Annotated in this window: 101 protein-coding genes and 2 pseudogenes (1 of these 103 only partly in view); 60 read left to right on the forward strand and 43 right to left on the reverse strand. The window is 62.4% G+C overall.

From position 1 onward, the window contains the following. The 6 genes from V6M87_RS13940 to V6M87_RS13965 form a co-directional block, all read left to right on the forward strand. Positions 1 to 237: the 3' end of a cytochrome C assembly family protein gene (locus V6M87_RS13940; RefSeq protein ID WP_332877243.1), read on the forward strand. 567 nt of this gene lie to the left of the window's left edge; 237 of the gene's 804 nt are visible here — the last part of the coding sequence; its start codon lies off the left edge, out of view; the stop codon is at positions 235 to 237. Continuing rightward, positions 234 to 479 carry a PP0621 family protein gene (locus tag V6M87_RS13945; RefSeq protein WP_332877244.1) on the forward strand — a complete coding sequence of 82 codons (246 nt, stop codon included), beginning with the start codon at positions 234 to 236 and terminating at the stop codon, positions 477 to 479. Before V6M87_RS13940 ends, V6M87_RS13945 begins: the two co-directional genes overlap by 4 nt. Positions 480 to 486: 7 nt before the next feature. Then, positions 487 to 2,268 (forward strand): two-component system sensor histidine kinase NtrB, encoded by a 1,782-nt coding sequence (locus V6M87_RS13950; RefSeq protein WP_332877245.1) that lies wholly within the window; start codon positions 487 to 489, stop codon positions 2,266 to 2,268. Continuing rightward, the gene (locus tag V6M87_RS13955) at positions 2,265 to 3,701 is read left to right on the forward strand and encodes a sigma-54-dependent transcriptional regulator (protein ID WP_332877246.1); all 1,437 of its coding nucleotides are present in this window, start codon (positions 2,265 to 2,267) and stop codon (positions 3,699 to 3,701) included. The genes V6M87_RS13950 and V6M87_RS13955 overlap by 4 nt, the downstream gene beginning before the upstream one ends. A 379-nt stretch (positions 3,702 to 4,080) precedes the next feature. Next, on the forward strand, positions 4,081 to 7,038 hold the full coding sequence (locus V6M87_RS13960) for a ribonucleoside-diphosphate reductase subunit alpha (protein ID WP_332877247.1): 2,958 nt from the start codon (positions 4,081 to 4,083) through the stop codon (positions 7,036 to 7,038). A gap of 110 nt (positions 7,039 to 7,148) precedes the next feature. Next, positions 7,149 to 8,261 (forward strand): ribonucleotide-diphosphate reductase subunit beta, encoded by a 1,113-nt coding sequence (locus tag V6M87_RS13965; protein ID WP_332877248.1) that lies wholly within the window; start codon positions 7,149 to 7,151, stop codon positions 8,259 to 8,261. 208 nt (positions 8,262 to 8,469) lie between these two features. On the opposite strand, the gene V6M87_RS13970 is transcribed toward V6M87_RS13965, so the two are convergent. The 3 genes from V6M87_RS13970 to V6M87_RS13980 all read right to left on the reverse strand — a co-directional run bounded on the left by V6M87_RS13970 (position 8,470) and on the right by V6M87_RS13980 (position 11,282). After that, positions 8,470 to 9,384 (reverse strand): Brp/Blh family beta-carotene 15,15'-dioxygenase, encoded by a 915-nt coding sequence (locus tag V6M87_RS13970; protein WP_332877249.1) that lies wholly within the window; start codon positions 9,382 to 9,384, stop codon positions 8,470 to 8,472. A gap of 210 nt (positions 9,385 to 9,594) precedes the next feature. Beyond that, complete coding sequence (locus tag V6M87_RS13975; RefSeq protein ID WP_332877250.1) at positions 9,595 to 10,377, reverse strand: bacteriorhodopsin-like; 783 nt, start codon at positions 10,375 to 10,377, stop codon at positions 9,595 to 9,597. A 254-nt stretch (positions 10,378 to 10,631) separates the two neighbouring features. Continuing rightward, positions 10,632 to 11,282, reverse strand: coding sequence for a sigma-70 family RNA polymerase sigma factor (locus V6M87_RS13980; RefSeq protein ID WP_332877251.1), 651 nt, complete (start codon positions 11,280 to 11,282; stop codon positions 10,632 to 10,634). A 482-nt stretch (positions 11,283 to 11,764) separates the two neighbouring features. On the opposite strand from V6M87_RS13980, the gene V6M87_RS13985 reads away from it, so the two are divergent. From V6M87_RS13985 to V6M87_RS14005, 5 genes are all read left to right on the forward strand, one after another. Continuing rightward, positions 11,765 to 12,220, forward strand: a complete 456-nt coding sequence (locus tag V6M87_RS13985; RefSeq protein ID WP_332877252.1) for a fasciclin domain-containing protein — start codon at positions 11,765 to 11,767, stop codon at positions 12,218 to 12,220. 193 nt (positions 12,221 to 12,413) lie between these two features. Further along, positions 12,414 to 13,040 (forward strand): IS607 family transposase, encoded by a 627-nt coding sequence (locus V6M87_RS13990; protein WP_332877253.1) that lies wholly within the window; start codon positions 12,414 to 12,416, stop codon positions 13,038 to 13,040. Next, the gene (locus V6M87_RS13995; RefSeq protein WP_332877254.1) at positions 13,031 to 14,089 is read left to right on the forward strand and encodes an RNA-guided endonuclease InsQ/TnpB family protein; all 1,059 of its coding nucleotides are present in this window, start codon (positions 13,031 to 13,033) and stop codon (positions 14,087 to 14,089) included. Before V6M87_RS13990 ends, V6M87_RS13995 begins: the two co-directional genes overlap by 10 nt. Beyond that, a complete protein-coding gene (locus tag V6M87_RS14000) occupies positions 13,971 to 14,237 on the forward strand; it encodes a zinc ribbon domain-containing protein (RefSeq protein WP_332877337.1) in 267 nt (88 codons plus the stop codon). The genes V6M87_RS13995 and V6M87_RS14000 overlap by 119 nt, the downstream gene beginning before the upstream one ends. 274 nt (positions 14,238 to 14,511) lie before the next feature. Then, positions 14,512 to 15,471, forward strand: coding sequence for a DMT family transporter (locus V6M87_RS14005; protein ID WP_332877255.1), 960 nt, complete (start codon positions 14,512 to 14,514; stop codon positions 15,469 to 15,471). Here the strand turns inward: V6M87_RS14005 and V6M87_RS14010 are convergent. Further along, a complete protein-coding gene (locus V6M87_RS14010; protein WP_332877256.1) occupies positions 15,383 to 16,207 on the reverse strand; it encodes a helix-turn-helix domain-containing protein in 825 nt (274 codons plus the stop codon). The two genes, V6M87_RS14005 and V6M87_RS14010, sit on opposite strands and share 89 nt — an antisense overlap. Positions 16,208 to 16,393: 186 nt before the next feature. Between V6M87_RS14010 and V6M87_RS14015 the strand changes: the two genes are divergently transcribed. Genes V6M87_RS14015 through V6M87_RS14030 form a run of 4 tightly spaced genes read left to right on the forward strand, consistent with a single transcriptional unit; the run spans position 16,394 to position 19,951 of the window. Next, a complete protein-coding gene (locus V6M87_RS14015; RefSeq protein ID WP_332877257.1) occupies positions 16,394 to 17,014 on the forward strand; it encodes a paraquat-inducible protein A in 621 nt (206 codons plus the stop codon). After that, positions 17,011 to 17,634 carry a paraquat-inducible protein A gene (locus V6M87_RS14020; RefSeq protein WP_332877258.1) on the forward strand — a complete coding sequence of 208 codons (624 nt, stop codon included), beginning with the start codon at positions 17,011 to 17,013 and terminating at the stop codon, positions 17,632 to 17,634. Before V6M87_RS14015 ends, V6M87_RS14020 begins: the two co-directional genes overlap by 4 nt. Further along, positions 17,631 to 19,352 carry a PqiB family protein gene (locus tag V6M87_RS14025; protein ID WP_332877259.1) on the forward strand — a complete coding sequence of 574 codons (1,722 nt, stop codon included), beginning with the start codon at positions 17,631 to 17,633 and terminating at the stop codon, positions 19,350 to 19,352. The genes V6M87_RS14020 and V6M87_RS14025 overlap by 4 nt, the downstream gene beginning before the upstream one ends. Then, positions 19,349 to 19,951 (forward strand): PqiC family protein, encoded by a 603-nt coding sequence (locus tag V6M87_RS14030; protein WP_332877260.1) that lies wholly within the window; start codon positions 19,349 to 19,351, stop codon positions 19,949 to 19,951. Before V6M87_RS14025 ends, V6M87_RS14030 begins: the two co-directional genes overlap by 4 nt. Here V6M87_RS14030 and V6M87_RS14035 read toward each other — a convergent pair. Beyond that, positions 19,938 to 21,377, reverse strand: a complete 1,440-nt coding sequence (locus V6M87_RS14035) for an aldehyde dehydrogenase family protein (RefSeq protein ID WP_332877261.1) — start codon at positions 21,375 to 21,377, stop codon at positions 19,938 to 19,940. The genes V6M87_RS14030 and V6M87_RS14035 overlap by 14 nt on opposite strands. A 742-nt stretch (positions 21,378 to 22,119) precedes the next feature. On the opposite strand from V6M87_RS14035, the gene V6M87_RS14040 reads away from it, so the two are divergent. The 3 genes from V6M87_RS14040 (at position 22,120) to V6M87_RS14050 (ending at position 24,458) form a co-directional block, all read left to right on the forward strand. Continuing rightward, on the forward strand, positions 22,120 to 23,523 hold the full coding sequence (locus tag V6M87_RS14040) for a transcriptional regulator (protein WP_332877262.1): 1,404 nt from the start codon (positions 22,120 to 22,122) through the stop codon (positions 23,521 to 23,523). Positions 23,524 to 23,613: 90 nt separating this feature from the next. Then, a complete protein-coding gene (locus tag V6M87_RS14045; protein ID WP_332877263.1) occupies positions 23,614 to 24,150 on the forward strand; it encodes a YggT family protein in 537 nt (178 codons plus the stop codon). Then, the gene (locus V6M87_RS14050; protein WP_332877264.1) at positions 24,147 to 24,458 is read left to right on the forward strand and encodes a DUF167 domain-containing protein; all 312 of its coding nucleotides are present in this window, start codon (positions 24,147 to 24,149) and stop codon (positions 24,456 to 24,458) included. The genes V6M87_RS14045 and V6M87_RS14050 overlap by 4 nt, the downstream gene beginning before the upstream one ends. Here the strand turns inward: V6M87_RS14050 and V6M87_RS14055 are convergent. The 9 genes and pseudogenes from V6M87_RS14055 to V6M87_RS14095 form a co-directional block, all read right to left on the reverse strand. Continuing rightward, complete coding sequence (locus V6M87_RS14055; protein WP_332877265.1) at positions 24,446 to 25,384, reverse strand: carbohydrate kinase family protein; 939 nt, start codon at positions 25,382 to 25,384, stop codon at positions 24,446 to 24,448. The two genes, V6M87_RS14050 and V6M87_RS14055, sit on opposite strands and share 13 nt — an antisense overlap. 12 nt (positions 25,385 to 25,396) lie before the next feature. After that, positions 25,397 to 26,602: a DUF3426 domain-containing protein gene (locus V6M87_RS14060; protein ID WP_332877338.1), complete on the reverse strand. Its 1,206-nt coding sequence runs from the start codon at positions 26,600 to 26,602 to the stop codon at positions 25,397 to 25,399. A 63-nt stretch (positions 26,603 to 26,665) separates the two neighbouring features. After that, positions 26,666 to 26,779: pseudogene (locus tag V6M87_RS14065) on the reverse strand (MJ0042-type zinc finger domain-containing protein); the annotation flags it as partial. Continuing rightward, the gene (prmA, locus tag V6M87_RS14070; RefSeq protein WP_332877266.1) at positions 26,736 to 27,677 is read right to left on the reverse strand and encodes a 50S ribosomal protein L11 methyltransferase; all 942 of its coding nucleotides are present in this window, start codon (positions 27,675 to 27,677) and stop codon (positions 26,736 to 26,738) included. The pseudogene V6M87_RS14065 and the gene prmA, both read right to left, overlap by 44 nt. After that, positions 27,674 to 29,062, reverse strand: a complete 1,389-nt coding sequence (gene accC / locus V6M87_RS14075) for an acetyl-CoA carboxylase biotin carboxylase subunit (protein WP_332877267.1) — start codon at positions 29,060 to 29,062, stop codon at positions 27,674 to 27,676. Before accC ends, prmA begins: the two co-directional genes overlap by 4 nt. Before the next feature lie 102 nt (positions 29,063 to 29,164). After that, positions 29,165 to 29,620 (reverse strand): acetyl-CoA carboxylase biotin carboxyl carrier protein, encoded by a 456-nt coding sequence (gene accB, locus V6M87_RS14080; protein ID WP_332877268.1) that lies wholly within the window; start codon positions 29,618 to 29,620, stop codon positions 29,165 to 29,167. Between the two features lie 83 nt (positions 29,621 to 29,703). Then, complete coding sequence (gene aroQ, locus V6M87_RS14085; RefSeq protein WP_332877339.1) at positions 29,704 to 30,141, reverse strand: type II 3-dehydroquinate dehydratase; 438 nt, start codon at positions 30,139 to 30,141, stop codon at positions 29,704 to 29,706. A 96-nt stretch (positions 30,142 to 30,237) separates the two neighbouring features. Then, on the reverse strand, positions 30,238 to 30,807 hold the full coding sequence (locus V6M87_RS14090; RefSeq protein WP_332877269.1) for a TlpA family protein disulfide reductase: 570 nt from the start codon (positions 30,805 to 30,807) through the stop codon (positions 30,238 to 30,240). Further along, positions 30,804 to 31,460 carry a hypothetical protein gene (locus V6M87_RS14095; protein WP_332877270.1) on the reverse strand — a complete coding sequence of 219 codons (657 nt, stop codon included), beginning with the start codon at positions 31,458 to 31,460 and terminating at the stop codon, positions 30,804 to 30,806. Before V6M87_RS14095 ends, V6M87_RS14090 begins: the two co-directional genes overlap by 4 nt. A gap of 93 nt (positions 31,461 to 31,553) precedes the next feature. On the opposite strand from V6M87_RS14095, the gene mpl reads away from it, so the two are divergent. From mpl to mtgA, 7 genes and pseudogenes are all read left to right on the forward strand, one after another. Continuing rightward, a complete protein-coding gene (gene mpl / locus V6M87_RS14100; RefSeq protein ID WP_332877271.1) occupies positions 31,554 to 32,921 on the forward strand; it encodes a UDP-N-acetylmuramate:L-alanyl-gamma-D-glutamyl-meso-diaminopimelate ligase in 1,368 nt (455 codons plus the stop codon). Beyond that, positions 32,918 to 33,499 carry a YqiA/YcfP family alpha/beta fold hydrolase gene (locus V6M87_RS14105; RefSeq protein WP_332877272.1) on the forward strand — a complete coding sequence of 194 codons (582 nt, stop codon included), beginning with the start codon at positions 32,918 to 32,920 and terminating at the stop codon, positions 33,497 to 33,499. The genes mpl and V6M87_RS14105 overlap by 4 nt, the downstream gene beginning before the upstream one ends. Then, positions 33,496 to 34,083, forward strand: coding sequence for a chorismate--pyruvate lyase family protein (locus tag V6M87_RS14110; protein WP_332877273.1), 588 nt, complete (start codon positions 33,496 to 33,498; stop codon positions 34,081 to 34,083). The genes V6M87_RS14105 and V6M87_RS14110 overlap by 4 nt, the downstream gene beginning before the upstream one ends. Positions 34,084 to 34,087: 4 nt before the next feature. Next, positions 34,088 to 36,138: pseudogene (locus V6M87_RS14115) on the forward strand (ribonuclease catalytic domain-containing protein). Positions 36,139 to 36,261: 123 nt separating this feature from the next. Beyond that, a complete protein-coding gene (locus V6M87_RS14120; protein WP_332877274.1) occupies positions 36,262 to 37,140 on the forward strand; it encodes an energy transducer TonB family protein in 879 nt (292 codons plus the stop codon). After that, on the forward strand, positions 37,137 to 37,946 hold the full coding sequence (gene aroE, locus V6M87_RS14125) for a shikimate dehydrogenase (protein ID WP_332877275.1): 810 nt from the start codon (positions 37,137 to 37,139) through the stop codon (positions 37,944 to 37,946). The genes V6M87_RS14120 and aroE overlap by 4 nt, the downstream gene beginning before the upstream one ends. After that, entirely contained in the window at positions 37,943 to 38,650 is a 708-nt protein-coding gene (mtgA, locus tag V6M87_RS14130) for a monofunctional biosynthetic peptidoglycan transglycosylase (RefSeq protein ID WP_332877276.1), read from the forward strand. Before aroE ends, mtgA begins: the two co-directional genes overlap by 4 nt. Positions 38,651 to 38,728: 78 nt before the next feature. Here the strand turns inward: mtgA and V6M87_RS14135 are convergent, their stop codons facing one another. Next, positions 38,729 to 39,067 (reverse strand): hypothetical protein, encoded by a 339-nt coding sequence (locus V6M87_RS14135; RefSeq protein ID WP_332877277.1) that lies wholly within the window; start codon positions 39,065 to 39,067, stop codon positions 38,729 to 38,731. A 3-nt stretch (positions 39,068 to 39,070) separates the two neighbouring features. Continuing rightward, entirely contained in the window at positions 39,071 to 39,370 is a 300-nt protein-coding gene (locus tag V6M87_RS14140; RefSeq protein ID WP_332877278.1) for a type II toxin-antitoxin system Phd/YefM family antitoxin, read from the reverse strand. Between the two features lie 530 nt (positions 39,371 to 39,900). On the opposite strand from V6M87_RS14140, the gene leuA reads away from it, so the two are divergent. From leuA to corA, 3 genes are all read left to right on the forward strand, one after another. Then, the gene (gene leuA, locus V6M87_RS14145; protein WP_442920589.1) at positions 39,901 to 41,574 is read left to right on the forward strand and encodes a 2-isopropylmalate synthase; all 1,674 of its coding nucleotides are present in this window, start codon (positions 39,901 to 39,903) and stop codon (positions 41,572 to 41,574) included. Between the two features lie 147 nt (positions 41,575 to 41,721). Continuing rightward, complete coding sequence (locus V6M87_RS14150; protein WP_332877279.1) at positions 41,722 to 43,047, forward strand: TonB C-terminal domain-containing protein; 1,326 nt, start codon at positions 41,722 to 41,724, stop codon at positions 43,045 to 43,047. A gap of 97 nt (positions 43,048 to 43,144) precedes the next feature. Beyond that, positions 43,145 to 44,110, forward strand: a complete 966-nt coding sequence (gene corA / locus V6M87_RS14155; RefSeq protein WP_332877280.1) for a magnesium/cobalt transporter CorA — start codon at positions 43,145 to 43,147, stop codon at positions 44,108 to 44,110. Between the two features lie 74 nt (positions 44,111 to 44,184). On the opposite strand, the gene hemL is transcribed toward corA, so the two are convergent. Further along, positions 44,185 to 45,480 (reverse strand): glutamate-1-semialdehyde 2,1-aminomutase, encoded by a 1,296-nt coding sequence (gene hemL / locus V6M87_RS14160; RefSeq protein WP_332877281.1) that lies wholly within the window; start codon positions 45,478 to 45,480, stop codon positions 44,185 to 44,187. Positions 45,481 to 45,486: 6 nt separating this feature from the next. Next, on the reverse strand, positions 45,487 to 46,350 hold the full coding sequence (gene thiD, locus V6M87_RS14165) for a bifunctional hydroxymethylpyrimidine kinase/phosphomethylpyrimidine kinase (protein ID WP_332877282.1): 864 nt from the start codon (positions 46,348 to 46,350) through the stop codon (positions 45,487 to 45,489). A 97-nt stretch (positions 46,351 to 46,447) separates the two neighbouring features. Between thiD and V6M87_RS14170 the strand changes: the two genes are divergently transcribed. From V6M87_RS14170 to V6M87_RS14195, 6 genes are all read left to right on the forward strand, one after another. Beyond that, on the forward strand, positions 46,448 to 46,600 hold the full coding sequence (locus V6M87_RS14170) for a rubredoxin (RefSeq protein ID WP_332877341.1): 153 nt from the start codon (positions 46,448 to 46,450) through the stop codon (positions 46,598 to 46,600). Between the two features lie 108 nt (positions 46,601 to 46,708). After that, entirely contained in the window at positions 46,709 to 47,104 is a 396-nt protein-coding gene (locus V6M87_RS14175; RefSeq protein ID WP_332877283.1) for a response regulator, read from the forward strand. A 34-nt stretch (positions 47,105 to 47,138) separates the two neighbouring features. Further along, the gene (locus V6M87_RS14180; protein ID WP_332877284.1) at positions 47,139 to 47,507 is read left to right on the forward strand and encodes a response regulator; all 369 of its coding nucleotides are present in this window, start codon (positions 47,139 to 47,141) and stop codon (positions 47,505 to 47,507) included. A gap of 1 nt (position 47,508) precedes the next feature. Continuing rightward, the gene (locus V6M87_RS14185) at positions 47,509 to 48,054 is read left to right on the forward strand and encodes a chemotaxis protein CheW (protein WP_332877285.1); all 546 of its coding nucleotides are present in this window, start codon (positions 47,509 to 47,511) and stop codon (positions 48,052 to 48,054) included. 68 nt (positions 48,055 to 48,122) lie between these two features. Then, a complete protein-coding gene (locus tag V6M87_RS14190) occupies positions 48,123 to 50,408 on the forward strand; it encodes a methyl-accepting chemotaxis protein (protein WP_332877286.1) in 2,286 nt (761 codons plus the stop codon). Positions 50,409 to 50,421: 13 nt separating this feature from the next. Next, on the forward strand, positions 50,422 to 56,058 hold the full coding sequence (locus V6M87_RS14195; protein ID WP_332877287.1) for a hybrid sensor histidine kinase/response regulator: 5,637 nt from the start codon (positions 50,422 to 50,424) through the stop codon (positions 56,056 to 56,058). A gap of 111 nt (positions 56,059 to 56,169) precedes the next feature. Here V6M87_RS14195 and V6M87_RS14200 read toward each other — a convergent pair whose 3' ends face one another. The 3 genes from V6M87_RS14200 to V6M87_RS14210 all read right to left on the reverse strand — a co-directional run bounded on the left by V6M87_RS14200 (position 56,170) and on the right by V6M87_RS14210 (position 59,655). Then, positions 56,170 to 56,994 (reverse strand): peptidoglycan recognition protein family protein, encoded by an 825-nt coding sequence (locus V6M87_RS14200; protein ID WP_332877288.1) that lies wholly within the window; start codon positions 56,992 to 56,994, stop codon positions 56,170 to 56,172. Next, positions 56,991 to 57,989, reverse strand: a complete 999-nt coding sequence (locus V6M87_RS14205) for an IPT/TIG domain-containing protein (protein WP_332877289.1) — start codon at positions 57,987 to 57,989, stop codon at positions 56,991 to 56,993. The genes V6M87_RS14200 and V6M87_RS14205 overlap by 4 nt, the downstream gene beginning before the upstream one ends. A 214-nt stretch (positions 57,990 to 58,203) precedes the next feature. Next, positions 58,204 to 59,655, reverse strand: a complete 1,452-nt coding sequence (locus V6M87_RS14210) for a cryptochrome/photolyase family protein (RefSeq protein WP_332877290.1) — start codon at positions 59,653 to 59,655, stop codon at positions 58,204 to 58,206. Positions 59,656 to 59,838: 183 nt separating this feature from the next. On the opposite strand from V6M87_RS14210, the gene V6M87_RS14215 reads away from it, so the two are divergent. From V6M87_RS14215 to V6M87_RS14240, 6 genes are read left to right on the forward strand one after another with little or no spacing between them, the layout of a single operon-like run. Beyond that, positions 59,839 to 60,495 (forward strand): YqgE/AlgH family protein, encoded by a 657-nt coding sequence (locus V6M87_RS14215; RefSeq protein WP_332877291.1) that lies wholly within the window; start codon positions 59,839 to 59,841, stop codon positions 60,493 to 60,495. Continuing rightward, positions 60,495 to 60,902 carry a Holliday junction resolvase RuvX gene (gene ruvX, locus V6M87_RS14220; RefSeq protein ID WP_332877292.1) on the forward strand — a complete coding sequence of 136 codons (408 nt, stop codon included), beginning with the start codon at positions 60,495 to 60,497 and terminating at the stop codon, positions 60,900 to 60,902. Before V6M87_RS14215 ends, ruvX begins: the two co-directional genes overlap by 1 nt. After that, entirely contained in the window at positions 60,874 to 61,407 is a 534-nt protein-coding gene (gene pyrR, locus V6M87_RS14225; protein ID WP_332877293.1) for a bifunctional pyr operon transcriptional regulator/uracil phosphoribosyltransferase PyrR, read from the forward strand. The genes ruvX and pyrR overlap by 29 nt, the downstream gene beginning before the upstream one ends. Further along, the gene (locus tag V6M87_RS14230) at positions 61,400 to 62,365 is read left to right on the forward strand and encodes an aspartate carbamoyltransferase catalytic subunit (protein WP_332877294.1); all 966 of its coding nucleotides are present in this window, start codon (positions 61,400 to 61,402) and stop codon (positions 62,363 to 62,365) included. The genes pyrR and V6M87_RS14230 overlap by 8 nt, the downstream gene beginning before the upstream one ends. A gap of 23 nt (positions 62,366 to 62,388) precedes the next feature. After that, positions 62,389 to 63,669, forward strand: a complete 1,281-nt coding sequence (locus V6M87_RS14235; RefSeq protein ID WP_332877295.1) for a dihydroorotase — start codon at positions 62,389 to 62,391, stop codon at positions 63,667 to 63,669. 9 nt (positions 63,670 to 63,678) lie between these two features. Beyond that, on the forward strand, positions 63,679 to 64,431 hold the full coding sequence (locus V6M87_RS14240) for a lysophospholipid acyltransferase family protein (protein ID WP_332877296.1): 753 nt from the start codon (positions 63,679 to 63,681) through the stop codon (positions 64,429 to 64,431). 118 nt (positions 64,432 to 64,549) lie between these two features. Here V6M87_RS14240 and V6M87_RS14245 read toward each other — a convergent pair whose 3' ends face one another. Next, entirely contained in the window at positions 64,550 to 65,395 is an 846-nt protein-coding gene (locus V6M87_RS14245; protein WP_332877297.1) for a symmetrical bis(5'-nucleosyl)-tetraphosphatase, read from the reverse strand. 217 nt (positions 65,396 to 65,612) lie between these two features. Between V6M87_RS14245 and V6M87_RS14250 the strand changes: the two genes are divergently transcribed. The 6 genes from V6M87_RS14250 (at position 65,613) to V6M87_RS14275 (ending at position 71,615) form a co-directional block, all read left to right on the forward strand. Next, the gene (locus V6M87_RS14250; protein ID WP_332877298.1) at positions 65,613 to 66,707 is read left to right on the forward strand and encodes a glycosyltransferase family 4 protein; all 1,095 of its coding nucleotides are present in this window, start codon (positions 65,613 to 65,615) and stop codon (positions 66,705 to 66,707) included. A 92-nt stretch (positions 66,708 to 66,799) separates the two neighbouring features. Then, the gene (locus tag V6M87_RS14255) at positions 66,800 to 67,108 is read left to right on the forward strand and encodes an H-NS histone family protein (RefSeq protein ID WP_332877342.1); all 309 of its coding nucleotides are present in this window, start codon (positions 66,800 to 66,802) and stop codon (positions 67,106 to 67,108) included. A gap of 266 nt (positions 67,109 to 67,374) precedes the next feature. Then, entirely contained in the window at positions 67,375 to 68,757 is a 1,383-nt protein-coding gene (locus V6M87_RS14260; protein WP_332877299.1) for a phosphomannomutase/phosphoglucomutase, read from the forward strand. Between the two features lie 15 nt (positions 68,758 to 68,772). Then, positions 68,773 to 69,765 carry a lipopolysaccharide heptosyltransferase I gene (gene waaC, locus V6M87_RS14265; protein WP_332877300.1) on the forward strand — a complete coding sequence of 331 codons (993 nt, stop codon included), beginning with the start codon at positions 68,773 to 68,775 and terminating at the stop codon, positions 69,763 to 69,765. Then, positions 69,765 to 71,021: a lipid IV(A) 3-deoxy-D-manno-octulosonic acid transferase gene (gene waaA, locus V6M87_RS14270; RefSeq protein WP_332877343.1), complete on the forward strand. Its 1,257-nt coding sequence runs from the start codon at positions 69,765 to 69,767 to the stop codon at positions 71,019 to 71,021. Before waaC ends, waaA begins: the two co-directional genes overlap by 1 nt. 48 nt (positions 71,022 to 71,069) lie before the next feature. Next, a complete protein-coding gene (locus tag V6M87_RS14275) occupies positions 71,070 to 71,615 on the forward strand; it encodes a YcxB family protein (protein WP_332877301.1) in 546 nt (181 codons plus the stop codon). On the opposite strand, the gene V6M87_RS14280 is transcribed toward V6M87_RS14275, so the two are convergent. From V6M87_RS14280 to V6M87_RS14310, 7 genes are all read right to left on the reverse strand, one after another. Further along, complete coding sequence (locus tag V6M87_RS14280) at positions 71,612 to 72,565, reverse strand: M48 family metallopeptidase (protein WP_332877302.1); 954 nt, start codon at positions 72,563 to 72,565, stop codon at positions 71,612 to 71,614. The two genes, V6M87_RS14275 and V6M87_RS14280, sit on opposite strands and share 4 nt — an antisense overlap. Next, the gene (locus V6M87_RS14285) at positions 72,562 to 73,287 is read right to left on the reverse strand and encodes a lysophospholipid acyltransferase family protein (RefSeq protein ID WP_332877303.1); all 726 of its coding nucleotides are present in this window, start codon (positions 73,285 to 73,287) and stop codon (positions 72,562 to 72,564) included. The genes V6M87_RS14280 and V6M87_RS14285 overlap by 4 nt, the downstream gene beginning before the upstream one ends. A 21-nt stretch (positions 73,288 to 73,308) precedes the next feature. Further along, positions 73,309 to 73,884 carry a D-glycero-beta-D-manno-heptose 1,7-bisphosphate 7-phosphatase gene (gmhB, locus tag V6M87_RS14290; RefSeq protein WP_332877304.1) on the reverse strand — a complete coding sequence of 192 codons (576 nt, stop codon included), beginning with the start codon at positions 73,882 to 73,884 and terminating at the stop codon, positions 73,309 to 73,311. A 15-nt stretch (positions 73,885 to 73,899) separates the two neighbouring features. Beyond that, positions 73,900 to 75,987: a glycine--tRNA ligase subunit beta gene (gene glyS / locus V6M87_RS14295; protein ID WP_332877305.1), complete on the reverse strand. Its 2,088-nt coding sequence runs from the start codon at positions 75,985 to 75,987 to the stop codon at positions 73,900 to 73,902. A gap of 1 nt (position 75,988) precedes the next feature. Continuing rightward, positions 75,989 to 76,912 (reverse strand): glycine--tRNA ligase subunit alpha, encoded by a 924-nt coding sequence (gene glyQ / locus V6M87_RS14300; RefSeq protein ID WP_332877306.1) that lies wholly within the window; start codon positions 76,910 to 76,912, stop codon positions 75,989 to 75,991. Between the two features lie 236 nt (positions 76,913 to 77,148). Then, the gene (gene lnt, locus V6M87_RS14305; protein WP_332877307.1) at positions 77,149 to 78,699 is read right to left on the reverse strand and encodes an apolipoprotein N-acyltransferase; all 1,551 of its coding nucleotides are present in this window, start codon (positions 78,697 to 78,699) and stop codon (positions 77,149 to 77,151) included. Beyond that, on the reverse strand, positions 78,699 to 79,577 hold the full coding sequence (locus V6M87_RS14310; protein WP_332877344.1) for an HlyC/CorC family transporter: 879 nt from the start codon (positions 79,575 to 79,577) through the stop codon (positions 78,699 to 78,701). The genes lnt and V6M87_RS14310 overlap by 1 nt, the downstream gene beginning before the upstream one ends. 173 nt (positions 79,578 to 79,750) lie before the next feature. Between V6M87_RS14310 and V6M87_RS14315 the strand changes: the two genes are divergently transcribed. Together V6M87_RS14315 and V6M87_RS14320 are read left to right on the forward strand one after the other, a co-directional pair. Beyond that, positions 79,751 to 80,212: a (2Fe-2S)-binding protein gene (locus V6M87_RS14315; protein WP_332877308.1), complete on the forward strand. Its 462-nt coding sequence runs from the start codon at positions 79,751 to 79,753 to the stop codon at positions 80,210 to 80,212. After that, on the forward strand, positions 80,209 to 82,434 hold the full coding sequence (locus V6M87_RS14320; protein WP_332877309.1) for a xanthine dehydrogenase family protein molybdopterin-binding subunit: 2,226 nt from the start codon (positions 80,209 to 80,211) through the stop codon (positions 82,432 to 82,434). Before V6M87_RS14315 ends, V6M87_RS14320 begins: the two co-directional genes overlap by 4 nt. Before the next feature lie 137 nt (positions 82,435 to 82,571). On the opposite strand, the gene ybeY is transcribed toward V6M87_RS14320, so the two are convergent. From ybeY to miaB, 3 genes are read right to left on the reverse strand one after another with little or no spacing between them, the layout of a single operon-like run. After that, entirely contained in the window at positions 82,572 to 83,036 is a 465-nt protein-coding gene (gene ybeY / locus V6M87_RS14325; RefSeq protein WP_332877310.1) for an rRNA maturation RNase YbeY, read from the reverse strand. After that, positions 83,020 to 84,075 (reverse strand): PhoH family protein, encoded by a 1,056-nt coding sequence (locus tag V6M87_RS14330; RefSeq protein ID WP_332877311.1) that lies wholly within the window; start codon positions 84,073 to 84,075, stop codon positions 83,020 to 83,022. Before V6M87_RS14330 ends, ybeY begins: the two co-directional genes overlap by 17 nt. A 7-nt stretch (positions 84,076 to 84,082) precedes the next feature. Beyond that, positions 84,083 to 85,447, reverse strand: a complete 1,365-nt coding sequence (gene miaB / locus V6M87_RS14335; RefSeq protein ID WP_332877312.1) for a tRNA (N6-isopentenyl adenosine(37)-C2)-methylthiotransferase MiaB — start codon at positions 85,445 to 85,447, stop codon at positions 84,083 to 84,085. 575 nt (positions 85,448 to 86,022) lie between these two features. Here miaB and V6M87_RS14340 point away from each other — a divergent pair. After that, the gene (locus V6M87_RS14340) at positions 86,023 to 86,361 is read left to right on the forward strand and encodes a hypothetical protein (RefSeq protein ID WP_332877313.1); all 339 of its coding nucleotides are present in this window, start codon (positions 86,023 to 86,025) and stop codon (positions 86,359 to 86,361) included. A 127-nt stretch (positions 86,362 to 86,488) separates the two neighbouring features. On the opposite strand, the gene V6M87_RS14345 is transcribed toward V6M87_RS14340, so the two are convergent. Both V6M87_RS14345 and V6M87_RS14350 read right to left on the reverse strand, forming a co-directional pair. Then, the gene (locus V6M87_RS14345; protein WP_332877314.1) at positions 86,489 to 87,331 is read right to left on the reverse strand and encodes an HDOD domain-containing protein; all 843 of its coding nucleotides are present in this window, start codon (positions 87,329 to 87,331) and stop codon (positions 86,489 to 86,491) included. Continuing rightward, a complete protein-coding gene (locus V6M87_RS14350) occupies positions 87,328 to 87,654 on the reverse strand; it encodes a hypothetical protein (RefSeq protein WP_332877315.1) in 327 nt (108 codons plus the stop codon). The genes V6M87_RS14345 and V6M87_RS14350 overlap by 4 nt, the downstream gene beginning before the upstream one ends. Before the next feature lie 157 nt (positions 87,655 to 87,811). Here V6M87_RS14350 and gstA point away from each other — a divergent pair, with 157 nt between their 5' ends. The 3 genes from gstA (at position 87,812) to V6M87_RS14365 (ending at position 91,309) form a co-directional block, all read left to right on the forward strand. Continuing rightward, on the forward strand, positions 87,812 to 88,420 hold the full coding sequence (gene gstA / locus V6M87_RS14355; RefSeq protein WP_332877316.1) for a glutathione transferase GstA: 609 nt from the start codon (positions 87,812 to 87,814) through the stop codon (positions 88,418 to 88,420). Between the two features lie 52 nt (positions 88,421 to 88,472). Continuing rightward, positions 88,473 to 89,021 (forward strand): DUF1697 domain-containing protein, encoded by a 549-nt coding sequence (locus V6M87_RS14360; protein WP_332877317.1) that lies wholly within the window; start codon positions 88,473 to 88,475, stop codon positions 89,019 to 89,021. A 326-nt stretch (positions 89,022 to 89,347) separates the two neighbouring features. After that, positions 89,348 to 91,309, forward strand: coding sequence for an AAA family ATPase (locus V6M87_RS14365; RefSeq protein ID WP_332877318.1), 1,962 nt, complete (start codon positions 89,348 to 89,350; stop codon positions 91,307 to 91,309). A 171-nt stretch (positions 91,310 to 91,480) separates the two neighbouring features. Here the strand turns inward: V6M87_RS14365 and ybaL are convergent, their stop codons facing one another. Beyond that, positions 91,481 to 93,178: a YbaL family putative K(+) efflux transporter gene (gene ybaL, locus V6M87_RS14370; protein WP_332877319.1), complete on the reverse strand. Its 1,698-nt coding sequence runs from the start codon at positions 93,176 to 93,178 to the stop codon at positions 91,481 to 91,483. A gap of 160 nt (positions 93,179 to 93,338) precedes the next feature. On the opposite strand from ybaL, the gene V6M87_RS14375 reads away from it, so the two are divergent. The 3 genes from V6M87_RS14375 (at position 93,339) to V6M87_RS14385 (ending at position 95,601) form a co-directional block, all read left to right on the forward strand. Continuing rightward, positions 93,339 to 94,619: a DUF445 domain-containing protein gene (locus V6M87_RS14375; protein WP_332877320.1), complete on the forward strand. Its 1,281-nt coding sequence runs from the start codon at positions 93,339 to 93,341 to the stop codon at positions 94,617 to 94,619. Further along, positions 94,616 to 94,960 (forward strand): putative signal transducing protein, encoded by a 345-nt coding sequence (locus tag V6M87_RS14380; protein WP_332877321.1) that lies wholly within the window; start codon positions 94,616 to 94,618, stop codon positions 94,958 to 94,960. The genes V6M87_RS14375 and V6M87_RS14380 overlap by 4 nt, the downstream gene beginning before the upstream one ends. Before the next feature lie 185 nt (positions 94,961 to 95,145). Next, entirely contained in the window at positions 95,146 to 95,601 is a 456-nt protein-coding gene (locus V6M87_RS14385) for a hypothetical protein (RefSeq protein WP_332877322.1), read from the forward strand. A gap of 25 nt (positions 95,602 to 95,626) precedes the next feature. On the opposite strand, the gene lptA is transcribed toward V6M87_RS14385, so the two are convergent. Further along, positions 95,627 to 96,196, reverse strand: a complete 570-nt coding sequence (gene lptA / locus V6M87_RS14390) for a lipopolysaccharide transport periplasmic protein LptA (RefSeq protein WP_332877323.1) — start codon at positions 96,194 to 96,196, stop codon at positions 95,627 to 95,629. A 134-nt stretch (positions 96,197 to 96,330) separates the two neighbouring features. Here lptA and V6M87_RS14395 point away from each other — a divergent pair, with 134 nt between their 5' ends. From V6M87_RS14395 to V6M87_RS14410, 4 genes are all read left to right on the forward strand, one after another. Next, positions 96,331 to 97,587 (forward strand): glutamate carboxypeptidase, encoded by a 1,257-nt coding sequence (locus V6M87_RS14395; protein ID WP_332877324.1) that lies wholly within the window; start codon positions 96,331 to 96,333, stop codon positions 97,585 to 97,587. A 131-nt stretch (positions 97,588 to 97,718) separates the two neighbouring features. Next, positions 97,719 to 98,399, forward strand: a complete 681-nt coding sequence (locus tag V6M87_RS14400; RefSeq protein ID WP_332877325.1) for a response regulator — start codon at positions 97,719 to 97,721, stop codon at positions 98,397 to 98,399. Further along, entirely contained in the window at positions 98,396 to 99,715 is a 1,320-nt protein-coding gene (locus V6M87_RS14405; protein ID WP_332877326.1) for an HD domain-containing phosphohydrolase, read from the forward strand. The genes V6M87_RS14400 and V6M87_RS14405 overlap by 4 nt, the downstream gene beginning before the upstream one ends. Then, entirely contained in the window at positions 99,712 to 100,212 is a 501-nt protein-coding gene (locus V6M87_RS14410) for a response regulator (protein WP_332877327.1), read from the forward strand. The genes V6M87_RS14405 and V6M87_RS14410 overlap by 4 nt, the downstream gene beginning before the upstream one ends. Here the strand turns inward: V6M87_RS14410 and V6M87_RS14415 are convergent. The 5 genes from V6M87_RS14415 to V6M87_RS27260 form a co-directional block, all read right to left on the reverse strand. Then, positions 100,199 to 101,512 (reverse strand): ATP-binding protein, encoded by a 1,314-nt coding sequence (locus V6M87_RS14415; RefSeq protein WP_332877328.1) that lies wholly within the window; start codon positions 101,510 to 101,512, stop codon positions 100,199 to 100,201. The genes V6M87_RS14410 and V6M87_RS14415 overlap by 14 nt on opposite strands. A gap of 243 nt (positions 101,513 to 101,755) precedes the next feature. Further along, positions 101,756 to 102,508 carry a tetratricopeptide repeat protein gene (locus V6M87_RS14420; RefSeq protein ID WP_332877329.1) on the reverse strand — a complete coding sequence of 251 codons (753 nt, stop codon included), beginning with the start codon at positions 102,506 to 102,508 and terminating at the stop codon, positions 101,756 to 101,758. Positions 102,509 to 102,557: 49 nt separating this feature from the next. Next, a complete protein-coding gene (locus V6M87_RS14425; protein WP_332877330.1) occupies positions 102,558 to 104,669 on the reverse strand; it encodes a bifunctional 2',3'-cyclic-nucleotide 2'-phosphodiesterase/3'-nucleotidase in 2,112 nt (703 codons plus the stop codon). A gap of 414 nt (positions 104,670 to 105,083) precedes the next feature. Then, positions 105,084 to 106,049: a PEP-CTERM sorting domain-containing protein gene (locus V6M87_RS14430; protein ID WP_332877331.1), complete on the reverse strand. Its 966-nt coding sequence runs from the start codon at positions 106,047 to 106,049 to the stop codon at positions 105,084 to 105,086. 480 nt (positions 106,050 to 106,529) lie between these two features. Next, on the reverse strand, positions 106,530 to 106,841 hold the full coding sequence (locus tag V6M87_RS27260; protein WP_442920590.1) for a DUF3761 domain-containing protein: 312 nt from the start codon (positions 106,839 to 106,841) through the stop codon (positions 106,530 to 106,532). Here V6M87_RS27260 and tnpA point away from each other — a divergent pair. Then, positions 106,840 to 107,172 carry an IS66 family insertion sequence element accessory protein TnpA gene (tnpA, locus tag V6M87_RS14435; RefSeq protein WP_332877332.1) on the forward strand — a complete coding sequence of 111 codons (333 nt, stop codon included), beginning with the start codon at positions 106,840 to 106,842 and terminating at the stop codon, positions 107,170 to 107,172. The genes V6M87_RS27260 and tnpA overlap by 2 nt on opposite strands. Positions 107,173 to 107,437: 265 nt before the next feature. Here tnpA and V6M87_RS27265 read toward each other — a convergent pair whose 3' ends face one another. Both V6M87_RS27265 and V6M87_RS14440 read right to left on the reverse strand, forming a co-directional pair. Continuing rightward, the gene (locus V6M87_RS27265; protein WP_442920591.1) at positions 107,438 to 107,689 is read right to left on the reverse strand and encodes an Imm74 family immunity protein; all 252 of its coding nucleotides are present in this window, start codon (positions 107,687 to 107,689) and stop codon (positions 107,438 to 107,440) included. Positions 107,690 to 107,692: 3 nt separating this feature from the next. Then, positions 107,693 to 109,620, reverse strand: a 1,928-nt coding sequence (locus V6M87_RS14440; protein WP_332877333.1) for an RHS repeat-associated core domain-containing protein, incomplete at its 5' end; no start/stop codon positions are given.

Genomic DNA, 109,620 nt, shown 5'->3' on the forward strand with positions numbered 1-109,620 from the left:
TCGGGAATCGTGTTCTCGGAACAGCTGTTCGGCAAGGCACTGCGCTGGGACCATAAAAGCGTGTTTGCGGTCATTTCGTGGATCCTGTTCGCAGCGCTGCTGGTCGGGCGCAGCTGGCGTGGCTGGCGCGGCAAGACGGCGCTGCGCTTCACGCTGGCCGGTTTCGCCACGCTGGCGCTGGCCTACGTTGGCAGCCGGTTTGTCCTGGAAGTTGTTTTACATAGAGGGTTGGCATGATGATGCGTCTACTGTTCTGGCTGGCCCTGGCCGTGCTGGTGATTTTTGCAATCCGCTCGAAGGTGCGCGCCGCTGCGCGCGCCCAGGCCGAGGCACCGCGGCCCAACGCCCGCGCGGAAATCAGCGCCGAGTCGATGACCAGCTGCGCCCACTGCGGCCTGCATTTCCCTGCGTCGGAAGCCATCCACGCCGATGGCCTCGACTATTGCAGCCCGGCGCACGTGCGCCTGCCGCCACCGTAAGCTTGCCGTGATCTCCCGGCTGCAGGCGTTCACGCCAGCATCGCGCGCGTCGTTCTGGCGGTCGCTGCAAACGCTCAACATCACCCGTATCGTCATCGCGCTGGTGCTGCTGGCCTACATGACGATCGATGCGCGCGGCCTGCGCGCAGGCGTCGCGCCGGTGTACGCCCAGACCTGCGTGGCCTACTCGCTGATGGCGCTGCTGTTTGCCGCCGTGACCACCTACCGCCGCCGCCATTTCCTGCTGCAGCTCAGTATCCAGATCGCGCTCGACATCGCCGCCATCTCGCTGCTGTACATGACCGCCGGCGGCGTGCGCAGCGGGATGGGCATCCTGTACCTGTTTCCGCTGGCCGCCGCCGCGGTACTGGCGCCGCTGGTGCTGGCCCTGTTCTCGGCCGCGCTGGCCGCGCTGTTCGTGCTGGGCGACAGCGTCTACCGCATTTTGAGCGATGATCCCGACAGCGGCATCGTGCGCGCCGGGCTGTACGGCGCCGCCTTCATGGTGGTGGCGCTGGTGGTCAACCGCCTGGCCGCGCGCCTGATCGGCCAGGAAGACCTGGCCGCGCGCCACGGCGCCGACCTGCGCAGCCAGCAGGCGATTAACCGCATCGTGATTGCCGACGTGGGCGACGGGATCCTGGTGGTGGGGCGCGATGGTCGCGTATTTACCAGCAACCCGGCCGCGCGGCGCATGATGGGCATCGAAAGCGACGAGGGCGCCGGCTTCGGTTCGCCTGGCCAGATGCTGCTGACCGACGTGCGCGCGTTGGCGCCGATGGCGCAGGCGTTTGCCAACTGGCTGCGCGCGCCCGCGGGCGCGGCCACCGCATTTGTCTCGGTCAAACCGTACGACGACGACGCCGGCAGCGCCTGGCGCGGCCGGCGCGACGCCCCGGTCCACCTCAAGCTGCGCTTTGCGCGGGTGGAAGCAGCTGACGCGTTCGATATCGCGTCGGACCCCGGGCTGCACGGCGACAGCCTCGATCGCTGCGTCATTTTCATGCACGACGTGAGCGCCATCGAAAACCAGGCGCAGCAACTGAAACTGGCGTCGATGGGTCGCCTGACCGCCAGCATCGCCCACGAAGTGCGCAACCCGCTGTCGGCCATTGGCCACGCCACCGCCTTGCTGGCCGAAGATTTACCGGGCAAGGCCGAGCAGCGCCTGTTGAAGATCGTGGCGGACAATGTGGCACGCGTGAACCGCATGGTGGAAGACATCCTGCAACTATCGCGCAAGGTCCAGCCGAATGGTCAACCGGTGCAGCTCGACGTCTTCCTGGCCGAGCTGAAAGCCGAATTCGACGAGACCCATGCACTCGGCTCCGACGTCGTGTGGATCGGCGCCGTGGCGACCGGCAGCGTCAGCGAAGTGCGCTTCGACGCCCTGCACCTGCGCGAAGTGGTCGTCAACCTGCTCAACAACGCGACCCGCTACGCCAGCAAGACACCCGGCTCGATCCGCCTGTTCGCACTGCCGAACCGCGCCGGCAACATGGAACTGCACGTGCAGGACGACGGCCCCGGCATCACGGCCGAAGTGCGCGCCCACCTGTTCGAGCCGTTTTATACCACCTCCAGCAAGGGCACCGGCCTGGGCCTGTACCTGGCGCGCGAGCTGTGCCTGAACAACCGCGCCATGCTCGATTACGAATTCCGCTTCGATGTTGCCCATGCTGCCGGCGAACCGCGCTGCGCCAGCGGGCGCTTCGTGATCACGTTTGCGGCGCCGAACCGGCCTGACCGCAGTCTATTGAACAATCCTCCCACCGAAAGAGCGCCATGAGTTCACCCCGCATCCTGATCGTCGACGACGAGGACGATTTGCGCGAACTGCTCGAGATCACGCTGCTGAAAATGGGCCTGGACGTCGACGGCGCCGCCAACCTGGCGAGCGCGCGCGACTTCTATGCCAAAAATGATTACGCGCTGGTGCTGACCGACATGCGCCTGCCCGATGGCCTGGGGCTGGAACTGGTGCGCGAAGTGGCGGCCGCCGGCAAGGGCACGCCAATCGCCGTGATCACCGCCTACGGCAGTGCCGACAATGCCGTCATCGCCCTGAAGGCCGGCGCCTTCGATTACGTCTCCAAGCCGGTGGTGCTGGACGAACTGCGCGTGCTGGTGCAATCGGCCCTGAAGCTGCCCAGCAGCGTGCCCGGCAAACCGGCGTCCGTCGGCGGCACGGCGTCGCGCCTGATCGGCGACTCGGCCGTCATGCAGGCACTGCGCGCCCAGATCGACCGGCTGGCGCGTTCGATGGCGCCAATTGCGATTACGGGCGAGTCGGGCAGCGGCAAGGAACTGGCGGCGCGCGAAATCCACGCCCAAAGCGCGCGCGCCGGCCAGCCCTTTATCGCGGTGAACTGCGGCGCGATCCCCGAGGCGCTGATGGAAGCCGAGTTTTTCGGCTATCGCAAGGGCGCTTTCACGGGTGCGGTCGACGAACGCGACGGCTTTTTCCAGGCGGCCCACGGCGGCACCCTGATGCTCGACGAAGTGGCCGACCTGCCGCTGGCAATGCAGGTGAAGCTGCTGCGTGCGATCCAGGAGCGACGGGTGCGCAAGATCGGCGCCACGGCGGAAGAAGCGGTGGACGTGCGCATCATCAGCGCCACCCACAAGAACCTGGAGCAATGCGTGGAGCAGGGCGCCTTCCGGCAGGATTTGTTTTATCGCCTGAACGTGATCGAGCTGGCGCTGCCGGCGCTGCGCGAACGCCTCGATGACCTGGCCGTGCTGACCGATGGCATATTAAAACGGCTGGCGGGGCCGGGGCAGCCTGCGCTGCTGGGCGCCGGGGTGCTCGACATCCTGCGCGCGTATTCCTTTCCGGGCAACGTGCGCGAACTTGAAAATGTGCTGGAACGGGCGCTGGCGTATGCGGACCACGGGGTCATCGAAGTGGGCGATCTGGCGCTCAAGGGGGCCAAACTGGCGCAATTACCAGTCAATGCGCCAGTCACTGCGCCAGTGCCGGCGCCAGTGGCGGTGGCGGAGGCGGCTGCGGTCTCCGCGCCGGTCGCTGCACCCGCCGCGGAAGCGCCCTTGCCGAACAGCCTGCCCGACTACCTGGAGCAAATCGAGCGCGACATCATTGTGCGGGCGCTGAACCAGACCCAGTTCAACCGGACCCAGGCTGCTGCCTTATTGGGCATCGGGGTGCGCCAGCTACGCTATCAGATGCAAAAATTAAACATCAATGACCCGGAGTCCTGAGCGGGTCAACGCTAAAAAGTTAGCACTCGCTAACCCCCTATGCCCCATTTGCTTTGCGCTTCAAAAAGTCAAGGGTGCGCGCCTTGAAAATGCGGCTAAATTGAGAATTTAATCACTTGCCGTGCGCCGGCGCCGGTACTACAATTAGTCTCATATCAAGGCAGGACACTAGATGTAGTGGTAGCAGCCTCTAGCCAACTCTCTAGCTCTTTCGTATTGATGTTGCAAAGAAACTTTCACCGAGCGTTTTTTTACCAGCATTACACGACGTTTTCAATACCCCAATGAATCAGTTTGCCGGCGCGCTTAGCAGCCGGTTGGACGTTTTTTTTCTCGTTTTATCGGCGCCAGCGCGACTGCGCGCCTTCCTGGAGGCTTCATGCATACTTCGTCAGACATTTCCACCAATCCACAGCACGGCACGCCAGGTATGCCCGGTGCGGCGGTCGACACCAGCGCTGCCGCAATCGCGGCGCGTGGTGACTACCGCATCATCCGCCGCAACGGCGCCGTGGTTGCGTTCGAGCCATCGAAGATCTCGGTCGCCATGACCAAGGCTTTCCTGGCCGTCGCCGGCGGCCATGGCGCCGTGTCGGCACGCATCCGTGAACTGGTGGAAGGCTTGACGGCCAATGTCGTGACGGCCCTGGTGCGGCGCCAGCCAACCGGCGGCACCTTCCATATTGAAGATGTGCAGGATCAGGTCGAACTGTCCTTGATGCGTTCGGGCGAGCATGATGTGGCCCGTGCTTACGTGCTGTACCGCGCCAAGCAGATGGAAGAACGCAGGGTTGCCAAAGAAGCGCAGGGCGGTTCCGCCGTCGTGGCGCCACAAATCACGGTGGTGGAAAACGGCGTGCGCCGCACCCTCGACATGAGCGCCGTCACCGGCCTGATCAACGCCGCCTGCGTCGGCCTGGAAAAGCACGTCGATGCCGACGCCATCCTCGCCGAAACCCTGAAAAACCTGTACGACGGCGTGCCCGTCGAAGAGCTGCACAAGTCGGCCATCCTGGCCGCCCGCGCCCTGATGGAAAAAGACCCGGCCTACAGCCAGGTCACGGCCCGCATCCTGCTGCACACCATCCGCAAGGAAGTGTTCGGCAAGGACGTTGCGCAAGCCAACGCCGCGGCCCAGTACCTGACGTATTTCCCTGAATACATCGCCAAGGGTATCGCCAACGACTTGCTGGACAAGGAACTGGCCACCTTCGACCTGGCGCGCCTGGCCAAGGCCATCGTCGCCGACCGCGATTTGCAGTTCGGCTACATCGGCCTGCAAACCCTGTATGACCGTTATTTCCTGCACGTGCGTGACGTGCGCATCGAAATGCCACAGGCCTTCTACATGCGCGTCGCGATGGGGCTGTCCCTGCGCGAAGCGGACCGCGAAGCGCGCGCCATCGAGTTTTACAACCTGCTGTCGTCGTTTGACTTCATGAGCTCGACGCCAACCCTGTTCAATGCCGGTACGCTGCGCTCGCAACTGTCGTCGTGCTATCTGACCACCGTGTCGGATGACCTGGAAGGCATCTACGACGCCATCAAGGACAACGCGCTGCTGGCCAAATACGCCGGCGGCCTGGGCAATGACTGGACGCCAGTGCGCGCCTTGGGCGCCCACATCAAGGGCACCAACGGCAAATCGCAAGGCGTGGTGCCGTTCCTGAAAGTGGTCAACGACACGGCAGTGGCCGTGAACCAGGGCGGCAAGCGCAAGGGCGCCGTCTGCGCCTACCTGGAAACCTGGCACATGGACATCGAGGAATTCCTCGACCTGCGCAAGAACACGGGCGACGATCGCCGCCGCACCCACGACATGAACACGGCCAACTGGATTCCGGACATGTTCATGAAGCGCGTGATGGAAAAGGGCGACTGGACGCTGTTCTCGCCATCCGAAACGCCCGATTTGCACGACAAGGTCGGCAAGGCATTCGAAGCGGCATACCTCGGCTACGAAGCCAAGGCCGCTGCCGGCGAAATGCGCGTGTTCAAAAAGATCGCCGCGCTCGACCTGTGGCGCAAGATGCTGTCGATGCTGTTTGAAACGGGCCACCCATGGATCACGTTCAAGGATCCATGCAACATCCGTTCGCCGCAGCAACACGTCGGCGTTGTCCACAGCTCGAACCTGTGCACCGAAATCACCCTGAACACCAGCAGCGATGAAATCGCCGTCTGCAACCTCGGTTCGATCAACATGCCTGCCCACATGAAAGAGGGCAAGCTGGACGCGGTCAAGCTGCAAAAGACGGTGCGTACCGCGATGCGCATGCTGGACAACGTCATCGACATCAATTATTACGCGGTCGAGAAGGCGCGCAATTCGAATATGCGCCACCGCCCGGTCGGCATGGGCATCATGGGCTTCCAGGATTGCCTGCACATGATGCGCATTCCGTACGCCTCGAACGAAGCAGTCACCTTCGCCGATACGTCGATGGAAACGGTGTGCTACTACGCCTACCTGGCTTCGACCGAACTGGCCGAAGAGCGCGGCCGCTACGAGTCGTATGCCGGTTCGCTGTGGGACCGTGGCATCCTGCCGCAAGACTCGGTTCAATTGCTGGCGGACGAGCGCGGCGGCTACCTCGAGCAGGACATGAGTTCCAGCATGGACTGGACCCTGGTGCGCGACCGTATTAAACAGTTCGGCATGCGCAACTCGAATTGCGTGGCAATTGCCCCGACCGCCACCATTTCGAACATCATCGGCGTGTCGGCCTGCATCGAGCCAACGTTCCAGAATCTGTATGTGAAATCGAATCTGTCCGGCGAATTCACCGACATCAATGCCTATCTGGTGCGTGATTTGAAGGCGCGTGACCTGTGGGATGAAGTCATGATTTCCGACCTGAAATATTTCGACGGTTCGCTGGCGAAGATCGACCGCATCCCGCAAGACCTGCGCGATCTGTACGCGACGGCCTTCGAAGTCGAGCCGAAGTGGATCGTTGAAGCTGCTTCGCGCCGCCAGAAGTGGATCGATCAGGCCCAGTCGCTGAACATCTATATGGCTGGTGCGTCGGGCAAGAAACTGGACGAAACCTATAAGCTGGCATGGCTGCGTGGCCTGAAAACCACATACTACCTGCGCACCATTGCTGCGACGCACATGGAAAAATCGACGTCCCGTACCGGCGCGCTGAACGCGGTGAACGTGGATGGCGGCGCGTCTGGTCCGTTGATGAATGCACCGGCTGCCGCGCCTGTAGCAGCTGCCGCATTTTCTGCGGTGGTATCGACGCTGCCGGCGACGACGGAAGAAGATGGCGAAGCATGCTATCTGCGTCCTGGTGACGACGGTTTCGAGGAATGCGAAGCGTGTCAGTAAATTGACAAGCGGGCTTGCTGGCCGGCGGCGCAAAGCGTTGACGGCCAGCGGATTTACTGAAATACACCATCGGCAAGGCCATTGTGGTTTTGCCCAAAGAAGGAACAAACATGCTGTCATGGGATGAAGAAACAAGCGCCCCCGCGCAAGCACCGGTAACGCCGGCCAATATGGACGGCGCGCCTGTCGCCGCCGAGGCGGTCGCCAAGCGCGTCAATGCCGACGACAAGCGCATCATCAACGGCAAGACCGACGTGAACCAGCTGGTCCCGTTCAAATACAAATGGGCGTGGGACAAATACCTGGCCGGTTGCGCCAACCACTGGATGCCGCAGGAAGTGAACATGCAGCGCGACATCGAACTGTGGAAAAACCCGAATGGCCTGACCGATGACGAGCGTCGCCTGGTCAAGCGCAATCTCGGCTTTTTCGTCACCGCCGATTCGCTGGCCGCCAACAACATCGTGCTGGGCACCTATCGCCATATCACGGCGCCGGAATGCCGCCAGTACCTGCTGCGCCAGGCCTTCGAAGAAGCGATCCATACGCACGCTTACCAGTACATCGTCGAGTCCCTCGGCCTCGATGAGCAGGAAATTTTCAATGCTTACAACGAAGTAGCGTCGATCCGCAACAAGGACCAGTTTCTGATCCCGTTCATCGACACCCTGACCGACCCGGCCTTCACCACCGGCACCACGGAAAACGACCAGAAGCTGCTCAAATCGCTGATCGTGTTTGCATGCCTGATGGAAGGCTTGTTCTTCTACGTCGGCTTTACCCAGATTCTGGCGCTGGGCCGGCAGAATAAAATGATGGGCGCGGCCGAGCAGTACCAGTACATCCTGCGCGACGAGTCGATGCACTGCAATTTTGGTATCGACCTGATCAACACGATCAAGATGGAAAACCCGCTGCTGTGGACGCCAGCCTTCCGCGACGAGATCAAGGCCCTGTTCATGGAGGCCGTCGACCTCGAGTATGCCTACGCCGAAGACACCATGCCACGCGGCGTGCTGGGTCTGAATGCTGCCATGTTCAAGGGTTACCTGCGCTTCATCGCCAACCGCCGCGCGACGCAGATCGGCCTGGAGCCGCTGTTCCCGAACGAAGAAAACCCGTTCCCGTGGATGAGCGAAATGATCGACCTGAAGAAAGAACGCAACTTCTTCGAGACCCGCGTCACCGAGTACCAGACGGGTGGGGCGCTGAACTGGGAGTAAGCCGGTTCGCGTCATTCTCAAAAAAACCCGGCCCAGCTGCGCCGGGTTTTTTTTTGCTTTGATCGTTTGCCTTGGTGCACATAACTAACCGCTGCGCCAACCGCTCGATGGCGCAGGAAGGGACATGCAGCGCGAAACGGCAAACACCGTGGCTTGGCGGATCGACCCGCCGACCTTAGCGCTGATGCGTCAGAGCCCGCGCCTGACGTCATCCCGCATCAAGCGACGCCGGCGCGCGCCGCCTGACCCAGCCGCTCCAGCGTACCGGCTCCACCAGCGCCATGTGCGGCACCGTCAGTGCGGCCAGTCCGATAAATAGCCATCGGATCAGGCCCGCTTCGAGCGGCTGCGCGCGCCAGCAGTACGCAGCGGCAGCGCCAAGCAAGAGCGTGCCGAGCATGGGAAGCAGCGCGGTTCGACCGAGCCGCGCGGCCGGCCCGGCACCGGCGCCGACATAGTGCCAGGTGCGCACGATGTGGCGGGCGCTGTGCATGGCGCAAAAGAACACGGCGAACCCCAGAAGCGGCGGCGCCAGCAGGGCCAGTGCCGCCGTCGCCGCCATTTCAAGGCCGCTCAGCCAGTCGCTGCGCGCCTGCCAGACCACCGTCAGCGCCGTGGCCAGGAGCCACGGCCCGCTTAGTTGGTGCAACACAGAAGCCTGCGCGCGAGCTGCCTGCGGCATCACCAGGCAGGCAAACAGACGCGCCATCTCCCCTTCATGTAGCAACGCCGGCAACACGATGACGGCGCCGCCAAACAGCAGTCGCGCCGTCACACCGGTGCCGCGCGCCGGATCGCCCGAAAAATGCAGCGCTGACAGCATCAGGAAGCTGGCCAGGAACAGTTGCGGCACGTACTGCCACAACAGCACCACCAACAGCGCCGTGCCCAGGTACGCCAGCACGAAGCCGCACCATCCGCGCATACCGCGCACACCGTACAGTTCCTCGGCGAACACCGGGTCGAGTGCGCCGTGCGGTACGCCGAGCAGCAAGATCAGTGCAGCCATCAGAAACAGCACGGCGGCGCCATCGGGCGCGGGGGCAAAGCCGGCGGCGGCGACGGCCGCAACGGCGAAGCCGATGGCACAAAACGACAATCCCTGGGCACGGAGCGCCGTCATGGCGCAGACGCGGCGCTGCGACGCGCCGCCCGATCGGCGAGTGCAGCGGGCAGATGACGCAGGGTCGGCGCAGCAATGACGGGCGTTGGAAGCAGCACCTGACCAGCTAGTAAGACAGCACGCGGGTACATTGTTTTGCTCCAACGATTAAAAAATTCCACTGGGGCTCGTGGCCCCCGTGGATCATGCGCTCACCTCCCAACGTTGCGCTCAGGCGCCAATCTTGCGTTCGCCAGACGACACGGACACATGCTCGTCGGAGGCAGATTTGCGCACCGCAATCATGTAGACAAGTACCCCAAACACCGCTTTTGCGACGATGTCAGCGATCGTGTATCCCACCTGGACAGCCGTGGTGGCGGCACCGCCGGTGAAGCCGATCATCGGGAACACGAACACCACCGGGTAGAAGCACCACGACACCACGGTCAGCCAGCGTGCAGCGCTGATCAAGCCGCGCGCTGATTCCGGTTGCGAGGCGATCGACCTTTTCAAGCCGACGAACAAGTCGTAGACAATAATGACGAAGGGAATCATGGCAAGCGCCCACCAGAGCCAGCGCGTGCCTGGGACGGCGGAAATTTCACCGGGATAGCCAAGCACGACCATCAGCGCTGCCAAGAAGCCCAGCTTGGTCCCTTTCGCCACCGTCTCGGCCGGCGACAAACGCATCACCAGAATCAGTTCGATCAACAGCAGCGGTACCGTTAGCAGCCAGTCGACGTAGCGGTAGGCGTCGTTGAATTTGGCGCCCGTGGCTGCCACCTGGCCTGCCGTCACCGTGTACGATGCTTCCCACGAGGCGAAAATACGCACGTAGTGATAGGCCGCGATCAGCGTGACGATACCGGTGATGGTAATGGCAGTCTTGTAGGTGGACGCCACCTGGGAACGACCCAGAAAAAAGAATACCGTGGCCGCTCCCATGACGGCGATGGCAAATGAAAATGCGTTAAAAACAAGTTCGTACTGGTCTAATGTGATGCTTTCCATAAAGTCTCCTGTTCTTTCGAGTTCATAAGCTGATTATTGTTATTCCGCTTCAAAAAGAATCCTTCACGGATCCGCCTCCTTCTCCTCATATCAAAGCCATTATTCGATGTGGCTATCGACAGCACGCGCACCAAAGACTCGAACACTACTACGCAGGCATCGAATTCCCCATTGCAGCATGCAATGCGGCACCGCTCCCGTGTTCTTCGAGCATTCCAATACGCATTGGATGTTGTCATTGCTTGCTATCGAGTTCAAACAGACTTCATTGAAATGGCTTTGCTCATGATTGGACGTATTTCGGAACCAATAGTTGCACGCGCACGAAAAATAAGTGATCGTATCGTGCTGATCGGCATCAATAGTTGTTCTGCAATTTCTTGGTAACTCAATTCATCGCGCTCGCGCAGCAGGAAAGCACTGCGCATACTTGGCGACAAATTAGCGATCGACTGGTCAATTCCGGCTGCCAACTGTGCACCCATCAAATATTCGTCCGGGCCGGGCGCCAAACCCTGCCAGTTGGCATTTTCCAGCGGCGTCATCGTTTCAAGCAGCAGATCCATCGGAATCGCGTTTTCGGCGCGCGCCTGCCCGTCCCTGAAATAGGTGGTGGTGAGGTTTCGTGCGATCGCGTGCAGCCAGGTTGAGAAGGCGCTTTCGAAACGGAACCCTGGCAAGTTGCGGTAGGCGCGCAGGAATGCTTCCTGGGTCAGTTCCTCGGCCACTGCGGCATTGCCCACCGAGGTGTTGATCAGCGCCGCCACACGGCGCTGGTATTTCGTCACCAGCACTTCAAAGGCGCGCAGGTCACCCTCGCAAAAGCGGCGGATCAGTGTGTCGTCGACTTTGCCAATCTCAGAGAGTGCAGGCCGCTGACACGTCTTTAATAATGTTGACATCATGTCTCCTCGTACAAGCGTCTCCGGCTTATATCAATCGGTCGTCTCTTTATTTCTAAAACGACACAATAGTAACTTAGTTTCGACAAAGTCAAAGCGGTTCCGGGCGATCAATGCAAAGCATTCCAAATTTTTATCCGTTGCACATATTCACAGTTGCCAATAAAAAATAGCGCGCCGCCCCATTGGTAACAATGTTCGCAGAAATTATCATTTACCTGTCCATTCATTTCGGATAGGGAAGTTAAGACCTATGCAAGAGAGTTCATTGACCCAATATTGAACCGATATTTTAATGTCATGTTTAAAATGCAACTGCGCGCAAGGTTTTTGAGCGCATAATCGCTACGACATGTGCCGAGAACATGTTTAATTCCATATGCATAGATCTAATTCTGGAACGTGTCACATAGAAAATTTCAGGCCGCTTATTTTTCGGCTTCTATTATTTTTGTAGCATCACTTTTTCCTTAAAGGAACTGGCAATGAAAAAAATTCTGATGGCACTCTCTCTGTCTCTGGCATTTGGTGTTGCGCAAGCGGCAGATATTGTCGATACGGCCAAGGCGGCGGGCTCATTCAATACCCTGGTGAGCGCAATCGAAGCCGCTGGCCTGGTCGATACACTCAAGGGCGCCGGTCCATTCACCGTGTTTGCACCGACCGACGCCGCATTCGCAAAAATCCCGAAGGCGAAGCTCCATGCCTTACTCAAGGATAAGGCTGCGCTGACCAAGGTGCTGACGTACCACGTTGTGGCAGGCAAGGTGATGGCAGCCGATGTCAAGCCGGGCGCCGTCCCAACGGTACAGGGCAGCAAGCTCACGGTGAGCGTGAAGGCTGGAAAAGTCATGGTCGACAAAGCCCACGTGACGAAGACCGATATCGCTGCCGACAATGGCGTGATCCATGTGATCGACACGGTCCTCATGCCAAAGTAACTGGCCGTCGTTCAGGTGCTGGCCTCCTGCACGGTGCCAGTCAGGACGAGGAAACACCGGGCTTCGGCTGCCATGCCGTTCAGTTAATACTGAGCGGCATTTTTATGTCGGTCTTGTAAACGCCGAGGTTTGCTGTTGAAGGGTTCTAACAGTTAGCCCGGAACTTAATTAAGCATGGCTAGTCATATTCAATATGAACCAGCCGATACCGATCAGCGCTGCGGCGAAAGCTTTGGGCGTCTCGGCCAGCACATTACGTCGCTGGGAGAGGAGTGGCAAGCTCAAGCCGGCCAGGACGGAAGGCGGGCAGCGGCGCTACAACCTTGCAGAACTGCAGCCAAGACGATTTTTCGTGACGCCTGAGACGCGTAAATCGATTGCCTACGCACGCGTTTCCAGCCATGACCAGAAAGCCGATCTCGAGCGTCAAAAGCAGGTCCTTGAACTATATTGCGCGAGCCAGGGATGGACGTTCGAGGTCATCGCTGACCTTGGTTCAGGAATGAACTATCAGAAGAAGGGGTTGAAAAAGCTGCTCGATGACATCCTCGCCGACAAGGTCGGGCGCCTGGTTCTCACGCACAAGGATCGACTGTTGCGCTTCGGCGCCGAACTGGTGTTTGCCATCTGCCAGGCCAAAAACGTCGAGGTCGTGATCATCAATCATGGCGAGGACACGAGTTTTGAACAGGAGCTCGCTGGCGACGTGCTGGAGATCATTACCGTGTTCTCGGCGAGATTGTACGGAATCCGCAGCCACAAGAATCAGAAGCTGATCGCGGGCGTGCGCTCCGCCCTCAAGGAGGCGCAGTGCAGCTAGCCCACCGCATCCGGCTCGATCCCAACAATGTGCAGGCAACGGGTTTATCGAAAGCCGCCGGCGTTGCGCGCTTCGCCTACAACTGGGCGCTCGCTCAGTGGCAGCGCCAATATGACCTGTCCAAAACAGACGCTGCGCTGCCCAAGCCGAGTGAAGCGGCATTGCGTCGCCAACTGAACGCCATCAAACGCAGTACGTTCCCGTGGATGCTGGAGGTGACGAAGAACGCGCCACAGATGGCAATCATCCAGTTGGGTCGGGCGTTTGAAAACTTTTTCAAGTGGATTTCCCGCTACCCGACGTTCCGGAGGAAGGGCCGGGACGACCGTTTTACGATCACCAACGACCAGTTCTACGTCGAAAAGAAACGAATCCGCATTCCGAAACTGGGCAGGGTGCGCATGCGCGAGTCGTTGCGGTATGCAGGTCATCTTGTTTCGGCGACGGTCTCGCGCCATGCCGGCCACTGGTACGCCAGCATCACAGTCGATACCCCTGACGATCCACCATTGCCGCAAGCCGAAAACCAAGGCGTGGCGGGTGTGGACCTGGGCATTACGGCGTTGGCGACGTTGTCCAACGGTGAGAAAGTCGTGGGCCCGAATGCTCTCAAAACGCTGCTGAACAAAATGCGCCGCCTCGCGCGCAGCCTGTCGAGAAAGGTAAAAGGTTCACAGAACCGAGACAAGGCGAAGATGAAGCTGGCGAAGCTGCACGCCAAAATAGCCGATATGCGCCGCGACTGTCTGCACAAGCTGACGAAAGACATCACGCGCCGTTTTCACACGATCGTGATCGAGGACCTAGTCAGAATCGCCGGGATAGCCTTGCGCTTGCAAGCGCAAGTCGCTGCGCAGGCTCGCCGCACGCGGCTCGAAACCCCTGCTACGCCAGCTCACTTACAAGACTGCTCGCCGCGGTGGCACGCTGATCGTTGCAGATCGCTGGTATGCGAGCAGCGAGCTGTGTTCAAACTGCGGATACAAGCTGGCGTCGCTCGATCTGGGATCGAGGCAATGGGTTTGCTCTGCTTTCGATGTGCACCATGACCGCGACGTCAATGCGGCCATCAACTTGAGAGATCTGGCGGTGAGTTCCACCGTCATTGCCTGTGGAGGGGCCAGCGCTGATTTTGCGTGCAAACGCAAGATGAAACTGTTCCCGGCGAAGCAGGAATCCAACGGCAAGAAAGCTTAACTACGATTAAGTTTGCATAAGTTTGGAAGAACGGATCCCACACACCGTCATGCTGCCTGGTGATGGTCGACGCTACTTCCCACTTCCTTGCCAACCACCTTGACGCGCCTGACTGGCGAACATTTGCCCGTTGAGTGGATCGAAGAAGCACGATTGAAGGCTGAGCATCGCCGCGCGCCGCTGGGCCCGTGCGCCAACCCTTGCGGTTGGCGAACATCCCGCCTCGCAAGATCGTACAAGACCGGCGCACCGCATCGCTTCACGATGTGAGCTTATGAAAACCCAATCACCCTCGACTCTCCTCGGTCACCTGCAAGTGGTCATGGCCATGTGCATTGTCGGCAGCTCAGTCGTTGCCGGCAAATTCATCAGCATGGAACTCCCCGTCTTCGTGGCCTCCTTCGTACGTTTTTTGCTGGCGGCCATGGTCCTGCTGCCGCTGCACTACCGCAAAGCCGGTACCTGGGCGCGACCGGCCCGCGCCGACATGGTTCTGTTGACGCTGCAGGCCGTGTTCGGCGTCTTCCTGTTTTCGGTGTGCCTCCTGCTCGGCCTCGCGCGCAGCAGTGCTCTGCATGCCGGTCTGGTCATGGGCACGCTACCGGCCGTCAGCGCGCTGATGGCGGTGCTGCTGTTGCGCGAGCGCCTCGATGCGCGTTACATCGTCGGCATTGCGCTGGCGGTGGCGAGTAGCCTGGTGCTGGCGCTGGGTAGTCAGGCGGGTGGCCCGGGCGGGCTGCCTGGCATGCTGCTGATCCTGGGCGCGGTCGTTTGCGAAGCGCTGTTCTCCAGCCTTGGCAAGTTGGCCGGGCATAGCGTGGACCCGGTCACCATGGCCACCTCGATGGCAGTGCTGGGCACCGTGTTGTTCTTGCCCTGTGCGCTGTGGGAGGCGCGCACGCTCGACTTTGGCGCGGTGTCGATGCGGGCCTGGCTGTTCCTGTTGTACTACGCCCTCGTTGTTACCGTGCTCGGCTTCATCCTGTTCTACGCCGGCCTGGCGCGCATTTCTTCCGTCGCTGCCGGCATGCACATGGCGTGGGTGCCCCTGTCCGCCACGGTGGTCGCCGTGACCTTTCTCGGTGAGCCGTTCGGCCTGCACGAAGTGCTGGCGGCCGTGGCCATCGTCGCAGCGGTGCTGGTGGTCAGCGTCGGACGACCGCCTGGCGCTGCCGGACCGACCTTGCCAGCCGACCGGGAGTCAGGCCAAGAAAGCGACGGAAATGCCGCGTGAAGTGGGCCTGGTCGGTAAAGCCGGTGGCAAACGCCGTGTCGGCCAGCAAACTGCCAGCGGCGATCATGCGCTGGGCGCACTGCAGGCGACGATTCAGGTGGTAGGCATATGGCGCCATCCCGACCATGGCGCTGAAGCTGCGTACCAGGTGGAAGGTATCCATGTCGGCCACGCGCGCCAGTTCCGCCAGTGTCACGCTGCGCTCGCATACCGTGTCGAGCAGGTCGCGCACGCGCGCGATGGCGCTGGCCGACGCGCTGCTGTCGCTGGCGACGCCGCTGGCAAGCCGCCCCAGGCGTGCCAGCAACAAGGCGTGGGCGCACTCGCCGGCCATCGCATCGGTCCCCGCCGTGCTGGCATTGGCAAGCGCTGTGAAGTGCGACACGGCACAGGCGTCGTCGATGACGTGCTGCCGGAAAACGATGGGACTGGACCTCGTTTGCCTGCCCAGCGCCGTGCACAGCGCATCCGGTTCAAGGAACAAATTGGTGTAGGTCCAGCCCTGCGCATCGGCCTCGCTGCTGTGTACTTGCGCGGGATTCATGACGCACAGCTGACCCGGGCGTGCGGCCCAGCGCGTGCCTGCGCAGGCAAAGCGGTTCACGCCACGCTGGACCAGTCCGATGGAGTAGCCTTCGTGCATGTGGCGGGGGAACGCAAAGGCGCGAAACGTGCCCTGAATGAGCAAGTTGCCGGTGGTGTTGGGCAGCACCTCTGAGGTAATGCTTTCTTTCATGGTCATTGCGGCGCACCGGCCGGCTGCATGGTGCTAAATAAACAGGATAAAAACAGGATAAGCGGAAACGGCCCCGATTTGGTAAAGGTTTGTTCCGAGGCGACAATAATCCCCCAGTCCCTGTAGACTAGCTGACCATACTGCATGGCCGCGTGGGCGGCCACGACACCACCAGCAAAGCGCCTGATGACGATCTACCCCGACCTGGTGATATGTGAACATTGCGACGCCGTCTACCAGCGCCGGGATTTGGCCAAGGGCCAGGTGGCGTCCTGCACCACCTGCACGGCCATCGTCTACCAGGCCCATAACCTGAACGTGCACCAACGCCTGGCCCTGTCCGTCACCGCGGCGATCGTGTTTCTGATCGCCAATATCTGTCCGGTCATCACCATCAATCTGCACGGCCTGGAGAGCCACACGACCATGTGGCAGGCGGCCCTCGCGCTGGCGCAGGGCGATGCCGCCCCGATTGCTTTGCCGACCGCGGCCGTGGCCGTGCTGGTGCCGTTCCTGCAGATCGCGATCCTGATCTGGGTGCTGCTGTTCGCCCGCACCGGCCGGCGCGCGCCCGGCTTTGCGCCGGCCATGAAAATGCTGCATATTTTGCGGCCGTGGAGCATGGTGGAAGTGTGCATGCTGGGCATCCTGGTGGCTGTCATCAAGCTGTCGAGCCTGGTGCAGGTGGTCGCCGGCGCCGGGATCTGGGCCACGGCGGGGCTGATGATTCTGATGACGCTCATTGCCGGACGCGACGTCAGCCAGCTGTGGGGCTTGACGCAGCCGCCCGCAGCGGAGCAGCAATGAGCGGCGTCCCGCGCGCGCGCGCGCTCGGCCTCATCGCTTGCCACGTTTGCAATGCCGTGTGCGACGACATCCACGACGCCGGGCCACCGGCCTCGTGTCCGCGCTGCGGCAACCACCTGCACCGGCGCCGGCCCGACAGCCTGCGCCGCGCCACCGCCTACCTGATCGCAGCGCTGATTTTTTATATTCCTGCCAACCTGTATCCGGTGATGTACACCACCTTCCTCGGCAGCGGCTTCGGCAGCACCATCATGGAAGGCATCATCGACTTCTGGAATGGCGGCTCGTATGGCATCGCCCTGGTCATTTTTATTGCCAGTATCGGCGTGCCGTGCGTGAAATTTGCGATCCTGGGACTGCTGCTGGTCACCTGCAAGCGCAAGAGCCGGTGGGCGCGCAAGGAGAGGACGAAGCTGTATCACGTGGTCGAAATGATCGGTTACTGGTCTTTCCTCGACGTGCTGGTGGTGGCCGTGGTGGCGTCGCTGGTGGAGTTCGGGGCGCTGAGCACGACGCAGCCGCGCGTGGGGATCCTGTTTTTCGGTGCGGTGGTCATCCTGACCATGCTGTCGGCGATGAGTTTTGATGCAAGATTAATTTGGGATGATGACGACGCATGAAGCAAACAACTGAACAACAACCGGGCGAGCCGGCGCTGTCGACGCGCCGCTGGAATACCTGGCTGGTCTGGCTGCTGCCGGCCGTGGCGGCCCTGATCGGCCTGTCGCTGGTGGTGCACGCTTGGCTGGGGCAGGGGCCCGAGATCACGATCCACTTCAAGACTGCGGCCGGCCTGGAAGCGGGCAAAACGCGCGTCAAGTACAAGGACCTGACCATCGGCAGCGTCAAATCGGTGCGGCTGGCCGCCGACGGCTCGTATGTCGCGGTCGGCATTGCGCTGATCAAGACCGATATGGATTTCATCCGCGACGATACCAAATTCTGGGTGGTGCGGCCACGCATTTCCCTGGCGGGTATTTCCGGCATCGATACGCTGGTGTCGGGCGCGTATATTGCGGTCGATACCGGCAAGTCGGAGGAAACGACGAAAACCTTCAAGGGTCTCGAGGCGGCGCCGAACATCATCAGCGGCACGCCGGGGCGCTCGTTTAACCTGCGCACCCCCGACCTGGGCTCGCTCGACATCGGCTCGCCGATTTATTATCGCCGCGTCGAAGTGGGCCACGTGGCCTCGTACCGCCTCGACGCCGATGGCACGGCGGTCAGCGTGCAGCTGTTCGTCGATGCGCCGTACGACAAATTCGTCACCCAGGACACGCGCTTCTGGAGCGCCAGCGGCGTCGACCTCTCGCTGGGGGCCGACGGCCTCCAGCTCAAGACCCAGTCGATCGCAGCCGTCCTCGGTGGCGGCCTGGCCTTCGGCGCGCCCGATGCCAGCCGTGCGGCCATGGCAGCCAAGGACGCCACCTTCAGCCTGTTCAAGGACCAGGAAGCCGCCATGGCGCCGCCGGACGGCGAGGCGCTGCCGATCCAGCTGCGCTTCGAGCAGTCGCTGCGTGGCCTGTCGATCGGCGCGCCGGTCGAGTTTTCTGGCGTGCGGGTGGGCAAAGTGATCTCGATGGAGCTCGACTTCGACGCGGCGCGCGGGCGTTTCCCGACCATCGTCAACGTGGAGGTCTATCCGCAGCGGCTTGGCCGCGTGCTGGGCCAGATCGAACAACGCTACAGCGGTGACCTGATGGAGCGCTCCGCCCTGTTCCTGCAAAGCCTGGTGGAGAAGGGCATGCGCGCGCGCGCCAGGTCGGGCAACCTGTTGACCGGCCAGCTGTATATCTCGTTCGACGCCGTCCCGACTGCGAAAAAAGTCAGCTTCGATATCGCCGCGCGCCCGCTCGAATTACCCACCGCCGCCAGCGATGTCGACCGCATCCAGGAGCAGGCCGCCAACATCGTCGCCAAGATCGACCGCATCCCGCTCGACGACATCGGCAAGAAGCTCGATGCCTCGATCGGTAGCCTGGACAGCGCCCTCAAGCAGGTGCAGGGCACAACCCTGCCCGCAGCGAACCAGGCGATGAACAGCCTGAATGCGACGCTCACCCAGGTCGACAAAAAAGTGCTGCCGGAAGCGACCCAGACGCTGCAGCAGGCGCGCGCCACCCTGGGCGCCGCCAAAGGTATGGTGGCCGACGACGCCCCGCTGCAGCAAAACCTGAACCAGACCTTGCTCGAACTGCAGCGCAGCGCCCGTTCGCTGCGCACACTCACCGACCTGCTGGGCCGTGAACCGGAAGCCCTGATCCGCGGCCGCGCCAGGGTCGGCCCGTCCACGCCCTCTTCGACCCCCGTCCCGAACGCTTTGGAGCCAAGCCGATGACCCGTACTTTATCCCTCCTGACGATCGTGCTGGCGCTGGCTGGCTGCGCGTCCGACCCGGTCCACTACCACACGCTGTCGGCGCCGGCGGCCGCGCGCGCTGCCGGCCAAAGCGCACCGTTCGCCATCGACGTGCTGGCGGTCGGTATCCCGGCCCAGCTCGACCAGCAGCAACTGGTGGTGCGCCAGGGCGCCACCAGCCTGGTGGTGCAGGACGGCGAACGCTGGTCAGGACCGTATGCGGACGAGATCAGGAATGCCCTGGCGGCGCAGCTGGCCGCCAGCCTGAACGCGCAGGACATGTCGGGCTTGGGCCGCGTCGACGGGCAGCCGCTGCTGCGCATCCAGGTGCAGGTGCGCCGCTTCGATGCGTGGGTGGGCGAGAAGGTCAGCCTGGAGGCCACCTGGCGCCTGCACTTCGCCGACGCCGATGCCAAGGCGCGCCTGGTGTGCACCAGCCGCTTCGAGGCGCCGGCGCGCGGCGGTTATCCGGCGGTGGTGCAGGCCCAGCAGCTTGTGCTGGGCAAACTGGCGGCGGACATTGCCGCCGGCGCGCGCGCGTGGGATGGCGCGCAAACTGCCTGCATCAAAGGAATCTGAGCCCGGCCTTGACCAGTTTGCGCACCAGCGGCGCCGTGGCGCCGGCCTTGAACGCGGTGGCGGCGAACGAAAACCGGGTGCGCACGACGCCGCGCTCATGGCTGAATGCCTTGAAGCCGAAGTGGCCGTGCGCGTTGCCGATGCCGGAATTGTTGATGCCGCCGAACGGCAGGTTGCTGTTGAGGTACTGCATCAGCGCGTGGTTGATGCAGGCGCCGCCGGACGCTGTCTGCGCCAGCACCGCGTCGATGTGCGCCTCGGTGCGGCTATATAAATAGAGCGCGAGCGGCTTGGGGCCGGCGTTGATGTCGCGGATGACGGCGTCGAGGTCGGTGTACGCGATGACCGGCAGCAGCGGCCCGAAAATCTCCTCCTGCATGATGCGCGCGTCCGCTGGCACCTGGTCGAGCAGGGTCGGCTGGATGAAGCGGTCGGCCTCGATCACGCCGCCGCCCAGCGCAACGCGGGCGCCGCGGCTGGTCGCATCGTCGAGCAGCGCCGCGAGCCTGGCGGCGTGGCGCGGGTTGACGATCCGCCCGAAATCCGGGCTGGCCTGCTGCTGCGCCATGCTTGCACCATACGCCCGCTTCAGTTCGGCCGCGCAGCATGCCAGCCATGCCTCCTTGACGCTCGCATGCACGTAGACGTGGTCGGGTGCGATGCAGGTCTGGCCCGCGTTGGCGAATTTCGACCACATGATGTTCGATGCGGCCAGCGCCAGGTCGGCGCTGGCGTCGACGATGGTCGGGCTTTTGCCGCCCAGTTCCAGCGTGACGCTGGCCAGGTTCTTGGCCGCCGCCGCCATCACCAGTTTGCCGATCGCCGGACTGCCGGTGAAGAACACATGGTCGAAGGGCAGCACCTGCAATGCCTGGGCGACGCTGGCTTCGCCTTCAAAAACGGCCACTTCATCTTCCGCAAACACTTCGCGCACCACCTGGCCGATCAACTTCGAGGTGGCCGGTGTCAGCTCGGACGGTTTCACGATGGCCGTGTTGCCAGCCGCGATGGCCGAGATCAGTGGCCCGAGCGTGAGATTGAGCGGGTAATTGAACGGCCCGATGATCAGGCAGCGGCCGCGCGGCACATATTGAATGTGGCTGCGGGTACCCAGGGTGAGCAGCGTCGGCCACACCCGCTTCGGCTTCATCCATTTTTTCAGGTGGCGGATCGCCTCGTTCGCTTCCAGGCAGACCGGCAGGATTTCGGCCAGGTCGACTTCGCCCGGCGGCTTCCTGAAATCCTGCTGCGCGGCCACATACCAGTCGGCGGTGTGCGCGATGACGGCGTCGCGCAGGCGCCGGATTTTGGCAATGCGCTCGCGCGCGCTGGACGTGCGCAGGCGTTGTGCGGTGGCCGCCTGGCGCTCGAAGATGGCTTGCATGGCCGGGTCGGGTAGTGGGGGGAGGCGTTCGGGTGCGTTCATGGGGCAGATAGTAACGCAAGCGCGCCGGGGTTGATCGAAACTGTTTATGGCGATTCGGCGACAGTGACGGCGCGGTTTTTTCGCACGGCGCGCGTGCCGCAAAAAAAGCATCGACGCGCGCGCGTTGTGGGCGTATGTTGGCAGGTGTGAAAACGCAGCGCGGCTGTAGGTAAAGGCGCTATGGCCTGGGCTGCCGGTTGGTGGCAGGCGCAAAACGGCCACACTGTGCATCGCGCGCTGTCGTATTCCGTGTGCGCCACCACACCTTCGTGTGATAAAGAGTGCGAAAATAATGTATGCAGGTTGCGCAAGGACAAGGTTTTCGTGTACTTTACGTGATTAGATTTGTCAAAACGTGAACTTGGTGCTTTTGACCTTGTTCACTGGCAAAGAACCGATCGATATGGGACGCTGATTCAAGCCCTTATGCATTCACGCTTCGCGAAAAAAACAAGCCGCACTGCCTGACCAAATCTTCAGGCATGGCGGCTTTTTCTTTTCGCGCTTCGGGCGCGTGGTGGTGAAAACAGCGCGCATACGATTACACGCCGCCTGGCATTGGTGGCGTGGCTGAAGTGCTGCATTCGTGAGGAGTTGCAGCAGTTCAGCTGGGGCCGTATTCATTAGCATGAACATCCGCGATGCGTTTGTGCCGATGAATAAGTCGCCTGGACGGATGGCCGTTCAGGCGGGTTTAAATTTTGTAGCGCACATTTTTCATCGCAGATGAAGGAGAATTAACATGGCAACAGCCGCTAAAAAAACCACCGCAAAAGCTTCCACCGCGAAGCCTGCTGCGAAATCCACCGCCACCAAGGCGCCAGCGACCAAAGCCGCCGCCAAGCCTGCGACCAAAGCCGCAGCGCCGAAGACGGCTGCCAAGGCCCCAGTGAAAGCTGTCGCCAAAGCGCCGGTCAAAGCCGCCGCCAAAGCACCAGTGAAAGCGGCCAGCAAGTCGACCGCCAAGCCAGTGGCAAAAGCTGCATCGACCAAGGCCGCACCGAAGGCAGTCGCGAAAGCCGCGCCGAAGGCAGCAGCTAAGGCTGCACCGAAGGCAGTCGCTAAGGCTGCACCGAAGGCAGCAGCGAAAGCCGCACCGAAGGCAGCCGCCAAAGCCGCACCGAAGGCAGCAGCTAAGGCTGCACCGAAGGCAGCCGCCAAGTCGAGCGCCAAACCTGTCGCCGGCAAAGCCTCGGCCAAGCCAGCGACCAAGACCGTCGCCAAATCGACCGCCAAGCCAGTCGGCAAAGTGACGGCGAAGCCCGCTGCCAAATCGACCGCCAAGCCAGCTGCCAAAGCCTCGGCCAAGCCAGCTGTCAAAGCCACGGCCAAGCCAGTCGCTGCCAAGTCGACCGGCAAAGCTGCCACCAAGACCGTGAGCAAGCCAGCAGCGAAAAAGGCAGTTGCGAAGCCGGCAGCCAAGCCCGCAGTGAAAAAGGCAGCCGCCAAGCCAGCCGCGAAAAAAGCAGTTGCCAAGCCAGCTGCGAAAAAAGCAGCTGCAAAGCCAGCCGCGAAGCCTGCAGCCAAACCTGCGGCCAAGCCAGCAGCGAAAGCAGCCGCCAAACCTGCAGCAAAAGCAGCCGCCAAGCCAGCCGCCAAGGTAGCAAGCAAGCCAGCCGCCAAGGTAGCAAGCAAGCCAGCCGCCAAGGTAGCAAGCAAGCCAGCCGCCAAAGCACCGGTGACCAAGGCCGCCGCGACCAAAACCACGGCGCCGGCGAAAGCGGCAGCCAAGTCGACGCCAGTTGCCAAGCCAGCGACGAAGCCGGCCACCAAGGTAGCGGCGAAGCCGGCAGCCAAGCCAGCAAGCAAGGTCGCGACCAAACCGGCGGCTGCGCCATCGACGGCCACACCCAGCGTCGCCGCAAAAGCGGCTACCACGGTAACTGCCACGCCGGCGGTGACCACTGCGGCTCCGGCTGCATCGACGGCAACCCAGGCACCGGCCAAACCGGTCGCCAAAAAGGCAGAAGCGAAGAAACCGGCAGCCAAGCCGGCGGTCGAAAAAGCCGCCGAGCCAAAACCGGCAACGGTGCCGGCAAGCACTGCAGCGGCAGCCGACAAGCCAGCCGCCGCACCGGCAGCATCGGCCAAAACCGTGCTGGCGCCGGCCGCTGCATGGCCATTCCCGACCAGTAGCCGTCCGTAAGCCTGACCTTTGTAACACTACCCTGTCGTTGTTTCAGGCAGAATACCGCTGTGTGACTTTCACACAGCGGTTTTTTTTTGAGGAGTTGCCGTGCTTTTTTTGACCATTCTCCAGTACATCATCGACACCGCTGCGACGGTGATCGGCGGCGTGCTGCTGCTGCGTTTCTGGATGCAGGCGGTGCGGGTGCGTCCGCCCGGCGCCGTCGCGCAGTTCACGTTCACGCTGACCGACTGGCTGGTAAAACCGCTGCGCCGCATCATGCCTGGCCTTGGCGGCTATGACTGGGCCAGCCTGGTGGGCGCGTTCCTGATCGTGCTGCTTGCCAGTTCGCTGCTATTCGTGGTCGGCTACGACGTCCAGATGGTGCTGCTGCACGCGCTGCTGCGTTTCCTGAACTGGATCATTTACGGCTTCATGGCGCTGTTGATCATCGAGGCCATCTTCAGCTGGATCAATCCGAACGCGCCGCTTGCGCCCTTCGTGCATGCGCTTAACGAGCCGCTGCTGCGTCCCGTGCGCAAGGTGATACCGCCACTGGGTGGGCTGGATTTATCGGTGCTGGTGGTGCTGGTGCTGCTGCAGATCGCCCAGCTGGTGCTCAGCCGGGTGTTTGTCGCACCTTGAGCAAGCCGTGGTGTTCAGCGCTGGCCGGGGGCGGGGTGCGCATCGCGGTCCAGATCGCGCCGAACGCCAAACGCACCGAGGTGCTGGGGGTGTTCGACGATGCCCTTAAAATCAAGCTGCAGGCGCAACCCATCGAGGGCAAGGCCAACGAGGCGCTGGTCAAATACATCGCCGGCGCACTGAAGGTCTCACGCAGCAGTGTGGTCATCACGCATGGCCACACGAATAAACGCAAACTGCTGGAAGTCGACGCCAGGAGCCTGGCGCCGGAAGCGGTGGAACGCTTGCTGTTGCCTCAGAACCTGTAGCCGAACGCCGTTTCGAAACGTTGCGCGATCTGCTCTTTGGTCGCTACGTGGTTCTGGCCGCCCTGATGCGCAATTTTCATTGCGCCCATCAGGCTGGCCAGGCGGCCGGTGGTCGGCCAGTCGAAGCCATTGACGATCCCGAACAGCAGGCCAGCGCGGTAGGCGTCACCGCAGCCGGTCGGATCGACCACGGCGTCGGCCTGCACGCACGGAATGTCGTGGCGCTCGCCTTTGGCGTAGATTTCCGAACCCTTGTCGCCGCGCGTGATGATCAGCGCCTCCAGGCGGCCCGCGATCTCGTCCTGAGTCCAGCCAGTGCGCTCCATCACCATCTCGAATTCGTAATCGTTGGCGGCCAGGTAGGTGGCCTGACCGATGAAGGTGCGCAGCTCTTCGCCATTGAACATCGGCAGCTGCTGGCCCGGGTCGAACATCACCGGCACACCCAGCGCAGCCAGGTCGGCGGCGTGCTTGATCATGCCGTCCCGGCCATCCGGGGCAATGATCGCCACGCGCAGCGCACCCATGTCGGCGGCATTGTTCTCGTGCGAGAACTGCATCGCGCCCGGGTGGAAGGCGTTGATCTGGTTGTTGTCGTCGTCGGCGGTGACGAAGCACTGGGCCGTGTAGGCATGTTCGATGGTGCGGATGGCGCGCGTCGAGATGCCGAAGCGGGCGAAGCGCTCGAGGTACTCGCCGCCGTCCTGGCCGAGCGTGGCCATGATCAAGGGGTCGCCGCCCAGCATGTTCAGGTTGTAGGCGATGTTGGCGGCGCAACCGCCGTATTCGGTGCGCAGCGTCGGCACCAGGAACGAGACGTTCACGCGGTGCAGCTGGTCGGCCATCAGGGTGTCGGCAAAGCGGCCGTGGTACTGCATGATTTTGTCGAACGCGAGCGATCCGCAGATCAGGGTGGTATTGGTCATCGGGGTACAGCCTTAAGGATAGAAGATGGCGATATGGTAGCCGGACGGTTTCAGCTCGCCGAGTTGAAACGACAGCTTGGCGGTTTGTTCGGTGTGCGCGGTAAAGCCGGCGGCGACGCTGGTGCCGTTGCCGAGATATTCATGCGGCGCGAAGACGCGCCGCACCAGCGGCTTGTCGTTGGCATCATGCAGTGTCAATTCCAGGCTGGGCCAGGCCTGCACCAGCATGCCCTGGTTGCGCAGCAGCGTGGTGTAGGTAAAGGCGCCGTTGCCCAGTGTTTGCAACTCGCCCGTTTCGATCGACAGCGTGTCGATCTGGGTCGGCAGGTTCACTTCGCAGCCGAAGGCGGCGCACAGGCTGACCGCCAGCGGGCGCAGCGAGGGATAGCTGGCCGCGATCACGTCGCGGCTTGAGACGAACAGCTGGGCAGCGAGCGCCACGGCCAGCAGCGCGCAGCCGCCGGCCATCAGGCGCGTGCGCAGACGGCCGCCTGCTTCCCTGGCGCGGCCCTGCTTGACGAAGGCTGGCTCGTCGTTTTCAACCGGGACCGGCTTCGGTTTCAGTTTTGGCAGCGACGCAGGCACGGTCAGTGCGCGTGACTTGCTCTTTTTGGTGCGATTGCGCGCCTGGATCGTGGCATCGGGCGAATACGGGATGCCGGCCGACTCGCGCGGCGCGGACGAGGGCATGCGCAGCAGCGAATTCTGTTCGGGCAGGGCGGCATAGCGTTCACCGGCCGGGTCGGAGCTGTCGTCCGGCTCTGGCTCCGGTTCTGGCACTGGCGCGGCGACCGGCGCGACGATAACCGGTTCCGGCATTGGCTCGGGTTCCGGTATCGGCTCTGGTTCTGGCTCAGGTACTGGTTCTGGCTCTGGCTCAGGTACTGGTTCAGGTTCTGGTACTGGTACTGGTACTGGCTCAGGCACCGGCTCTGGTGCTGGCACGGCGACTGGTTTGGGTGCCGGTGGCGCAACATCCAGGTCGAGCTTGGGCAGGGCCGCGGGCGGCGTCGGCGCCAGCCTGCCGGACGCCGAGACGGCGCGTGCCGTATACCCGGCGCGCGGACCGTTGCCGTATTCGAGGGGAGGCAGGTGTTGCGGCAGGACGTCGAATTCCGGCGCCGGTTCGAGGAAGTCAGGGTAAGCGGCGACCGGCGGGGCCGGTTCGGGCGCCACCGGTGCGATCGGCGCCACCGCGCCGGCAGCGTCCATGTCCATCAGCGCTGCATTGCCATCGAAAACCTGCTGGCAGGTCCCGCAGCGCACAATGCCACCCCGTAGCTTCAACTGGTCAGCAGCGACCCTGAAGGTGGTGTGACAGTGGGGGCAACGGGTGGCGAGCGCCATGGGATCAGGCAGTACGCGCGGCTGGCACGTCCTGGCCCAACTGGCCATGCAGCGCAACCCAGCCGTCCTGCTCGGCCCACACGCCCAGTTTGATGAACGGTGCGTACGCGGCAGCGACTTCTTCGGCCTGGCGTGCGAGCACACCGGACAGGATCAGGTAGCCGCCTGGCGCCACGCGGCCGGACAGCATCGGCGCCATCAACTTCAATGGGCTCGACAGGATGTTGGCGACGACGGTGTCAAACTTGCCGGTTGCATGCTGCGCTTTTTCGGACACGGCAAAGTTGTCCGGCAAATAAAAGTCGATTTCGCAGTGATTGCGCGCGGCATTGTCGCGCGCCGATTCGATCGCCTGCGGATCGATGTCAACGCCGGCCACGTCGCCTGCGCCCATCTTCCTGGCGACCATGGCCAGGATGCCGGAACCGCAACCATAATCGAGCACGGTTTTACCTGGCATCGGATGGGCTTCCAGCCACTCCATGCACAAGCGCGTGGTCGGATGGCTGCCGGTGCCGAATGCCAGGCCCGGATCGAGTTCCAGGATCAGCGCGTCAGGGTCCGGCGCTTCGTGCCAGCTCGGCACGACCCAGATGTTCTTGCCGATGTGGATAGGCGCGAACTGCGATTGGGTCAGGCGCACCCAGTCCTCGTCGCCCACAAAACGGGTTGTAAAGGCGGGGGCGGGCAGGCGGATGGACGCGGCAGCTTCGGCGACGATCGCGGCCTGGTCGGCATCGACGTCGGTCAGCGCCACCACGCGGCTGTGTTCCCACGCCGCTTCCTTCGGTTCCATGCCGGGCTCGCCAAACAGGGGCACCTCGGCGTCGGTGCCTTCATCGGCGTCTTCCACCGACACGGACAGCGCGCCCGACTCCATCAACGCGTCGGACAGGCTTTCCGCGTGTTCGCGTGCAATTTCAATGACAACTTCAGTCCAGCTCATGCGTCTGCCTTGTCGGAAGATTTACCGGTGATGCCCAATGCCGCATCCTTGGCCAGTTTCTGTTCCAGATAATGGATGTTGGTGCCGCCCTCGATAAAGCGGGCGTCGACCATCAGGTCACGGTGCAGCGGAATATTCGTCAGGATACCCTCGACCACCATCTCCGACAAAGCAATTTGCATGCGGCGGATCGCCTGTTCGCGCGTGGCGCCGTAAGCGATCACTTTGCCGATCATCGAATCGTAATGCGGCGGCACATAATAACCGGCGTAGGCATGCGAATCGACGCGGATGCCGGGACCGCCCGGCGTATGCCAGCCGGTGATGCGTCCTGGCGACGGCGTGAATTTATACGGGTCTTCGGCATTGATGCGGCATTCGACGGCGTGGCCCGACAACATGATGTCGCGCTGCTTGAAACGCAGTTTCTCGCCGCAGGCGATGCGGATCTGTTCCTGCACGATGTCGATCCCGGTGATCATTTCGGTGACCGGGTGCTCGACCTGTACGCGCGTATTCATTTCGATGAAATAGAACTCGCCGTTTTCGTACAGGAATTCAAAGGTGCCGGCGCCGCGGTAACCGATCTTGCGGCATGCTTCGGCACAACGGTCGCCGATTTTCTCGATGAGTTTGCGCGGAATGCCCGGCGCTGGCGCTTCTTCGATGACTTTCTGGTGGCGCCGCTGCATTGAGCAGTCGCGCTCGCCCAGCCAGACGGCATTTTTATGCTCGTCGGCGAGGATCTGGATTTCCACGTGGCGCGGATTTTCCAGGTACTTCTCCATATACACTTCCGGATTGCCAAAGGCGGTACCGGCTTCGGTCTTGGTCATCGCGACCGCATTCAACAAGGCCGCTTCGGTGTGCACCACGCGCATGCCGCGCCCGCCGCCGCCGCCGGCCGCCTTGATGATGACCGGATAGCCAACCTTGCGCGCGGTGGTGATGATCTCTTTCGGGTCATCCGTCAGGGCGCCTTCGGAACCGGGTACGCACGGCACGCCGGCCTTGATCATGGCCTGCTTGGCCGAGACTTTATCGCCCATCAGGCGAATCGAGTCGGAGCGCGGACCGATGAAGACAAAGCCGGATTTTTCCACGCGTTCGGCAAAATCGGCGTTCTCCGACAAGAAGCCATAACCCGGGTGGATCGCTTCGGCGTCGGTCACTTCAGCCGCACTGATAATGGCCGGCATGTTCAGGTAACTGAGGGTCGAGGATGCCGGGCCGATGCACACCGATTCGTCGGCCAGTTTCACGTATTTGGCGTCTTTGTCGGCTTCGGAGTGCACGACCACGGTTTTGATGCCCATTTCGCGGCAAGCACGCTGGATACGCAGCGCGATTTCACCACGATTGGCGATAAGGATTTTTTCAAACATGGTATGGGTATGTGGTGAAAGCCGGCGCGAACCGGGAACAGCATGCTAACGAGGCCGGACTTGCCGCGGCCGGGGCAGGCCGCGCAGGTCTATGTTGACTGATTAACCGATGATGAACAACGGCTGGCCGAATTCGACCGGCTGGCCGTTTTCCACCAAGATCTTGCTTACCACGCCGGAAACGTCCGAGTCGATTTCATTGAGCAGTTTCATCGCTTCGATGATGCACAAGGTATCGCCTTCCTTGACGCTGGAACCGACTTCGATGAACGCCGGCGAGCCTGGCGACGACGAACGGTAGAAGGTGCCGACCATCGGCGACTTCACCACGTGGCCAGTTGGCTCAGCCGGGATATCGATGACCGGGGCGGCTGGGGCAGGCGCGTGGCCGGGTGCGGCATATTGCTGCATGGATTGTGGCATCATCATCATCTGGCCTTGCGGCATGGCGGACGATTTGACGATGCGGACTTTGCTTTCGCCCTCGGTGACTTCGAGTTCAGCGATGTCCGACTCAGCGACGAGGTCGATCAAAGTCTTGAGTTTTCGTAAATCCATGTAAAACCCCTTGGAATTATTAGTTGTAAGTGAAAGGCGCAGAATGCCTGCGGATCGCACGCAATGCGTGAAGTTGTCTTAGATTAACGCGTTTTAAGCGCGAAGTCGATGGCCAGCCTGTATCCGTCAGCACCGAGGCCGCAAATGACCCCCTGGGCAATGCCTGAGAGATAAGAATGGTGGCGGAACGACTCGCGCTGGTGAACATTGGAAATGTGCACTTCCACGAAGGGAATCGCGACACCTGCCAGTGCGTCGCGCAGCGCCACGCTGGTATGGGTCAGGCCGCCCGGGTTGATGACGATAAACTCGACCCCTTCGGCACGGGCAGCATGGATGCGGTCGATCAACACGCCCTCATGGTTACTCTGAAAACAAGACAGCGTGCCGCCCGCCGCATCAGCCTGGGCTGTTGCGGCGCTCTCGATGTCGGCCAGGGTCGTGGCGCCGTACACCGCAGGCTCTCGGGTACCCAGCAAATTCAGATTGGGACCATTGAGGAGCAGGAGCTTTTTCACCATATTGAAGAGTCTGTTCTCGCGAAAGTTTGGCATTCTGCCGTCAACATCTCCCATTTGGCAAGAGATATTCGACCATATATTTCTTGTAAGAAATTATTACAGTGCCACGAGGTCCTTGCGCAGTTCGTCGAACTTGAGGATGCCGAGATAGGTCTTGACCACTTTGCCATCGGCGCCGATCAGCACCGTATAGGGCAGGCTGCCGTTGGCATTGCCGAACGCACGGGCCAGGTCGGTTGCGCCCATGCCGCCGACATAAATCGGATAGGCGATTTTATATTTGCTGGTGAATTCCAGGATATTCGTGGGCGTATCGATACCGATGCCGATCACATTGATGTTTTTTGCTTTCAGCTCGGTGGATAAACTGGACAGTTCGGGCATCTCTTTGACGCATGGCCCGCACCAGGGCGCCCAAAAATTGACCAGCACCGGCTTGCCCTTGAACTGGGCCAGCTGTTGCGGCTTGCCGCCGGCGTCGTTCAGCGACTGGGTCAGCAGCGCGGTAGCCGGGTCGGCCGGCACGGCAACGGCGACTGGCGCCGGCATCACGGGCGGTGCGGGCGCCGGCGCCGGCTCGACTTGCTTCTGGCAAGCCACCATTGCGCCGAGTCCGGCAAATCCGATTCCCACCATGACATAGCCCAGCAGCTTCTTGTTATTCATTCGTCTTGTTCCAAAGTTTGATCAGTTTGTAAAAGCGCGCGCAATGCGGCCGCATCGATGCGGGCCGGGCGGCCATCCGGACGCGCTTTTAATGCGCCCCGTAAATCGTTCAGGTCATACAGTTCGGCGTGCACGCCTTCTTTCATCCATAAAAAGCTGACGGTTTCCACCGGATCGAAACGGGCGCCCTTGAAATGCGGGGTGGTCGAGATATCGATGGTGACGTCGCGGCTGAGCAGGAAGATTTCGACATCCTTGGCGCTGTCGGCAAACAGCTGCAATTCGATGTCGTCATGCTGGCCCGCGCTGCCGGACAAGACCGCACCTGTTAAATAGGGCCGGAATTCGGCCAGCGCCTCCATCACCTGCAATGCGGCACTGCGCAGCTGCAGCAGCCGCCCGCGCTGTTCGGGGCCCTGGAACAATTCCTGGTACTTCAGCACTTCGGCTTCGACCTGGGTATTGTCGGGCAAGACGTTGGGGGGAACCCGGTCGGCGCCCAATACCTGGCGCGCGGCCTTGGCCTTGGCGGTGGCGTAATCGGCGCCGTCCTGCGCTACCAGGCGCGCGGCAATGACGGCGATGCGCGCGCGCAGTTGCGGCAAATCGGCGTGATCTGGATGCAAAGTAGGGATGGGTGATGAACGTGGCATGAATGGGATCATACCTTGGAACGGAAAACGTCTGCGCGTCGGGTAGAATCGCACATTCGACATTTTGTCTTTCCGCTTTCGACTCTACATTCCATGCATATTCATATTCTCGGTATCTGCGGCACGTTCATGGGCGGCCTGGCTGTTCTGGCCAAGGAAGCGGGCCACCGCGTCACCGGCTGCGACGCCAATGTCTATCCGCCGATGAGCACCCAGCTCGAAGCCCAGGGCATTGAATTGATCACCGGTTTTGGCCCCGAGCAGATACAGCTGAACCCTGATTTATATGTAATCGGAAATGTCGTCGCGCGCGGCAATCCGCTGGTCGAAGAAATCCTTAACCGCAGCCTGCCGTATACCTCCGGTCCGCAGTGGATTGGCGAGCATATCCTGCGCGATAAATGGGTCCTCGCCGTGGCCGGCACGCACGGTAAAACCACGACATCGGCCATGCTGGCGTGGATCCTGGAAGACGCGGGCTACGCGCCAGGCTTTTTGATTGGCGGCGTGCCCGTCAATTTCGGCATCTCGGCGCGTCTGTCGGGTGCCACGCCGTCCGATTTTTTCGTCATCGAAGCCGACGAATACGACACGGCGTTTTTCGACAAGCGCAGCAAATTCGTCCATTACCACGCCAAAACCGCGGTCATGAACAATCTGGAGTACGACCACGCCGACATTTTTCCGGACATCGGCGCCATCGAAACCCAGTTCCACCACCTGGTGCGCACCGTGCCCGGCATCGGCCGCCTGATCGTCAATGGCGACGAAGCCTCGCTCGCGCGCGTGTTAAAACGCGGTTGCTGGAGTGAAAAGGAAACTTTTGGCACGCTGGACGGTGTCACCTGGACCATGGTCGAGCATGCGGGCGGCCGTTTCGACGTCGTGTTCAATGGCGAACATGTCGCGACGGTCAACTGGGAACTGACCGGCAAGCACAATCGCACCAATGCGCTGGCCGCACTGGCGGCTGCGCGCCACGTCGGCGTGCCGGTGGCGCAGGGGGCCGAATCCTTGTCGCGTTTCCAGAACGTCAAGCGGCGCATGGAAGTGCGCGGCGTGGTCAACGACATCACCGTGTACGACGATTTCGCGCACCACCCGACCGCGATCGCCACCACCGTCGCCGGCCTGCGCCAGAAGCTCGGTAGCAAGGGCCGCATCCTGGCCGTGCTGGAGCCGCGCTCGAACACCATGAAACTGGGCGCCATGAAAGATGCGCTGCCAGGCAGCCTGAAGGATGCCGACCTGGTGTTTGGCTTCGGCAGCCAGCAGGTGCTGGGCTGGAGCCTGGCCGATGCCCTGAAACCGATGGGCGCCATCGCGCACAGTTTTGATCAGATCGACTACATGGTGAACGCCATCGTGCAAGCGGCGCAGCCGGGTGACCATATCCTGGTGATGAGCAATGGCGGCTTCGGCGGCGTGCACCAGAAGCTGTTGGCGGCGCTGGCAAAATGACCATTTTGTACTTGCACGGCTTTCGCTCGTCGCCGGCATCATACAAAGCGCGGGTAGTGACGCAGCGCATGGCCGTGCTCGGCCATGCAGCCGACCTGATCTGCCCGCAATTGCCGGCCTCGCCGCGCGCTGCGATGGCGCTGGCCCTGTCCCTGGTCAAGGATATACCGGCGGCCGAACTGGCCGTGATCGGCTCGTCGCTGGGCGGGTTTTACGCCACCTTTATTGCCGAGAAACTCGGTTGCCGCGCGGTGCTGGTCAATCCTTCGGTCGATCCCCTGAAAAATCTGGCGAACGCCGTCGGTATCACCACCGCGTGGCATTCCACGGAACCGTTCGAGTTCCGGCAGGAATACATCGGCGAGCTGGCAGATTTGAAAATTGCCCGCATTACCGATCCATCCCGCTATTTCCTGATCGCCGCCACGGGCGACGAAGTGCTCGATTACCGCGACATGACGGCGCATTATGGCGGTAGCCGCCAGCACGTGATTGCCGGCGGCGACCATGCGGTGTCGAATTTCGAGGTGTATGTCGACGACGTGCTGGGGTTCTGCGGTTTGGACGCCGGCAGGTGAGGGGCGCGTCCTTGCGCCGCGCGCGCTGGCTGGCGCGCGCCCAGGCCACTGGCGCCAGCGCAGCCATGCAGGCGTGGCTGGCGTCGCCCGGCTCGCTGACCGCGCGCCTGGTGGCGCACAGCGCGGCGTTTCGGGTGCAGCGCCTGCACCAGGCGCGCGCCATGTGCCTGGCCGACGAGGCCGCAGCGCTCGGCTTGACGGCGCCGGCGCGCGTGTGGGAGCGCGAAGTGTTGCTGCGCTGCGACGGCAAGCCGGTGGTGTTTGCGCACACGGTGGTGTCGCCGGGCAGCACCGCCGCCGACTGGCCGCTGTTTTCCGCGCTGGGCGAGAAATCGCTCGGCAGCACCCTGTTTTACGATCCGCTGGTCACGCGCGGACAACTTGAATTTGCCCGCATCCGCGCCGGCCACCCCCTGATGCAGCGCGCCCGCGCGGCGCTGGGAGGTGACGCCGGCGCCGACGCTATTTATTATGCACGGCGCTGCCTGTACCGGCGCCGTCAGGGATGGCTGCTGGTGACCGAGGTATTTTTGCCTGCGGTACGCAACTTGTCAGCCTCTGCAACCTTCACGAACGCGAACTAACACAATGAATTTATTTTTCGAAGAATCCGGCGACTTCAAAGTGGGCACCGTGCTGTCGCAAGCCGGCGAGGCCTATCAGGTCGACATGCCAAGCGGCAAACGCACCAAGGTCAAGGTCAAGGACGTGCTGTTGCAGTACGAGAAGCCGGCCCCGGCCGAATTGCTGGAGTCCGCGAAAAGCACCGCGCTGGACATCGACCTGGAATTTTTGTGGGAAGTGGCGGGACAGGAAGAGTTCGGTTTCACCGAGCTGGGCGCCGAATACTTCGGCCACACGCCTTTGCCGAGCGAAGCGGCCGGCCTGATCCTGGCGCTGCACAGCGCGCCCATCTATTTCTACAAGAAAGGCCGTGGGCGCTATAAGGCCGCGCCGGAACAATCCTTGCGCGCGGCCCAGGCCGGCATTGAAAAGAAAAAGCAGCAGGGCCTCATCCAGCAAGGCTACGTCGATGCCTTGAAAGCCGGGACCTTGCCGGACGCGCTGGCGCCGCTGGTGCAGCAACTGTTGTTTAAACCAGACAAGAACACCATCGAATACAAGGCGCTGGAAACGGCCGCCGACGAATTGCAGACCACGGCGCCGCGCCTGATGCTGGCCACTGGCGGTTTCAGTTCGCCGAAAGCATTGCACATGGCGCGCTTCCTGTTTGATAACTTCCCGAAAGGCGCCGGCTTCGCACCGGTGGCTGTCCCGGCTGCGCCGACCAATTTGCCACTGGCCAAGGTTGCCGCGTTTTCCATCGATGACGTGACCACCACCGAGATCGACGATGCCTTCTCGGTCGAGCAACTCGATGACGGCAATGTGCGCGTCGGCATCCACATTGCCGCGCCGGGACTGGCCGTGCGGCCCGACGACGCCATCGACAAGATCGCCCGTGCACGCATGTCGACCGTCTACATGCCGGGCGACAAAATCACCATGCTGCCGGATGAAGTCGTCAATGCCTTCACCCTGGCGGAGGGCAAGAATTGCCCGGCGGTGTCGCTCTACGCAACGCTGAACCCGGCCGACTGGAGCGTGATCTCCACCACCACGCGCGCCGAACTGGTGCCCATTCAAAGCAATCTGCGCCACAACGACCTCGATGCGCTGGTCAACGAAGAAACCCTGGCCAGCGGAGAAGGCGAGTACCCGCACAAGAAAGAGCTCGGCATCATCTGGCAATGGGCGCTGCAGCTGGAAGCGGGCCGCATGGTCAAGCGCGAAGGGTTCGGCCTGAAGCCCGAGCAGAACAACCGCGTCGACTTCAATTTTTATGTCGATGACGACGTCGTCAGCGTAGTGGGGCCCCACCCCCACCGCTCGACAAGATTGTTGCCGAGCTGATGATTTTCGCGAACAGCACCTGGGGCAAGCTGCTGCACGACAGCGGCGTGCCGGGCATTTATCGCTCGCAAGGCGCCGGCAGCGGTGCCGGCTGGGCGGCAAAAATGCAGGTGCGCATGGTCACGCATGCAGCGCCGCACCAGGGCCTCGGCGTGGACCAATATGCCTGGAGTACGTCGCCGTTGCGCCGCTACACCGACCTGGTTAACCAGTGGCAAATCCTCGCCTGCGCCGAACATGGTGTCACTGCGCCACTGGTCGCGCCCTTCAAACCCCGCGATGCAACACTTTTTTCCATCGTTTCCGGTTTCGATGCGGCTTATGCGGCATACAACGATTTCCAGCAAACCATGGAACGCTACTGGTGCCTGCGCTGGCTGGGCCAGGAAAACGCCAAGACGGCCGACGCGGTCGTGCTCAAGGATGAAGTGCTGCGCCTGGTCGAGATTCCCTTGATCGTGCGCCTGGCCGGCATGCCGCCGGTGGCACGCGGCGCCCAGGTCAAACTGGACATCATCCGCTGGGACGAGCTCGACCTGACGCTGGAAGCGCGTCTGCTGGAGGTGATGCCGGCGGACGGTGCAGCCGCCGCGCCAGAGGAGGACGACGAAGGCGAAGATAGCGGACAAGCCGCCGTGGAAGAGGTCGTCGAAGCGGAGGGCCTGGTCACTGCTGTGATACCGGAAATTACGCCCGCGCCACCAGCGGCGCCGGCTTCTGCTTGATCCTTCGATAACACGGCGGCGGGCGAGGGCGCGTCGCTGTGTTGCTATGGGTCACATCGCGCCACCGCCGCCGCGTTTGGCGGGGTAGAATTCGCCATTCTTAGCTACTATCAAAGCTGCCGCGTGAAGTCCATCCCGTTGACTCCCCTGACCATTGCCGTCGCCGTTTCTGTCGCTGCCCATGCCGCGCTGCTGGCGGTGCATTTCGTCGCGCCGGACGCATTCAAACTCAATCCGGTCGATCCCGGCCTCGAAGTCATCCTCGTCAACGCCAAGCAGGCGCGCGCGCCGCTCAATGCTGACGCGCTGGCCCAGGCCGATCTCGACGGTGGCGGGAATGCCGATGCCGGTCGCGCCAAATCGCCCTTGCCGGACCTGCGCCGCATTGAAAACGGCGACAGCGTGAAAGCCTTGCAGCGCCGCATCACCGAGCTGCAGCAGCTGCAGGAGAATGTGCTGACCCAAGTCAAGGCGTCAAGCTTCAATGCCGCGCCGGTGCGCGAGAAGGACACGCCGGACCCGACCCGCACGGGCGACGACGCGATCGACACCACGAAAGCCATCGCGCGCCGCGCGGCCGAAATTACCGAGCGCATCGAAGACGAAAACAAGCGTCCCAAAAAGACCAGCATCACGCCGAGCACGCGCGCGGTCGGTTACGCGCTGTACTACAAGAACATGCAGAAGAAGGTCGAGGAAATTGGCACGCTGAATTTCCCGCAAAAGAACGGCAAAAAATTGTATGGCGAGCTGATCGTCTATATCCCGGTGTTCCAGGACGGCACGATTTACGAAAAAGAGGGTGCGCGCATCGAACGCAGCTCGGGTAACCCCGACCTCGACAAGGCTGCGCTGGCCATCGTGCGGCGCGCCGCACCGTTTGGCAAATTTCCGCCAAACATGCTGTCGAAAGACAAGGACGACCTGTGGGTGATCATCACCACCTTCAAATTCACGCGCGAGGAAAAGCTCGAGGCGCAACTGGGAGACGCGAAGCTGTGAACGACCGGTATTGCGTGATCGGCAACCCGATCGCGCACAGCAAATCCCCCGACATCCACGCTGCGTTTGCCGCGCAGACCGGGCAGGCCTTGACGTACCAGCGCGAGCTGGCGCCCTTGAATGGTTTCGAGGCGCACGTGCACGGCCTGCTGCGCGCCGGTTTTCGCGGCGCGAATGTCACCGTGCCTTTTAAACTCGATGCGGCGCGCATCGCGACGCGCCTGTCCGCGCGCGCGCGCGCGGCCGGGGCCGTGAACACGCTTAGCTTTGTCGATGGCGCCATCCTGGGCGACAACACCGACGGTCCCGGCTTGGTGGCCGACATCGTGCACAATGCCGGCGTCAGCCTGTCCGGCAAGCGCGTGCTGCTGCTGGGCGCGGGCGGTGCGGCGCGCGGCGTCGTGTTGCCGCTGCTGGAGGCGGGCGCGGCCAGCATCGTGGTGGCCAACCGCACGCGCGCCACCGCCGATGCGCTGGTGGCGACGTTTGCCGATGCGCGCGTGAGCGCGTGTGAATATGGCGACATTGTGCAAGCGTTCGATGTGATTGTGAACGCGACCTCGGCGAGTCTGTCCGGCGCCTTGCCGCCGGTACCGGCCGCCGCGTTTGCCGCCGCGACGCTGGCGCTGGACATGATGTACGCGGCGCAGCCAACCCCGTTCATGGCGTTCGCTGCCGGCCATGGCGCGCAGGTACGCGATGGACTCGGCATGCTGGTCGAGCAGGCTGCCGAAGCGTTCGCGCTGTGGCGCGGCGTGCGCCCGGACACCACCGATATCCTGCACCTGTTGCGCCATCCTGCATGAGCCGCGCACGCAAACCAGGCGGGCGCCGCTGGATCAAATGGCTTGTTATCGGCCCGCTGCTGGCCATCGTTCTGTTGCAGCTATATTTCTTCCTGATGGTGTGCTGGTACGCGCGGGTCAATCCCGACACCACCAGCATGCAGCGCCAGCAACTGGCCGAGCTGCGCAGCAAGAATCCAAACGCCAAACTGGTTCAGCAATGGGTGCCGTACGCCGCCATTTCCGACAATTTAAAACGCGCGGTGGTTGCATCGGAAGACGCAAATTTCACCGACCACGACGGCGTCGACTGGGACGCGCTGGAAAAAGCCTACACCCGCAACAACAAGAAGCATAAAGTGGTGGGTGGCGGCTCGACCATTACCCAGCAGCTGGCCAAGAACCTGTTCCTGTCCGGCTCGCGCAACTACCTGCGCAAGGGCCAGGAAATGATCATCGCGTTCATGCTCGAGACGGTGATGACCAAAGAGCGCATCCTTGAAATTTATCTGAACGTGGTGGAGATGGGGCGCGGGCGCTTCGGCGCCGAAGCGGCCGCGCGCTACTATTTCAATACCACCGCCGCGCGTTTGACGCCGGCGCAAGCGGCGCAGCTGGCGGTGATGCTGCCCAACCCGCGCTTTTACGACAAGCACAAGACGAATTATCTGGCGCGGCGAACGAGCCTGATTCAGCGGCGCATGAGTTCGGCGGAATTGCCTTAGTTCGTCATTCGTCGCCTGAGTCGGCTTACGCTGCTTGGCTATTTGCGCCTGTCCACGCGCAAGTGACCAGCGCCTGGCTTACTTTTGGCTGATGATGCGGCGGTACAGCAAGGATTGAAAATCCTGGTTGCTGCTGAAAACCATGTGCACCGTCACAACTTCATTGCGCTCATCGAGTTCATACAGAAACTTGGTGTGTGCTTCATGGGCGTACAGACGATAGTTCAGCTTGCCTACGGCGATGAGTTCCTGGATGACCACGCCCATCTTCGGTTGCGTTGCCAGCAAGGCCAGCTTGGCAACCAGCGCAGCATAGAATGCTTCGGCTTTGGCCTGGCCCCACTTTTCCATCACATACAGCGTTTTTTCGATGATTTCGTCCTGCGCGGTATGCAGAATATCAACCCGGAACGGCATGGTTCAGCCGACCTTGGATGTCGATGGGCGCCTTGCGAAAATTGCGTTGCGCATGTCTTCCGTCGCTTGCGCGAGCGGCGTCACGCGGCCCTGGGCTTGTTCTTTCTCCCCCATGCTGATGATTTTTAAAAGCGCATTCGTCTCTTGCGAACGGTAGTATTCTTCAAAGCTGACACAGACAAAGGCCGGCACGCCATTCTGGGTGATGACAATGGTGCCAGCATCCTCTTGCAGTTCCCTGGCAACGTCGGCGGTATTGGTTTTTAGGTAAGAAATAGGGCGGAAACGCTTCGCGACTTCCATGTGATTCTCCTGATCTGGTCAATCTGCTTGGGGCTAAATAAAGACCGAATTTAGCACAATTTACGGATCCGCGCTGTTGCCTGACCCGCCGCACCGGTCGGCGCGGCACAACACATCGCGCCGCGTGGCGCTTGACGCGAGGCACCTGTTTGTCATACAGTCGTTGCATGTCCCCGACTCTGCACCTGTCCACTTCCCTATCGCTCGCTGGCGCGCTATCGCTAGCGACGCTACTAGCCACACGCGCGTAATCCACGTGCAGTGCGCTGTCAGGCTATTCGCCTGGCAACTGGTTTCAAAACAAACCCGGAAGTGCGAACAGATGTATTCAAACCTTATCCCTGCTGTTTCCGTAGTGCGCTCCCAGCCGATCACGGCGCGCGATGTCGCTGCGTTCGTTCGCCCTCTGCTACTGCTACCGATCGGTTGCCTGGCCTAGTGTTCCGTGGCCGCCCGGCAGCCTGTACGCCACAGCGCAGTGTTTTCGCAGTGTCCAACTTATTCGTCGAATTTCAGGAGCCACCATCATCATGCAGAATCCTTCAGCCAAATACCGCCCATTTCCCGCCATCGCCTTGCACGACCGCACCTGGCCGTCGAAAACCATTACCCATCCACCGATCTGGATGAGCACCGACCTGCGCGACGGCAACCAGGCCCTGATCGAACCGATGAGCCCTGAAAAGAAGCTGCGCTTTTTCGAGATGCTGGTGCAGATTGGCCTGAAAGAAATCGAAGTCGGTTTTCCATCCGCCTCGCAGACCGACTTCGATTTCGTGCGCAAACTGATCGATGAAGACCGTATTCCCGACGATGTCACCATCATCGTGCTGACCCAGTCGCGCGAGGAACTGATCCGCCGCACCGTGGCGTCGGCCGTGGGCGCGAAGCGCGCGATCGTCCACTTGTACAACTCGGTGGCGCCGGTGTTTCGCCGCGTGGTCTTCAATATGACGCGTGAAGAAATCACGAATATCGCGGTCACCGGCACGAAACTGGTCAAAGAGCTGGTCGCCGGGCATCCGGAAACGCACTGGGGCTTCGAGTATTCGCCGGAATCGTTCTCGACCACCGAACTCGATTTTTCGCGCGATATCTGTAACGCCGTCAGCGCTGCCTGGGGTCCGACGCCTGACAATAAACTGATTTTCAATTTGCCGTCGACGGTCGAATGCAGCACACCGAACGTGTATGCCGACCAGATCGAGTGGATGTCGCGCAACCTCGACCAACGGAATAACTTGATCATCAGCGTGCATCCGCACAATGACCGCGGCACAGCCGTCGCGTCGGCCGAGCTGGCGGTGATGGCCGGCGCCGACCGCGTCGAAGGCTGCCTGTTTGGCAATGGCGAGCGCACCGGCAACGTCGACCTCGTCACGCTGGCGCTGAATTTGTACACCCAGGGCGTGGATCCCGGCCTGGATTTCTCCGACATCGACGCCGTGCGCCAGGTGGTAGAAGAGTGCAATCAATTGCCGGTGCACCCGCGCCATCCGTATGTCGGCGATCTGGTGTTTACTGCGTTCTCCGGTTCGCATCAGGATGCCATCAAGAAAGGTTTTGCGCAGCAGAAGCCGGATGCCTTGTGGGAAGTGCCGTACTTGCCGATCGACCCGGCCGATCTGGGCCGCAGCTACGATGCCGTCATCCGCGTCAACAGCCAGTCGGGCAAGGGCGGCATGGCCTACCTGCTTGAGCAGGAATTCGGCCTGCAACTGCCGCGCCGCCTGCAGATTGAATTTTCGCGCGCGGTGCAGAAAGTGGCCGACGCCACTGGCCGCGAAGTGGCTGCGTCCGACATCCATGCCATTTTCCAGCGCGAATACTTTGACCAGGTGACGCCGTTTGCGTACAGCGCGCACAAGATGGTGGAAGACAGCAGCCAGGAAGAATCGGTGCAGATCGAGTTGACGCTGAGCGAAAACGGCAAGCCGATCGCGAAGAAGGGGGGAGGCAACGGCCCGATCGACGCCTTCGTGCACGCGCTCGGCCTCGACATCAAGCTGATGGATTACCACGAGCACGCGATCGGTTCGGGCGCCGATGCGCGCGCCGCCTGTTACGTCGAACTGCGCCTGGCAAATGGCCCGACCTTGTTCGGCGCCGCGATCGACAGCAATATCGTCACCGCCTCGTTCAAGGCCGTACTCAGTGCCGTGAACCGGCAACTGGCGATGAGCGACAACCGCGCCGCAGCGTAGTCGCCAGGCAGGAAGAGGGCGCTTGCGTGATGGTTTACACAAGCATTCTCACGCTACAATGAGCGGGCCTCTTTCTTCCTGACATCGCCTGCGCAAAAGGTTTGCCGTTTGACACATGCTTTCTCTTTCTATCGGCTGCCCCGGCGCATGCCCACGGCGGTGCTGGTCTCGATGCTGGTGCACGTGCTGTTGCTCGGCATTGCCCTCGGTGGCCAGAGCTTCGGCTTGCCTGGCCTGAATTTCGCCTGGAAAGAACCACGCTTCGGCGTCGATGACTTGCGTATCTCGCTGGCGCCTGCGCCGGCCGAGTCGGTCGCGGCGCCTCCCAACCCCTTGCCAGCACCCGCCGTCGTGGACAGTCCGCCTGCGCCGGGCGAGATGGCGGCAGTCGTGCCGCCGCCGCCATTGCCGCTACCTGCGCCGGCGCCCGTTTCGACGCCCGTGATGACGGCACTCAAACAATCCGATGTGGTGCTCCCGGTGAGCCCTGAAACGGTCGCGCCGGACCCGCGCGTGCAGGCGCGCGCGCGCCAGGAGGCGGTACGCGAGGCCGAGTTGGCGGCTGCCGCCCAGCGCGACGCGGCGCAGGAAGAACAGGCACGCCTGGCCCAGGTCGAGGCCGCCAAACAGGACACGGCGCGCCAGGAAGCGCGCAAGCAGGAGGCCGCACGGCAGGAGCTGGCACAACAGACGCAGCTCGACGCAGCCCGCCGCGCGCAGCAGGAAGCCGCACGCCAGGATGCTGCGCAACAAGAGGCAGCACGCCAGGAACAGGTAAAGCAAGCCCGGCTTGAAGCCGCCCGCCAGGACGCTGCCAGGCAGGAGAATGCACGGCAGGAAGCCGCGCGCCAGGAACAGACACGCCAATCCCAGCAAGAAGCAGCCCGCCAGGAACAGGCACGCCAGGCCCAGCAGGAAGCCGCGCGCCAGGAAGAACTGAAACAGGCGCCGCTGCGCCAGGAGCAGGTCAAACAGGCACTGGCGCAGCAGGCGCGCGCTGACCAGGAAGCGGCGCGTGAAGAACGCCTGCGCGCCATCGGCCAGCAGATGAAACAGGAAGCGGCGCAGCGCGACGCCGCCGAAGGCAATCCATCACGCTCGCTGCTGCCCGGCTTTAGCAGCCTGCGCCGTGGCTACCTGCTCAGCCGCGCCGACGCAAATACCGCGCTGGTTCAGTATGCCGCCGACATGGCCCGCAAGATCGAACTCAATCTCACCTTCGACATGGTGCGCGAGGCGGCGCAGCAGCCGCACGTGGCGCCGATCGTCACCGTCGCAGTCCGTGCCGACGGCTCGGTTGAGAAGGTGACCTTCGTCGTTGCCAGCGGCGTGGCGCGGCTCGACCAGGCGATCCGGCAAGTCATCGCCAGCCAGGCATCGTATGCCGCGTTTCCGCCGGCGCTGGCGCGCCAGTACGATGTCGTGGAAATCCGGCGCACCTGGGTCATCGATACGGCCATCCGATTGCAGTAATGCTGGAGTTTGGCAAAAGACCCGGTGCAGGGGTGGTTGCGCACGGGGCGAACGGTTACACTTGCGCTAGTTTTTTGTATCCGGCCGAGAAAAGCGCATGATCAACGTATTCGTCTTACAGAATGGCCGACTCAATCAGGTTCCGATCAATTCGCGTGCCGATCTTGAAAACGTCACCCCGGTGTGGGTCGACCTGACCGATCCCGAGGACGATGAAGTCGCATGGGTGAAAGCCATTTATGGCGTGACCTTGCCGGGCGAAGACGAAGTCAAGGACATCGAAGCCTCGGCCCGTTACTACGAAGCCGAAAACGGCGACCTGCATCTGCGCACCGACTTCTTGCTGGAAGAAGACGACGGCCCATCGCGCATCGTCACGGTCGCTTTCATTCTCGCGCGCAAGATGCTGTTCTCGGTGCACACCGACGATTTACCGGTCTTCCGCCTGGTGCGCATGCGCGCGCGCTCACGGCCAGGCTCGATCGCCGATTACATGGATGTGCTGATTGATTTATATGCCACCGATGCCGAGTATTCGGCCGATGCATTGGAGGGCATTTACCAGAACCTGGAAGAAGTCTCCGGGCGCGTGCTGCAGAAAGAATTTACCGACCAGGACGCGGCCGCGGCACTGAACGCGATCGCGCACGAGGAAGACTTGAACGGGCGCATCCGGCGCAACATGATGGATACGCGCCGCGCGGTGAGTTTTTTGATGCGCGGCCGCCTGTTGAATGCCGACCAGTTCGAGGAAGCGCGCCAGATTTTACGGGACATCGAATCGCTCGACGGCCACACCTCGTTCCTGTTCGATAAAATTAACTTCTTGATGGATGCGACGGTCGGTTTTATTAACATCAACCAGAACAAGATCATCAAGATTTTCTCGGTGGCGTCGGTGGCGTTCCTGCCGCCGACCCTGATCGCCAGCGTGTACGGCATGAATTTTAAATTCTTGCCGGAGCTGGAGTGGAGTTTTGGCTATCAGTGGTCGCTGACGCTGATGGTCATCAGCGCGATTGCGCCGTTCCTGTATTTCCGGCACCGGGGCTGGCTGAAATAAGACGACGTCTTTAAGGCCGGTAGTTTTAAGACCGTCACCCCGGCGAAGGCCGGGGTCCATGCTGAGTATCCGATTTACGCGATGCGCGCAAACACCCGACGCGCCGCTTCGATGGTCTCCGCAATGACCGCATCGTCATGCGCCGCCGATACAAACCCCGCTTCGAACGCCGCCGGCGCAAAGTACACGCCTTCGTCCAGCATGCCGTGGAAGAAGCTGTTGAACCTGGTCTTGTCGCCCGCCATCATCTGGCCATAGGTCGACGGGACATTGGTGCTGAAATACATGCCGAACATGCCACCGACGGAATCGGCGCAGAACGTGACGCCGGCTTCCTGCGCCGCCGCGGTCAAGCCGGCCACCAGCTTGCCGGCCTGAGCCGACAACTTATCGTAAAAGCCTGGTTCCTGCACGATAGCCAGCGTCGTCATGCCGGCCGCCACCGCCACCGGATTGCCCGACAGCGTGCCGGCCTGGTACACCGGCCCGATTGGCGCCATGTTGTGCATCAGTTCAGCGCTGCCGCCGAATGCCGCCACCGGCAAGCCGCCGCCGATGACCTTGCCGAGCGCGGTGAGGTCGGGCGCGATGCCGTACAGTTCCTGCGCGCCGCCGAGGGCCACGCGAAAGCCGCTCATGACTTCATCGAAAATGAGCACGCTGCCGTGTTGCGTGCACAGTTCGCGCATGCGGCGCAGGAACTCCGGCGTGGCACGGATCAAATTCATATTGCCTGCCACCGGCTCCACGATGACGCAGGCGATGGTGTCGCCCATCGACTCGAACGCGTCTTCCAGCTGGGCGATGTTGTTGTAATCGAGTACCAGGGTGTGCTTGACGAAATCTTCCGGCACGCCGGCCGAGGTCGGGTTCCCGAAGGTCAGCAGGCCGCTGCCGGCTTTCACCAGCAGGGAATCGGCGTGGCCGTGGTAGCAGCCTTCGAACTTGACGATCTTGTCGCGTCCGGTGGCGCCGCGCGCCAGGCGCAGAGCGCTCATGGTCGCTTCGGTGCCGGACGACACCAGGCGCACCTGCTCGATCGACGGCACCAGGCGGCACAAGGTCTCGGCCATTTCCACTTCACCGAGCGTGGGGGCGCCGAATGACAGGCCGTTGGCGGCCGCATCCTGCACCGCCTTGACCACTTTCGGGTGGGCGTGGCCGACGATGGCCGGGCCCCACGAGCCGATGTAGTCGATGTAGCGCTTGCCGTCGGCGTCGTAGAAATAGGGGCCTTGCGCGCGGGTGATGAAGCGCGGCGTGCCGCCGACCGAGCGGAACGCGCGCACGGGTGAATTCACCCCGCCCGGCGTGGTTTGCTGGGCGCGGGCGAACAGGATGTCGTTCTGGGAAGTGGATTCTGTGCTCATGGTCGCTTAAAGGAGGGCTGAAGGGGGCAAACGCGCTGGCGGCAGCGCGGGATTGGCGCAATGCGCGGCGCCAAAGAATTTGTTGGGGACCAGCTTGCCCATGCCGAGGCGCTGGGCGTGGGCCAGCGCGGCGCAGGTGTAATCGTGCGCCGTTTGCAGCGCATCGGCCGGCGCCGCGCCCAGGGCCAGCTGGGTACAGAAGGCCGCCGACAGCGTGCTGCCGGCGCCCAGAAAACTGCCGGGCAGGTGGCGCCAGTCGCAGGCCGCCACCACGCCGTCGGCGTCGTACAGGGTATTCGAGCAGGGCAGGCCGCCGGTGCCGCCGGTGCAGGTCACGAGTACATAACGACAACCACTGCCGGTGATTTCCGCCACGTCGGCGGTCAGCATGCCGTCGCCGGAACCGTCGCGCCAGGTTTCGGCCATGCGCGCCAGTTCCACCTGCGACAGGACCAGCACGGCGGCCTGGGGCACCAAAATCGAGCGGATGGCGTTCAGCATATCGTCGTCGGCCAGGCCGGAATCGGGCAGGCTGGACAGGAACGGATCGAGGATCAGCGGCACGTCCGGGTAATCCGATACGATTTCGGCAATCACGGTCGCCTGCTCGATGCTGGCGATACTGCCAACTTTGAAGGCCGCGACCGGCATGTCCTCGAGCAGCACGCGGGCCTGGTCGGCCACCCAGTCCGGGTCAATTTCGTGCAGGTCGTCGACTCTGGCCGTGTCGGCAATGAGCATGCCCGTGGCCACCGTCAGCGCGTGGCAGCCGAACGCGGAAAACACCGCCTGGTCGGCCTGGATGCCAAGCGCGCCGACCGGGTCGAGCACGCCGAAAGAAAGGATAAGGGGAACAGTTTGGATTTGCACGGCCGCTGGATTAAGATACCTGATTTGGCATTTTACTAGATACAAGGAACGTCACGTGAGTAGCACAGAAACTGCAGTCAAGCCCTTTGAAACCTGGATGTGCCTTATTTGCGGCTGGGTCTACGATGAAGCAACCGGCGCGCCGGACGATGGCATCGCACCCGGCACGCGCTGGGCTGACGTGCCGATGAACTGGACCTGCCCGGAGTGCGGCGCCCGCAAAGATGATTTCGAAATGACACAAATTTAACTCCAGAAACAGACAGTTGCCGCATGTCAGTTGAATTACTACAACACCTGCACCACAACGAGATTGCCGTATGGTAACCTCATAGGTTCTTGCTGAAGTGAAACAATTATGACAACAACGCCGCAACCGACTGGCCTGAAGATTATGGTCATCGATGATAGCAGTACGATCCGGCGCTCCGCCGAGATCTTCCTGGGTCAGGCTGGGTACCAGGTGGTGACCGCAGAGGACGGCTTCGACGCACTCGCCAAAATCAATGACCACCAGCCTGCGCTGATCCTGTGCGACATCCTGATGCCGCGCCTGGATGGCTATCAGACCTGCGCCCTGATCAAAAAGAGCGCCAAATTCCATGCCACGCCGGTATTGATGCTGTCCTCCAAGGACGGCCTGTTCGACCGTGCGCGCGGCGCCATGGTTGGCGCGGCGGCTTACCTCACCAAGCCCTTCAGCAAAGACAGTCTCCTGACCGCGGTGCGCCAGCACACGGCCGGCCTGTCGTGAGCATCTCCTGACCTTCTTCTACCTGGAAATTCCCGTGGCCATTCAAAAAATCCTGATCGTTGACGATTCCCCTACCGAGCGCTATTACCTGACCGAAATTCTGGAACGCAACGGCTTTACCGTCACCACCGCCGAAAACGGCGACGATGCCATGGCCAAGATCCGTGCCGACCGTCCTGAACTCATCCTGATGGATGTGGTCATGCCGGGCGCCAACGGTTTCCAGGTGACCCGCGCCATTGCGCGCGATCCGGAATTGTCCGACGTGCCCATCATCATCTGCAGCACCAAGAACCAGGAGACGGACCGCATCTGGGGCTTGCGCCAGGGCGCACGCGATTACCTGGTCAAGCCGGTCGACCAGGACGAGCTGTTGGCACGCATCGCCGGCCTGAGCGCCTGAGATGAGCGCGACACCGACGCCTGTCGCATCGTCGAACGAACAGCCGGGTCGCCCCGACGCGGCTGAGCGCCGTAGCCGCTTGCGCCAGTACCAGGTGCAGCTGCTGGCGCGCATGCAGGCCGCGCGTACCAACAGCGGGGCCCGTGTCAACCAGCTGGGCGTGGCGATGGGTGACGAGCGTTACCTGCTCGACCTGACCACGGCCGGTGAAATTGTCAGTGTGGCGCCGGTCACCGCCGTCCCGCTGACGCAAGCCTGGTATCTCGGGCTTGCCAATATCCGTGGCAACCTGGTCGGCGTAGTCGACCTCGCGCGCTACCTTGGACTGGGCGAAACGCCAGTCGGTGCGGAAGCCCGCTTCGTGACCTTCGCACCAGGCCTGGGCATGAACTGCGCGCTGCTGGTCTCGCGCGTGTACGGCCTGCGCCATGCAGCAGATATGACGCCCGAGGCAGCACGACTGCGCGACGGCGATGGCCAGGCGTGGACGCCCCTGGACCTGGCAGCACTGGTACGCGACGAGCGTTTCCTTCAAGTCGGACTGTAGTAGGCCATTTCGGCCGATTCAACAAGCAACAAAGTAAAAATATATCGCTGGTCGATAAGGAGCTGGGAATGGGTTTCGCGTCTAAACTGTCAATCAATTTTGCCCCCAAGGCTGTATCGGGAGAGACCGTGCTGTCCTCCCCCGATTCCGAATTCGGCGCCGAACCCGGCACCGCTGCGTTCAGGGCACTCAATCCGGGGGCGGACGCTCCCGCCGCCACGCCTGCGGCCACGGACGCCACGCGCGACGACGGCGGCACTGGCTGGAGCCTGCCGTTGATCGGCCACCTGTCGTTGCCGCGCCAGCTGCGGGTGCTGCTCTACGCTGCCGCGGGCGGCATTGCCGTCACCATTTTCGCGCTCTGGCAGAACGCCTCGAGCAGCGCCGTCTCATCGGCCCAGACCCAGATCGCGTCCGACGCGCTGATGCACTCGCAGCGTATCGGCAAGGCCGCACCAAACTCGGTGCAGGGTAACAAAGACGCCTTCGCCCAGCTGCAGGACAGCCGCGCGCAACTGAGCAACGACCTGAAAATCCTGTCCGACGGCGGCAACTTCGCCGGCCGCAGCATCCCGTCGCCGTCATCGGCGACCGCACGCCAGCTGGCCGTCGTCAAGACCAAGTGGCTGACCTCGGAACGCGCGGCCGGTACGATTATCGCCACCACGCCCGAGTTGCTCAGCTTTGACAAATCGATTCGTACCCTGGACGTGATTTCGCCGGAACTGCTGGCGCTGACCGATGACCTGCTGACCCAGAAGGCTGCCCGCGGCGGCAACCCGCGCGAACTGGCCGCGATCGGCCGCTTGCTGATGCTGACCCAGCGCCTGTCGCGCAGTGCGTCCGAATACCTGACCTCGGGCGGTATCCGCGCCGAAACCGCTTTCCAGCTGGGCAAGGACACCACCGCGTTCCGCGCCACCGTCAACGGCCTGCTCAACGGTAATGAACAGCTCGGTCTGTCCGCACTGAAAGACGCCGACCTGCGCGAGCTGCTCGAACAAATCAACACCAAGTTCGACACCTACCAGGAAGTGGTATCGGCGTTCCTGCTGAACCTGTCCAAGCTGACCGCCGCGAAAGCCGCCGAACAGTCGATCTACTACGAGAACGAAGAACTCAAAACGCTGCTCTCGAAGCTTCAGGCCGACTACCGTTCGAGCCAGGATTCCACCGACAGCTGGTTCTGGCTGATGGTCGCCGCCTCGCTGTTCACGCTGGGCATGGCCGCATCGATCAGTAGCGTGATGCTGCAGGATTCGCGCAACCGTACCCGCGGCGCCGATACGCGCCGCCAGGAAGCGGAAAGCCAGCGCGTGCTGTCGCAAGCGAAGGAAGAAGAAGCCAAGGCCACCAACGACCAGAACCAGGCCGCGATTTTGCGCCTGATGAACGAATTGCAGGAAGTGGCCGATGGCGACTTGACGGTGCACGCCACGGTGTCGGAAGACATCACCGGCGCGATTGCCGACTCGGTGAACTACACCGTGGAAGAGCTGCGCGCACTGGTCCATCGCGTGACCACCACCGCCGAAAAAGTGACCACCGCATCGAACGATGCGCGCCAGGTCTCGACCGACCTGCTGGACGCAACCGCCCAGCAGTCGCGTGAAATTCAGGATGCATCGGCGACGGTGCTGAAAATGGCGAGCGACATTACGGACGTGTCGAATTCGGCGAGTGAATCGGCCGACGTGGCGCGCCAGTCGGTGGCCGCGGCGGAGCAGGGCGCAACCGCCGTGCAAAACGCCATCAAGGGTATGATCGACATTCGCGAGCAGATCCAGGAAACCTCGAAGCGTATTAAACGGCTGGGTGAATCGTCCCAGGAGATTGGCGAGATCACCGAGCTGATTTCCGACATTACCGAACAGACCAACGTGCTGGCGCTGAACGCGGCAATCCAGGCCGCATCGGCTGGTGAAGCCGGTCGCGGCTTCTCGGTGGTGGCGGAAGAGGTGCAGCGCCTGGCGGAACGTTCGGGCGATGCGGCGAAACAGATCGGCGCGCTGGTGCGTACCATTCAGACCGATACGCACGATGCGGTAGCCGCTATGGAAAAATCGACGCAGGGTGTGGTCGAAGGGGCCCGCCTGTCGGATGCTGCCGGTGCGGCACTGAACGATATTTCGCGCGTGTCGAACCGCCTCGCGGAACTGATTCAAGGGATTTCGTTTGCCACCGAACTGCAGGCGACGTCGGCCAACAGTGTGGCGCACAACATCCAGCACATCCTGTCGGTAACGGAACAAACCCAGGATGGTACCCAGCAGACCGCGCAGTCGATCAGCCAGCTGGCCTTGCTGGCACAGGAACTGAAAAACTCGGTATCGCGCTTCCGCGTTGCCGCTTGATAACAGGTTGATCATGACTTCTTCTTCGCACGCGCCGCGCATCGACACGGGACCTCTGTCCTGGGTGATCGGTGAAATCCGCGACTCGTTGGGACGTTCGGGCAGTGCCCTCGGCGACGCTGTCGCGGCGGGGATTGACGGCGCCGACGCGCGCGCCACCGCGCTCCAGCATGCGAAAACGCATCTGCACCAGGCCCATGGCGCCTTGCAGATGGTCGACATCGACGGCGTCGGTCTGGTGACGCTGGCTGCGGAAATCGCGCTCGATCGTTTCAAGGATGGTGCACTGGCATGTTCAGCGGCCAATGCAGCCGCCGTCACCGACGTGTATGGCGCCGTGATCGAGTACCTCGACGAGTTGCTCGCCGGCGCGCCGGCCCAGCCGACCCGCCTGTTCCCTTATTACCAGGCGCTGCAGGCTTTGCAGGGCGTGGAACGGATCCACCCGGCCGATTTGCTGTTCGTCGATTTGTCGATGCCGGTGGCGCTGGCAGCCCAGGCTGCCGCGTCCAGCGATGCGGCACCGGACTACGCCGTGGTGCGCCAGCGTTTCGAAAAAGCGCTGCTGCCGTTCCTGAAAAGTACCGACGCCGCGTCCCAGCAAAGCACGGCAAGCAAGCTGCTGCTGGCCATCGCGCCGGTGCCGGGTGCGCAAACCGAACCGCATGCGCGCGCCTTCTGGCACGCGATGCACGCGTTTGCTGAACTGGTTGCCAGCGGCCAGCTGGCCAGCAATTTGTATGTCAAGCAGCTGTTTGGCATGATCAACCTGCAGCTGCGCCGCCTGTCGCAAGGCCAGGGCGGGCTGCCTGAAACCATGCTGCGCGACGCGCTGTTTTTCATCGCCGCAGCGCAAAACCCGACGCCGGAAGCGCAGGCACTGCGCCACGCTTACCGCCTCGAGGGCGTGGTGCCGGCCGATTACGCCGAGCGCCGCTATGGCCGTATCGACGCCGCCGCATTGAAGCAAGCGAAGGAAGCGCTGGTCCAGACCAAGTCGGGCTGGGACAAGCTGGCCTCGAATGCCGTGGCCCCGGCCGACAGTTTCAACGAAGCGCTGGCCACCCTGGCCGGCGCCAGCGAAAAACTCGGTGCACCCGCTCTGGCACAACTGCTGCGCGAACTGGGCCAGGCGGCCACGGAAGCACTGGCCGCGAACCGCAGCGACGAGCTGGGCATGGAAATGGCCACGGCGATGCTGTTCGTCGAGCAGGGTCTCGACCAGGTGCGCCAGTTGCCGGCCGATTTTGAAGAACACGCCGAACTGGTGGGCGCCCGTTTGCTGGCGCTGGCTGCCGGCGAAACGCCGCCGGCCGCGCCGCAGTGGCAGGGTGAACTGGCCCAGAAAACCCAGCATGGCCAGACCGTCACGGTGCTGGCTGGCGAGATCAAATCGAGCCTGCGCCAGATCGAAAAAACCCTCGACGATTACCATGCCGGGATCATCCAGCGCCCGGCGCTGGTCAATGTCGAACCCTTGCTGCACCAGTTGAAGGGTGCCTTGTCGGTGCTCGACCAGGACGCCGCCGTGCGCGCCGTGCAGCGCGTGCAGGACGACGTCCATGGCCTGGCCCTCGGCACCACCGAAGGCGGCGTGCACGCCCCGGTGCTGCAGCTGATCGCCCGCAACGTCGGCGCGCTCGGCTTCTTTACCGACATGCTGGCCCAGAATGGTGTGCAGGCCGGCCAGCGCTTTGTGTTCGACGAGGTCGAAGGCGTGTTCCACGAAATCCCGTTCGAAGAAGTGGCGCAAGAAGCGTCGCCGTTCGACGCCGAACTGGATGCGGCCCCCGCACCTGCGCAAGCGGTGCCCGAACCGGTGGTGGAACCGGTGCAGGCGCCCGCGCCGCAAGGCGACGATTCGATCGAAGCCGAGCTGCTGGAAATTTTCATCTCCGAAGCCCAGGAAGTGCTGGCGCTGGTGGCGGACAACATCCCGGCCGCCGAGCGCGCGCCCGACAGCCAGGAAATCCTCACACAGCTGCGCCGCTCGTTCCACACGCTCAAGGGCAGTGGCCGCATGGTGGGCCTGGAAGAATTCGGCATCGCCGCCGCTGCCATCGAAAAATGCATGAACCTGTGGCTGGCCGAGTCGCGCACTGCATCGCCATCGCTGCTCAACATGCTGCACAACGCCTGCGTCGAACTGACTGCCTGGGTCGGCGAACTGGCCAGCACGGGCCGCTCGGATCGCCTTGGCGCCGCACTGGCCGATGCGGCCGAACGCGTCCAGAACGGCCTGTCGCCGAAAGAAGCGGTAGCGGCACCGGTCGCGCTCGAAGCCGTGCCTGAGACGGAAGTTGTTGCCACGCCGGAGCCGGTTGCTGTCGAAGCGGACGAGGAAATTGCCGCCGTGGCCTTGCCGGTCGACGAGGACGAACTGCCGTGGGACGACGACGCCATTCCGGTACTCGACCAGATTGCACCGGAAGAGGTGGTCGCCGAAGAAGAACCGGCGCCGGACGACAAGCTGAAACGCTTCGGCGACCTGGCCATTCCACTGCCGCTGTATAACATCTACCTGGCCGAAACCGACGAGTTGATGCGCCTGTTGCAGCGCGACTTCAGCCAGTGGCGCGATACGCCGCAGCGCGCCGTCACGGTCGATGCGCTCAAGGCTGCGCACACTCTGGTCGGCACCTCGGCCACGGTGGGGTTCAACGCCTTGCGCGATGTCGCCCATGCGCTGGAAAACGTGCTCGATGCCTTGCAGGCGCCGGCACCGGTGCTGGAACCAGCGTCGCGCGCCCTGCTCGAAGAGACGCTGGCCGAAATCGGCACCATGTTGCAGCGTTTTGCCCAGGCCGACCTGGCGCCCGATCAGCCCTTGCTGGTGGCCCGCCTGAACGCGCTGTGCCGCGATGTGACGGCGCGTGCGCCGGCCCAGGACGACGTTGACGACGACCAGCTCGACGGTCAGCTCGACGGTCAGCTCGACTCGCTGTTCACCGACACGCTGGCCAGCCTGGTCGCTGAGCCGCCGGCGTTCGAAGAAGCCGTTGCAGCGCCTGCTGCCGCAGAGGCTGTGGCCGACGATTTCGACGGTCTGTTCGGCGACGACGCCGACGATCCATTCGGTGCGCCGCACGAAGCGGTGGCTGCAGTGGAGCCGGAACCTGAACCTGAACTGGATCCCGTGCTGGAAGCGGCGCCGGAACCAGAACCCGTTGCAGAAATAGCGCCGGAACCAGAACCAGAACCAGAACCAGAACTAGAACCAGAACCAGAACCAGAACCAGAACCAGAACCAGAACCAGAACCAGAACCAGAACCAGAACCAGAACCAGAACCGGAACCAGAACCGGAACCAGAACCAGAGCCCGTCGCCGACGTTGCGCCGGTGCCGGAACCGGTGTTGGTTGCGCCGGAAGTGGTGCGTGAAGCGGAGCCGGAACGGGTCCTGACCGCAGAATCGGCATTCAGCGATGAGCTCGATGCCGACCTGATGCCGGTGTTCCTGGAAGAAGCGACCGACCTGATGCCGGAGCTGGGCAACAACCTGCGCCAGTGGCAGACGAAACCAGCCGACACGGCGCCGGCCCAGCGCCTGCTGCGCACGCTGCATACCGTCAAGGGCAGCGCGCGGATGGCCGGTGCGATGCGCCTCGGTCAGCACATTCACGAACTGGAAACCCAGGTCGAGAATATGGTTCACGCCGGTACCACGGCGGCGGCCGCGTTCGACGAACTGCTGGCCAACTACGACCAGGCCTTGCTGCTGTTCGAACAACTGCAAAACCCGCAGGCCGCGCCTGCCGACACCGCGCCACAGGACGGCAGCGCCGCACCGGTCAGCCTGGCTGCCGCGATCGACGACATCGCCTCGCCAACTGCCCGGACCGCGCTGGTGCGGGTCCGTGCCGACATCCTCGACCGCCTGGTCAACCAGGCCGGCGAAGTGTCGATCACGCGCTCGAAGCTGGAAAACCAGGTCAGTGGCCTGAAGTCTTCCCTGGGCGACTTCGCCGAAAATCTGGCGCGCTTGCGGCGCCAGTTGCGCGAAGTGGAAATCCAGGCCGAAACGCAGATGGCCTCGCGCATGTCGATTGCCGGCGAACGCGAATTCGATCCGCTCGAGTTCGACCGTTTTACGCGCTTGCAGGAATTGACGCGCATGATGGCCGAGAGCGTCAACGACGTCGCCTCCTTCCACGACACCCTGGCGCGCAGCGTCGACGGTGCCACGGAAGACCTGGCCGCGCAGTCGCGCCTGACGCGCGATTTGCAGCGCGACCTGATGCGCGTGCGGATGGTGCCATTTGCCAGCCTGTCGGAACGGCTGTTCCGGGTGGCGCGCCAGACCGCCAAAGAGATCGACAAGCGGGTCAACCTGGATATCAAGGGCGGCAGCGTGGAGATCGACCGCAGCGTGCTTGAATCGATGGCTGCGCCGTTCGAACACTTGCTGCGCAATGCGATCGTGCACGGCGTCGAGTCGCGTGTGAATCGCGGCATGGCGGGCAAATCCGAGACCGGTGAATTGCTGGTGCAGGTCAGCCAGCAGGGTAACGAAGTGGTCATCGAGTTTTCCGATGACGGCGCTGGCCTCGACCTGGCCCGTATCCGCGCCAAGGCGATCGACAAGGGCTTGGTGCCGGACGGTGTGGAACTGAGCGACCACGAGGCAGCCGACCTGATTTTCACGGCCGGTTTCTCGACCGCCGATGCGCTGACCGAACTGGCTGGCCGCGGCGTGGGCATGGACGTGGTGCGCACCCAGGCGCAGTCGCTTGGCGGTCGGGTGGCCCTGGCCACCGAAGCGGGCAAAGGCGCGCGCTTCACGATTCACCTGCCATTGACGCTGGCCGTGACGCAGGTCGTGCTGACCACCAGTGGCGGCAAGACGTGGGCACTGCCATCGATCCTGGTGGAGCAGGTGCTGCAACTGAAGGAAGCTGCGCTGATGGAAGCGCAGGCTGCCGGTTTCGTCGTGGTGCAGGGTCAGCAGGTGCCGCTGCAGTTCCTGTCGACTTTGCTGGGCGACGCTGCTGCGCCGCTGGCGCAGCGCTCGTCGCCGGTGATGGTCCTGCGCAGCGGTAATGACAGGGTGGCGGTGCAGGTCGACGAGGTGCAGGGCAACCGCGAGGTGGTCATCAAGAACATCGGGCCGCAACTGGCGCGCATGGTCGGCATCTCCGGCGCCACGGTGCTCGGTAACGGCTCGATTGTCTTGATCCTGAACCCGATCGCCCTGGCCCAGCAGGGTACCCACAGCGATGCCTTGCGCATGCGTGATGCCGCCGTCCCCGAAGCCCCGGTGCGCAATGCCGTGGTGATGGTGGTCGACGATTCGCTGACGGTGCGCCGCGTGACCCAGCGTCTGCTGGAACGCGAGGGTTACCAGGTGCTGCTGGCCAAGGATGGCGTCGATGCGCTCGAACAGCTGCAGCAGGCCACGCCTGACCTGATGCTGGTCGATATCGAAATGCCGCGTATGGATGGCTTCGATTTGACGCGCAATGTGCGCGGCGGCGAGAAGACGGCGGCTATTCCGATCATCATGATCACCTCGCGCACGGCCGACAAGCACCGCAACTACGCGCTGGACCTGGGTGTGAATGCGTACTTCGGCAAGCCGTTCCAGGAGCCGGTGCTGCTGGCGGCGATTGCGGGCTTGCTGGGTCGCGAGATGCCGGCGACGTCGGTGTAAGCAGTCAGCTTCAAACACGTCATCTCGGCCTTTGGTCGAGATGACGTTCTTCGCAGTATTGAGAACGTCCCTCCCTCAAGTACGCCTGCGAATTTTCCCGTATGCGCGCCATTAACTGGCGTGGCTATCCGCCCTCCGATCCGTGTTGAGATGCCCGATGGCGTCGAATGCGACCCAGGTTTTGGGGCCCACGATACCGTCCGGCACGAGTTCGTGCTCGCGCTGGAACCTGCGCACCGCCGCTTCGGTCTGGGCGCCAAACGCGCCGTCCGCTTCCACGCCGCAGCGTGTCTGCACCTCGCGCACCAGATCGCCAACGGCGCCCCTTCGCAGCGTGGGGCGGCCGTTGCCCGCGGGTTCGACAGACGGAATGGGTTTGGGTGGCGGGGCCAAACCGTTCATGATCGCCGCCACGTCGGCGCGAAATATGTCCATGTCGAACAGCGGATCGTTTTTCCTGTTCGGCGGCAGCGCGTATTCCTTGTGCCCGGCGCAGAATTCCGGTCCGTGGCCGATGTGCTGCAGGATGGCCGCCACGCCGCGCCGGTAGCTATCCATTTGCACCTCCGGCCAAGGAAAATCGGCAGACGTGCCCGCATTTTCCGCCTCAATGCCAATAAAGCTGAGGTTGCCGGTCGTGAAACCACGCCACTTGCCTTTGCCTGCGTGGTTGCACTTGCCTGCGGCGATGACATAGTAGGTACCGTCCCGGCCAAGCCCAAGCTGGGCCAGCGGTCCGGGGAGGTCGCTGCGGCCGTTGATCAGGGTGCCCAGGCTTGGCATGTTGCCCGTCCGCGGGCCGGCGGTATGGTGGCATATCACCCCCTCGACACGTCCCATCTCGCTGCGGCCGCGCTCGGCCCAGCCATCGTGAACGGCCACCTTCAGGCCGGCGCTTTCCAATACCATTGGCAACCACGTCAGGGAATAGATCATGATGCCACCCCGCCACGTGCGGCTGGAAGATCTTCGTCGGCCGTAGGGAGGGTGACGGCGACGTCGCAGCTGTCGACATCATGCTCGCTGTCGGATTCGCCAGTGGGCGCCTGCGTTGTGGCAAGGTCCGCAATCGTCAGCACCAGCTGCTCTGATGTGCCGCCGCCCGGCGCGGGATTGACGACGGTAACCTTCATCTGGCCTTCGCGTGCCGTATCGGCATCCTGCAGCGCGGCCGACAAATGGGTACTGTCCTTGAACGTTGTTGTCCGTGCGCTGCCATTGATTTGCACCACCGAGCCATTCACGAATCCCTTGCCGGTCAGCGTGATGACGACATCGCGCGCGCCCGGTGCCAAGCGCGCCGGCTCGCTGCCGCTCAGCACCGGCACCGGGTTGTCGAGACCTTCCTTGCGCTTGAGGTCACCAGCCGAGGTCTTGAACATCGTGTCGAATACTTCACTCAGCTTGTCGGTTGCCTGCTTTGAAAACATGCCGACCAGGCCTGCCAGCGCAGTGATACCGTACAAATTGATGCTGTCGGCCTGTGTGGCGCCGGACAGGAAGCCGCCCCGCACACAGAGATAAAAGATCACAGCGAGCACGGTGCCGATGAACGGCTTGAGGATGTACCACCAGAGCCAGTTGGTGGTCAGGCGCTTGTTGCCGACGAAGTCGCCGAACGACGTCGCCGCGTGGATGAAGCTGCCTAGTGCGCCTGCCAGCATAACCAGGATCAATAGCTTGGCATCGGACGAAACATGGAAGCACAGGTAATTTCCGGCAGCGCAAACTTGCTGCGGATCGGTCGCCTTGCCTGCAATGCCCCCATTCCAGAAAACCAGAAAGAGGTAGGCCAGGGCGAGCGCAAGAAGGATCAGTCCCCCCCCCAGCACGCGCGTCTGTTTCTGGCTGGCGAAGCTGGCTGGTCCGGCCGGCACCGTCGCCAGGGTCGGCTCTGACATCGATGCGGTGTTGAGTTCGTCGAACGGCATATGGCCTCCCTATCGTCATGTGCGTGACTGACTTTATCAGGACGACATGGCGAAAAGCGGCGTTAACGGCTGCTGCGCGGCGGCGTACATATGAGCCAACTCAGAACCAGCGTGCTGCAAACAACGGCCCCATGCACACGGAGAATTGAGCCGTACACGGCTGTTTTGCGCGCTTGAGCGGGGCAAACCTCACGCCGTGCAAGCCCGGTCGACTTCAGTCCGCCACCACTGCCTTTACCACGGCGAACCGCTCCAACGTCTTCTGCCGCGCCTTGTCATGCTCGACCAGCCGCTGCGGATAATTGTCCCCCAGCCTTACCCCCTTCTTCGACAGCACGGCCGCCGGCACCAGCCACGGCGCGTGGATCTCTTTCTTGTCCAGCTGGCCCAGCTGCGGCAGGTACTGCCTGATAAACTCCCCCTGCGCATCGAATTTCTCCGACTGCGTCACCGGATTGAAAATCCTGAACCACGGCTGCGCATCGCATCCGGTCGAGGCCGCCCACTGCCAGCCGCCGTTGTTCGACGCCAGCTCGTAATCGTTCAGGTGCAGCGCGAAGTACTGTTCGCCCCAGCGCCAGTCGATGCCCAGGTCCTTCACCAGGAAGCTGGCCACCACCATGCGCAGGCGGTTGTGCATGAAGCCGGTCTGGTTGATTTGCGCCATGGCCGCGTCGACCAGCGGATAGCCGGTGCGGCCTTCGCACCAGGCCGCGAACAGTGCCTCGGCCTCGGGGCCTTGCTCCCACTGAACCGCGTCGAAGGCCGGCTTGAACGCTTCGCTCACCACGCGCGGGTGCTGGAACAGGATCATCTGGTAAAACTCGCGCCAGATCAGTTCGGCCAGCCACACGGGCGCGCCGACGCCGCCGGCGCCATTCGCCGCCAGCTGCTGCACCGTGCGCGCCAGGTGGCGCACCGAGATGGTCCCGAAGCGCAAATGCATCGACAGGCGCGAGGTTGAATCGAGCGCCGGAAAATTGCGCTCGGTGTCGTAGTCGGGCATGCGTGGAATGAAGGCTTCGAACAGGCTTGACGCGCCATCCATGCCGAACGGCCGGGCCGGCACGGCAGGCTCGCTGAAGCCGAGCTGTTGCAGGGAGGGCAGGGCGGACGGGCCCGGCACGAAATGCGCAGCGTGCGCATCGCTCGCATAGGCGACCAGGCAATCGGGCTGCGCCGCCATCTTCTTGAGCCACGCGTTTTTGTACGGCGTGAAGACGGAAAATGGCTTGTCGTTCAAGGTCAGCACTTCATTCTGTTCAAAGATGACCTGGTCCTTGAAACTGTGCAGCGCGCGGCCGCCCGCCGCCAGGCGCTCGGCCACATCCGCATCGCGGGCAAGCGCAGCCGGATCGTAGTCGCGGTTGATATATACCGCGTCGACTTCCAGCGCTGCGGCCAGCTTGAGCACTTCATCGGCCGCGCAGCCGTGCCGCACCAGCAAGTGACCTTGCATGCCCTGCAGGTCGGCGTCCAGCTGGGCGATGCTGGCATGGATGAACTGGACGCGACGATCGTCTTGCGGAAGCGGATCCAGGATGGCCGTGTCATAGACAAACACACAGTACACTTCGGTCCCCGCCGTGAGCGCGTGGTACAGGGCGGCGTGGTCATGGGCGCGCAGGTCGCGGCGGAACCAGACTAAAATCTTGCTAGGAGTCATTATTCGTGTGCGTGGTCAAAGCGGACCCTATTTTACTGTCTACGATCGACAGAACAGGGTCAATGGCCCGGTGTCGAACCGCGCATGCATGGTGGCGGTCGAAATCAGTGTAAACTAGCGAAAATTCCCTACCCCGCAGTTTGGGGCTCAGCGAGCCGAAGAAAGAGTGCGGAGAGTACGCGTATGAAGAAAAGCAAGATAGGCCAGCCTCTTCCCATGCTTGGCCTGCCACAGGAAGCGGGCCAGCAACTGGGCCATGCCGGGCCGGCGGCATCCGGACTGAACCTGGCGAATCATTTCTTGATCGCCATGCCGTCGATGGATGACCCCGTCTTTGGCGGCACGGTCGTGTACGTCTGCGAGCACAACGACAAGGGCGTGCTCGGCGTTATCGTCAACAAGCCCACCGACATGACGATGGAAACCCTGTTCGAACGTATCGACCTGAAACTTGCCGACGACATCGACGCAGACGTTGTCAATGAAGCCATCCTGTTTGGCGGTCCGGTCCAGGACGACCGCGGGTTTGTCTTGCACACGCCGGGCGAGCGCTATTCGTCGTCGCTGACCGTCACCCCCGAAGTCGCCTTCACCACCTCCATCGACGTCCTCGAAGCAGTCGCTGCCGGCGACGGCCCGGCGCGCATGCTGGTGTCCATCGGTTATGCGGGCTGGAGCCCGGGCCAGCTGGAAGAAGAACTGGCGCGCAATGGCTGGCTCACGGTCGGCGCCGACGCGCACGTGCTGTTCGACCTGCCGGTGGAAGAACGCTACACGGCCGCCATCAAGTTGCTGGGCATCGACCCGGTCATGCTTGCGTCCGAGGCCGGCCACGCTTGATGATCGAGATCGTTTTTGGCTTTGACTTCGGCATCAAGCGTATCGGCATTGCAATGGGCAACACCTTGACCGCGCAGGCGCAGCCGCTGGCCGTGGTCAAGGCGATCGACAATGCCACCCGTTTTACCCAGATCGGCGCGCTGATCGAGCAGTGGCGTCCCACGCGCCTGGTGGTCGGCGAGCCGCGCCACCCGGACGGCGCCGAGCACGAGATGACCTTGCGCTGCCAGCGTTTCGCCAACCAGCTGCACGGCCGCTTCAATCTGCCCGTCACGCTGGTGGACGAACGCTACTCATCGGCGGTGATTTCCGCCAAGCGCGGCGAGGTCATCGACGACCGCGCCGCCGCCATCATTTTGCAACAATACTTTGACGACCATGCCCATCACAACAACCACGGACTTTGACGCCGAGGCGCTGTACCGCACCCTGCTCGAGCAGGTGCGCGCAGGCCTCGCCGGTGTACCGGACGCCGCCATTGTCGGCATCCATTCGGGCGGCGCCTGGCTGGCCCAGCGCCTGGCCGCTGACCTCGATTTGACGAACCGTCTCGGCTCCATCGACGTGTCGTTCTATCGCGACGATTACGCCAAAAAAGGCTTGCACCCGGACGTCAAACCGACCCACATCGGTTTCAATGTCGACCGCGCCAACATCGTGCTGGTCGACGACGTCCTGTACACCGGGCGCACCACGCGCGCGGCGATCAATGTGCTGTTTGACTACGGCCGCCCGGCGCGCATCATGCTGGCGGCACTGGCCGATCGGGCCGGACGCGAGCTGCCGGTGGCGGCCGATTTCGTCGGCGTGCACGCCGAGCTGGCGCCAGGCCAGTCGCTGTCGCTGCAGCGTGGTGAAGACGGCGCTTTGTCGCTGACGGTCGAGGACGATGCGGAGGAACCGCATGCTTAATCCCCAACTGAACAAACACGGCGAACTGCAGCACCTGCTGTCGATCGAAGGCTTGCCGAAATCAATCGTCAATCACATCCTCGACACCGCGTCGAGCTTCGTGAGTATCTCCGACCGCGAAGTGAAAAAAGTGCCGCTGATGCGCGGCAAGAGCGTGTTCAACCTGTTCTTCGAAAACTCGACGCGCACCCGCACCACCTTCGAGATCGCGTCGAAACGCCTGTCGGCCGACGTGATCAACCTGAACATCCAGGCCTCGTCGGCCAGCAAGGGCGAATCGTTGTTGGATACCATCGACAACCTGTCGGCCATGCACGCCGACATGTTCGTCGTGCGCCACGCGCAGTCGGGCGCACCGTACCTGATCGCCAAGCACCTGATCGACACGAAGCAGTCGCATGTCCACGTGGTCAACGCTGGCGACGGCCGCCACGCGCACCCGACCCAGGGCCTGCTCGACATGTACACCATCCGCCACTACAAGAAGGATTTCACCAACCTGACGGTGGCCATCGTCGGCGACATCCTGCACAGCCGCGTGGCGCGCTCGGACATCCACGCCCTGACCACCCTGGGCGTGCCGGAAGTGCGCGCGATCGCACCGCACACGCTGCTGCCCGGCGCCCTCGAGCAGATGGGTGTGCGCGTGTTCACCAACATGGATGAAGGCTTGAAGGGCGTCGACGTGATCATCATGCTGCGCCTGCAGAACGAACGCATGTCGGGCGCGCTGCTGCCTTCGGCCCAGGAGTATTTTAAAAGTTACGGCCTGACGCCGGAACGCCTGGCGCTGGCCAAGCCCGACGCAATTGTCATGCACCCGGGCCCGATGAACCGCGGCGTCGAAATCGACTCGGCCGTGGCCGACGGCCCGCAAGCCGTGATCCTGCCGCAGGTGACCTTCGGGATCGCCGTGCGCATGGCGGTCATGAGCATCCTCGCAGGTGGACACGCATGAAATTCGCATTGCACCAGACAAGCATGAAACTACATATTCAAAACGGGCGCCTGATCGACCCGGCCAACGGCATCGACGCCGTGCGCGATCTGTTCATCGATGGCGGTGTCATCGCCGCCATCGGCACGGCGCCGGCCGGCTTCAACGCCGAACGCGTGATCGACGCCACCGGCCTCGTGGTCGCGCCGGGCCTGGTCGATTTGTCGGCGCGCCTGCGCGAGCCCGGCTACGAATTCAAGGCCACGCTCGAGTCCGAGATGCTGGCCGCGATGCAGGGCGGCGTGACGTCGCTGGTGTGCCCGCCCGACACCGACCCGGTGCTCGACGAGCCGGGCCTGGTCGAAATGCTCAAGCACCGCGCCAGAAACCTGCACCAGGCGCACGTGCATCCGCTCGGCGCGCTCACGGTCGGCCTGAAAGGCGTCGCCTTGACCGAGATGGCCGAACTGACCGAAGCCGGCTGCATTGGCTTTTCGCAGGCCGAGGTGCCGATCGAAGACACCAACGTGCTGCTGCGCGCGCTGCAGTACGCGAACACCTTCGGCTACACGGTCTGGCTGCGTCCCCAGGACGCCCACATCGGTGCCGGCGGCATTGCCCATGCCGGCCCGCTGGCGTCGCGCCTGGGTCTGTCCGGCGTGCCGGTGATGGCCGAGACCATCGCCCTGCACACCATCTTTGAATTGGTGCGCGCCACCGGCGCACGCGTGCACCTGTGCCGCCTGTCGTCGGCGGCCGGCCTGGAGCTGGTGCGCGCGGCCAAAAAAGAGGGCTTGCCCGTGACCTGCGACGTCGGCGTGCACCACCTGCACATGACCGACGCCGACATCGGCTTCTTCGACTCCAACGCGCGACTGACGCCGCCGCTGCGCGCCCAGCGCGACCGCGATGCGATCCGCGCCGGCCTGCTCGACGGCACCGTGGACGCGGTTTGTTCCGACCACACACCGGTCGACGACGACGAAAAGCTGCTGCCGTTCGGCGAAGCGTCGCCTGGCGCCACCGGCCTGGAACTGCTGCTCTCGCTGATGCTGAAATGGGCCGATGATCAACACGACCCTGCGGCGCTGTCGCGCGCGCTGGCCAAAGTGAGCATCGACGCGGCGCGCGTGGCGGGCCTGCCGGCCGGCGACCTGGCCGTCGGTAACGCCGCCGACGTGGTGCTGTTCGACCCGAATGCACGCTGGCTGGTGAATGGCGCCGCGCTGGCCAGCCAAGGCAAGCACACGCCCTTCCTCGGCTACGAACTGGCCGGGCAGGTACGCGCCACCATCGTCGCCGGCCGGGTCGCGTTCGAGCGCTGATCAGCCACTTTGCGCTTCACAACCTCCCTGCGTCTGGCGCGCATTGGCGTGCACCTGGCGCTGGGCCTGGCCACCTGCGCGCTGGTCTTTCCGTGGGCCTCGCCGGCGCTGCGGGGACGTATCGTGCGGCGCTGGTCGCGCGCTCTGCTGCACATTTTTCGGGTGCAGCTCGAGCCTGCTGCCGGCGTGCCCGCCCTGGGCCACGCGCTGGTGGCGGCCAATCACGTCTCGTGGCTGGATATCTTCGTTATCAATGCATATCACCCGTGCCGCTTCGTCGCCAAGGCCGAGATCCGCGCATGGCCGGTGCTGGGCTGGCTCGCCTACAAGGCCGGCACCGTGTTCATTGCACGCGGCAGCCGGCGTGAACTGCGGCTGATCTTCAAGGGCATCGTCGAGGCGCTGCACGACGGCGAGCGCGTCGCGTTTTTCCCGGAAGGGACCACCGCGCGCCAAGGCAGCCTGCTGCCGTTTCACGCCAACCTGTTCGAGGCGGCGATCGATGCGCAGGTGGCGCTGCAGCCGTATGCGCTTTCTTACGTGGATGACCAAGGCTTGCCGCATGCGTCGATCGACTACCTCGACGACACCACGTTCGGGCAAAGTATCCGGATGATTCTGAGCGGGCCGCCGGTGCGGGCGCGCTTGACGTGCCTGGCGCCGATCGACGCACAGGGCGCGCACCGGCGCGACCTGGCGCAGGCGACGCAGGCAGCGGTGGAGGCGGCGCTGTCGGACGTTGTTAGTACCGATTCCCGATAGACCGTCGCCCTCGCGAAGGCGGGGGCTATGCCATCCAAGATCAACGATAACACTGACCGGAGGTGCTATGGGTCCCCGCCTGCGCGGGGATGACGAGGTGGTGGATGAAACGTCGCGCTTACTTTTTCCCACCCGCCTTCAAATACTCAGGACAATCCACCTGCAACAGCGTCCGGTCGTCCAGGCAAACCGCACTGAGCTTCCCGCCCCAGACGCAGCCGCTGTCGACCCCCAGTAAATTCGGCCGCATCAACAGTCCCAGCGCCGACCAGTGCCCGAACGCCACGGTGATATCCGCCGTTTTCCGGCCCGCCAGATCGAACCACGGGACCAGATTCGACCCCGGCGGCCCGGCATCGCTTTCCTTGTGCGCGAAATCCATTGTGCCGTCCGGCGCGCACAGGCGCATGCGCGTGAGGGCGTTGACGATGCAGCGGATGCGTTCGGTGCCGGTCAAGGTGTCGCTCCAGCGCGCCGGCAGGTTGCCGTACATCGTCGCCAGAAAATCGATCCAGCCCGGACCGCGCAGCACGGCCTGCACTTCGCCGGCCAGTTGCATGGTCTGCATCGGCGTCCATTGCGGCGCCACGCCGGCGTGCACGAGCAGGCAGCCGGCAGCCATGATGGCCATCGGACGCATGCGCAGCCAGGCGACCAGTTCGTCGCGGTCGGGCGCGGCCAATATCTCGTCGAGCGTGTCGGAGCGACTGGCCGACTGGGCGCCGCTGGCCACCGCCAGCAAATGCAGGTCGTGGTTGCCCAGCAGCGCCTCAACGCGCCCGCCGCTTTCGGTTTGCCATTGCTTCAGGTCGCGCAGGGCCTGCAGCGATTGCGGGCCGCGGTTGATCAGGTCACCCACGAACATGATGCTGGCGTCGCCGCCGGCATCGACGCCGATCTGGTCCACCAGCAAGCGTGCTTCGTGGGCACACCCCTGCAGGTCGCCGATAACGTAAGTCCTCATGGTGCGGTTTTCACTTTGCATCCTCGATTGAATAAAACGGCTGAGCCGTAAACGCCTATTTTAAGCGCGATCGCACAATACCCGCGCCTGCCGCGATGCATCATGACAGGGCGGTTTCCACGAGGCGATTCCGGTACAATCAAACCGAGACCAGGGCCAGGCATGCAGGGTGAAGGGTCACTCCCGATGATTGCGCGGAAAACTACAAAGACGAATCATGTTTTCATTCCTGGTCAGCTTTATTTCGTCCGCCCTTCTGACATTACTCGTCATTAAGCAGGCCAGGCTGCATCGGCGCGCACTTGATGCCGATTTTGACGCGGTGCAAAAAGTCCATGTCCATCCGGTCGCCCGCATCGGCGGCTTGCCGATTTTTCTGGCGGTCGGAATTTCCACTGCTATTTCCATCTGGCGGGTACCGGCACTGGGCCATTGGACATTTTCCCTGTTGGTCTGCTCGTCCATCGCTTTTATCGGCGGTATCGTCGAGGACTACACGGGCACGGTGCGTGCATCGCGCCGCCTGATTTTGACGATGATCGCCGCCTGGCTCGGCTATATCCTGCTCGATGCCAGGCTGGGAAGGATCGATCTGCCGTTTGGATCGATCGCCATCACCGCATCCTGGCTGGTGTTGCCCATTACAATACTGGCGGTGGCCGGGATCGCCAATGCCGTCAATATTATCGACGGATTCAATGGCCTGGCCAGCGTGGTGACGATCTGCATGTTCATTTCATTGGCGTGTGTCGCATGGCAGGTGGGCGATGTATTCGTCCTGGTAACGGCGTTGATGGTGGCCGGCGCCACCGCTGGATTCCTCATCTGGAATTACCCGCTGGGATTGATTTTTTTGGGCGATGGCGGCGCCTACTTTATCGGTTTCATGCTGGGCGAATTGGCCCTGCTGCTGGTGATGCGCAATCCCCAGGTGTCGACCTGGTACGCTGCCTTATTGCTGATCTATCCTGCATTCGAAACGCTGTTTTCTGCATGGCGCCGCATGTTTGTGCGGGGCAAATCCCCGGCCATGCCAGATGGTATTCACTTGCATAGTTTGATATTTCGGCGCATTGTTCAATGGACCGTCGGCCGAAAAGAAGCGCGTGCACTGATGCGCCGGAACTCACTGACTTCGCCTTACTTGTGGCTGTTTTCTTTGACGGCGGTTATCCCTGCGACGATGTTTTGGCGCGACACCAGTGTATTGATATGCTGCTGTCTATTGTTCATGATCAGCTACATCTGGTTGTACGCACGTATTGTCCGATTTAAGTCGCCGCGCTGGCTTATCTTTAGAAAAAAGAAGTGATGTAAAGTATTTTGTTCGAGTTTGTAGTATATTGCGACAATTAGTGAGAATTCACTTAAACTGTTTCAACCACTACTTCTAAAGGAACCATGATGGATCTGTCGAATATGTCCGTAGGCGACCTGCGTAATCTGCAGGAACAAATCAAGCAAGAAATGAAGCAGCGCGAGCACCAGGAAGTGTCGAAAGCCCGTGAACAGATCCTGGCAATTGCCCAAAGCGTTGGCGTGCCACTGAAAGACCTGATGGCATCGGCAAAAGTATCGAAGCAAGGTACCGTTGCAGTGCGGTTCCGTCATCCAGATAATGCAGCCCAGCAGTGGACCGGCCGCGGCCGTCAACCTAAATGGGTCAAGGAATGGGTCGAAGGCGGTAAATCGATCGACAAGCTGCGCGTTTAAGTCTGGATTAAGCTTTATTGCAACCTGGTATTATCTATGTTGGTAATAAGTTGCAATTAAGTTATTAAGACGACGGCGAGATGAAACGCTCGCTGTTGTGTCAGTGCAGGCGGCAAGCACGCGGGTCCACATTCCCTCTGGACCCCGCTTGCCGTTACAATACCTACTTCCGTTTTTCTTCATTCTGGCGCACACAATCATTGAATCGCTTTGCCGGCATCATCGGCGTGGGCATCGATGCACGCCGATACTCCGAGGTTCATACTATGGTTGCCCTTTCCAAGACGATTTTTAAAGCCTACGACATCCGCGGCGTGATTGATAAAACCCTCGACGATGGCATCGCCCACGCCATCGGCCAGGCCTTCGGCCGCGCCGCGCTGGCCAAAGGCGAACGCACCGTCATCATCGGCCGCGACGGTCGCCTGTCCGGCCCATCGCTGACTGCGGCGCTGGCCAAGGGCCTGCAGTCGGCCGGCGTTGACGTGATCGACCTGGGCATGGTCGCCACGCCGATGGTGTATTACGCAACCAACGTCCTGGCCGCGCGCTCGGGCATCATGGTCACAGGCAGCCACAACCCGCCCGACTACAACGGTTTCAAGATGGTCCTGGCCAGCGAAGCGATTCACGGCACCACGATCACCGCCCTGCATGACGACATCGCCGCCAACGACGGCGATACGGCCGCCACTGCAGGTACGTACACCACCTACGACATCCGTGCCGAATACATCGGCCGCATCATCGACGACGTCAAGATCGCCCGCCCGATCAAGATTGCGGTCGACTGCGGCAACGGCGTGGCCGGCGCGTTCGCGGGCGACCTGTTCCGCGGCATGGGCTGCGACGTCATCGAACTGTTCTGCGAAGTCGATGGCACCTTCCCGAATCACCACCCGGACCCGGCCCACCCTGAAAACCTGCAGGACCTGATTAAGTGCCTGCAACAGACCGATGCCGAAATCGGTATCGCGTTCGACGGCGACGGCGACCGCCTGGGCGTGGTCACCAAGAATGGCCAGATCATCTATCCTGACCGCCAGATGATGCTGTTCGCGGCCGACGTTTTATCGCGCAATCCTGGCGCCGAGATTCTGTACGACGTCAAATGCACGCGCCACCTGGGCCCGTGGATTGCGAAGCACGGTGGCAAGCCGCTGATGTGGAAAACCGGCCACTCGCTGGTGAAAGCCAAATTGCGCGAAACCGGCAGCCCGCTGGGCGGCGAAATGAGCGGCCACATCTTCTTCAAGGACCGCTGGTACGGTTTTGACGACGGCCTGTATTCCGGCGCGCGCCTGCTGGAACTGCTCACGCGCGAGGCCGATCCGTCGGCGCTGCTCAATTCCCTGCCGATGTCGGACAGCACCCCCGAACTGCACCTGCACCTGAACGAAGGCGAGAACGTCGCCATCATCGAGCACCTGCGCACCCACGCGACTTTCCCGGGTTCGGACAGCGTCAATGACATCGACGGCCTGCGCGTCGAGTACCCGGACGGCTTTGGCCTGGCCCGTTCGTCGAACACGACGCCGGTGGTGGTGATGCGCTTCGAAGCCGAAACGCCGGCAGCGCTGGCGCGGATCCAGGGCGACTTCCGCCGCGTGATCCTGGCCGCGAAGCCCGACGCCGCGCTGCCGTTCTAAGCTTTGACGCAGTTCTTGAAAATCCTTCTGGTGCGGGTGTCGTCCCTGGGCGATGTGCTGCACAACCTGCCCATGGTGGCCGATATCCTGGCCCACCATCCTGGCGCCCAGGTCGACTGGGTGGTGGAGGAGGGCTATGTCAGCCTGGTGCGCCTCAATCCGCATGTGCACCGGGTGATTCCGTTTGCGCTGCGGCGCTGGAGGAAGGGTCTGAGCGATCCTGCCACCCGCGCCGAAGTCAGGCAGTTCTGGCGCCTGCTCCGCGAAGAACGCTACGACTACGTGTTCGATACCCAGGGCTTGCTCAAGACCGGGATCATCATGGGCTGCGCGCGCCTGGCGGCGGGCGGTCAAAAAATCGGCATGGCCAATGGCGGTGAAGACTCCGGCTACGAAGGCCTGTCGCGCCTGTTCCATTCAAAAAGCGTCTACCTGCCGCCGCGCACCCACGCGGTCGCGCGCGCTCGCCTTGTGGCGGCCAACGCGCTGGGCTACCGCATCGACAGCGCGCCCGATTTCGGCCTGCCTGCGCCGGCTGCGGTGACACGCCCGGACTGGATGCCCGCCGAACCGTACGCGGTGTTCTTTCACGGCACCGCGCGTGACGCCAAGAAGTGGGCGCCGGCCAACTGGATCGCCATCGGCGCGCAACTGGCGCCGATGACGATCCTGCTGCCATGGGGCTCGGCGCAGGAAAAGGCCGAAGCCGAGCAGCTTGCAGCAGCGCTGCCGAACGCGCGCCTGCTGCCGAAACTGTCGATGGATGAAGCCGTCACGCTGGCGCGCTGCGCGGGCCTGGTGATTGGCGTCGACACCGGCCTGACCCATATCGCCGCGGCCTTCCTGCGTCCGACCGTGGAGCTGTATTGCGACTCGGCGCGCTGGAAAACCGAGGGCAACTGGTCGGACCGCATCATCAACCTGGGCGACGCCGGCGCGCCGCCTTCAGTGGCCGAGGTGCAGGCCGCGATCGCGCAGCTGGTCGCGCGCGGTTTTCCGTCACCATGATGGGCATCCTGTACTCCCTCATGTGGTGTTTGGCGCTGCCGCTGGTGCTGGCGCGCCTGTGGTGGCGCGGCCGCAAGGAGCCGGGCTATCGCGGCCACTGGGGCGAACGGCTCGGCGTCTACGGCCCACGGGCCGCCGCCATGCCCACCATCTGGCTGCACGCCGTGTCGGTGGGCGAGACGCGCGCCGCCGAACCGCTGGTCGATGCGCTGCTCGCGGCCTGGCCGGAGCACCGCATCCTGCTCACGCACATGACGCCGACCGGCCGCGCCACCGGCGCGCAACTGTTCGCCAAACATGGCGCGCGCTTCATCCAGTCCTATCTGCCGTACGACCTCGGCATCCTGGTGCGGCGCTTCCTGCGCCACTTCACACCGCGCCTGTGCATGCTGATGGAGACCGAAGTGTGGCCGAACCTGATCGCCACCTGCGCCGAACAAGGCGTCCCGGTCGCGCTGGTCAATGCCCGCCTGTCGGAAAGGTCACTGCGGCGCGGCCAGCGCTTCGGCAGCCTGATGACGAATGCGGCGCGCGGCATCACGCTGGTGGCCGCACAGACCACGGCGGACGCCTTGCGCATTGCGTCGCTCGGTGCGCCTGCTGTGGAAGTGACGGGCAGCATCAAGTTCGACGTGGTGGCGCCGCCAGCGGCACTTGAACTGGGCGCCTGGCTGCGCGCGCGCATCGGCACCCGTCCCGTGCTGCTGTGCGCCAGCACGCGCGAGGGCGAAGAGGCCTTGATCCTCGACGCCTGGCGCGCGCAGGACCAGGCGCTGCTGGTCATCGTGCCGCGCCATCCACAGCGCTTCGATGACGTGGCGGCCCTGGTGGCGGCGCGCGGCCTGTCGCTGGTGCGCCGCTCCGGGTTAAAGCAGGATGATGTCGTTGATGCAGACGTGCTGCTCGGCGACTCGATGGGCGAGATGTTCGCGTACTACGCCGCCTGCGACTGCGCCTATATCGGCGGCAGCCTGCTGCCGCTGGGCGGCCAGAACCTGATCGAAGCCTGCGCAGTGGGCAAACCGGTCCTGGTCGGCCCGCACACCTTCAATTTTTCCCTCGCCACCGAGCAGGCGGTCGACGCCGGTGCCGCGCTGCGCTGTGCGGATGCCGGCGCCATGGTCGCTGCCGCCACCGGCTTGCTACAGAACGGCATCGCGCGCGCGCGCATGGGCGAGGCGGCGCTGGCGTTTGCCGGTCAGCATCGTGGCGCCACAGCGCGCACGGTTGAACTGCTACGGCAACTGATTCGCTAGTATTTGATACCATGCCAGCTTCGTTGTTTCGCCCATGAAGGGGGTCGCATGTTTTCTTTCAAGCACCCCAAGCCGGTTGACAGCCGCCGCCCCGTGGCCACGCTGGTGCAGCGGCACCATTCGCGCACGCTCGAAATCCCCGTCGAAGAAGCTGTCCCGGAAATCGGCGCGCCCGTCTTGACCATTGCCCCGGCGGCAATGGCATTCTCACTGCATTTTCTGGTGCGCTATACGCTCGGTGAATACATCGGCTTCATGTGGCAGCACGCTGGCTGGCTGATTCGCCGCCGCCGTGTAGGGCGCTTCAACGGCGGCTACCTGCGCGTCAAAAGCACCGTCACCGCGGCGCTGCATTTCATCCTGTTGCGGCGCGCCAGCCGCACCTATGAAATGACGATCGATGACCATGGCATCGTGCGCGTCAGCGACCGCGGCGTCACGCTGATCGGATGGGACGATGTGCGCCTGATCCGGCGCTACCGCAACGGTTTCCTGGTGGTGCTCCAGCGCGGCACCTTGCCGATTCCTTACCGCTGCCTCAGCGAAGCCGACATCGCCGCCTTGCGCGGCTTTGCCACGACCTTGCGAGCTTAATCGGCGAACAGTACCGGCATCTCCTGCGAGCGCTTGCGCAGCGCCGCCTTGGCGCCGTCGTAATCCGGATACACCGACGCCACCACGGCCCAGAAGCGCGCGCTGTGGTTCATCTCGCGGATGTGCGCCAGTTCGTGCGCGACGACGTAATCGACCAGCGCCAGCGGATAGTGCACCAGGCGCCAGTTCAGGCGGATATTGCCCTGCACCGTGCACGAACCCCAGCGCGAGCCGGCCGTCGATAGCGCACAGGCCTGGTAGCGCACGCCAAGGCGCGCCGCGTACACGTCGAGGCGATCGACGAACAGGCGCTTTGCTTCGGCCTGGAACCACAGCTTGACGCGTTCCTTGAGCTGCCACTCGGCCAGGCCTGCGACCACGCCCACTTCCAGCACGCGCGTATCCGCATCGAACACGCAATGGCTGCGCGTCGCTTCTTTCAGGCGCAGAGTAATGTCGCCGCCCAGGTAGGGTAGTACAGTGCCGTCGACCCATGCCACGGGGGGCTTGACTTCGCGTTCGGCGCGCCGTTCGCCGCGTTCCTGCAGTTTGGTCAGGATCCAGCGCTGCTTGGCGCGGATGGCGTTGTCGATTTCGGGGAGGGTGACGCGGCGCGGCGCGGTGACGCGCAGCCCGTCGTCGTCGATCATGAAGCCGATCGAGCGCCGTGTGGAGCGGCGCAGCGCATATTCAAGCGAGTGGGCGCCAAGCTGGATGCGGCGCAGCGGCGTGCCGTCGGCGGGCGGCGGTGGCGTGGGCAGCACGAAGCGCGGCAAGGACGGCGGCGCCTTGAACAGCGGCTGCGGCGGCGTGGCCGGCCTTTGCGAAGGCTCGAGTGCGGCAAAAAAATCCTGCGCGAACAGCTCCAGCTGGGGACCGGTCAGTTTGGCCGCAGCTGGTTTATCGGGTGCCGGTTGCGCCGGGGTGAGCAGCGCGCCGGCTTCGCTCAACCACCTTTGTAGGCGTGGGGCGAAATGACGCGCATTTCTGATTCGATCCAATTTTGCACCTCTTGCATCATGCTGTCGGGAGTGTGGCCTTCCGGTGCAATCGGTTTGCCGATCGATACCGTCACCAGCCCGGGACGTTTGATGAAGGATCCCTTGGGCCAGCATTCACCTGAATTATGCGCGATTGGCACCACCAATGCACCAGTTTCGATGGCCAGGCGCGTGCCCCCGCTTTTGTACTTGCCGGCCTGACCGACCGGGATGCGCGTGCCCTCGGGGAACATGATGATCCACTGGCCGTCGGCCAGGCGTTTTTTGCCGTGGGCGACCACGGATTTGAAGGCATTTTTACCTTTTTTACGGTCGATCGGGATCATGCGCAACAGGCCCATCGCCCAGCCGAAAAACGGGATGTACAGGATCTCTTTTTTGAACACGTACACCAGCGGGCGCGGCATGTTCGGCAGCAGGAAAATGGTCTCCCAGGCCGACTGGTGTTTTGACAGCAGGATCACCGGCGCGTCGGGGAAATTCTCGTAGCCCTTGAATTCATAACGGATGCCGCAAATGACCTTGGCGCACCAGATGATGAAGACGTTCCAGCGCGAGGTCACCCAGAAACGCTGGTTGTAGGGCAGGGGCGCGGCCAGAAAACAGACGCAGGCCCAGACCACGGTGGCCACCGCCATGATGACGGTGAAGAGAAGGGAACGCAGGAACATGAACAAAGTTGAAACTCCGAATCAGGAGGGAATGGTGGAAACTGCGGGCGGCTTGGCCGACTGGCGCGCCAGCATGGCCTGGACCATCGTGGCCAGGTCGGGGAAGACTTGGGTGCCGGGTGGCAGGCCGCCGGTTTCGCGCGTCTTTTCGCCCTTGCCGGTCAGGACAAGGTAGGGCAGGCAACCGCTGATGAAGCCGGCCTGCAGGTCGCGCAGCGAATCGCCCACGGTGGGCACGCCGCGCAGGCTGACCTTGAAGCGCTTGGCGATTTCTTCGAACATGCCGGCTTTTGGCTTCCTGCAGTCGCAGTTGTCGATGGCCGCATGCGGGCAAAAGAAAATGGCGTCGATGTCGGCGCCCACCAGCTGCGCGCTGGCGTGCATCTTCTGGTGTATCGCATTGAGCGTGCTCATGTCAAACAGTTCGCGCGCAATTCCCGACTGGTTCGATGCGATGACAACCCGGTAGCCAGCCTGGTTCAGGCGCGCGATGGCTTCCAGGGAGCCTGGAATCGGCACCCATTCGGCTGGCGACTTGATGAACGCGGCCGAGTCCTGGTTGATGACGCCGTCGCGGTCGAGGATGATCAGCTTCATGCGGCTTCCCCTTACTTACGCAGCCAGCTTCGAGATGTCGGCCACGCGGTTGAGCATCCCGTGCAGGGTCGACAGCAGTGCCAGGCGGTTGTTGCGCAAGGCCGGGTCTTCGGCCATCACCATCACGTCGGTGAAGAAGGCGTCCACTTCCACGCGCAGCTGGGCCAGCAATTGCAGCGTGCCGGCAAAGTCGCCTGCGGCGAAGGCGGCATCGACTTGCGGACGCACGCGCTTGACGCCTGCGAACAGATTGCGTTCCGCTTCTTCGACCAGCAGTGCTTCGACCACGTCACCCGGCGCCACATCTGTTTTCTTCAGGATGTTCGTGATGCGCTTGTTGGCTGCAGCCAGCGACGCGCTTTCCGGCAGCGCCGCAAAGGCTTTCACCGCTTCCAGGCGCTGGACGATGTCATCGAGCCGGTCCGGATTCTGGGCCAGCACGGCTTCGACTTCGTTCGGCGCAAAGCCGCGCTCGCGCAGGATACCGCGCAGGCGGTCGAGCATGAAGGTTGCCACTTCGGCGACCGGGCTGACAAACGCTGGCTGACTCGCGAAAGCGGCGGCAGCGTCGGCCAGCAGCACGCTGATCGACAGCGGCAGGCGTTTTTCCAGCAGCATGCGCAGCACGCCCAGCGCGTGGCGGCGCAGCGCGAACGGATCCTTTTCGCCGGTTGGCTGCAGGCCGATCGACCAGATGCCGACCAGGGTTTCGAGCTTGTCGGCCAGTGCGACCGCGGTGCCCGTTTGGGTGGTCGGCAAAGCATCACCGGCAAAGCGCGGCTGGTAATGTTCGGAGGCGGCCAGCGCCACTTCTTCCGGTTCGCCGTCGTGACGCGCGTAGTAGGTGCCCATGATGCCTTGCAGCTCGGGGAATTCACCCACCATGTCGGTCAACAGGTCGGCTTTTGCCAGCTGGGCGCCGCGTTCGGCCAGCGCCACGTCGTAGCCGAGGTGGCGCGCAATCGCGCCGGCAAGCATCGTGACGCGATTGGTGCGGGCAGCCTGCGTGCCGAGCTTGTTGTGATAGACGACGTTTTCCAGCAGCGGCAGGCGCGATGCCAGGGTCTTTTTCTGATCCTGCTCGAAGAAGAACTTGGCGTCGGACAGGCGTGGACGCACCACGCGCTCATTGCCGCCAATGATGTGGCGCGGGTCGTCGGTCGCGATGTTCGAGACGATCAGGAAGCGCGAACGCAGCTTGCCGGCGCTGTCGGTCAGCGCGAAGTATTTCTGGTTGGTCTGCATCGTGAGGATCAGGCATTCCTGCGGCACGGCCAGGAATGCATCCTCGAATGTGCAGGCGTACACCACCGGCCACTCGACCAGCGCGGCCACTTCGTCGAGCAGCGCGTCCGGCATCAGCACTTGGTCGCCGGCTGCCGCTTCCAGCAACTGTTCACGGATGCTTTCGCGACGCGCGGCGGCGCTGGCCATGACGCGGCCGGTGGTTTCCAGGCGGGCCACGTAATCGTCCGCGCTGGCAATCGCAATCGGTTCGCCGTTCGACAGGAAGCGGTGGCCTTGCGTGGTGCGGCCGGCAGTGAGACCGAACAGTGCCAGCGGCAGCACGTCGGCGCCATGCAGCGCGATCAGGCTGCGCACCGGGCGCACGAACTGCACCGAGGCGCCATCCGGGCGCTGGTAAGTCATCACTTTCGGGATCGGCAGCTTGGCCACCGATTCCGCGACCACGTCCTGGATTGACGCGGACAGCGCGCTGCCGGCTGCCGTGTGGCTGTAGAAGAAGCTCTCGGCCTTGCCGTCCTGGGCGCGTTCGAGGTCGGCCACGGTGACGTGGGCAAAGCCCATCGCTGCCAGTTTCTTGGCTAATGGGGCGGTGCCATTGCCGGCGGCGTCCAGCGCCACGGAGACCGGCAGGATCTTGTCGCGCAGTTGTTTATCAGGCGAGGTCGCGCGCACGTTGGTGATCGAGACGGCCAGGCGGCGCGGCGTGGCGTAGGGCGTGGCGACGCTGTCGGCGTCCAGGAAACCGCGTGCGCTCAAGCCGCCCACGATGCCGGAGGCGAACGCCGCGCCCAGTTTGACCAGTGCTTTCGGTGGCAGCTCTTCGGTCTGCAGTTCAATCAGTAAGGTGTGGTTCATATTATTGTGTTCCTGCCGCTGGCAGCATCGGGAAGCCGAGCTTTTCGCGCGATTCGTAATAGGCTTGAGCGACCAGGCGCGACAGCGTGCGCACCCGGCCGATATAGGCCGCGCGTTCAGTCACCGAGATGGCGCCGCGCGCATCGAGCATGTTGAAGCTGTGCGAGGCCTTCATGATCTGTTCGTAGGCCGGCAAGGTCAGCGCCAGTTCGACCAGGCGCTTGGCTTCCGATTCGTGGTTGGCGAATTGGGCGAACAGCAGTTCGGTGTTGGCGTGCTCGAAGTTATAGGTCGACTGCTCGACTTCGTTCTGATGGAAGACATCGCCGTATGAAAGGCTCTTCTTCACCGGAGCGCCGGCCGCACCCTTCTCTTCCCACTCGGTCCACACCAGGTCATACACGTTCTCGACGCCCTGCAGGTACATCGCCAGGCGTTCGATGCCGTAGGTGATCTCGCCCAGCACCGGCTTGCAATCGAGGCCGCCGACCTGCTGGAAGTAGGTGAACTGGGTCACTTCCATCCCGTTCAGCCAGACTTCCCAGCCCAGGCCCCAGGCGCCCAGCGTCGGGCTTTCCCAGTCGTCTTCCACGAAACGCACATCGTTCTGCTGCAAATTCAGACCCAGCGCTTCGAGGGAACCGAGGTACAGCTCGAGGATGTTTTCCGGCGCCGGTTTCAGCACGACCTGGTACTGGTAATAATGCTGCAGGCGGTTCGGGTTAGCGCCATAGCGGCCATCCTTCGGGCGGCGCGATGGCTGCACGTACGCGGCACGCCAGGGCTCCGGGCCGATCGCGCGCAGGAAAGTACCGGTGTGGAACGTGCCGGCGCCGACTTCCATGTCGTACGGCTGGAGCAGGGCGCAGCCTTGCTTGTCCCAGTAGGATTGCAAGGTCAATATGATTTGTTGGAATGTGAGCATCTTGGAGTGGCTGGGCGCACGGGGCGCCGCGAACGCGTTGGGTTTGCTAAATGGCTAATTTTAGCGGGTTTTAGAGGGTGGCTGTGGAGGAATGGTGGATTTGTTGGTACTGCGAAGGGGTTATGGGTTCCCGCCTGCGCGGGAATGACGTATCAAACTTCGTTCGCTTTAAGACCGTCATGCTCGCCACTGGCGAACCTGACTCCCGGCGCAGGCCGGGACCCATACCACGCATACTAAATTGATGACTTTGCATAGCGCCGACCGCTGAACCAGGCACCCACCAAAGCCAGCGCGCCAAGGATCAAAAATCCGAACGAACCAAACCGGATGAACGGCGTCATCCCGGCCATCCCCTGTACCCTGGCACTGAGCACGCCCTGCCCATAAAACGGCAGCTGCGCCGCGATACGGCCCTTGGCATCGATGACTGCGGTCGCGCCGGAATTGGTCGAGCGCAGCATCGGCCGTCCCGTCTCGAGCGAGCGCATTTGCGAAATCTGCAAATGCTGCGGCACGGCCACCGACTCGCCAAACCACGCCAGGTTCGACACATTGAGCAGCATCGTGGCGGGACGATTGGTGCGCAGTTGCGCCGCAATCTCTTCGCCGAACACGTCTTCGTAGCAGATGTTCGGCAATATCAGCTGGTCCTTGACGGCAAACGGCGCCTGCAGCGCGGCGCCGCGGCGGTTGTCGCCCAGCGGGATCTGCATCAGGTTGGTGAACCATTTGAAGCCGTACGGGACGAATTCGCCGAACGGCACCAGGTGGTGCTTGTCGTAGCTGTACGGCTGGCCGGCGCCGGAGAAACCCACCACGCTGTTGGCGTAATCGGTCTCGCTGTTGGCCAGCGGTATGCCCAGCATCAGCGCGCTGCCGCTCTTGACGCTCCAGTCGCGCAGGCCGCCGACGTAACCAGGCGGCAGCGATTGCTCCCAGATCGGGATCGCGGTTTCCGGCGTGGCGATCAGGTCGGCCGGCGCCGCCGTGATCATGGTCTGATAGCGCGCCAGGATGCGCAGCAGGTGCTCGGTATCGAATTTTTCGTCCTGGCGGACATCGCCCTGCAGCAGACGAACCGAGATCGGCGCACCGGAAGGCACGGTCCAGTCGATGGCGCGTAAACCCCAGCCGGCGACCAGCACAACGGCCAGCAAACCGATGGCTGGCAGGCGCCGGCGCTGGGTCAGCAAGGTCAGGCAACCGGCGCAGACGCCGACCAGGATGCCGATGCCGTACACGCCAACCAGCGCCGCGTAGCCACCCAGCGGCGCCGCATTGTGTGCGTAGCCGGAGGAGGCCCAGGGAAACCCGGTGAAGACCCAGCCGCGCATCCACTCCGAGACGCCCCACAGCACTGGCAGGACAATCAAAAAGAACGCGGGCAGGGGCAGCGACCAGCGCTTGCGCAGCCAGGCCGACACGCTGGCCGCGAAGGCGCCGAACAGGCCCATATACAGGCCCAGCAGGCAGATGGCGAGCGCCGCCAGCGGCGCCGAGACGCCGCCGAAGCGGTGAATGGAAATGTACAGCCAGTGCATGCCGGCCACGCACCAGCCGAACCCGAAGGCCCAGCCGATCCAGGCGGCGCGCTGGACCGATGTGCTGCGTCCGACCTGGTAGAAGAAGTAAGCGAGCAGCAGGAACTGCAGCGGCCACCAGCCAAACGGTTCGAACGTGAACAGGCTGGCGCCCCCGGCCAGCGCGGCCAGCAGCAGGCTGGCGGCGCGCGGGCGGGCGCTCAATACGGCAGGCGTCGATTCACGCGGGGCACGACGCAGCATCAATCGTGCTCGTCCTCGGCCAAGGGCAGTTTTTCAACCAGCAGCACGTGGATCTGGCGCGCATCGGCACGCAGCACCTCGAAGCGCAGGTTGTCGATTTCGAACGATTCGCCCTTGTGCGGCATGCGGCCGAGGTGGCTGGCCGCGAGGCCGCCGATGGTGTCGACATCGTCTTCCGGCAGCGCCGTGCCGACTTCCTCGTTGAACTGGGAAATCTCGGTGAGCGCCTTGACGCGCCAGCGCGGGCCCTTCTGGCCTTCCTTGATCGACAGGATGTTGTCTTCTTCCTCGTCGAAATCGTATTCGTCTTCGATGTCGCCGACGATCTGCTCCAACACGTCTTCGATGGTGATCAGGCCGGCCACGCCGCTGTATTCGTCGACGACGATCGCCATGTGATTGTGGTTGGCGCGGAAATCCCGCAGCAGCACGTTCAGGCGTTTCGATTCCGGGATGAAGATGGCCGGGCGCAGCATGTCGCGCACGTCGAACGACTTGTCAGCGTAGTAGCGCAGCAGGTCTTTGGCAAGCAAAATGCCAATCACTTTGTCGCGCTCGCCTTCAATGGCGGGGAAGCGCGAGTGCGCCGTCTCGAGGACGGACGGCAGCCATTCTTCGATGGGTTTACTGATGTCGACTACATCCATTTGCGAGCGCGGCACCATGATGTCGCGCGCGGACAGGTCGGACACCTGAAACACGCCTTCGATCATCGACAGCGCATCGGCGTCGATCAGGTTGCGTTCATGGGCGTCGTGCAGCACATCGAGTAGCTCGGTGCGGTTTTCGGGCTCGGGGGAAATCAGCGCGGTCAGGCGTTCAAACAGCGACCGGTGAGGTTTGGCGTCGGTACGGACGTCATTGGGGTGCTCTGGCATAGTTGGCATGAAGCCCTTGTTACGATGGGGCACAGGATACACCAAAATCGGGTTTGCCTGATTTTTAAGCAGGCCAGCCGCGAACCAGCGTGCGGTTCCGGTTTGTGGCAAGCTTGGAGGATCTCTGTCAGTCAGTTGATTCCGCATTTCTCCGCTACCCCAAAGGAACCGCCATGCCCGCGCTGAACATTAACGGTACTACTACCAATTACGACGTCCCCGACGACATGCCCCTGCTGTGGGTTTTGCGCGACGTGGCGGGCCTGACCGGCACCAAGTTCGGCTGCGGCGTGTCGCTGTGCGGCGCCTGCACCGTGCACCTGGACGGGCAGGCGATCCGGTCCTGCGTGACCCCGGTTTCGGCCGCGGCCGGCAAGGCCATCGTCACCATCGAGGCGGTCGGCAACAGCCCGGTGGGCGCGCGCGTGCAGCAAGCCTGGCGCCAGATCGACGTGGTGCAGTGCGGTTACTGTCAATCGGGGCAGATCATGTCCGCCTGTGCGTTGCTGAGCGCCACGCCCAGTCCCAACGATGCGCAGATCGACAGCGCCATGGCCGGCAATATCTGCCGCTGCGGTACCTACGGGCGGATTCGCGCGGCGATCAAGATTGCAGCGGTGGGAGAGAAAGCATGAAGACGACCGGTCCAGCCAAGGTCGATGAAAATCGGCGCCGTTTCATGACCATCGGCGCGACGGCCGGTGGTGGCCTGCTGTTCGGCTTCTCGCTGTACGGCTGCAACAAGGATGGCGACCGCAAGGCGCCGCCGTCCGAAAAAGCCGTGGGCGCCGCCTCGACCGCGGCCTCGAACCGCGCCCCGGGCCTGGCGCAGAACGCCTTTATCCGCATCGAGCGCGACGGCGTCGTCACGATGGTCGTCCACAAGGTCGAGATGGGGCAGGGCACCTGGACCTCGATGCCGATGCTGCTGGCCGAGGAACTCGGCGTCGACCTCGCCAAGGTCAAGCTGGAGCAAGCCCCCGCCAACAACAATTTGTACAGCGATCCGCTGCTGGGCGGCCAGGTGACCGGCGGCTCGACCTCGGTGCGCGCGGCCTATAAACCCCTGCGCGAAGCGGGCGCCATGGTGCGCGCTGTGCTGGTGCAGGCTGCCGCGGACACCTGGAAGGTGGAGCCGGGCACGCTGGTGGTGGCCGATGGCCGCGTCATCCACGCCGCGTCGAACCGTTCCTTGCACTTCGGCGAACTGGTGGACGCCGCGTCGAAACTGCCGGTGCCGACAAGCGTGAGCCTGAAAAGCCCGGCCGATTTCGCCCTGATCGGCAAATCCCACAAGCGCCTCGATTCAGCCGACAAGGTCAATGGTGCCGCCATGTTCGGCATCGATGCGCGCCTGCCGAACATGGGCATCGCCACTGTGGCGGCGTCGCCGGTCCCCGGCGGCAAGCTCAAGACGGTCGATGAGAAAGCCGCGCTGGCCGTGAAAGGCGTGCGCCAGGTCCTCAAACTCGACAACGCCGTGGCCGTGGTGGCCGACCACATGTGGGCCGCGAAACAGGGTCTGGCCGCAGCGGCCCCGACCTGGGACGACGGCGCCAATGCCGGCGTGACCACAGCCGCCATCGTGGCCGACATGATGAAGGTGTCCGAGGGTAGCGGCGCCATCGCGCGCAACGACGGCGATGCGTTGAAGGGGCTGTCGACCAGCAAACGGCGCATCGACGCGGTCTATGAAATACCGTTTCTGGCGCATGCCACCATGGAGCCGATGAACTGCACGGTCGACCTGCGCGCCGATGGCTGCGACCTGTGGGTGGGCACGCAGGTGCCGGCGCTGGCGCAGGGCGCGACCGCCAAGCTGACCGGCCTGCCGCTCGAGAAGGTCTTCGTCCACAACTATTTTATTGGCGGCGGGTTCGGGCGGCGGCTGGAAGTCGATTACGTGGTGCAGGCGGTGGCGTTTGCGAAGCTGGCGAAAGGCCCCATCAAATTCATCTGGACGCGCGAGGAAGACGTGCAGCACGATATGTACCGCCCGTATTACGTCGACCGCCTGTCGGCCCACCTCGACCAGTTCGGGATGCCGGCGGCCTGGTTTCACCGCGTGACCGGGTCCTCGATCATGGCGCGCTTCGCACCGGGTGCGGTGAAGGATGGCGTCGATCCGGATGCGGTGGAAGGCGCGCGCGAGCTGCAGTACACGATTCCCGACATGCGCGTGGAGTACGTGCGCCACGAACCGCCGGTGGCCACCGCGTTCTGGCGCGGCGTGGGGCCGACGCACAATATTTTTGTGGTCGAAAGTTTTATCGACGAACTGGCGCACGCGGCCAAACAGGACCCGGTGGCGTATCGACGCGCGCTGCTGAAAAAATCGCCACGCATGCTGGCGGTGCTGAATCTGGCGGCCGAAAAATCGGGCTGGGGCCAGCCGCTAAAACCGATTGCGGGGCGCAAGGTGGGGCGCGGCGTGTCGGCGCAGTTTGCGTTTGGCAGCTACATGGCGCAGGTGGCCGATGTGTCAGTGGGGGCGGATGGGGAAGTACGCGTACACCGCGTTGTGTGCGCGGTCGACTGCGGCCAGACCATCAACCCGGACACCATCGTCGCGCAGATGGAAGGCGGGATCGTGTTTGGCGCGTCGGCGGCGCTATGGGGCGCGATCACGCACGACAAGGGCCGTGTGCAGCAGTCGAACTTCGGCGACTACCGCGTCATGCGCATCAACGAGGCGCCGCTGGTGCAGGTGCATATCGTGGCCAGCAAGGATGAACCGGGCGGCATCGGCGAACCGGGGACGGCGGGGATTGCGCCGGCGTTGTCGAATGCGGTGTTTGCGGCGACCGGGAAACGCATCAGGAAGCTGCCGATCGGGGAGCAGTTGAAGAAGGCATAAGTACCAATCGCCTCCAGACCGTCACCCCGGCGAAGGCCGGGGCCCATAGCGCCTTTGAGCAGACATTGCGTGTGCGTTGACGTGTCATGGATCCCCGCCTTCGCGGGGATGACGGTTGCTTAAGCGGGCAGTGCGTGCTATTCGTCGTACGGATTCGGATACCCCAGCGCCTCCAGAATATCCCGCTCCAGGTTTTCCATCTCCCCGGCTTCCTCTTCGTGCTCATGGTCGTAACCCTGGGCATGCAGCACTCCGTGCACCACCAGGTGCGCGGTGTGTTCTTCCACCGTTTTCTTCTGTTCGTCCGCTTCGCGCTGCAGCACGTCGGTGCAAAGGATGATGTCGGCCTGCACCGGCTCGTCGGCGGCCAGCTCTTCGCCTTCGTTGTAGGCAAAGGTCAGCACATTGGTGGCGTAGTCCTTGGCGCGGTAGTCGCGGTTCAGGACTCGCCCCTCGGCCGCATCGACGAAACGGACATTCAGTTCTGCAGGTCCGAGCAGCGCGGCCTGCACCCAGCGCCGCACCTTGGCGCGGGTGGCGATGGTTTCGAGGCGCGCGTCCGGATACTGGACGGTCAGGCTGAGCTTATTTTTTGCGGACATTTTTAGCGGTAGGCAGAGGCGTAATGAGTTCCTGGAGCGAGGCGTCGGCTTCGTACGCGTCGACGATGCGGCCCACCAGCGGATGGCGCACGACGTCCGCGCTGGAGAACTGGGTAAAAGCGATGCCGCGCACGTCTTTCAGCACGTGCATGGCGTCGACCAGGCCCGAGCGCATTGACTTGTGCAGGTCGACCTGGGTGACGTCGCCGGTGACGACGGCCTTGCTGCCGAAGCCGATCCGGGTCAGGAACATTTTCATCTGTTCGACCGTCGTGTTCTGCGCTTCATCGAGGATGACGAACGCATGGTTCAGCGTGCGCCCGCGCATGTAGGCCAGCGGTGCGATTTCGATGACCTGTTTTTCGAACATCTTCTGGGTCCGGTCGAAACCGAGCAGATCGTAGAGCGCATCGTACAGCGGGCGCAGGTACGGGTCGACTTTCGAGGCCAGGTCGCCCGGCAGGAAGCCCAGGCGCTCGCCCGCTTCCACGGCGGGACGGGTCAGGATGATGCGTTTCACGGCGTCGCGTTCAAGCGCATCCACCGCGCAGGCGACGGCGAGATAGGTCTTGCCGGTGCCGGCCGGGCCGACGCCAAAGCTGATGTCGTGGTCCAGCACCGCCTTCAGGTATTCGATCTGGTGCGGGGTGCGGCCGCGCAGGTCGCTGCGGCGGGTTTTTAACGTCGGGCTGACCAGGTCGGAGGCGGCGGCCTGCGGCGCCGGCGCCGAGGGTGCAACTTCGTCGGATGCGCCGGGCGACTTCAGGCCCGAGCGCTGTTCGACCAGCGCAAGTTGCACTTCTTCGATGGGCACGACCTTGTTGGCGACCGCATAGAAGCGTTCCAGGACGCCGACTGCAGCATCCGCATTGGTGCCGCTGACGATGAATTTTTCGCCGCGGCGGAAAATGGTCACGTCCAGCGCCGCCGAAATCTGGCGCAGGTTTTCGTCGAGCGGGCCGCACAGGTGCGCCAGGCGCGTGTTATCGATCGGCTCGGGAATGAAGTAGGACGGCTGGGTAGGGGTTTTGGTTTTCAACTTATTTTCAACTTACTTTCGCAATCGTTTCGGCGTCGGCGACAAGTTCGCCGCGCAAGGTGTAGTTAAAACTTTCGGTGATGCGCACGGTGACGAGCTGACCTACCAGTTCGCCCGGCGCAATCCCGTCGACCGCGAAATTGACCACGCGGTTGTTCTCGGTGCGGCCCTGCAAATCGAGCGGGTCCTTCTTCGACGGCCCTTCGACCAGGATACGCTGCACGGTGCCGACCATGGCCGCACTGTACTTGCGCGTGTTGGCGTCGATGGCGGCCTGCAAGCGCTGCAAACGCGCCAGCTTGACCGCATGCGGCGTGTCGTCCTCCAGGCTGGCGGCCGGGGTGCCGGGGCGCTTGCTGAAGATAAAACTGTAACTGGTGTCGAATCCCACATCTGCAATCAGTTTCATCATCGATTCGAAGTCGGCCTCGGTTTCGCCGGGGAAGCCGACGATGAAATCCGACGAAATGGCCATGTTCGGGCGCACCGCGCGGATGCGCCGGATGATCGATTTGTACTCCAGCGCCGTGTAGCCGCGCTTCATGGCGCCGAGCACCTTGTCGGCGCCGTGCTGCACCGGCAGATACAGGTGATCGACCAGTTGCGGGATCTTCGCGTAGGCGTCGATCAGGCGCTGGTTGAATTCTTTCGGGTGGCTGGTGACGAAGCGGATGCGCTCGACGCCGGGAATCTCGGCTACATATTCAAGCAGCAGCGCGAAATCGGCGATGTCGCCGCCTTCCAGGGTGCCGCGGTAAGCATTCACATTCTGACCCAGCAGCGAGATCTCCTTGACGCCCTGGGCGGCCAGTCCTGCCACTTCGACCAGAATGTCATCGAAGCGGCGCGAAACTTCTTCACCGCGCGTGTAGGGCACGACGCAATAACTGCAGTATTTGCTGCAGCCTTCCATGATCGACACGAAGGCGATCGGGCCGTCGACCTTGGCCGGCGGCAGGTGGTCGAATTTTTCGATTTCCGGGAAGCTGATGTCGACCTGGGCTTCACCGCTCTCCTGCCGCGCGCGCAGCATCTGCGGCAAGCGGTGCAGCGTTTGCGGGCCGAACACCATGTCGACATACGGCGCGCGCTTGACGATCGCGGCGCCTTCCTGCGACGCCACGCAGCCGCCCACGCCGATGACCAGGTCGGGGCGCATCAGTTTCAGTTCTTTCAGGCGGCCCAAGTCGGAAAACACTTTTTCCTGCGCTTTTTCGCGCACGGAACAGGTGTTCAGCAAGATGACGTCGGCGTCCTCGACCGTATTGGTGCGCACCATGCCGTCCGATGCGCCGAGCACGTCCGCCATTTTGTCCGAGTCGTACTCGTTCATCTGGCAACCGAAGGTTTTGATAAATATTTTTTTCTGCATGGAGTGAGAATATAGGCGATGCGTTGACGGGCAAGAGTTTACAGTAAATCGGGCCGGATCGACCGAAACCACGCTAAATTTATTCTTTTGGGAATCTTTTATTTCTTATAAAGAATATTTCCGCATGAATCAATTGTTAAATTCTAAGAAAAGTTTCCTTTCGTTACGCGCGTGTGAACGATTAGTGCAGGAAAGTATTTCCTCTTGTAAATCAATGGCTTCCATCAAGATTCTGGACGTTAAAATTATTAAAAAAAAACACTTGTGTGCGCCACAGATTGTCACCATGTGTTGAAATGACGACATGACAAGCTTTCCTGACAAAAGCTTGATTTCAAACAAGGACGCACCTGCACGTGTCGGCTGTACTGATGACGTGTGGGCTCGGAAGATTTGTGTGAATGACAAGTGATTGGGAAGGCCAATAGCAGGGCAAGAACCGGCTGACTTAAGGTGAATCTCAGAAATCTTCTGTTTAATCACTATCAAGGTTTGGCCGGGAACTTAATTGGACGAAATATAGTCTTTAACAAAGTTCTTAACGGAACTATTTAATCACTCTAACGAGGTACATCATGGCACACCATGCTTTAGCATCACAGGAAAGCTACAACCCCAACCATCTGCTCGATATTCTCCTGGGCAAGATGCAATTGAAAAACGACGCAGCACTGTCGCGCATGCTCGAAGTCGCGCCACCGGTCATCAGCAAGATTCGCCACCACCGCTTGCCGGTCGGCGCCTCGCTGCTGATCCGCATGCACGAAGTGACCGGCATGAGCATCCGCGACCTGCGCGACTTGATGGGCGACCGCCGCACCAAATATCGCCTGTCGGACGCCCAGGGCCGCCCGAAGCCAGAAGACAAGGCCGCGCAGCAGACCGACGCAACTTCCGTCAACTATGCGCATTGATGGCATGGGCATGATGGCAGGTTCGATCATGCCCGTGACGGTTTGTGGTACGGCGGTGGCCAGCATGCTGGCCACCGTTGTCGCAGCAGGCTAACCCTTTGCAAGCTGTACGTGTTTTGCCTGGCGGCTAAGCCATCAGGGCGTTCGACATTTCTTCAAACTGCATTTCCGTTTCGCGGAATACATGCAAATAGGCTTCTTGACTGAGCCCCAGTGCGGTCCACGCGACCATTGAGACTGGTGGTACCAGTTCGTTGTCGTCACGCGCGAGGTCCAGCGCGTGCACGATTGCGTTAGCCACATGCACAATCGTCGCAAGAAAACCTGCCCCAGGCGCTGCCGGCTCGTGGTGGTAGGTTATCGCGTGTTGCATGGTGTCTGAAAATTGCCAGTGTTCGGCAAGCAGGGTGCCCGCCATCACGTGATCGACGCCCAGCATGGCCCGTTCAACCTCGAGCAATTCGTGATCCTCCCGCTGGCACCGCGCCAGGACTGCGCCGTACTGCTCCGGGTACGAGGTCACCAGCACCAGGCGGCCGATGTCGTGCAGCAGGCCGGCCGTGAAGGCGAAGTCCTGGTTCAGGCGCATGCGCCGCGCCAGCACCTTGGCGCAGGCGGCGGTGGCGATCGAATGGCGCCAGAAAGCGCGGTGGTCGAACCCGGGGCATGTGCCGACCGGGAAGCAGCCGGTCACCGCCGCTGCCGTAATCAGGTTGCGCGTCGCCTGGAAACCCAGGAAAGTGATCGCCTGCTGGATCGTGGTCACGCGCACTTGCAAGCCGGAACTGGGGGAGTTGGCCAGGCGCAGCGTTTTGGCCGTCAGCGCCTGGTCCAGCGAGACTTTGCGGGCCAGCACGGAAATGTCGACGTCTTCCTGGTCGATGCTGCCGAGCAGTTCCATCACGACCGCCGGCAGCGACGGCAGGTCCTGCAAACCGTGCCGTACTGCGTCGATCGTCAGGTGAGTCATGGCGCCACCTCGCGCCCGAGGCGGAAATCGGCGATGTAGCCATGCAGGATGGCGGTGGCGCTGTCCGGCGTGGCGGTCGCGCCGCGGAACAGGTAGTCCAGCCGCGCGGTCACGGCAGCCTCGGTGGGTTCAGGGACGACGGCGCCAGTGACGACGATCGGCAAGGCCGCGATGTCGTGGCGCGCCAGCCCGGCAATGGTGGCCGTGGTCAGCACCGTCCCCTGTGCCAATAAAACCTGGCCTTGCTGGTCCAAAATGGCATCGGACAAGACCATGCCCGCGGTGGCCCTCTCCAGGCTGACCAGTTGATGCGGTGCGTTCATTTCCGTCTCCCTTACTTTCGCTCGATAGTAGCACTATGGTGACAAAATATGCTGCAAGGAAATGCCTCAGCGGCCGACGATTGTGTGCCACCAAGCGCACAACGACCATTTGTTGTATTCTCGCCGTGCCTCGCCTGCATTTTATCGAAGGATGTTCATGAAACTCTATATCAGCCCCGGCGCGTGTTCTCTGGCGCCGCATATCGTGCTGTTCGAAACCGGCTTGCCGTTCACCACCGAACGGGTCAATCTGCGCACCAAAATCACGGCTGGCGGCGCGGATTTCACGAAGATTAACCCGAACGGCTACGTGCCGGCGCTGGAACTGAAGGACGGCACCGTGCTGACCGAAGGCCCGGCCATCACCCAGTTCCTGGCTGACCTGAAACCGGCATCAAACCTGGCCCCGGCGAATGGCACGCTCGAGCGCTACCAACTGGTGTCGCTGCTGAATTTCATTTCGACGGAAATCCACAAGAATTTCAGCCCACTGTTCAGTCCGGACGCGGGCGCAGACGTGCAGCGCGACCGGCGCGCCACCTTGGCCAGGCGCTTCGCGTATCTCGAGCAGGAACTGGGCGGCAAGGATTTTCTTACTGGCGACACTTTTAGCATCGCCGATGCATACTTGTATACAGTGTTGACCTGGGCCAGTATCGTCAAAGTCGACCTGTCCGACTTCAATCAGCTGCAGGCTTACCTTGCCCGCGTCGCTCAGCGCCCTTCGGTGCAGCAGGCACAACGGGCCGAAGGCTCGCTCAAGTAGACATCCATTCTCCAACAGTGCACCCGAAAGCAGGAATGAGGCAAGCGCATCCATGACCATGCAACGCTACGTCGCGCTCGTGCGCGGCATCAACGTGGGCCGCGCCAAGCGCGTGGCCATGGCCGACTTGCGCAAGCTGGTCAGCGATCTCGGTTACGCCGACGTGCGCAGCCTGCTCAATAGCGGCAATATTGTGTTCAGTGCGGCGTCGGTGTTGCCTGCGTCTGCGGCCAGGGCCATCGAAACGGCGCTGGTGCTCAAGCTCGGCGTGGCCGCGCGCGTGATGGTGTTGTCCAGCATCGAGTTGTCCGCCATCGTCAGCGACAACAGCTTGCTGGCGCTGGCCGACGACCACGCGCGCTTGATGGTGTTCGTCATTGCCGAGCCGGCCCTGCACCAACACCTGGCGGTCCTGTGCGAAAGCGAAACCGGGACCGGCGTGATGGCGCTGGGACGGCACGCCGCCTATGTCTGGTGTCCGACCGGCGTGCTCGACAGCGCAGCCGCCGCCGCGGTCGGCAAACTGCTGGGCGACGCCACCACGGCGCGCAATTGGAACACCGTCACCAAGCTGCATCAACTGTGTGCGGAAGTTGCCTGAATCAGGCGCTGCTGATCCCCGCTCAGTTCTCCACGCGCACTGCCTAAATGCCAACCTTGGTGCCTTGACTGCATGGCATAAGTGCATGATTCTGCAATGTTTTGTCAGCGCGATAAGCATGTTTGCCAGCTCGTCAATGGAATCCATGGTCATTCTCGCCACACGCGCAGTTTGTCACGCAAATTTGCGCCCGATTGGTATACCAGGGTTTTTTTTGCAGGTATAGTTTCTCTACTTATTGCCCTAGAGCATCAAAAAGATGGCGGATTGCTATGTCGTCAATCAGGGCTCTGCTGCACGCACGACCCCACCGGATAGAGAACCCCATGCCTGATTTTTCCCGACTTCAAGTTGCCTTCAAGAACGTTTACGTACGCATCGCCAGTGCGCTGGCGGTCGGCGCCGTGATCGGCTTGAGCATGTACAGCGCCGAGGTGCCACAAGACCTGAGCCCGGTCGTTCGCACGCAAGACATTTCCGAAATCACGCAGCTGTCCATGCAAAAAGACAAGCTCGATTTCCTGATGGTGGCGCGGCCCTTGTCCGACGCGCCGCGCTACATCTACAAGTTGCGCGATTCGGCCGTGCTGCGCGTGGTGAAGGTGCCGAGCAGCTCGCACTTCGCCCTCGAGCGCGAAGTGCTGCTGAAAAACGGCATTCCGTATTCGATCGCCAAGGAGGACTTCCTGGCCTCGCACAAGGCGGTCCTCCTGGATGACGGCGCGGGCGGCGCGTGGTCCGACGTCACCAGTTTCCTGAAACGCCACGCGCTCGACATCACGCTGCTGTTGTTGATCCTGTACTGCGTCAAATTCGGCATTCCCGGCATGGGCATGAGCGCCTCAGTGATTTCGCCCGACAAGCTCAAGGGCAGCATGGACGACCTGATCGGCATGGACGACATCAAGCAGGAAGTGCTGCACCTGGAAGACATGATCCGCAACCGCGCCGAATACCAGTCGCACAATATCGACAAGCCATTCAACGTCATGCTGACTGGCCCCGCCGGCACCGGCAAGACCAAACTGGTGGGCTACTTGGCCAAGCGCCTGAATGTGCCGCTGATTCAGGCGTCTGGCTCGGCGCTGGAATCGGGCTATGTCGGCGGCGGCTCGAAAGCCCTGAACGCGCTGTACCGGAAAGCCTGCGCGCGCGGCAGCTGCATCATTTTTCTCGACGAAGCGCAGACCCTGTTCGCGCCGCGCGGCCGCGGCGAAAAGAAATGGGAAGACGACACCGCCAACACCCTGCTCGGTTTGCTCGACGGCGTGAAAAGCGACAAGGGGCAGGGCGTGATCTGGGTGGTGGCGTCGAACTTCGACGAAGCCTCGAGCGAGATGGACGAAGCCATGCTGCGCCGCTTCTCGGTGAAAATCAATTTTCGCCTGCCGAACAAGCAGGAGCGCAGCGCGCTGCTGAAGAGCTTCTTGTCGCGCAAAAAAGAGGGCCTGGTCGACTGGCAGGATCTCGACCTGAACCAGGTGGCCGACATGACTGCCAACCTCAGCCCGGCGCTGCTGGAAACCATCGTCGAGCGTGCATCGATGATCTCGATCCAGGACAAAACCATCATCAACACCGACCTGATGTTCCGCGCCTTCGAGCGCGCCACCATCGGCCTGACCGACCGCGCCACCACCGCCGAAAAGCACAAGCAGCGCGAACGCGTGGCCTTGCACGAACTGGGTCACTTTTTCATGCAGATCGACCCGTATCTGCGCCAGGGCCTGAGCCTGGAAGAAGTGAAGGAAAAGTCGCACCTGCTGAAAATTTCGACGGAATCCGTTTCGAAACTCGGCGCACTCGGCTACGTGCTGCAGTCGGGTGACGACGTCTCCCTGCGCACGCTGGAAGAGCTCGAGCGCGACGTGATCCAGCTGTACGGCGGCGTCGCGGCCGAAGAACTGTTTTATGGCGCGCGCGGGATTTCGGTGGGCAGCCAGAACGACATCGAGAAGGCGACCAGGATGCTGAACCTGATGGTCAACCGCCTCTCGATGTACTCGCGCTCGAAGCTCGATTACGCGCAGCTGCAGACGGAAAACAGTGAGCACAGCCTGCGCCAGGTGGAGGCCAAGTCCGATGAGCTGTACAGCTATACGCTGGACGCGATCCGCGATTACAAGGCGGTGATCGAGTCGCTCAAGGACACGCTGCTCGACCAGTACGTGCTGTCGAAGGATGCCGTGTTCGCGTTGCTGGAAGAGCGAAGCGAGCTGCTGATGTTGCACCTGCACGGGCCGCGCGCGGGGGGCTTGCATTTGTGTGCGGAAGGGGCAGTGGCGTAAGTATTGCCGCTGCTCGCTTCAGCTACCGTCCCAAAAACCGTCACCCCGGCGAAAGCCGGGGTCCATGCTGAGCATGATTGTACCGTAGCCGCAACGCCGCCTTCAAAGCAACCTTCGCATGGGTACCGGCTTTCGCCGGTATGACGGTCTTGAAGCTGACAATAGCGGCGTTTAATGCGCGGGCGCTTTCGCCAGCGTCGCCAGCACATGCCGCGTCATGCTCCCCGCCAGCTCCTGCTCGGCCACGAACACTTCCCCGACCTGTTCACTGCGCAGCAACGCCGCCTCTTCGCTACTGTGCGCGCGCACCACGCACTTGATGGATGGATTGAGTGCCCGCGCCGTGTCGATCATCGCGCGCACGTGCAAGGTATCCGGCGTTGCAATGACCAGCGCGGCCGCATGCGCGATATGCGCCTGGATCAGCACCGCCGGTTCGGCCGCATTGCCTGCCACGGCCGGCTGGTCGGCGCGGCGCAGCTTGTCGACCAGCTCGCGGTTTTGCTCGGCCACGACATACGATATACCCTGTTCATCCAGCGCCTGTGCGATCGCCCTGCCCACGCGTCCATACCCCACCAATACGACTTGCCCCTTCAATTGATCCTGCCCGACCGACAGCGGCAGCTCGGCCAGCGGATCGGTCGAGCGCTCCAGCGCGCGTGCGATGTCCGAGCGCTTGCGCAGCATGCTTTGCACCGGTCCGGCGATTTTGAAGAGCAGCGGGTTGACGGCAATCGAGATGATCGCACCGGCCAGGATCAGGTTTTGGCCCAGCGCCGGCAGCAGCCCGAGCTTGATGCCCAGCGCGGCCAGGATGAACGAGAATTCGCCGATCTGCGCCAGGCTGGCCGAGACCGTGATGGCCGTGTTGACCGGATAGCGCAACAGCACCACCAGCAAGAACGCCGCCAGCGATTTGCCGACCAGGATGATGGCGACGGTGGCCAGCACCTGCAGCGGATAGTCGACCAGCACCATCGGGTCGAACAGCATGCCGACCGACACAAAGAACAGCACCGAGAATGCATCGCGCAGCGGCAGCGATTCTTCGGCCGCGCGGTGCGACAGTTCCGACTCGCGCAGCACCATGCCGGCAAAGAAGGCGCCCAACGCAAACGACACGCCAAACAGTTCGGACGAACCGAACGCGATCCCGACCGCCGCTGCGATCACGGCCAGCGTGAACAGCTCGCGCGACCCGGTGCGCGCCACGCGCCACAAAAACCACGGGAACAGCTTGCGTCCCACCACCAGCATGAACACGATAAAAGCGGCCACCTGGCCAAGCGTCATGGCCAGCGTCATCCACAGAGAGCCGCCGCCGTCCGTGGCCTTGCCGCCGAGCGGCCCGGCCAGCGCCGGCAGCATCACCAGCATCAGCACCGTCACCAGGTCTTCCACCACCAGCCAGCCGACCGCGATGCGGCCGTTGAAGGAATCGAGTTCACCCCGTTCTTCGAGCGCGCGCAGCAGCACCACCGTGCTGGCCACCGACAGCGCCAGCCCGAACACCAGGCCCGCGCCCAGGCTCCAGCCCCACCAGTACGCCACCCCCATGCCCATCGCCGTCGCCACCGCGATCTGGATCACCGCGCCGGGCAGGGCGATGCGCCGCACCTCCATCAGATCTTTCAGCGAAAAATGCAGGCCGACGCCGAACATGAGCAGCATGACGCCGATTTCCGCGAGCTGCTGGGCCAACGCCACATCGGCCACGAAGCCCGGTGTGGCAGGGCCGATCAGGACGCCGGCGGCCAGGTAGCCGACCAGCGCCGGCAGCTTGAAGCGCACCGCGATCATGCCGAAAATGAGGCCGAACCCAAGGGCGGCGGCGATGGTGGTGATCAGGGGGAGGTTTTCATGCATGCGTGCGGGCCCTTTATGTGACGTTATCGAGCGCACAGTATAGGTGAGCGCAGCGCCGGTATTGGCCTTTGCGCCAGCCTGGCCAATCAAAGCATCGGAAAACCCCAAAGTCAGCTAGCATGGCCGGTATCACAACAATTAAAACAGGATCTGGCGCAGCATGGAAAAACAAGCAGAAAAACAAGCGGAACTGCACCGGTCGAAAATGCTGGCACTGAGCCTGTTCGGCGCAGCCGCGGCGCTGTTCGTCATCACGCTGTTCCTGCCCCCTACCTGGACGGTGGGCCTGCTGAAAGCGTTCGCCGAAGCGGCCATGGTGGGCGCGCTGGCCGACTGGTTCGCGGTGGTCGCCTTGTTCCGGCGCATCCCGATCCCGTTCGTGTCGCGCCACACCGAGATCATCCCCAAGAACAAGGTCAAAATCGCCGACAACCTGGCCCTGTTCGTGCGCGAAAAATTCCTCGACACCGAATCGATCGTCGCCCTGATCCGGCGCCACGACCCGGCCAAGGTGGCTGCCGACTGGCTGGTGTTGCCGCAAAACGCCGCCCGCCTCGGCGACTACCTCGTCAAAATGGCGGCGTGGGCGCTCGATTTCGTCGAAGACGCCGCGGTCCAGCGTTTCATCGGCAAGGCCGTTCACGGCCTGATCGGCAGCATCGATTTTTCGCAGTCGGCCGGCATGATGCTCGAAGGGCTGACGCACAACCGGCGCCACCAGGAACTGCTCAACGAAGGCATCGGCCAATTGTCGCATTTGCTGGAAAACGAAGAGACCCAGCTCTACCTGGCGCAGGGCATCGTCGACTGGCTGCGCGAAGACTATGCCTTCATCGAAAAAATGCTGCCCACCGACGCCATCGGCCGCAAGGGCGCGGAGGTGGCGGTGCGCATGGCGTCAAACATCCTGACCCGCGTGTCGGAAGACCCGGACCACCCGCTGCGCCAGCGCTTCGACACCTACACTGCCGAATTCGTCGGCCGCCTGAAAGTCGACCCGGCCTTCCTGGCCAAGGGCGAGGAAATCAAACGCTACCTCATCGAAGACGACACCCTCAACGGCTACCTGAAATCGATCTGGGGCGACCTGAAAACCTGGCTCAAGAACGACCTGCACAGCGCAGACTCGGTGCTGCGCCAGCGCATCGTCGCCAGCGGCGCATGGGTCGGCAAGACGCTGGCCGAAGACCCGCTGCTGCGTCAGTCCCTCAACGAGCAGATGGAAAGCGCCGCGCGCGGGGTCGCGCCCGAGTTCGCGGCCTTCCTCACTGCGCACATCGCCGACACGGTCAAGAAATGGGACGACAAGGAAATGTCGGACCAGATCGAGCTGAACATTGGCAAGGACCTGCAATTCATCCGCATCAACGGCACCATCGTCGGCGGCATGATCGGCGTGATCCTGTACCTGCTGGCCCAGTTGCCGGCGCTGCTGCAATGAGGCCCGACCTGGCGGCCTGGCTGGACGCTCACCCAGACGTGAAAGCGGTGCCGGGTACCGACCTGTACGTGGTGGCGGCGCGTCCGCTGGCCACGGATGCGGCAATGGTGCAGGGCTGCCTGGTCGCCAGCGGCGTGCCGGCCGTGCTGGGCGACGCCAACCTGGTGCAGGCCTATGCCGGCGCGGTGATGGGACTGGGCGGCGTGCGCGTGATGGTGCCACAGCGCTACCTGCAACAGGCGCTCGAGGTGCTGGCCGCCTACGACCGCGGCGAATTCGCGCTCGATGACGGGGTCGACGTCGGCGTCGAAAATGATACATCTGACAACGGTTCCCACTAAAACTGAATCATGTCCACTCTATCGCGATCGCTTCCCTGAAAGACAGTTTGGCAATGTTGCCGCTACGGTCTTGTGGTCGGCGCAGCGTTGCCTAAACTCCCGGGCGGTGATCGCGTCTCCGGCTCTGGTGCACCCCAGTTTCCGGCGACGGATCGGTTCGTGTGTCATTTTTTCGGGAGTCCATCATGCGTCTATCCACATTGTTGTTGTCCCTTGCGGCCGCCTGTGCCGTCGTTGTGCCCATCGCAGCGGCAGCCCAGGCGCTGCCCGCCACCAGGTCCGCGCCGGTCGATGAAGAGGCCAAGGAAGCCCTGTCGCAAGTGCAGGTGCGCGGCCAGACCCGGCGTCACCGGCTCGATGCCGACGAGGCCAAAAAAGTGCGTGGTACCTACGCCATGTCGAATGGCTGGACCATGCAGGTCACGCCGCGCGGGAACCGGGTGTTCATCTCCATCAATCAAGGCGAGCCCCTCGAATTGCTGGCCCAGTCTGGCGACAAATTCGCCAGCGCCGACGGCAATATCGCCACCGTCTTCAACCTGGGGCCGTGGCAGGAAGATGTGGTGATGAGCTATGTGCCGGACAGCCGGCTGTCCGACCAGCGTGTCATCGTCGGCTCCGGGGCGCTGGCCACGCGCTAGTTGCTTCCTTGCAACATCGCCATATTCATTGTCCAGGCAGCTGTGGTGGCGGCACCGCCACCCGGCTGCGTCGCACTTCGAATATCACCTTGCCGCGCCCATTCGGCGGTGCACCGGCAATGCCAGGGCCGTTGCGCCCATCGAGCTGCTCGCTCCGATTGTCATAGGAAATAAACGCCTGGTCGATCTGGTGCGTGACTGTCTTGCCGTCGAGTTGGCGCATCATCGCCGCCAAATGCAGCTTGATGACGTCTTCGCGCTCGTCGTATTCCATGCGCTCGGCGTGGCCTTCGGACCACAGATCCGGCCCGCCGTCGCGCTTCTGGCGGAATGTGACGAGCTTGCCTGGCGCGGCAGTCAGGCGGTAGGTTCGATAGCCGTCGGGTGCTTCCTTGACCTCTGCCCGCTCGGCATTGACCACCATGGTGCCGCGAACAATCGTGACGTGACCAGTCGCGATCGTTTCGCGCGTGACGTTATCGATATGGATGTCGCCGGACTCCATGCTGATCGGCTTGAGTGCATCGGCGCGTTCTGCTTGCGCGCTTGTCGCCAGCAGGAGCAGGAAGCAAAAGGTGAGGCGGGTCGTTTTCATTGTAGGGCCCAGTCGGTGGTCGAATTATTTTAACCAAATTTTCAATTTAAAAAGAAACTAAAGGAAACTTTTCGCTTGGGAGATCGTGTTAATCTCGCCACAGGTGTTTTAAATCTCACAACGAAAGGATGTCCATGGATCGCGCTGCGCGCCACAAGATGATGCATTGCGGCGTGGCGATTACCGTCGCCCTGGCGTTCCAAGGCGCGGCGCTGGCTGCTGCGCCAGTCAACCAGGATCTGTTTGCGCGCGCCACCCAGGCCAGGCCCGAGGTCACCAGCTTGCTCGAGCGCCTGGTCAACATCGACTCCGGCACCGGCAGCGAAAAAGGCCTGGACCAGGTTGGCGCCATCGTCGCCGCGGAAGCCAAAAAACTCGGCATGCGCGTGGACTTCTCGTCGGCCGCGCCGGCCGTGGGCCACAACCTGGTGGCCACGCTGAGCGGAACCGGCACAGCGCGGATCCTGCTGATGGCCCATATGGACACGGTGTTCGCCGACGGCACCGCGGCGGCGCGTCCGTTTCGCATCCAGGGCGAGCGTGCCTACGGTCCTGGTGTGATGGACGACAAGGGCGGCATCGTGATCGCGCTGTACGCCATCAGGCTGCTGCAGCAAATGCAGTTCACCAATTTCAAGCAGATCACCCTGCTCGTCAACACGAATGAGGAAACCTCCTCGAAAGGCACGGTCAAGCTCATCGCGGCGCTGGCGCAGCAGCACGACGTGACGCTGAACCTGGAGCCTGGACGCGTTGCTGATGGCCTGGTGGTTTGGCGCAAGGGCACGGCCGACCTGCAGATCGACGTCAAGGGCAAGTCAGCGCACGCCGGCGTCGCGCCCGAGGCCGGCCGCAACGCAGCGATGGAAGCGGCGCACCAGATGCTGCAAATGGCGACCCTGGGCGACGACGCCAAAAAGACCACCGTCAACTTCACCGTCTTCCATGCGGGCGAGCGCAGCAACGTGATTCCCAACGCCGCGTTGGTGCGCGGCGACATGCGCGCCACCGACGCGGCCGAATTCGATCGCGTCGAGCAAGGCATGGCGCGCATGGCAGAAAAGAAACAGATTGCCGGCACCGAGGTCAGCACCCGCCTGGTGCGCGGCATGCCGCCGATGCCTGCCACGCCGCGCACCGCGGCGCTGGCGGCACGCGCCCAGGCCATCTACGGCGAACTGGGCATGAAGCTGACGATGGAAGGTTCGGGCGGTGCCGCCGACGCCAATTTCGCCAGCGGCGCCGGCGCGGCCACGCTCGATGGTTTCGGCATCGTCGGCGGCGCGATTCACACCGAGGACGAGTACGCGGAACTGAACAGCATTGCCCCAAGGCTGTATTTGTTGACGCGCATGATCATGGATGTCAGCACGACCCCGGTGCCACGCTAACGGCTGGCGCAGTTCCACAACGCAATAAAATTTTTCTGAAGAATGTTTTTTATTGCAACTGGGCGCATAATCGTTTCGTAAGAGTGGCATCAACCGGTTCATTCAACCGTTATTTGTCAGGCGGACAGCCCATGCTAGCAACGCCCAATTCTGCGACCAGTCCAGCCGTCGTGCCCAGCCGGCGCCTGTTGCTGGTCGACGACGAACCGAATATCCTGGCCGCGCTGAGCCGCTTGCTCAGGCGCGATCGCTACGAGGTGTTCTGCGCCGGCAGCGGGGCCGCCGGCCTCGATGTGCTGGGGCAGCATTGTGTCGATGTGATTGTGTCCGACCAGCGCATGCCCGGCATGCTGGGCGTCGATTTCCTGCGCCAGGCGCGCGCGATTTGTCCCGACTCGATCCGCATCATGCTGTCGGGTTACACGGAGCTGCAGTCCGTGACCGCTGCCGTCAACGAGGTGGCGATCTTCAAGTTCCTCACCAAACCCTGGGACGATGCGCAATTGCTTGGGCATATCGCCGAGGCATTCAGGATCAAGGAAATTGCCGACGACAACCAGCGCCTGCATCTGGAACTGCGCAGCGCCAACCACGAGCTGGCAGCGGCCAACCGCAAGCTCGAGCAGTTGTTGCTGGAAAAGCAGGAACAGATCAGCCTCGACGAAACCGCCCTGCAGGGCGCGCGCGACCTGATGGAGCACTGGCCCATCGCACTGGTCGGCGTGGACGACAGTGGCATGATTGCAATCGACCGCGTGCGCGCCGACATGCTGGCGCTGTTTGGCGAACTGTGCCAGGTGTTGACGCCATGAGCGCGCACGCTCCCGGCGCGCTAGCGCCCAAAGTGCTGTGCGTCGACGACGAACCGAATATCCTGTCGTCGCTGCGGCGGCTGTTGCGCGCCAACGGCTACCAGGTGCTCACCGCCGACAGCGGCGCGGCCGGGTTGAAGATACTGGCCGAGGAAAGCGTCGACGTGATCATTTCCGACATGCGCATGCCGGAAATGAATGGCGCGCAGTTCCTTGCCACCGCCCGCGCCACCTGGCCTGACACCATGCGGCTGTTGCTGACCGGTTACTCGGAAATCCAGGCGATCCAGGATGCCATCAACGGCGGCGAGATCTATCGCTACATCACCAAACCGTGGGACGACAAGGAGATCCTGCGGGTGCTGCACGACGCCCTTGAGCGGCGCCAGCTGGTACTCGACAAGGCGCGCCTCGAAGCGCTCACGACGCAGCAGAATGCGCAGTTGCGCGAGCTGAACCACGGCCTCGAAGCGAAGGTGGAGGAGCGCACCCGCTTGCTGAAGCTGGAACACGCCGCCACCATCGCCGCGAACGCCAAGCTGCGCCACAATTTCGTCGTCACCATCAAGATTTTTTCGAGCATGATCGAGCAGCGTGCCCACAATCTGCCGGGCCATACGCGCCAGATCGCCGAGCTTGCGCGCAAGATGGGCGCGGTGCTCGGCCTCGAGGCGCGCGACAGCCAGGATCTGGCGATTGCTGCACTGCTGCACGACATCGGCAAGATCGGCCTGTCCGACAGCATGCTGCAAACCCCGTTCACGGCCTTGCACGGCGAGACGCTGGCGCTGTTTCGGCGCCATCCGGTGCGCGCCGAAGAGCTGCTGATGCCGCTGGAAGACTTGCGCGGCAGCGCTGCCATCCTGCGCAGCCAGCTCGAGCGCTTCGACGGCAACGGTTTTCCGGACGGCCTGGCCGGGCTCGCCATTCCGCTGGGGGCGCGCATCCTGGCGCTGGCAGTCGATTATTACAACCTGCAGCAAGGGGCCATGGTGCTGCGCCATCTGCGTCCCGACGAGGCGGTCACCCTGATCCTCGATGCGGCGGGCAAGCGCTACGACCCGCAAGTGGTGGCGGCGTTCCGGCAAGTGGTCGACCACACCGAGACCGGCACCAGCGCAGGCGTCGAAGTGCTGTCGCGCGAGCTGGAACCGGGGATGGTGCTGGCGCGCGACCTGGTCAGCCGCGAGGGCCTGATGCTGTTGTCGGCCGACCATGTGCTCGACGAGCGCATCATCGCGCACGTGCGCGATTTCGAACAAAAAGCGCGCTGCCGCCTCGCGATCTGGGTGCGCAATCCAACGGGGGTACCATGAGCAAGATTTTACTGGTGGACGACGATCCACATATGTTGAGCGCCTTGCAGCGCGCGCTGCGCTTGCTGTTCCAGCACGAGCAGCCGCAAATCGAAGCCTTCACCAATCCGATGGACGCACTCAATCGCATCTGCAGCTGCGACTTCGACCTGGTGATATCGGATTACCGGATGCCGCAGTTGAACGGTGCCGAGTTGCTCGAGGCGCTCAAGGAGGTGGCGCCTGATACGGTGCGCATCATGTTGTCGGCGTCGGCGGAATTCGACACCATGCTGCACACCATCAACCAGGCGCAGGCCTTCCGTTTCATGCTCAAGCCATGGGACCCGGTGCAACTCGAAGACAATGTGCGCCAGGCGCTGGCCCTGCGCGCCAGTCTGCTGGCGGCAAAAAGTGCCGGCCCCAGTGCCGAACAACTGGAGGCGGCGCGCCTGGAAGCGGAGGAGCCCGGTATTTTGCACGTGCGGCGCGACGCCGACGGCGCTATTCTGCTGTAGCCGTCAACTGCGGTGGGGTAACCGGCAGGTGCACGGTAAAGCGCGTGCCGACGCCGGGTTCGGACGCCACATCGATGCGCCCGCCATGGCGGCTGACGATGCCATACGACAGCGACAGTCCCAGGCCGGTGCCGCTGCCGACCGGTTTGGTGGTAAAAAACGGCTCGAAAATGCGCTTCATGAGTTCGGGCGGGATGCCGCTGCCATTGTCGCCGACCTCGACCCATACCCAGCCGCCGGAGCCGCCGGTCCGTAACGTGATCACGCCATCGCCGGTGAGCGCCTGGGCGGCATTGACCAGCAGGTTCATGAACACCTGGTTGAGCTGGGAGGACAGGCAGGTAATGGGCGGGATATCGCCGTAATGCTTTTCCACCCGGGCCTTGTACTTGATTTCGTTGGCGACGATGTTGAGGGTGCTGTCGAGGCCCACGTGCAGATCGGCCACTTGCCAGACCGCTTCGCCGACGTGCGAAAAATCCTTCAGCGCCTGCACGATGTCCTTGACCCGCTTGAGGCCGTCCATCGATTCGGCCACCAGGTCGACCACGTCGCTTTTCAAAAACGCCAGGTCTACCTGTTCGCGCACCGCCGCGATGTGCGCCGCCAGCGGCGGATACGGCGCCGCCTCGTGTTCGTAGCGGTCGATCACATCGAGCAGCGTTTCGACATAGCTTTTCAGCGATCCCATGTTGGAGTTCACAAAACCGACCGGGTTGTTGATTTCGTGGGCGATGCCCGCCGCCAGCTGGCCGATCGACGCCATCTTTTCCGATTGCAGCAGCTGTTCGTGGGCGCTGCGCAACTCGGCAATCAGCGCTTGTTGCTCGATGCCTTTGACCTTCAGGTCTTCTTCCATATGCTTGCGCAGCGTGATGTCGGTCAGCGAGCCGATCACTTCGAGCGGCACGCCGTTTTCGTCGCGGATCAGGCGCAGCGTATCGTGCATCCACAGGTAGCTGCCGTCGTGGATGCGGAAGCGGTAATCGTAGCTGCGCTGGCCCTGGCTAAAAATCAGCGCCAGGCTGGAAAAAATCTGCGGGGCGTCGTCGGGATGAATATGGTCGAACCAGAAATTCGGATCGGCCAGCATCTGCTCGGGGTGGTAACCGAGCACATGGACGGCATTGTTGCTGACGAAGGTCATCTTGAAATCGCCGCTGGGAACGGTGCAGTAGATGATCGCCGGGGTATTGTCGACGAGGTACTGAAATCGTTGCAGTGGCAAGGCTTCTGCACCCGTATTTGCAGGGGGCTGCGCTGGCTTCGCGCTGGAAAAATCGAACTCTTCGAATTGCATGGCGATCGCCTTTCGAGGTGCTGGTCCGCTTTCAAACTGATTATTTCTTCTAGGAACTATACGTCAATTCACGGTGCATGACTCATCAGGATGGGGCCATGCAAAAAATAATTTTGTCTTCGGCAGTGCGCGGCGGCGCCACCTTCGCCGGCCGACCCGGCCACGTCACTTTCATGGTCAGCAGAGCGCCGTCGGACCGGCGCGGCGACTTGCGCTGACGGCCGATCCCGCATCACACGCCCATCAAAAGCGATTCCAGTTATTGTGGCGGTGCTCGGTCGCTTCTTTCATCAGGTCGCCGGCGTGGCGTTCATTTTTTGCACTGAACTTGTCGCCCAATTGAACGATCATGGCCAGTTCCTGGATAGCGGGCGGGTATTCGTGTTCGGCGGCTTGCTCCAGAAGGTAGCGGGCCCTGACGAGATCTTTTGCCCGGCCTTGCCCTTCCTTGTACATATTGGAAAGCAAGAACATGGCATGCGGATTGCCAAGCTTGCCCGATTCATCCAGCCAATACGCCGCTTGGGCATCGTCGCGAACGACGCCGTCGCCATTTTTATAAAGCATGCCCAGCATGAGCGCTGCCTTGGCATGCTTGCGCGCCGCGGCCATTGCATACCACGCGACGGACGCCTCGGGTGCCGGTGCGACGCCGACTGCGCCAAGTCGCAGCATGTCGCCGAGTTCGAAAGCGGCTTCCGGATCGCCCGCGCGCGCTGATTGCTCGAACAAGCGCAAGGCTGCGCTGCGCTGACTGGGGCCACTTTTGTACAGGATTGCCAATTCGCGCTGCGCTACCGGCATATTCTGCGAAGACCATAAAACCAGCGACCGCCGTGCATTTTCGTCGTTTTGCTGGCGTGCCTTCATTCCTATCGTTTCTATTTCGGCGGAAGTTGGCTTGTCCTGCGACTGGCAGGCCGCCAGGGTGCATAGCATACACAGGGAGGCGAGTAGCGCTGCCAGTGTCATGCCAGGAGAGTGTTTGAGTTGCATGTTTTTAATTTCGCATTCAAAGGGCCGGCGTGCGCCGGCCCAGTCAAACTTACTTGCTCAGATCGACTGTGTATTTGGCAAAGCCGCTCGCATCCAGTCCACCTTCCGCCGTGATGGTGCTGATGCCGCTGCTCCGGGCCAGCGCCAGATGACCCGGCGCCGAGCGCAGGATCACCGGGCCAGCCGTCGCCACCTTGACGAAGCTCCAGCTGCGCGCGCTGCCGTTTGCCGCGAGCGTGACCTTGCCGCTGGTCGTGCCCAGCGCCGTCAGATAGTTGCTCACGATCGTCTGGTTGGCATCGGGCGATTTGATGATGGTTTTGCTGCCGTCGATGCCAGGCACAGCCCCGCCGCCACCGGCCCGGTAATCGTTCGTAGCGACAATGAAGTCATCGCCGTCGGCAACCAGCTTTCCGAGGTAGGTCAGGTTGACAACGCGGCTACCGGCTGGCTTGGTGACGTCGATTTGATATGTCAGAGCATTATTTTCAGCGTAGAACACGTCGTAATTGTAGATCGTGCCGTAGGTCGGCACCAGGTCCTGCTCGCTGACGTTGGCCGGATCGATCTGGCCGAATTGCTTGGCCGACGTTTCCAGCCATGCCTTCAAATCTGAACCTTTGATCTTCACCGCCTGCAGATTGTTGTTGCTATATAAGTAAAGATCGCCGGGATTACGCACTTGCAGGCCGATAGGCGCGGCTGCGCTGGCACCTGGTGCCACGTCGGTAAAGTCGGACGGACCATTGCGGCCAGCCTTGAACGGTGCGCTGCACGAAATCACCGGAATATTCTTGTAACTGGCGATGGTCGCATCGGTGCTGGTGGCGATGAAGTTTTTCACATAGGCCAGTTGCGCCTGGTTGACCAATTCAATCGCGCTGACATCGCCGGCCAGTGCGAAGTAGGCAGACATTTCAAAGTCCGTCGTCACACCCAGCGGCTGCTTGGCGAACGCGATGGTGGCCGCGTGCTCGGTGGCGACAATCGGTGCAATGGCAGCGTCGGCCGCAACATTGGTGGTGCCGTCGGTGTACTTGAAGCCACGCGATTCCACCGTCGTTTTGTCTGATTGCACGACCCATTTGCCACTCTTGTAGGCCAGCATCATCTTGATGATGCCCAGCCGACGGCCCCAACTCTGCGCCATGACAGTCGGCACGCCGTTGACAAAGCCGTTGACCGGGTCGATTTTGGCGCTTGCAGGGAAGGCTGCAAATGAAGGGTCCAATGCCGCCGCCCCGGTCTCTTTGCCTTTAGGGAAAATAAGGTGGGAGTGGCCGATCAGCAACGCATCGATACCGGTGCTGGTCAGGTGATAGCTGCCGTTTTCCATTTTCGGGCTGTAGGTGCTGGTATCCAGACCGCCGTGCGACAGCGCGACGACCAGATCGGCACCCTTGCTGCGCATTTCCGGCACATATTGGTTGGCGGCTTCCTGCACCCCCGACACGGCCACTTTACCCGCCAGATTTTTCTGATCCCACTCAAGAATCTGCGGTGGCACGAAACTCATGATGCCGACGTTCATTTTGACACTTAGCTTGCTGCCATCGGGCGCCGTCGCGGTGAACGTGCGCGCCAGCAGGCTGTAAGGTTGCACGATCGGCTTGCCAGTGGCGACGCTGGTGACATTGGTCAGCACCAGCGGGAACGCCGGCGCGCCGCAGGTCGCGCTCGGTTTGGTCACGCCGGGAATACCGAAGTCGGTATTCGTGATCTGGCTCAGCAGTTGCAAGCCGTAGTTGAATTCATGGTTGCCGAAGCCGCCGCCATCGTACTTCATCGCGTTCATCACTTTGTGCACGGCCATGGTCTCGTTACAGGCAACCGGTTTGGTGACCGATTGCAGGTCGCCGAGCAAGGTTCCCTGGATGACGTCGCCGTCGTCCAGCAAGACATTATTAGGATTTTCTGCGCGCGCGGCGGTGATCAGCGTTGACGTGCGCTCCAGGCCGAGGCTGGTGTCTTCAGCCAGCGAGTAATAGTTGTAGCTCATCACGTTTGCATGGATATCGGTGGTTTCCATGAGCGCCAGCGTCACCGTCGTGCCCTCTGGAATTGCCGGAACAGTTGTGCCCGTTGGAATCGCCGGAACAGGCGTCGAATCGCTGCCGCAACCGGCCAGGCCGGCTGCGATCATCGCAGCCAGCAGTGTCATATTTGTTTTCAACCTTATCTCCAATTTAATAAATTATGGTTGCAACGATAACAAGGCAACATGACACGCACGTGACTCTCGCAGCAGCTGAAACTTGTCGGGTTGCGCCCATCGGCAAAGGGGATTGAGGCTCCCATCTGGGCGACGTTTCCAGATGTGAGCCTCTGTCCGGGCGCTGGGAGATCGTCGTCAGCGATGACGGCAGCGGCGCTGCTGCGGGCACGCGGCTGAACGGGGCGCTGCGCGGCATCGAGAAGATTCAGCTGGGCCGCGACGGCGACCGCCGCGCCGACCTGAACGTCAAATTGACCGGGCCATCCGCGTACATCAAAGTACGGTTCTGTTCCGGTCAATCGGTAAGGGATCGGGCGCAGGCGCCCGGCACCGGGGCCGGCAGTACGCCGGCCCGGGAGGTCAGGAAGGTTTGACGTAGCGGGCAAAGCAGCCCATGCCCAGTAGCGCAATCAAGAACAAGGCGAGGCTGCCTGGCTCCGGCACATCGGCGGGGGCTGGCGCGTTGATCGCAGCAACGCCGGTCACCTTGAACACCGACAGGAAAATATTGTCGTCGCCGCTAGGGTTGATCGTTTGCAGTGCGATGCTGGTATCGCCTGCAGTGATGTACTGTGCAATGTCATAGCGTTCGTGGTCGGCGTCGTACGTCGGCAACAGCGGCGAGTAGGCATCGTCAAAGCCGCCGACCGAAATCAACGCCCCGTTGGCAGTCCCGCCGACACCGTCGTCGTCGTTGCCTGCGACCGTGGTGATGGTGGTGCCGTTGACGGCCACTGTGGAGGCCTGGGAACAGCAGCTGAACCCAACGCCCAGGATCATTTCAGCAGAAAAACCGGCTGCACTCGGGTTGATTGGTGCCGCGAAATTGATCGCAGTGGTATCGCCCGATGGCGTCGAAAAGCCGTCCATGATACCGACGGTGGAAATGCCCAGCAGCGGGTTGGAATACACCACAACCAGGGCTTCGCCATCCTGCGAGTAACTCGTTTCGGTAATGGCGAAATCGTAGACGCCGCCCGCACCGCCGTCGATCAGTGGTTTGATGATACTGGTGACATCGGTACGCCCTGCGGTCAGGGAGTCGCCCGCCGTACCCAACGAAGTGTACGTGACGGCGCTACCAGCAAGCGTGCCGCCGACGCCACTGAGCGTGCTATTGCCGTTTGTGCTGGTATACAAGTAAGCGGACAACACGGTCGATCCAACCGGCACCAGCGCGGAGATCATGCCGCTCTGCGACGTCGAGCCAAAGCCATCTGAGGAGTAGCCGACATTGCCGATATACGTTTGCAGTGTGGCCAGCGATGCCTGGGCTGTGCCCATGCCAAAGCACGCAATGCATGCAGCTGCCATCAGATTCGTCATATTAAATTTCATCATTTTCCCAAGTTGTAAGTGACCGGACATTACGTTAGTTTCCACATGGAAATAGCAATGATCATGCCAGGCGCATAAAGCTCGGAAAACTAATGCATAAAATCAATGACTTGCAAAATTTATTATTAAAGCGATACGCCACCAAATCTCTGGCACTGTAAAAATTCTCGACAGCAACATGTAACAAACGGTGTTTCACATGTAACGTCAATCCGAAAATCGGCCGGTTCGATGGCAGGCTTTGACATGTGTTCTCGATCAGCATGAGGTCGGCCGCAAGCCTGCGACTTCCGGGCCCGGCAGCGGCCGAAACGCCTGTCTAACACGTTGCCGCTGAGGTAGGCGCCGATATTGCGGCCGTAAGCGAGGCGAGCGCCCAAGCCCGGCATCCAGCACGAGGCGGGGTCAAGTCTGGTAAACGATGGTCGTCGGGCTATTTGTCGCGTCAGCAGCCGCTAAGCCGCCTTTTTAAACGAAGGCGCATTCGACGCCGGCGCTGTTGCTTGATCGATACATCAGGATTGAGGAAGCGGGGGCCGGTCTGGCAAAACGACATTTCCGAACTACTTCGATGAAGTTTTGTCGAAACAAAGCTTGAACGCACTGATCGCGTCGCCAACGACGCCGCGCAGCTATCCATAGCCAGCGGCTAACCCCTCCATGGCGTGAGCAGGTGCCCCGACGGTGTTGACTGAAGGTAAGCGATGCATGAACCACAGCCTTGCCGCTTGATTCTGCGTTCCGCGTGCTTGCCCTTTCAATTTGAATGGGAGCAAGCATGGAAGGCGACACTGAATTCTGGACATCACACGTTGAGGCTTTGCGCCGCGACGGCGGCGCGGCGAGCGAGTACCCGCGCCAGCACGGGCTTGCGCTGGCATCGCTGTACTACTGGCGGCGCAAGGTGCAACTGGCCGCCGCGGACAGCGCCGGCGGCGGTGTTGCGGCGCCGGGCAAGTTCGTCGCCTTGCGCGTGCTGGACGTGTCAGCGGACGCGGCAACGTGTCCATGCACGCTGGTGCTGCGCTCCGCCCTGCGCCTGGAGCTGGCGGCACTACCTTCGCCGTGTTGGCTGCTGGCCCTCGAGCAGTCCCACGCGGGAGCGCGCTGATGCACCGGTTACCGATACAGCCCGACAGGTAGCGCTCCCTGGCGTTGCTTCTCCGGAACGTTTTCCTGAAATTTGCCTTTTATCCTGCCGTTGCCGGTTTCAAAACAGATGCCGACCTGCCTGTCGAGCAACCTCACCGAGGCTTCATATAAATGTCTGCCTGAAAGGCACGGAGGTCATAGCTGACGTTAAGTCGCTCCCACTTCAGGCGCCACGAACGCAGTCTATCTGTTTTATTAAGAACGGAATTGTTTATACTGCATTACTATTCGAACTCGATAACCGAGCCGCAATCCTGAAAATGTTTTCGAATTGCGCTAACGACATCTCGCTTCTCGGTTTCAGTCAAGGTAACGTTCGGTGGCACCTCCCATTTGTTCAATGAATTCAAATAGATCACGTAGCCTGGTTCGTTCGGCGCCAAGGCAACGAGCGCCTCCCCTAGAACACGTACATGCTTGTCTTCGCTCTTCAACCGTATGTCTCCTCGTGAGACGTGAGTGACTTCAAAATTCATACATTACCTCTTAAAAATCGTTTTCGAATTTCCGAATTTCGGGTCAACAATATCGATTTGATCGACTGAGGGGTTTTTCATGAGCGCTCCTTTCTCATAACCCTCCCAGATATTGTTCGGCCGCAAATCTTGTCCTACGACGCCTCGTACGAGTCCGCACGTGCCTTGGGCATAGGCACGAGACATTTCGCCCCATTCTTTTACAACAACTGGATTCTTGTCGTCCCAAGTTGGCATTCCGATCTTGTGTTTATCAATTAACATTTCAAGCGTCGTTCCACCGTGAGTTTTTGCAATATTGGCAGCAGCGTCCATTCCACCAACACCATCAGTTCTACCGGACCAGAAGAAAGCCGTGTCTGGCTCTGTCTTCATGAGATCAGTTGGCCGCTTAATAAGGCGTCCATTCTCACTTTCATGCCATCGGTTCGTCTTGCAGTTCCACGTCGGCGACAGCCCCAATGGATCAATCCAAGTAATTGGGTTTGGTCCGTAGTTGTAGAAGTTGAGGCCGCCGAAGAATCGAATTGGATCCTGCGTAAGATAACGCGCCGTGTCGGGATCATAGTACCGATACCGGTTGTAGTGCAGCCCGGTCTCATCATCAAAGTACTGCCCCTGAAACCGGATGGGATTGCGCATCCCCGCCTTGCGCGCCGCCTCGCTGATCGCCTCCTTCGCTTCGCCCCACGCCTTGTACTGCGCCGACCATGCCACCTTGCCTTCATGGTCGGTCAACTCCTGCGGCGTTCCCAGATGGTCGCATTGATAGAAGGAGATCTGTTCTTTTTCAAACGGTTCGGCTTCCTGCTCGGATTCACCATTCCATAGCGGATCGAGCGTAATGTCGTACTTGCCATCGTTGCCCGCCATAAGCGCTTTGACATCGGTGGAGGGTGCCAGTTTCAGCGATCCCCTTCGGGTAGCCTGCACCAGCGGCACGAAGCTGTCGCGCTCGTACACGTAGTGCACCGTCCGTTCGCCCCCCGCATAGCCGTGGTGCACGCTGCTTTCCAATGCCAACGTGTCGCCGTCCCAGCCATACAGGGTCCGGGCTGGCTCCCGCAATGCACTCTTTCCCGTCGCCTGGCTGTGCTTGGCGATGCGCCGCCCCAGCGGGTCGTAGGCGAAGGTGGTCACGCCGTACGAGGTCGTGGCGCGCGTCATCCGGTTGAACGCATCCCATTCATACGCCGACCGCTCGCCGTTCCCGGTACGTTGCACCAGGTTGCCGCGTTCGTCATAACGGTAGCTGACGCCGGCATAGTCCTTGAGCAGATTGTCCATCAGCTTTGGCAGCTGAGCGCGGCGGGTGATGGGCACCTGCTGGGCGGGATCGGGTGCCTGGATGTTCCCGGCCGGATCAAAAGCGAAGGTTTCCTGGGCCAGTGCGCTGCTTGCCGCCAGCAGCCGTCCGACCGGGTCGTAGCGGTACTCGATGCGCCCGCGCCGGTCGTCTTCGATGCTGGTAAGTTGGCCGGATAGGTCGTAGCCGTAGCGCCGATGAATTGCGGCGTGCATGCCTGCCTGGACGTCGGGACGGTAGGGGGCTGTGTAAGCATGCCGGCCCTTTCGGCCGACCTGGTCGATGGCGCCGAGCTGCTGTTCGATCAGGCGGCCGGTCGGGTCGTATTTCATCGTCTGCAGCAGGCCGTTGGCCTGGGTGCGGCCGGTTTCCTGGTACAGCGCGTCGCGCTCGAAGGAGACAAGGTCCTGTCCATCGAGCAGCAGGCCGTGCACGTGGCCGGCGCCGTAGGTCAGCCAGTCGACGCGGTGGCCGTCGGGACGGATGGTGCCGGTGCGCTCGTTGAGTTCGTCGTGGTGGTGGTGCCAGACCGCAGTGCGTTTGTCGGGGTAGAACGGGCCCTGGTAGTGCTGGTGCTCGCGCACCAGGTTGCCGGCGGCATCGTAAAACCACTGCAACCTGGCGT

The sequence above is a fragment of the Massilia sp. S19_KUP03_FR1 genome, assembly GCF_036688685.1.
In the GTDB taxonomy this organism is placed as follows: Bacteria; Pseudomonadota; Gammaproteobacteria; order Burkholderiales; family Burkholderiaceae_D; genus JALYUM01.

What these genes read in the sequence shown, in the direction of transcription:
- V6M87_RS13945 (WP_332877244.1), top strand. Translation starts at nt 234, where the DNA reads ATGATGATGCGTCTACTGTTCTGGCTGGCCCTGGCCGTGCTGGTGATT.
- V6M87_RS13955 (WP_332877246.1), top strand. Translation starts at nt 2,265, where the DNA reads ATGAGTTCACCCCGCATCCTGATCGTCGACGACGAGGACGATTTGCGC.
- V6M87_RS13960 (WP_332877247.1), top strand. Translation starts at nt 4,081, where the DNA reads ATGCATACTTCGTCAGACATTTCCACCAATCCACAGCACGGCACGCCA.
- V6M87_RS13965 (WP_332877248.1), top strand. Translation starts at nt 7,149, where the DNA reads ATGCTGTCATGGGATGAAGAAACAAGCGCCCCCGCGCAAGCACCGGTA.
- V6M87_RS13970 (WP_332877249.1), bottom strand. Translation starts at nt 9,384, where the DNA reads ATGACGGCGCTCCGTGCCCAGGGATTGTCGTTTTGTGCCATCGGCTTC.
- V6M87_RS13975 (WP_332877250.1), bottom strand. Translation starts at nt 10,377, where the DNA reads ATGGAAAGCATCACATTAGACCAGTACGAACTTGTTTTTAACGCATTT.
- V6M87_RS13980 (WP_332877251.1), bottom strand. Translation starts at nt 11,282, where the DNA reads ATGATGTCAACATTATTAAAGACGTGTCAGCGGCCTGCACTCTCTGAG.
- V6M87_RS13985 (WP_332877252.1), top strand. Translation starts at nt 11,765, where the DNA reads ATGAAAAAAATTCTGATGGCACTCTCTCTGTCTCTGGCATTTGGTGTT.
- V6M87_RS13990 (WP_332877253.1), top strand. Translation starts at nt 12,414, where the DNA reads ATGAACCAGCCGATACCGATCAGCGCTGCGGCGAAAGCTTTGGGCGTC.
- V6M87_RS14005 (WP_332877255.1), top strand. Translation starts at nt 14,512, where the DNA reads ATGAAAACCCAATCACCCTCGACTCTCCTCGGTCACCTGCAAGTGGTC.
- V6M87_RS14010 (WP_332877256.1), bottom strand. Translation starts at nt 16,207, where the DNA reads ATGAAAGAAAGCATTACCTCAGAGGTGCTGCCCAACACCACCGGCAAC.
- V6M87_RS14015 (WP_332877257.1), top strand. Translation starts at nt 16,394, where the DNA reads ATGACGATCTACCCCGACCTGGTGATATGTGAACATTGCGACGCCGTC.
- V6M87_RS14020 (WP_332877258.1), top strand. Translation starts at nt 17,011, where the DNA reads ATGAGCGGCGTCCCGCGCGCGCGCGCGCTCGGCCTCATCGCTTGCCAC.
- V6M87_RS14025 (WP_332877259.1), top strand. Translation starts at nt 17,631, where the DNA reads ATGAAGCAAACAACTGAACAACAACCGGGCGAGCCGGCGCTGTCGACG.
- V6M87_RS14030 (WP_332877260.1), top strand. Translation starts at nt 19,349, where the DNA reads ATGACCCGTACTTTATCCCTCCTGACGATCGTGCTGGCGCTGGCTGGC.
- V6M87_RS14035 (WP_332877261.1), bottom strand. Translation starts at nt 21,377, where the DNA reads ATGAACGCACCCGAACGCCTCCCCCCACTACCCGACCCGGCCATGCAA.
- V6M87_RS14040 (WP_332877262.1), top strand. Translation starts at nt 22,120, where the DNA reads ATGGCAACAGCCGCTAAAAAAACCACCGCAAAAGCTTCCACCGCGAAG.
- V6M87_RS14055 (WP_332877265.1), bottom strand. Translation starts at nt 25,384, where the DNA reads ATGACCAATACCACCCTGATCTGCGGATCGCTCGCGTTCGACAAAATC.
- V6M87_RS14060 (WP_332877338.1), bottom strand. Translation starts at nt 26,602, where the DNA reads ATGGACATGGACGCTGCCGGCGCGGTGGCGCCGATCGCACCGGTGGCG.
- prmA (WP_332877266.1), bottom strand. Translation starts at nt 27,677, where the DNA reads ATGAGCTGGACTGAAGTTGTCATTGAAATTGCACGCGAACACGCGGAA.
- accC (WP_332877267.1), bottom strand. Translation starts at nt 29,062, where the DNA reads ATGTTTGAAAAAATCCTTATCGCCAATCGTGGTGAAATCGCGCTGCGT.
- accB (WP_332877268.1), bottom strand. Translation starts at nt 29,620, where the DNA reads ATGGATTTACGAAAACTCAAGACTTTGATCGACCTCGTCGCTGAGTCG.
- aroQ (WP_332877339.1), bottom strand. Translation starts at nt 30,141, where the DNA reads ATGGTGAAAAAGCTCCTGCTCCTCAATGGTCCCAATCTGAATTTGCTG.
- V6M87_RS14090 (WP_332877269.1), bottom strand. Translation starts at nt 30,807, where the DNA reads ATGAATAACAAGAAGCTGCTGGGCTATGTCATGGTGGGAATCGGATTT.
- V6M87_RS14095 (WP_332877270.1), bottom strand. Translation starts at nt 31,460, where the DNA reads ATGCCACGTTCATCACCCATCCCTACTTTGCATCCAGATCACGCCGAT.
- mpl (WP_332877271.1), top strand. Translation starts at nt 31,554, where the DNA reads ATGCATATTCATATTCTCGGTATCTGCGGCACGTTCATGGGCGGCCTG.
- V6M87_RS14105 (WP_332877272.1), top strand. Translation starts at nt 32,918, where the DNA reads ATGACCATTTTGTACTTGCACGGCTTTCGCTCGTCGCCGGCATCATAC.
- mtgA (WP_332877276.1), top strand. Translation starts at nt 37,943, where the DNA reads ATGAGCCGCGCACGCAAACCAGGCGGGCGCCGCTGGATCAAATGGCTT.
- V6M87_RS14135 (WP_332877277.1), bottom strand. Translation starts at nt 39,067, where the DNA reads ATGCCGTTCCGGGTTGATATTCTGCATACCGCGCAGGACGAAATCATC.
- V6M87_RS14140 (WP_332877278.1), bottom strand. Translation starts at nt 39,370, where the DNA reads ATGGAAGTCGCGAAGCGTTTCCGCCCTATTTCTTACCTAAAAACCAAT.
- leuA (WP_442920589.1), top strand. Translation starts at nt 39,901, where the DNA reads ATGCAGAATCCTTCAGCCAAATACCGCCCATTTCCCGCCATCGCCTTG.
- V6M87_RS14150 (WP_332877279.1), top strand. Translation starts at nt 41,722, where the DNA reads ATGCCCACGGCGGTGCTGGTCTCGATGCTGGTGCACGTGCTGTTGCTC.
- corA (WP_332877280.1), top strand. Translation starts at nt 43,145, where the DNA reads ATGATCAACGTATTCGTCTTACAGAATGGCCGACTCAATCAGGTTCCG.
- hemL (WP_332877281.1), bottom strand. Translation starts at nt 45,480, where the DNA reads ATGAGCACAGAATCCACTTCCCAGAACGACATCCTGTTCGCCCGCGCC.
- V6M87_RS14170 (WP_332877341.1), top strand. Translation starts at nt 46,448, where the DNA reads ATGTGCCTTATTTGCGGCTGGGTCTACGATGAAGCAACCGGCGCGCCG.
- V6M87_RS14175 (WP_332877283.1), top strand. Translation starts at nt 46,709, where the DNA reads ATGACAACAACGCCGCAACCGACTGGCCTGAAGATTATGGTCATCGAT.
- V6M87_RS14185 (WP_332877285.1), top strand. Translation starts at nt 47,509, where the DNA reads ATGAGCGCGACACCGACGCCTGTCGCATCGTCGAACGAACAGCCGGGT.
- V6M87_RS14190 (WP_332877286.1), top strand. Translation starts at nt 48,123, where the DNA reads ATGGGTTTCGCGTCTAAACTGTCAATCAATTTTGCCCCCAAGGCTGTA.
- V6M87_RS14195 (WP_332877287.1), top strand. Translation starts at nt 50,422, where the DNA reads ATGACTTCTTCTTCGCACGCGCCGCGCATCGACACGGGACCTCTGTCC.
- V6M87_RS14200 (WP_332877288.1), bottom strand. Translation starts at nt 56,994, where the DNA reads ATGATCTATTCCCTGACGTGGTTGCCAATGGTATTGGAAAGCGCCGGC.
- V6M87_RS14205 (WP_332877289.1), bottom strand. Translation starts at nt 57,989, where the DNA reads ATGCCGTTCGACGAACTCAACACCGCATCGATGTCAGAGCCGACCCTG.
- V6M87_RS14210 (WP_332877290.1), bottom strand. Translation starts at nt 59,655, where the DNA reads ATGACTCCTAGCAAGATTTTAGTCTGGTTCCGCCGCGACCTGCGCGCC.
- V6M87_RS14215 (WP_332877291.1), top strand. Translation starts at nt 59,839, where the DNA reads ATGAAGAAAAGCAAGATAGGCCAGCCTCTTCCCATGCTTGGCCTGCCA.
- ruvX (WP_332877292.1), top strand. Translation starts at nt 60,495, where the DNA reads ATGATCGAGATCGTTTTTGGCTTTGACTTCGGCATCAAGCGTATCGGC.
- pyrR (WP_332877293.1), top strand. Translation starts at nt 60,874, where the DNA reads ATGCCCATCACAACAACCACGGACTTTGACGCCGAGGCGCTGTACCGC.
- V6M87_RS14230 (WP_332877294.1), top strand. Translation starts at nt 61,400, where the DNA reads ATGCTTAATCCCCAACTGAACAAACACGGCGAACTGCAGCACCTGCTG.
- V6M87_RS14235 (WP_332877295.1), top strand. Translation starts at nt 62,389, where the DNA reads ATGAAACTACATATTCAAAACGGGCGCCTGATCGACCCGGCCAACGGC.
- V6M87_RS14245 (WP_332877297.1), bottom strand. Translation starts at nt 65,395, where the DNA reads ATGAGGACTTACGTTATCGGCGACCTGCAGGGGTGTGCCCACGAAGCA.
- V6M87_RS14250 (WP_332877298.1), top strand. Translation starts at nt 65,613, where the DNA reads ATGTTTTCATTCCTGGTCAGCTTTATTTCGTCCGCCCTTCTGACATTA.
- V6M87_RS14255 (WP_332877342.1), top strand. Translation starts at nt 66,800, where the DNA reads ATGGATCTGTCGAATATGTCCGTAGGCGACCTGCGTAATCTGCAGGAA.
- V6M87_RS14260 (WP_332877299.1), top strand. Translation starts at nt 67,375, where the DNA reads ATGGTTGCCCTTTCCAAGACGATTTTTAAAGCCTACGACATCCGCGGC.
- waaA (WP_332877343.1), top strand. Translation starts at nt 69,765, where the DNA reads ATGGGCATCCTGTACTCCCTCATGTGGTGTTTGGCGCTGCCGCTGGTG.
- V6M87_RS14275 (WP_332877301.1), top strand. Translation starts at nt 71,070, where the DNA reads ATGTTTTCTTTCAAGCACCCCAAGCCGGTTGACAGCCGCCGCCCCGTG.
- V6M87_RS14285 (WP_332877303.1), bottom strand. Translation starts at nt 73,287, where the DNA reads ATGTTCCTGCGTTCCCTTCTCTTCACCGTCATCATGGCGGTGGCCACC.
- gmhB (WP_332877304.1), bottom strand. Translation starts at nt 73,884, where the DNA reads ATGAAGCTGATCATCCTCGACCGCGACGGCGTCATCAACCAGGACTCG.
- glyS (WP_332877305.1), bottom strand. Translation starts at nt 75,987, where the DNA reads ATGAACCACACCTTACTGATTGAACTGCAGACCGAAGAGCTGCCACCG.
- glyQ (WP_332877306.1), bottom strand. Translation starts at nt 76,912, where the DNA reads ATGCTCACATTCCAACAAATCATATTGACCTTGCAATCCTACTGGGAC.
- lnt (WP_332877307.1), bottom strand. Translation starts at nt 78,699, where the DNA reads ATGCTGCGTCGTGCCCCGCGTGAATCGACGCCTGCCGTATTGAGCGCC.
- V6M87_RS14310 (WP_332877344.1), bottom strand. Translation starts at nt 79,577, where the DNA reads ATGCCAGAGCACCCCAATGACGTCCGTACCGACGCCAAACCTCACCGG.
- V6M87_RS14315 (WP_332877308.1), top strand. Translation starts at nt 79,751, where the DNA reads ATGCCCGCGCTGAACATTAACGGTACTACTACCAATTACGACGTCCCC.
- V6M87_RS14320 (WP_332877309.1), top strand. Translation starts at nt 80,209, where the DNA reads ATGAAGACGACCGGTCCAGCCAAGGTCGATGAAAATCGGCGCCGTTTC.
- ybeY (WP_332877310.1), bottom strand. Translation starts at nt 83,036, where the DNA reads ATGTCCGCAAAAAATAAGCTCAGCCTGACCGTCCAGTATCCGGACGCG.
- miaB (WP_332877312.1), bottom strand. Translation starts at nt 85,447, where the DNA reads ATGCAGAAAAAAATATTTATCAAAACCTTCGGTTGCCAGATGAACGAG.
- V6M87_RS14340 (WP_332877313.1), top strand. Translation starts at nt 86,023, where the DNA reads ATGGCACACCATGCTTTAGCATCACAGGAAAGCTACAACCCCAACCAT.
- V6M87_RS14345 (WP_332877314.1), bottom strand. Translation starts at nt 87,331, where the DNA reads ATGACTCACCTGACGATCGACGCAGTACGGCACGGTTTGCAGGACCTG.
- V6M87_RS14350 (WP_332877315.1), bottom strand. Translation starts at nt 87,654, where the DNA reads ATGAACGCACCGCATCAACTGGTCAGCCTGGAGAGGGCCACCGCGGGC.
- gstA (WP_332877316.1), top strand. Translation starts at nt 87,812, where the DNA reads ATGAAACTCTATATCAGCCCCGGCGCGTGTTCTCTGGCGCCGCATATC.
- V6M87_RS14360 (WP_332877317.1), top strand. Translation starts at nt 88,473, where the DNA reads ATGACCATGCAACGCTACGTCGCGCTCGTGCGCGGCATCAACGTGGGC.
- V6M87_RS14365 (WP_332877318.1), top strand. Translation starts at nt 89,348, where the DNA reads ATGCCTGATTTTTCCCGACTTCAAGTTGCCTTCAAGAACGTTTACGTA.
- ybaL (WP_332877319.1), bottom strand. Translation starts at nt 93,178, where the DNA reads ATGCATGAAAACCTCCCCCTGATCACCACCATCGCCGCCGCCCTTGGG.
- V6M87_RS14375 (WP_332877320.1), top strand. Translation starts at nt 93,339, where the DNA reads ATGGAAAAACAAGCAGAAAAACAAGCGGAACTGCACCGGTCGAAAATG.
- V6M87_RS14380 (WP_332877321.1), top strand. Translation starts at nt 94,616, where the DNA reads ATGAGGCCCGACCTGGCGGCCTGGCTGGACGCTCACCCAGACGTGAAA.
- V6M87_RS14385 (WP_332877322.1), top strand. Translation starts at nt 95,146, where the DNA reads ATGCGTCTATCCACATTGTTGTTGTCCCTTGCGGCCGCCTGTGCCGTC.
- lptA (WP_332877323.1), bottom strand. Translation starts at nt 96,196, where the DNA reads ATGAAAACGACCCGCCTCACCTTTTGCTTCCTGCTCCTGCTGGCGACA.
- V6M87_RS14395 (WP_332877324.1), top strand. Translation starts at nt 96,331, where the DNA reads ATGGATCGCGCTGCGCGCCACAAGATGATGCATTGCGGCGTGGCGATT.
- V6M87_RS14400 (WP_332877325.1), top strand. Translation starts at nt 97,719, where the DNA reads ATGCTAGCAACGCCCAATTCTGCGACCAGTCCAGCCGTCGTGCCCAGC.
- V6M87_RS14405 (WP_332877326.1), top strand. Translation starts at nt 98,396, where the DNA reads ATGAGCGCGCACGCTCCCGGCGCGCTAGCGCCCAAAGTGCTGTGCGTC.
- V6M87_RS14410 (WP_332877327.1), top strand. Translation starts at nt 99,712, where the DNA reads ATGAGCAAGATTTTACTGGTGGACGACGATCCACATATGTTGAGCGCC.
- V6M87_RS14415 (WP_332877328.1), bottom strand. Translation starts at nt 101,512, where the DNA reads ATGCAATTCGAAGAGTTCGATTTTTCCAGCGCGAAGCCAGCGCAGCCC.
- V6M87_RS14420 (WP_332877329.1), bottom strand. Translation starts at nt 102,508, where the DNA reads ATGCAACTCAAACACTCTCCTGGCATGACACTGGCAGCGCTACTCGCC.
- V6M87_RS14425 (WP_332877330.1), bottom strand. Translation starts at nt 104,669, where the DNA reads ATGACACTGCTGGCTGCGATGATCGCAGCCGGCCTGGCCGGTTGCGGC.
- V6M87_RS14430 (WP_332877331.1), bottom strand. Translation starts at nt 106,049, where the DNA reads ATGACGAATCTGATGGCAGCTGCATGCATTGCGTGCTTTGGCATGGGC.
- tnpA (WP_332877332.1), top strand. Translation starts at nt 106,840, where the DNA reads ATGGAAGGCGACACTGAATTCTGGACATCACACGTTGAGGCTTTGCGC.
- V6M87_RS27260 (WP_442920590.1), bottom strand. Translation starts at nt 106,841, where the DNA reads ATGCTTGCTCCCATTCAAATTGAAAGGGCAAGCACGCGGAACGCAGAA.
- V6M87_RS27265 (WP_442920591.1), bottom strand. Translation starts at nt 107,689, where the DNA reads ATGAATTTTGAAGTCACTCACGTCTCACGAGGAGACATACGGTTGAAG.